The organism is Micromonospora sp. B9E7, assembly GCF_039871815.1.
In the GTDB taxonomy this organism is placed as follows: domain Bacteria; phylum Actinomycetota; class Actinomycetes; order Mycobacteriales; family Micromonosporaceae; genus Micromonospora.
Window position 1 is genome coordinate 57,260 of the sequence record NZ_JBDPLX010000013.1, and the last position, 114,267, is coordinate 171,526.

109 protein-coding genes and 1 riboswitch (2 of these 110 only partly in view) are annotated in these 114,267 nt (G+C 70.8%); of the genes, 45 read left to right on the top strand and 64 right to left on the bottom strand.

Annotation, left to right across the window (positions count from 1 at the left end):
• The 3 genes in view from ABGB10_RS20975 to ABGB10_RS20985 are tightly spaced (at most 13 nt apart) and all read right to left on the bottom strand, a layout consistent with a single transcriptional unit that may run on beyond the window.
• A protein-coding gene (locus tag ABGB10_RS20975; protein WP_347662574.1) for a heavy metal translocating P-type ATPase crosses the window boundary here: on the bottom strand, positions 1-6 show its 5' end (the start). It extends 2,244 nt beyond the left edge of the window; the window shows 6 of its 2,250 coding nt (coding positions 1-6); it begins with the start codon at positions 4-6; its stop codon lies beyond the left edge, outside the window.
• A 12-nt stretch (positions 7-18) separates the two neighbouring features.
• Positions 19-972: a hypothetical protein gene (locus tag ABGB10_RS20980; RefSeq protein WP_347662575.1), complete on the bottom strand. Its 954-nt coding sequence runs from the start codon at positions 970-972 to the stop codon at positions 19-21.
• 13 nt (positions 973-985) lie between these two features.
• The gene (locus tag ABGB10_RS20985; RefSeq protein ID WP_347662576.1) at positions 986-1,195 is read right to left on the bottom strand and encodes a cation transporter; all 210 of its coding nucleotides are present in this window, start codon (positions 1,193-1,195) and stop codon (positions 986-988) included.
• Positions 1,196-1,285: 90 nt separating this feature from the next.
• On the opposite strand from ABGB10_RS20985, the gene ABGB10_RS20990 reads away from it, so the two are divergent.
• On the top strand, positions 1,286-1,582 hold the full coding sequence (locus ABGB10_RS20990; RefSeq protein ID WP_139583992.1) for a metal-sensitive transcriptional regulator: 297 nt from the start codon (positions 1,286-1,288) through the stop codon (positions 1,580-1,582).
• Positions 1,583-1,588: 6 nt separating this feature from the next.
• Here the strand turns inward: ABGB10_RS20990 and ABGB10_RS20995 are convergent, their stop codons facing one another.
• Positions 1,589-3,544, bottom strand: coding sequence for a copper-translocating P-type ATPase (locus ABGB10_RS20995; protein WP_347662697.1), 1,956 nt, complete (start codon positions 3,542-3,544; stop codon positions 1,589-1,591).
• A gap of 476 nt (positions 3,545-4,020) precedes the next feature.
• Between ABGB10_RS20995 and ABGB10_RS21000 the strand changes: the two genes are divergently transcribed.
• Positions 4,021-5,391, top strand: a complete 1,371-nt coding sequence (locus tag ABGB10_RS21000) for a YibE/F family protein (protein ID WP_347662577.1) — start codon at positions 4,021-4,023, stop codon at positions 5,389-5,391.
• A gap of 166 nt (positions 5,392-5,557) precedes the next feature.
• Positions 5,558-5,688: riboswitch (cyclic di-AMP (ydaO/yuaA leader) on the top strand.
• 4 nt (positions 5,689-5,692) lie between these two features.
• Complete coding sequence (locus ABGB10_RS21005) at positions 5,693-6,712, top strand: hypothetical protein (protein ID WP_347662578.1); 1,020 nt, start codon at positions 5,693-5,695, stop codon at positions 6,710-6,712.
• Between the two features lie 54 nt (positions 6,713-6,766).
• Here ABGB10_RS21005 and ABGB10_RS21010 read toward each other — a convergent pair whose 3' ends face one another.
• The gene (locus ABGB10_RS21010; RefSeq protein WP_347662579.1) at positions 6,767-7,480 is read right to left on the bottom strand and encodes a carbonic anhydrase; all 714 of its coding nucleotides are present in this window, start codon (positions 7,478-7,480) and stop codon (positions 6,767-6,769) included.
• Between the two features lie 197 nt (positions 7,481-7,677).
• Between ABGB10_RS21010 and ABGB10_RS21015 the strand changes: the two genes are divergently transcribed.
• On the top strand, positions 7,678-8,004 hold the full coding sequence (locus ABGB10_RS21015; RefSeq protein WP_347662580.1) for a MarR family winged helix-turn-helix transcriptional regulator: 327 nt from the start codon (positions 7,678-7,680) through the stop codon (positions 8,002-8,004).
• Positions 8,005-8,054: 50 nt separating this feature from the next.
• A complete protein-coding gene (gene mycP / locus ABGB10_RS21020) occupies positions 8,055-9,287 on the top strand; it encodes a type VII secretion-associated serine protease mycosin (RefSeq protein WP_347662581.1) in 1,233 nt (410 codons plus the stop codon).
• A gap of 87 nt (positions 9,288-9,374) precedes the next feature.
• Here the strand turns inward: mycP and ABGB10_RS21025 are convergent, their stop codons facing one another.
• The 3 genes from ABGB10_RS21025 to eccCa all read right to left on the bottom strand — a co-directional run bounded on the left by ABGB10_RS21025 (position 9,375) and on the right by eccCa (position 14,158).
• Positions 9,375-9,653 (bottom strand): WXG100 family type VII secretion target, encoded by a 279-nt coding sequence (locus ABGB10_RS21025; RefSeq protein WP_278137156.1) that lies wholly within the window; start codon positions 9,651-9,653, stop codon positions 9,375-9,377.
• A 25-nt stretch (positions 9,654-9,678) separates the two neighbouring features.
• A complete protein-coding gene (locus tag ABGB10_RS21030; protein ID WP_088951260.1) occupies positions 9,679-9,987 on the bottom strand; it encodes a WXG100 family type VII secretion target in 309 nt (102 codons plus the stop codon).
• Positions 9,988-10,192: 205 nt separating this feature from the next.
• Positions 10,193-14,158, bottom strand: coding sequence for a type VII secretion protein EccCa (eccCa, locus tag ABGB10_RS21035; protein WP_347662582.1), 3,966 nt, complete (start codon positions 14,156-14,158; stop codon positions 10,193-10,195).
• 98 nt (positions 14,159-14,256) lie between these two features.
• On the opposite strand from eccCa, the gene eccD reads away from it, so the two are divergent.
• Positions 14,257-15,723 carry a type VII secretion integral membrane protein EccD gene (eccD, locus tag ABGB10_RS21040; protein WP_347662583.1) on the top strand — a complete coding sequence of 489 codons (1,467 nt, stop codon included), beginning with the start codon at positions 14,257-14,259 and terminating at the stop codon, positions 15,721-15,723.
• A gap of 19 nt (positions 15,724-15,742) precedes the next feature.
• Here eccD and ABGB10_RS21045 read toward each other — a convergent pair whose 3' ends face one another.
• The gene (locus ABGB10_RS21045) at positions 15,743-16,924 is read right to left on the bottom strand and encodes a type VII secretion protein EccE (protein WP_347662584.1); all 1,182 of its coding nucleotides are present in this window, start codon (positions 16,922-16,924) and stop codon (positions 15,743-15,745) included.
• 160 nt (positions 16,925-17,084) lie between these two features.
• Here ABGB10_RS21045 and eccB point away from each other — a divergent pair, with 160 nt between their 5' ends.
• The 8 genes from eccB (at position 17,085) to ABGB10_RS21085 (ending at position 23,461) form a co-directional block, all read left to right on the top strand.
• The gene (eccB, locus tag ABGB10_RS21050; protein WP_347662585.1) at positions 17,085-18,521 is read left to right on the top strand and encodes a type VII secretion protein EccB; all 1,437 of its coding nucleotides are present in this window, start codon (positions 17,085-17,087) and stop codon (positions 18,519-18,521) included.
• 46 nt (positions 18,522-18,567) lie between these two features.
• Positions 18,568-18,978: a hypothetical protein gene (locus ABGB10_RS21055; RefSeq protein WP_347662586.1), complete on the top strand. Its 411-nt coding sequence runs from the start codon at positions 18,568-18,570 to the stop codon at positions 18,976-18,978.
• Complete coding sequence (locus tag ABGB10_RS21060; protein WP_347662587.1) at positions 18,971-20,233, top strand: WXG100 family type VII secretion target; 1,263 nt, start codon at positions 18,971-18,973, stop codon at positions 20,231-20,233. Before ABGB10_RS21055 ends, ABGB10_RS21060 begins: the two co-directional genes overlap by 8 nt.
• A gap of 204 nt (positions 20,234-20,437) precedes the next feature.
• Positions 20,438-20,794, top strand: a complete 357-nt coding sequence (locus ABGB10_RS21065) for a hypothetical protein (protein ID WP_347662588.1) — start codon at positions 20,438-20,440, stop codon at positions 20,792-20,794.
• Between the two features lie 154 nt (positions 20,795-20,948).
• Positions 20,949-21,767 (top strand): hypothetical protein, encoded by an 819-nt coding sequence (locus tag ABGB10_RS21070; RefSeq protein WP_347662589.1) that lies wholly within the window; start codon positions 20,949-20,951, stop codon positions 21,765-21,767.
• 33 nt (positions 21,768-21,800) lie between these two features.
• Positions 21,801-22,139, top strand: a complete 339-nt coding sequence (locus ABGB10_RS21075) for a YkvA family protein (RefSeq protein WP_347662590.1) — start codon at positions 21,801-21,803, stop codon at positions 22,137-22,139.
• Positions 22,140-22,170: 31 nt separating this feature from the next.
• On the top strand, positions 22,171-22,578 hold the full coding sequence (locus ABGB10_RS21080; RefSeq protein WP_347662591.1) for a TIGR03618 family F420-dependent PPOX class oxidoreductase: 408 nt from the start codon (positions 22,171-22,173) through the stop codon (positions 22,576-22,578).
• Positions 22,579-22,807: 229 nt separating this feature from the next.
• The gene (locus ABGB10_RS21085; protein WP_347662592.1) at positions 22,808-23,461 is read left to right on the top strand and encodes a C39 family peptidase; all 654 of its coding nucleotides are present in this window, start codon (positions 22,808-22,810) and stop codon (positions 23,459-23,461) included.
• Positions 23,462-23,473: 12 nt separating this feature from the next.
• Here ABGB10_RS21085 and ABGB10_RS21090 read toward each other — a convergent pair whose 3' ends face one another.
• The gene (locus ABGB10_RS21090; protein ID WP_347662593.1) at positions 23,474-24,655 is read right to left on the bottom strand and encodes an FUSC family protein; all 1,182 of its coding nucleotides are present in this window, start codon (positions 24,653-24,655) and stop codon (positions 23,474-23,476) included.
• 316 nt (positions 24,656-24,971) lie between these two features.
• Between ABGB10_RS21090 and ABGB10_RS21095 the strand changes: the two genes are divergently transcribed.
• Positions 24,972-25,577, top strand: a complete 606-nt coding sequence (locus ABGB10_RS21095; protein ID WP_347662594.1) for a hemerythrin domain-containing protein — start codon at positions 24,972-24,974, stop codon at positions 25,575-25,577.
• Positions 25,578-25,647: 70 nt separating this feature from the next.
• Here ABGB10_RS21095 and ABGB10_RS21100 read toward each other — a convergent pair whose 3' ends face one another.
• Positions 25,648-25,830, bottom strand: coding sequence for an antitoxin (locus tag ABGB10_RS21100; RefSeq protein ID WP_347662595.1), 183 nt, complete (start codon positions 25,828-25,830; stop codon positions 25,648-25,650).
• A 237-nt stretch (positions 25,831-26,067) separates the two neighbouring features.
• Between ABGB10_RS21100 and ABGB10_RS21105 the strand changes: the two genes are divergently transcribed.
• Complete coding sequence (locus tag ABGB10_RS21105) at positions 26,068-27,171, top strand: AI-2E family transporter (protein WP_347662596.1); 1,104 nt, start codon at positions 26,068-26,070, stop codon at positions 27,169-27,171.
• Here ABGB10_RS21105 and ABGB10_RS21110 read toward each other — a convergent pair whose 3' ends face one another.
• The gene (locus tag ABGB10_RS21110; RefSeq protein WP_347662597.1) at positions 27,172-27,825 is read right to left on the bottom strand and encodes a dienelactone hydrolase family protein; all 654 of its coding nucleotides are present in this window, start codon (positions 27,823-27,825) and stop codon (positions 27,172-27,174) included.
• 160 nt (positions 27,826-27,985) lie between these two features.
• Here ABGB10_RS21110 and ABGB10_RS21115 point away from each other — a divergent pair, with 160 nt between their 5' ends.
• The gene (locus tag ABGB10_RS21115; protein ID WP_347662598.1) at positions 27,986-28,165 is read left to right on the top strand and encodes a hypothetical protein; all 180 of its coding nucleotides are present in this window, start codon (positions 27,986-27,988) and stop codon (positions 28,163-28,165) included.
• Between the two features lie 65 nt (positions 28,166-28,230).
• Here ABGB10_RS21115 and ABGB10_RS21120 read toward each other — a convergent pair whose 3' ends face one another.
• The 3 genes from ABGB10_RS21120 to ABGB10_RS21130 are packed head-to-tail and all read right to left on the bottom strand — an operon-like array spanning position 28,231 to position 31,927.
• Complete coding sequence (locus ABGB10_RS21120; RefSeq protein ID WP_347662599.1) at positions 28,231-30,603, bottom strand: glycoside hydrolase family 65 protein; 2,373 nt, start codon at positions 30,601-30,603, stop codon at positions 28,231-28,233.
• Positions 30,600-31,403 carry a beta-phosphoglucomutase family hydrolase gene (locus ABGB10_RS21125; RefSeq protein WP_347662600.1) on the bottom strand — a complete coding sequence of 268 codons (804 nt, stop codon included), beginning with the start codon at positions 31,401-31,403 and terminating at the stop codon, positions 30,600-30,602. The genes ABGB10_RS21120 and ABGB10_RS21125 overlap by 4 nt, the downstream gene beginning before the upstream one ends.
• A gap of 59 nt (positions 31,404-31,462) precedes the next feature.
• On the bottom strand, positions 31,463-31,927 hold the full coding sequence (locus ABGB10_RS21130) for a DUF4442 domain-containing protein (RefSeq protein ID WP_347662601.1): 465 nt from the start codon (positions 31,925-31,927) through the stop codon (positions 31,463-31,465).
• 333 nt (positions 31,928-32,260) lie between these two features.
• Here ABGB10_RS21130 and ABGB10_RS21135 point away from each other — a divergent pair, with 333 nt between their 5' ends.
• Complete coding sequence (locus tag ABGB10_RS21135) at positions 32,261-33,382, top strand: acyltransferase (RefSeq protein ID WP_347662602.1); 1,122 nt, start codon at positions 32,261-32,263, stop codon at positions 33,380-33,382.
• Positions 33,383-33,388: 6 nt separating this feature from the next.
• Here the strand turns inward: ABGB10_RS21135 and ABGB10_RS21140 are convergent, their stop codons facing one another.
• The 8 genes from ABGB10_RS21140 to ABGB10_RS21175 form a co-directional block, all read right to left on the bottom strand.
• Positions 33,389-34,405, bottom strand: coding sequence for a hypothetical protein (locus ABGB10_RS21140; RefSeq protein ID WP_347662603.1), 1,017 nt, complete (start codon positions 34,403-34,405; stop codon positions 33,389-33,391).
• A gap of 94 nt (positions 34,406-34,499) precedes the next feature.
• Positions 34,500-35,798 carry an ABC transporter ATP-binding protein gene (locus tag ABGB10_RS21145; RefSeq protein WP_347662604.1) on the bottom strand — a complete coding sequence of 433 codons (1,299 nt, stop codon included), beginning with the start codon at positions 35,796-35,798 and terminating at the stop codon, positions 34,500-34,502.
• A gap of 121 nt (positions 35,799-35,919) precedes the next feature.
• Positions 35,920-38,130 (bottom strand): bifunctional glycosyltransferase family 2 protein/CDP-glycerol:glycerophosphate glycerophosphotransferase, encoded by a 2,211-nt coding sequence (locus ABGB10_RS21150; protein ID WP_347662605.1) that lies wholly within the window; start codon positions 38,128-38,130, stop codon positions 35,920-35,922.
• Positions 38,131-38,145: 15 nt separating this feature from the next.
• Complete coding sequence (locus ABGB10_RS21155; RefSeq protein ID WP_347662698.1) at positions 38,146-40,062, bottom strand: DUF5941 domain-containing protein; 1,917 nt, start codon at positions 40,060-40,062, stop codon at positions 38,146-38,148.
• Positions 40,063-40,103: 41 nt separating this feature from the next.
• Positions 40,104-40,850 carry an ABC transporter ATP-binding protein gene (locus ABGB10_RS21160; RefSeq protein ID WP_347662606.1) on the bottom strand — a complete coding sequence of 249 codons (747 nt, stop codon included), beginning with the start codon at positions 40,848-40,850 and terminating at the stop codon, positions 40,104-40,106.
• Positions 40,851-40,852: 2 nt separating this feature from the next.
• Positions 40,853-41,680, bottom strand: coding sequence for an ABC transporter permease (locus tag ABGB10_RS21165; RefSeq protein WP_347662607.1), 828 nt, complete (start codon positions 41,678-41,680; stop codon positions 40,853-40,855).
• A gap of 72 nt (positions 41,681-41,752) precedes the next feature.
• Positions 41,753-43,123, bottom strand: a complete 1,371-nt coding sequence (locus ABGB10_RS21170) for an L-serine ammonia-lyase (protein ID WP_347662608.1) — start codon at positions 43,121-43,123, stop codon at positions 41,753-41,755.
• A gap of 262 nt (positions 43,124-43,385) precedes the next feature.
• Positions 43,386-43,508 (bottom strand): hypothetical protein, encoded by a 123-nt coding sequence (locus ABGB10_RS21175; protein WP_347662609.1) that lies wholly within the window; start codon positions 43,506-43,508, stop codon positions 43,386-43,388.
• A gap of 307 nt (positions 43,509-43,815) precedes the next feature.
• Here ABGB10_RS21175 and ABGB10_RS21180 point away from each other — a divergent pair, with 307 nt between their 5' ends.
• Positions 43,816-44,025: a PspC domain-containing protein gene (locus tag ABGB10_RS21180; protein ID WP_347662610.1), complete on the top strand. Its 210-nt coding sequence runs from the start codon at positions 43,816-43,818 to the stop codon at positions 44,023-44,025.
• A 378-nt stretch (positions 44,026-44,403) separates the two neighbouring features.
• Here ABGB10_RS21180 and ABGB10_RS21185 read toward each other — a convergent pair whose 3' ends face one another.
• The 7 genes from ABGB10_RS21185 to pdxH form a co-directional block, all read right to left on the bottom strand.
• Entirely contained in the window at positions 44,404-45,213 is an 810-nt protein-coding gene (locus tag ABGB10_RS21185) for a DUF4230 domain-containing protein (protein WP_347662611.1), read from the bottom strand.
• Between the two features lie 99 nt (positions 45,214-45,312).
• A complete protein-coding gene (locus ABGB10_RS21190; RefSeq protein ID WP_347662612.1) occupies positions 45,313-46,476 on the bottom strand; it encodes an acyl-CoA dehydrogenase family protein in 1,164 nt (387 codons plus the stop codon).
• 44 nt (positions 46,477-46,520) lie between these two features.
• Positions 46,521-46,826: a type II toxin-antitoxin system VapB family antitoxin gene (locus ABGB10_RS21195; RefSeq protein ID WP_151487978.1), complete on the bottom strand. Its 306-nt coding sequence runs from the start codon at positions 46,824-46,826 to the stop codon at positions 46,521-46,523.
• Positions 46,827-47,013: 187 nt separating this feature from the next.
• On the bottom strand, positions 47,014-47,616 hold the full coding sequence (locus tag ABGB10_RS21200; RefSeq protein ID WP_347662613.1) for a nitroreductase family protein: 603 nt from the start codon (positions 47,614-47,616) through the stop codon (positions 47,014-47,016).
• On the bottom strand, positions 47,616-48,545 hold the full coding sequence (locus ABGB10_RS21205) for an aldose 1-epimerase family protein (RefSeq protein WP_347662614.1): 930 nt from the start codon (positions 48,543-48,545) through the stop codon (positions 47,616-47,618). Before ABGB10_RS21205 ends, ABGB10_RS21200 begins: the two co-directional genes overlap by 1 nt.
• Before the next feature lie 18 nt (positions 48,546-48,563).
• Positions 48,564-49,862, bottom strand: coding sequence for an MFS transporter (locus tag ABGB10_RS21210; protein WP_347662615.1), 1,299 nt, complete (start codon positions 49,860-49,862; stop codon positions 48,564-48,566).
• Positions 49,859-50,488, bottom strand: a complete 630-nt coding sequence (gene pdxH / locus ABGB10_RS21215; protein WP_347662699.1) for a pyridoxamine 5'-phosphate oxidase — start codon at positions 50,486-50,488, stop codon at positions 49,859-49,861. The genes ABGB10_RS21210 and pdxH overlap by 4 nt, the downstream gene beginning before the upstream one ends.
• Positions 50,489-50,767: 279 nt before the next feature.
• Between pdxH and ABGB10_RS21220 the strand changes: the two genes are divergently transcribed.
• From ABGB10_RS21220 to sepH, 3 genes are all read left to right on the top strand, one after another.
• The gene (locus ABGB10_RS21220) at positions 50,768-51,874 is read left to right on the top strand and encodes a citrate synthase 2 (RefSeq protein ID WP_210792504.1); all 1,107 of its coding nucleotides are present in this window, start codon (positions 50,768-50,770) and stop codon (positions 51,872-51,874) included.
• Positions 51,875-52,079: 205 nt separating this feature from the next.
• Complete coding sequence (gene serC, locus ABGB10_RS21225) at positions 52,080-53,207, top strand: phosphoserine transaminase (RefSeq protein WP_347662616.1); 1,128 nt, start codon at positions 52,080-52,082, stop codon at positions 53,205-53,207.
• Between the two features lie 185 nt (positions 53,208-53,392).
• Entirely contained in the window at positions 53,393-54,472 is a 1,080-nt protein-coding gene (gene sepH / locus ABGB10_RS21230; RefSeq protein WP_347662617.1) for a septation protein SepH, read from the top strand.
• 53 nt (positions 54,473-54,525) lie between these two features.
• Here the strand turns inward: sepH and ABGB10_RS21235 are convergent, their stop codons facing one another.
• Both ABGB10_RS21235 and ABGB10_RS21240 read right to left on the bottom strand, forming a co-directional pair.
• Entirely contained in the window at positions 54,526-55,356 is an 831-nt protein-coding gene (locus ABGB10_RS21235) for an alpha/beta hydrolase (protein ID WP_347662618.1), read from the bottom strand.
• Between the two features lie 15 nt (positions 55,357-55,371).
• Positions 55,372-56,037, bottom strand: coding sequence for a DUF4097 family beta strand repeat-containing protein (locus ABGB10_RS21240; RefSeq protein WP_347662619.1), 666 nt, complete (start codon positions 56,035-56,037; stop codon positions 55,372-55,374).
• 240 nt (positions 56,038-56,277) lie between these two features.
• Between ABGB10_RS21240 and ABGB10_RS21245 the strand changes: the two genes are divergently transcribed.
• The gene (locus ABGB10_RS21245) at positions 56,278-57,045 is read left to right on the top strand and encodes a helix-turn-helix domain-containing protein (protein ID WP_347662620.1); all 768 of its coding nucleotides are present in this window, start codon (positions 56,278-56,280) and stop codon (positions 57,043-57,045) included.
• Here the strand turns inward: ABGB10_RS21245 and thpR are convergent.
• The 5 genes from thpR to ABGB10_RS21270 all read right to left on the bottom strand — a co-directional run bounded on the left by thpR (position 57,015) and on the right by ABGB10_RS21270 (position 61,611).
• Positions 57,015-57,596, bottom strand: coding sequence for an RNA 2',3'-cyclic phosphodiesterase (gene thpR / locus ABGB10_RS21250; RefSeq protein WP_347662621.1), 582 nt, complete (start codon positions 57,594-57,596; stop codon positions 57,015-57,017). The genes ABGB10_RS21245 and thpR overlap by 31 nt on opposite strands.
• Before the next feature lie 2 nt (positions 57,597-57,598).
• The gene (locus ABGB10_RS21255; protein WP_347662622.1) at positions 57,599-58,108 is read right to left on the bottom strand and encodes a hypothetical protein; all 510 of its coding nucleotides are present in this window, start codon (positions 58,106-58,108) and stop codon (positions 57,599-57,601) included.
• A gap of 103 nt (positions 58,109-58,211) precedes the next feature.
• Positions 58,212-59,495 carry an MFS transporter gene (locus tag ABGB10_RS21260; protein WP_347662623.1) on the bottom strand — a complete coding sequence of 428 codons (1,284 nt, stop codon included), beginning with the start codon at positions 59,493-59,495 and terminating at the stop codon, positions 58,212-58,214.
• 72 nt (positions 59,496-59,567) lie between these two features.
• The gene (locus tag ABGB10_RS21265) at positions 59,568-60,017 is read right to left on the bottom strand and encodes a MarR family transcriptional regulator (RefSeq protein ID WP_172862146.1); all 450 of its coding nucleotides are present in this window, start codon (positions 60,015-60,017) and stop codon (positions 59,568-59,570) included.
• Between the two features lie 115 nt (positions 60,018-60,132).
• On the bottom strand, positions 60,133-61,611 hold the full coding sequence (locus ABGB10_RS21270) for an NCS2 family permease (RefSeq protein ID WP_347662624.1): 1,479 nt from the start codon (positions 61,609-61,611) through the stop codon (positions 60,133-60,135).
• Positions 61,612-61,699: 88 nt separating this feature from the next.
• Between ABGB10_RS21270 and ABGB10_RS21275 the strand changes: the two genes are divergently transcribed.
• Entirely contained in the window at positions 61,700-61,945 is a 246-nt protein-coding gene (locus ABGB10_RS21275; protein ID WP_347662626.1) for a DUF2530 domain-containing protein, read from the top strand.
• Positions 61,946-61,968: 23 nt separating this feature from the next.
• Here the strand turns inward: ABGB10_RS21275 and ABGB10_RS21280 are convergent, their stop codons facing one another.
• Positions 61,969-62,898 carry a DUF3027 domain-containing protein gene (locus ABGB10_RS21280; protein ID WP_347662627.1) on the bottom strand — a complete coding sequence of 310 codons (930 nt, stop codon included), beginning with the start codon at positions 62,896-62,898 and terminating at the stop codon, positions 61,969-61,971.
• Here ABGB10_RS21280 and ABGB10_RS21285 point away from each other — a divergent pair.
• Both ABGB10_RS21285 and ABGB10_RS21290 read left to right on the top strand, forming a co-directional pair.
• The gene (locus tag ABGB10_RS21285) at positions 62,897-64,504 is read left to right on the top strand and encodes an MFS transporter (RefSeq protein ID WP_347662628.1); all 1,608 of its coding nucleotides are present in this window, start codon (positions 62,897-62,899) and stop codon (positions 64,502-64,504) included. The genes ABGB10_RS21280 and ABGB10_RS21285 overlap by 2 nt on opposite strands.
• Complete coding sequence (locus ABGB10_RS21290) at positions 64,501-65,151, top strand: futalosine hydrolase (RefSeq protein ID WP_347662629.1); 651 nt, start codon at positions 64,501-64,503, stop codon at positions 65,149-65,151. Before ABGB10_RS21285 ends, ABGB10_RS21290 begins: the two co-directional genes overlap by 4 nt.
• Positions 65,152-65,163: 12 nt before the next feature.
• On the opposite strand, the gene ABGB10_RS21295 is transcribed toward ABGB10_RS21290, so the two are convergent.
• Positions 65,164-66,027 carry a helix-turn-helix transcriptional regulator gene (locus ABGB10_RS21295; RefSeq protein WP_347662630.1) on the bottom strand — a complete coding sequence of 288 codons (864 nt, stop codon included), beginning with the start codon at positions 66,025-66,027 and terminating at the stop codon, positions 65,164-65,166.
• Between the two features lie 414 nt (positions 66,028-66,441).
• Here ABGB10_RS21295 and ABGB10_RS21300 point away from each other — a divergent pair, with 414 nt between their 5' ends.
• On the top strand, positions 66,442-67,272 hold the full coding sequence (locus ABGB10_RS21300; protein WP_347662631.1) for a 1,4-dihydroxy-6-naphthoate synthase: 831 nt from the start codon (positions 66,442-66,444) through the stop codon (positions 67,270-67,272).
• Here ABGB10_RS21300 and ABGB10_RS21305 read toward each other — a convergent pair.
• Together ABGB10_RS21305 and ABGB10_RS21310 are read right to left on the bottom strand one after the other, a co-directional pair.
• On the bottom strand, positions 67,233-67,619 hold the full coding sequence (locus ABGB10_RS21305; protein WP_088986676.1) for a cold shock domain-containing protein: 387 nt from the start codon (positions 67,617-67,619) through the stop codon (positions 67,233-67,235). The genes ABGB10_RS21300 and ABGB10_RS21305 overlap by 40 nt on opposite strands.
• 27 nt (positions 67,620-67,646) lie before the next feature.
• Complete coding sequence (locus tag ABGB10_RS21310) at positions 67,647-68,270, bottom strand: HAD hydrolase-like protein (RefSeq protein WP_347662632.1); 624 nt, start codon at positions 68,268-68,270, stop codon at positions 67,647-67,649.
• 84 nt (positions 68,271-68,354) lie between these two features.
• On the opposite strand from ABGB10_RS21310, the gene ABGB10_RS21315 reads away from it, so the two are divergent.
• Complete coding sequence (locus tag ABGB10_RS21315) at positions 68,355-70,841, top strand: helicase-associated domain-containing protein (protein WP_347662633.1); 2,487 nt, start codon at positions 68,355-68,357, stop codon at positions 70,839-70,841.
• A 46-nt stretch (positions 70,842-70,887) separates the two neighbouring features.
• Here the strand turns inward: ABGB10_RS21315 and ABGB10_RS21320 are convergent, their stop codons facing one another.
• Together ABGB10_RS21320 and ABGB10_RS21325 are read right to left on the bottom strand one after the other, a co-directional pair.
• A complete protein-coding gene (locus ABGB10_RS21320) occupies positions 70,888-71,139 on the bottom strand; it encodes a hypothetical protein (RefSeq protein ID WP_347662634.1) in 252 nt (83 codons plus the stop codon).
• 96 nt (positions 71,140-71,235) lie between these two features.
• Entirely contained in the window at positions 71,236-72,120 is an 885-nt protein-coding gene (locus ABGB10_RS21325) for a L,D-transpeptidase family protein (RefSeq protein WP_347662635.1), read from the bottom strand.
• A 171-nt stretch (positions 72,121-72,291) separates the two neighbouring features.
• Here ABGB10_RS21325 and ABGB10_RS21330 point away from each other — a divergent pair, with 171 nt between their 5' ends.
• Both ABGB10_RS21330 and ABGB10_RS21335 read left to right on the top strand, forming a co-directional pair.
• The gene (locus tag ABGB10_RS21330; RefSeq protein WP_347662636.1) at positions 72,292-73,971 is read left to right on the top strand and encodes a DNA repair helicase XPB; all 1,680 of its coding nucleotides are present in this window, start codon (positions 72,292-72,294) and stop codon (positions 73,969-73,971) included.
• Positions 73,972-74,194: 223 nt separating this feature from the next.
• Positions 74,195-74,803 carry a hypothetical protein gene (locus tag ABGB10_RS21335; RefSeq protein ID WP_347662637.1) on the top strand — a complete coding sequence of 203 codons (609 nt, stop codon included), beginning with the start codon at positions 74,195-74,197 and terminating at the stop codon, positions 74,801-74,803.
• A 6-nt stretch (positions 74,804-74,809) separates the two neighbouring features.
• Here the strand turns inward: ABGB10_RS21335 and ABGB10_RS21340 are convergent, their stop codons facing one another.
• Positions 74,810-75,382 (bottom strand): TetR/AcrR family transcriptional regulator, encoded by a 573-nt coding sequence (locus ABGB10_RS21340; RefSeq protein ID WP_347662638.1) that lies wholly within the window; start codon positions 75,380-75,382, stop codon positions 74,810-74,812.
• Between the two features lie 88 nt (positions 75,383-75,470).
• Between ABGB10_RS21340 and ABGB10_RS21345 the strand changes: the two genes are divergently transcribed.
• Complete coding sequence (locus ABGB10_RS21345) at positions 75,471-75,842, top strand: DUF4267 domain-containing protein (RefSeq protein WP_347662639.1); 372 nt, start codon at positions 75,471-75,473, stop codon at positions 75,840-75,842.
• Positions 75,843-75,945: 103 nt separating this feature from the next.
• On the opposite strand, the gene ABGB10_RS21350 is transcribed toward ABGB10_RS21345, so the two are convergent.
• From ABGB10_RS21350 to ABGB10_RS21385, 8 genes are all read right to left on the bottom strand, one after another.
• On the bottom strand, positions 75,946-76,641 hold the full coding sequence (locus tag ABGB10_RS21350; RefSeq protein ID WP_347662640.1) for a hypothetical protein: 696 nt from the start codon (positions 76,639-76,641) through the stop codon (positions 75,946-75,948).
• 357 nt (positions 76,642-76,998) lie between these two features.
• Complete coding sequence (locus ABGB10_RS21355) at positions 76,999-81,930, bottom strand: carbohydrate-binding protein (RefSeq protein ID WP_347662641.1); 4,932 nt, start codon at positions 81,928-81,930, stop codon at positions 76,999-77,001.
• Positions 81,931-82,255: 325 nt separating this feature from the next.
• A complete protein-coding gene (locus ABGB10_RS21360) occupies positions 82,256-82,363 on the bottom strand; it encodes a hypothetical protein (protein WP_347662642.1) in 108 nt (35 codons plus the stop codon).
• Positions 82,364-82,378: 15 nt separating this feature from the next.
• Positions 82,379-82,492: a helix-turn-helix domain-containing protein gene (locus ABGB10_RS21365; protein WP_347662643.1), complete on the bottom strand. Its 114-nt coding sequence runs from the start codon at positions 82,490-82,492 to the stop codon at positions 82,379-82,381.
• A gap of 1,421 nt (positions 82,493-83,913) precedes the next feature.
• The gene (locus tag ABGB10_RS21370; RefSeq protein WP_347662644.1) at positions 83,914-85,350 is read right to left on the bottom strand and encodes a hypothetical protein; all 1,437 of its coding nucleotides are present in this window, start codon (positions 85,348-85,350) and stop codon (positions 83,914-83,916) included.
• Positions 85,351-85,362: 12 nt separating this feature from the next.
• Positions 85,363-86,148, bottom strand: a complete 786-nt coding sequence (locus tag ABGB10_RS21375) for an ImmA/IrrE family metallo-endopeptidase (protein WP_347662645.1) — start codon at positions 86,146-86,148, stop codon at positions 85,363-85,365.
• A gap of 412 nt (positions 86,149-86,560) precedes the next feature.
• Positions 86,561-87,280 (bottom strand): hypothetical protein, encoded by a 720-nt coding sequence (locus tag ABGB10_RS21380; RefSeq protein ID WP_347662646.1) that lies wholly within the window; start codon positions 87,278-87,280, stop codon positions 86,561-86,563.
• A 649-nt stretch (positions 87,281-87,929) separates the two neighbouring features.
• Positions 87,930-88,163, bottom strand: a complete 234-nt coding sequence (locus ABGB10_RS21385) for a winged helix-turn-helix domain-containing protein (protein ID WP_347662647.1) — start codon at positions 88,161-88,163, stop codon at positions 87,930-87,932.
• Positions 88,164-88,526: 363 nt separating this feature from the next.
• On the opposite strand from ABGB10_RS21385, the gene ABGB10_RS21390 reads away from it, so the two are divergent.
• Positions 88,527-88,796 carry a DivIVA domain-containing protein gene (locus ABGB10_RS21390; RefSeq protein ID WP_347662700.1) on the top strand — a complete coding sequence of 90 codons (270 nt, stop codon included), beginning with the start codon at positions 88,527-88,529 and terminating at the stop codon, positions 88,794-88,796.
• The gene (locus ABGB10_RS21395; protein WP_347662648.1) at positions 88,793-89,062 is read left to right on the top strand and encodes a hypothetical protein; all 270 of its coding nucleotides are present in this window, start codon (positions 88,793-88,795) and stop codon (positions 89,060-89,062) included. The genes ABGB10_RS21390 and ABGB10_RS21395 overlap by 4 nt, the downstream gene beginning before the upstream one ends.
• A 65-nt stretch (positions 89,063-89,127) precedes the next feature.
• Here ABGB10_RS21395 and ABGB10_RS21400 read toward each other — a convergent pair whose 3' ends face one another.
• Positions 89,128-90,108, bottom strand: coding sequence for an RNA polymerase sigma-70 factor (locus tag ABGB10_RS21400; protein ID WP_347662649.1), 981 nt, complete (start codon positions 90,106-90,108; stop codon positions 89,128-89,130).
• A gap of 103 nt (positions 90,109-90,211) precedes the next feature.
• Here ABGB10_RS21400 and ABGB10_RS21405 point away from each other — a divergent pair, with 103 nt between their 5' ends.
• Entirely contained in the window at positions 90,212-90,697 is a 486-nt protein-coding gene (locus ABGB10_RS21405) for a carboxymuconolactone decarboxylase family protein (protein ID WP_347662650.1), read from the top strand.
• Positions 90,698-90,812: 115 nt separating this feature from the next.
• Here the strand turns inward: ABGB10_RS21405 and ABGB10_RS21410 are convergent, their stop codons facing one another.
• A complete protein-coding gene (locus tag ABGB10_RS21410) occupies positions 90,813-91,775 on the bottom strand; it encodes a zinc metalloprotease (protein ID WP_347662651.1) in 963 nt (320 codons plus the stop codon).
• A 158-nt stretch (positions 91,776-91,933) separates the two neighbouring features.
• Entirely contained in the window at positions 91,934-92,686 is a 753-nt protein-coding gene (locus tag ABGB10_RS21415; protein ID WP_347662652.1) for a TIGR03089 family protein, read from the bottom strand.
• Between the two features lie 141 nt (positions 92,687-92,827).
• On the opposite strand from ABGB10_RS21415, the gene ABGB10_RS21420 reads away from it, so the two are divergent.
• Both ABGB10_RS21420 and ABGB10_RS21425 read left to right on the top strand, forming a co-directional pair.
• The gene (locus ABGB10_RS21420) at positions 92,828-93,973 is read left to right on the top strand and encodes a hypothetical protein (protein ID WP_347662653.1); all 1,146 of its coding nucleotides are present in this window, start codon (positions 92,828-92,830) and stop codon (positions 93,971-93,973) included.
• Positions 93,966-94,697: a hypothetical protein gene (locus tag ABGB10_RS21425; protein WP_347662654.1), complete on the top strand. Its 732-nt coding sequence runs from the start codon at positions 93,966-93,968 to the stop codon at positions 94,695-94,697. The genes ABGB10_RS21420 and ABGB10_RS21425 overlap by 8 nt, the downstream gene beginning before the upstream one ends.
• A 10-nt stretch (positions 94,698-94,707) precedes the next feature.
• Here ABGB10_RS21425 and ABGB10_RS21430 read toward each other — a convergent pair whose 3' ends face one another.
• The gene (locus ABGB10_RS21430) at positions 94,708-95,763 is read right to left on the bottom strand and encodes a hypothetical protein (RefSeq protein ID WP_347662656.1); all 1,056 of its coding nucleotides are present in this window, start codon (positions 95,761-95,763) and stop codon (positions 94,708-94,710) included.
• A 122-nt stretch (positions 95,764-95,885) separates the two neighbouring features.
• Between ABGB10_RS21430 and ABGB10_RS21435 the strand changes: the two genes are divergently transcribed.
• Complete coding sequence (locus tag ABGB10_RS21435; protein WP_347662657.1) at positions 95,886-98,192, top strand: esterase-like activity of phytase family protein; 2,307 nt, start codon at positions 95,886-95,888, stop codon at positions 98,190-98,192.
• A gap of 48 nt (positions 98,193-98,240) precedes the next feature.
• Here the strand turns inward: ABGB10_RS21435 and ABGB10_RS21440 are convergent, their stop codons facing one another.
• From ABGB10_RS21440 to ligD (ABGB10_RS21455), 4 genes are read right to left on the bottom strand one after another with little or no spacing between them, the layout of a single operon-like run.
• The gene (locus ABGB10_RS21440; RefSeq protein WP_347662659.1) at positions 98,241-99,125 is read right to left on the bottom strand and encodes a hypothetical protein; all 885 of its coding nucleotides are present in this window, start codon (positions 99,123-99,125) and stop codon (positions 98,241-98,243) included.
• A gap of 5 nt (positions 99,126-99,130) precedes the next feature.
• On the bottom strand, positions 99,131-99,649 hold the full coding sequence (locus ABGB10_RS21445; protein ID WP_347662660.1) for a SigE family RNA polymerase sigma factor: 519 nt from the start codon (positions 99,647-99,649) through the stop codon (positions 99,131-99,133).
• A 33-nt stretch (positions 99,650-99,682) separates the two neighbouring features.
• Positions 99,683-100,597, bottom strand: coding sequence for a non-homologous end-joining DNA ligase (gene ligD, locus ABGB10_RS21450; protein ID WP_347662661.1), 915 nt, complete (start codon positions 100,595-100,597; stop codon positions 99,683-99,685).
• The gene (gene ligD, locus ABGB10_RS21455; protein ID WP_347662662.1) at positions 100,587-101,528 is read right to left on the bottom strand and encodes a non-homologous end-joining DNA ligase; all 942 of its coding nucleotides are present in this window, start codon (positions 101,526-101,528) and stop codon (positions 100,587-100,589) included. The genes ligD (ABGB10_RS21450) and ligD (ABGB10_RS21455) overlap by 11 nt, the downstream gene beginning before the upstream one ends.
• 85 nt (positions 101,529-101,613) lie before the next feature.
• Here ligD (ABGB10_RS21455) and ABGB10_RS21460 point away from each other — a divergent pair, with 85 nt between their 5' ends.
• The 6 genes from ABGB10_RS21460 to ABGB10_RS21485 all read left to right on the top strand — a co-directional run bounded on the left by ABGB10_RS21460 (position 101,614) and on the right by ABGB10_RS21485 (position 106,893).
• A complete protein-coding gene (locus ABGB10_RS21460; RefSeq protein WP_347662663.1) occupies positions 101,614-102,621 on the top strand; it encodes a Ku protein in 1,008 nt (335 codons plus the stop codon).
• Positions 102,622-102,696: 75 nt separating this feature from the next.
• Positions 102,697-103,335 carry a DUF4241 domain-containing protein gene (locus ABGB10_RS21465; protein ID WP_347662664.1) on the top strand — a complete coding sequence of 213 codons (639 nt, stop codon included), beginning with the start codon at positions 102,697-102,699 and terminating at the stop codon, positions 103,333-103,335.
• 145 nt (positions 103,336-103,480) lie between these two features.
• Complete coding sequence (locus ABGB10_RS21470) at positions 103,481-104,152, top strand: FKBP-type peptidyl-prolyl cis-trans isomerase (RefSeq protein ID WP_347662665.1); 672 nt, start codon at positions 103,481-103,483, stop codon at positions 104,150-104,152.
• A 188-nt stretch (positions 104,153-104,340) separates the two neighbouring features.
• Complete coding sequence (locus ABGB10_RS21475) at positions 104,341-105,168, top strand: hypothetical protein (RefSeq protein ID WP_347662701.1); 828 nt, start codon at positions 104,341-104,343, stop codon at positions 105,166-105,168.
• A 32-nt stretch (positions 105,169-105,200) separates the two neighbouring features.
• A complete protein-coding gene (locus tag ABGB10_RS21480) occupies positions 105,201-105,854 on the top strand; it encodes an HAD family phosphatase (protein ID WP_347662666.1) in 654 nt (217 codons plus the stop codon).
• A gap of 28 nt (positions 105,855-105,882) precedes the next feature.
• Positions 105,883-106,893, top strand: a complete 1,011-nt coding sequence (locus ABGB10_RS21485; RefSeq protein WP_347662667.1) for an NADPH:quinone reductase — start codon at positions 105,883-105,885, stop codon at positions 106,891-106,893.
• A gap of 187 nt (positions 106,894-107,080) precedes the next feature.
• Here the strand turns inward: ABGB10_RS21485 and ABGB10_RS21490 are convergent, their stop codons facing one another.
• The gene (locus ABGB10_RS21490; RefSeq protein WP_347662668.1) at positions 107,081-108,730 is read right to left on the bottom strand and encodes a fatty acid--CoA ligase; all 1,650 of its coding nucleotides are present in this window, start codon (positions 108,728-108,730) and stop codon (positions 107,081-107,083) included.
• Between the two features lie 56 nt (positions 108,731-108,786).
• Between ABGB10_RS21490 and ABGB10_RS21495 the strand changes: the two genes are divergently transcribed.
• Positions 108,787-109,278: an NUDIX domain-containing protein gene (locus ABGB10_RS21495; protein WP_347662669.1), complete on the top strand. Its 492-nt coding sequence runs from the start codon at positions 108,787-108,789 to the stop codon at positions 109,276-109,278.
• Positions 109,279-109,323: 45 nt separating this feature from the next.
• Here the strand turns inward: ABGB10_RS21495 and ABGB10_RS21500 are convergent, their stop codons facing one another.
• Complete coding sequence (locus ABGB10_RS21500) at positions 109,324-111,024, bottom strand: hypothetical protein (protein ID WP_347662670.1); 1,701 nt, start codon at positions 111,022-111,024, stop codon at positions 109,324-109,326.
• A gap of 218 nt (positions 111,025-111,242) precedes the next feature.
• Complete coding sequence (locus ABGB10_RS21505) at positions 111,243-112,277, bottom strand: aldo/keto reductase (protein WP_347662671.1); 1,035 nt, start codon at positions 112,275-112,277, stop codon at positions 111,243-111,245.
• Between the two features lie 125 nt (positions 112,278-112,402).
• On the opposite strand from ABGB10_RS21505, the gene ABGB10_RS21510 reads away from it, so the two are divergent.
• A complete protein-coding gene (locus ABGB10_RS21510) occupies positions 112,403-113,035 on the top strand; it encodes a helix-turn-helix domain-containing protein (protein WP_347662672.1) in 633 nt (210 codons plus the stop codon).
• 93 nt (positions 113,036-113,128) lie between these two features.
• Here ABGB10_RS21510 and ABGB10_RS21515 read toward each other — a convergent pair whose 3' ends face one another.
• On the bottom strand, positions 113,129-114,267 hold the 3' portion of the coding sequence (locus ABGB10_RS21515; protein ID WP_347662673.1) for an MDR family MFS transporter. It continues 538 nt past the right edge of the window; only the last 1,139 of its 1,677 coding nucleotides appear in the window; its start codon lies beyond the right edge, outside the window — the gene reads right to left on this strand; it ends in the stop codon at positions 113,129-113,131.

Here is a 114,267-nt window from a genome sequence, read left to right on the forward strand (position 1 = left end):
GGTCATCGTCTGGTCCCGTCAGTTGTGCCCGTGCCCGGGGGTGCCGTGGTCGGCGTCCCCGGTCGGCGCGGGTCCGCTCGGGTCGTCCCCGGTGGGTGGGGCGTCGGCCGGTGGGGTGCCGGTGACGACTGTGAACTCGGCGGTGTGCACCGCCCCACCGTGCCGGAAGTCGAGGTAGAGCCGGTAGCTGCCGGCCGACGGCACCTCGGCGAAGAAGGTGACCGCCGGGCCGGGTGGGGTTCGCCCGTCCCCCGGCGCCCCGTCCGGGTGAACGTGCAGGTATGCCAGGTCACCGCGACGCAGTGCCACCAGGTGCCCGTACGCGCCCAGGTAGGGCTCCAGGTCGGTCACCGGCTGCCCGTCCCGACTCACGGTCAGGGTCAGCGGTGACGTGCGGCCGGGCTGCGGCGCGCCGGTCAGGGTGACCGTGTAGCCGTCGACCGTGGTGCTGGTCGAGGGGGCGGGCAGCGGCCGTTCGGTCAGCTCGCCGGGGACGGTCACGTCCACACCCAGGGTCAGCGCCTCACCCCCGGTCGGGACGAAGTCGGCGAACGCCCGCCACTGCCCGGCGCCGGCCAGCGGGGTGTCGACCCGCCAGGTGCCGTCCGGGGTCAGTTCGGGGTGCACGTGGCGGAAGCCGGAGAGGTCCCGCCGGGCGACGATCAGGTGCATGCGCTTGTCGTGCGCCACGTCGTAGCGGGTCACCGGGCGCCCGTCCGGCCCGACGACCCGGAAGGCGAACTCGTCGGCCGGAGCGTCGACGGTTTCGAGCGTGTAGCCACGGTCGGAGACGAGCAGGCCGCCGGGGATCCGGTCGGCCGTCTCGTCGATGCCCGTCGCGGGAGCAGCGCCACCGTCGTGCCGACTCTCGGCGGCCGGTGTGCGGTCGACCACCCGACCGATCCCGTACGTCGCGCCGAAGACCGCCGCCAGGCCGACGGCGAACCCGGCCAACCTCGTCACAGTGCGCATGGCGGCCCTCCGATCACGCGTCGACGAGGTGGTAGCCGGCCTCGTCGACGGCGGCCCGGACGACCTCGGTGTCCAACGGCTGGTCGCTGTCGACGGTGACCCGGCCGGCCGCGAGGTCGACCTGGACGTCGTGCACGCCCGCGATGGCACCGACCTCGGCGCTGACCGCGCTGACGCAGTGCCCACAGGTCATGCCCTGCACCTGGTACGTCGTGTTGACCATCGAAACGTCTCCCTTACCGGTACCGGGTGGGGGTATCCCCACCGGAAGCGACCGTACCATACCCCCAGGGGGTAGGCTATCCTGGTCGGCATGACCACACCCACCCCGATCCGCGGGTACACCGCCAGCAAGGACCAACTGCTCGCGCGACTCCGCCGAGTCGAGGGGCAGGTCCGCGGCATCGAGAAGATGGTCGACGACGACCGCTACTGCATCGACGTGCTCACCCAGATCTCCGCGATCCAGGCCGCCCTCGACAAGGTGGCGCTCGGGCTGCTCGACGGGCACGCCCGGCACTGCATGCACGAGGGGGCGGCCGAGGGCCGGGCCGACGAGATGGCCACCGAGATGATGGCGGCGGTCGGCCGGCTGATGAAGCGCGGCTGACGACTCTCAGTCCGGGTCGAGGCGGACCCGGCGGAGCAACTGCGCGTTGAGCGCCACCACGATGGTGGACGCGGACATCAGCACCGCCGCCAGCGCCGGGCTCAACGCCACACCGGCCCCGGCCAGCACCCCCGCCGCCAACGGCAGCGCCACCACGTTGTAGCCCGCCGCCCAGGCCAGGTTCTGTCGCATCTTGCGGTACGACGCCCGGGACAGCCGGACCACGGCCCCCACCCCACGCGGGTCCGACGACGCCAGCACCACCCCGGCGGACTCGATCGCCACATCGGTGCCCGCGCCGATCGCGATGCCGACGTCTGCCCGGGCCAACGCCGGCGCGTCGTTCACCCCGTCGCCGACCATCGCCACGGTCAGCCCTCTCCGTTGCAGGTCGGTCACCCGGTCGTCCTTCTCCGCCGGCAGCACCTCGGCGAAGACCTCGTCGACGCCGGGCCGGAAACCGAGTTCGGCCGCGACCGCTTCGGCCACCGGCCGGGCGTCACCCGTGATCATGGCGATGGTCCGGACACCCTCGGCACGCAGCTCGTCGACGGCCCGCCGCGCCTCCGGGCGCACCTCGTCGGTCAGCGCGAAAGCGCCGAGCACGGTCTCCGGCAGCCGCACCAGGTGCAGCACCGCAGCCCCCCGCGCCGACCACCGCCCGGTCGCCGCCTCCAGCTCCGTCGGGAGTGACAGGCCCAGTTCCCGCAGCAGTGCCGTACCGCCGACCGCGTACTCCGTACCGTCGATCGTCGCCCGCACGCCGCGACCCGGCAGCGACCGGAACCCGGCGGCCGGGAGCGGGCCGGCCGGCCCGGCCGCCGCCACGATCGCCCGGGCCAGCGGATGTTCGCTGTCCGACTCGACGCCTGCCGCGATCCGCAGCACCTCGTCCCGCTCGGCACCCGGCACCGTCACCGTGTCGGTCACCACGTGCTCGCCCCGGGTCAGCGTGCCGGTCTTGTCGAAGAGGACCGCACCGACGGTCCGCATCCGCTCCAAGGCCAACCGGTCCTTGACCAGGATCCCGGACCGCGCGGCCAACGCGGTGGAGAGCGCGACGACGAGAGGGATGGCGAGACCCAGCGCGTGCGGGCAGGCGATCACCAGTACGGTGACCGCGCGGACCACCGCCTCGTCGGGTCGACCGAGCGCGGTCCAGACCAGCACGGTCAGCACGGCGGTGCCGGTGGCCACGTAGAACAGCGCGGCGGCGAACCGGTCGGCCAGCAGTTGAGCCCGTCCGCCGGAACCCTGGGCCTGCGCGACCATCCGTTGGATGCCGGCGAGCGCGGTCTGCTCACCCAGCGCCTCGACGCGGACCCGGATCGCCGAGTCGGTCGCCACGGTGCCGGCCACCACCCGGTCACCCGTCGACCGGGCGACCGGCCGTGACTCACCGGTGATCATCGACTCGTCCAGCTCGGCGCTGCCGTCGACGACCCGACCGTCCGCCGGCACCCGACCGCCCGGGCGGACCAGCACCACGTCCCCGACCCGCAGGCCGGACACCGGCACCGCCTCGACCTGCCCGTCCGCCGCGACCCGTTCGGCCTCGTCCGGCAGCAACGCGGCCAGCGCCGCGAGCGCCCCGCGGGCCTGGCCGATGGCCTTCATCTCCTGCCAGTGCCCGAGCAGCATGATGGTGACCAGCGCGGCCAACTCCCACCAGAAGTCCAGGTCGAAGGCACCCACGCTGGTGGCCAGTGACGCCGTGTAGGCCACGGTGATCGCCATCGCGACCAGCAGCATCATTCCGGGCGTCCGGTCCCGCACCTCCCGCACCGCACCGACGAGGAACGGCCAACCGCCCCACCAGAACACCACCGAGCCGAGCACCGGGCCCACCCAGGAGCGGCCGGGAACGTCCCAGCTCAGACCCAACTGGTCCGACACCAGGTGGCTGGTCAGGACCACCGGAACGGTGAGAGCCAGGCAGACCCAGAAGCGACGGCGGAACATCTCGGGATCGTGCCCGGCGTGCTTGTCGTGCCCGGCGTGCCCGGCGTGCCCGGCGTGCCCGGCGTGCCCGGCGTGCCCGGCGTGCTCGTCGTGCCGCGACGGCGCGGCCGGGGCGTGCTGTCCAGGGTCGTGCTGTCCAGGGTCGTGCGGTGACGGTGCGGGCATGTCTCCAACATGCCGGTCCGGGAACCGCCACGCGAGCGGTTCGGCCACCGACACTCCGTCACGACCTGCGTCCCCCAGGCTCGCTGGTTAGCATTCCCCACGATGACCCCCCGTGGACCGAGGCACGAACGGGCACCGGCGCCGCCTCACGGTGGCGTCGCGGCTGGCCGGTCGGGCCCGGCGCTGACCGTCCGTGACCAAGCGGTCGTCAGCCGGCGAACGGTCGCGCTCTTCCACCGGGTTTCGACAGTGACGGTGAACCGACCGGCCCACTGACACGTACCCCGCACCGGATCGTTGGGAGTCTCACCTTGGGTTCCGACCACACCCGTCCCGCTCCGTCCGCCCCGCCCCGGGTCCGACGGATCCTCGTCATGACCGTGGTGCCCCTCTTCGTCGCCACGGTGGTCGCGGCGGCGCTCCTCTGGCCGCGCGGCGACTCACCGCAGTCCGACGGCGGGGCGGACGTGCCGCGCTACCCGGGCACGGTGACCCGGGTGGTGACCGAACCGTGCCCGCCGACGCCGTCGAGCCCCGAGGGCACACCGCGCGTCGGCGACGGGCGCTGCGGCACGGTCGACGTCCGCGTGGACGACGGGCCGTCGGCCGGCCAGCAGGTACGCACGCCGGTGCCGGACGGGCCCGGCGCGCCCCGGGTCGAGGTCGGCGACGAGATCATCCTGGTCGAGCTGACCGACCCCACCGATCCCACCATCAGCAACTGGAACATCGCCGAGCACCAGCGGGGCACCCCGCTGCTGTGGTTGGCGGTGGTCTTCGCCGCCGCGATCGTCGCGTTCGGTCGGTGGCGGGGACTGGCCGCGCTCGCCGGGTTGGCGGCCAGCTTCGCCATCCTGCTCACCTTCGTGCTGCCGGGTATCGGCGCGGGGAAGTCACCCCTGCTGGTGGCGGTGGTCGGCGCCGCTCTGATCATGTTCGTGGTGCTCTACCTGACGCACGGGGTCACGGCACAGACCTCGGTCGCGGTGCTCGGCACCCTGGGCAGCCTGGTGTTGACCGGCGTGCTCGCCACCATCGCCACCGCAGCGGCCCACCTCACCGGCTTCGGCAGCGAGGAGGCCACCACTCTGTCGATGTTCCAGGGTGACGTGGACCTGCACGGCCTGCTGCTCGCCGGAATCATCATCGGATCGCTCGGAGTTCTCGACGATGTCACGGTCACCCAGGCGGCCACCGTCACCGAGCTGGCGCACGCCAACCCTGGGCTGACCCGGTTGCAGCTGTACCGTGCGGCAACCCGGGTCGGCCGAGCGCACATCGCGTCCACTGTCAACACCATCGTCCTGGCGTACGCGGGCGCGTCGCTGCCGCTGTTGCTCCTGCTCACCGCCGACGCGCGGCCGATCGGGCAGATCCTCACCAGCGAGTTCCTCGCACAGGAGATCGTCCGCAGCGCGGTCGCCACCCTCGGCCTGATCGCCGCGGTGCCGCTGACCACCGGGCTGGCCGCAGTGGTGACCGCCGCCGGTCGCACCGACGCCACGTCGCCCGCCGACGCTCCCGCTCCGCGACCGCAGACGGACCGGGCGGAGGCACTGGCCGCACTGATCTCACCGCGAACGGGTCACCCCGACGAGTCGGACCCGACGCGGACCTCACCCCCATCCACCGCCGCCGACCGGTGGCCGGAGCCGAACAGGAGCACGGATACGACATGGTGACACTCCTCAGCGTGACCAGATCGGGCCTCCACCCTGAGAACCACGTCACTGGTCACTCAACGCTATGGCGAAATGACACTTTTGGTAGGCATCCAGGCGTAGCTCACCTGGTCGACTCTCGGGTAACCTCGCTGCCGGTCACCGATGAAGGCGCGAAGCGGCGTCTGCGGTGCCACCGCCCAATCGCCAACCGGCGAGCCGGGGACCCAGTTACGTGGGGTGAATCCGCGTCAGCGGTAGGGGCCACTTCCGCCCCGAACCCGTCAGCTAACCCGGTCGGCGGTCGACGGAAGGGAACATTGTGACGGCACCCCTACGCCGCTGGATGACACCCGTGGTGGCCGTGATCGCCGCACTGACCGTGCTCGCCGGGCCCCTCCCGGCCCACGCCGCCCCGACGACTCCCACCCCGTCCGGGCACGAGGAGGACGGTGAGCCGAAGCTACTCACCGACGTCATCGAGCAGGCCAACCGCGACTACTCCGCAGCCAAGTCCCAACTGGACAAATCCAAGAAGCGGCAGGGTGATCTGGCGCAGGAGGTCGATCGGGCCCGGGCCGACCTGGACGCGCTGACCCCGCAGGTCGGGCAGATCGCCGCCCAGTCGTACCGGACCGGCCGCATCGGCGCGCTCGCGATGCTGTTGGAGAGCAAGGCCCCCGACGCGTTCGTCCAGCGCGCCTCGCTGCTCGACGAGTTGAACATGGTCAACGGCAAGAAGCTCGCCGAGGTCAACGCGGTGAAGGCCCGCGCCGAGCAGGCCAAGCTGGCCCTCGACGCGGAGGTCCGCGAGCAGCAGAAGCAGACCGCCCTGATGGCGAAGCGGAAGAGCGAGGCGGACAAGGCGCTCTCCCTCGTCGGCGGCAAGGGCTTCACCGGCGGCCTGGTGGACGCCACCTCGAAGGTCGCCAAGATCGGCCCGGGTCGCACCGCCGACGGTGACTGGAAGCCGCAGTCGTGCAGCGAGAAGGACCCGACCACGTCCGGTTGCGTCACGCCCCGCACGCTGCACGCGTACAAGGAGGTCAAGGCGGCCGGCTTCAACCGGTTCGTCGGCTGCTACCGCTCCGGCGGGCCGTGGGAGCACCCGAAGGGCCGCGCCTGCGACTGGTCGCTGCAGAAGAGCGGCTTCGCCCCGTGGCACAACGATGACACCCGGAAGTACGGCAACAACGTCGCCGCCTTCCTCATCCGTAACGCCGACCGGCTCGGCATCTACTACGTGATCTGGAACCGGCAGATCTGGTTCCCGGCGACCGGCTGGAGTTCGTACAGCGGGCCGTCGAACCACACCGACCACGTCCACATGTCGCTGCTCTGACCCGCAGGATCCTCGACGAGGGCCGTTCCGCGTCGCGGAGCGGCCCTCGTCGTGTCAGGCGGCGGCAGGCGCGGCCGGGTCGGTGTCCAGGGTCGTGAAGCCGGCCGGCACCGCGGTCACCGGGCGGGCCTCTCCGGCGGCGAGCCGGTACGACACACCCACTACCGCGCACCGCCCCTGCGCCACCTCGTCGGCCAGCACGGGCGACTGCCCGAGCAGCGTCTCGACGGTCTGTGCGATGTGGATGTCGACGATGCCGTCGATGTCCCGCACACCCTCGGCCTCGGCCCGGCGCAGGCTGGGCAGCACGGCGTCGACCACCGCGGGCAGGTGCCCCGGCGGTCGGGTGCCGGTCGCGGCGGACTCGCGGGCCGCCTGCACCGCGCCGCACGAGTCGTGACCGAGCACCACCACCAGCGGGGTGCCGAGCACCGTCACCGCGTACTCCACGCTGCCGAGCACCTCCGGGCCGGTGGTGTGACCGGCGGTGCGCACCACGAAGAGGTCACCCAGCCCGCGATCGAAGATGATCTCGGCGGCCAGGCGGGAGTCGGAACAGCCGACGATCACCGCGAACGGGTGCTGCCCGTCGGCCACGGCGGCCCGGTGCCCGGCGTCCTGGTTGGGGTGGCGAGGGGCGCCGTCGACGAAGCGCCGGTTACCGGCGACCAACTCGGCGTACGCCCGGACCGGCTCGCTCAGCGCGGGTGCCCGGTCGGTGGTCCGCTGCGGCCCTGGCTGCCCGCCCGTCGTTCCGGAATGACTCATTCCCCGCACCTCGTCTCGACGCATCTGACCTGGTCAAACGGCTTCAGGCGGGCCGGCGGCGGGCGCTGGCTCGGGGTCCACCGTCACACGCACCGAAAGACACGTCAAGGGATGCGTGATATAGATTTCATACGTTGACCCCGAATCGACCCGTGGGCGACGCACCGAGAGCGGGCATCCGGAGAGGCGGTCACACGATGGCGAACACGTCAACCGGCAGCGGGCGGAACTGGACGTTCCTCACCAACCACGGGCACGTTCTGCTGGCCATCGCCCGCGACCCCACCGCCCGACTGCGGGATGTCGCCGCCGAGGTCGGGGTGACCGAACGCGCCGCGCAGGCGATTGTCGCCGACCTGGAGGCGGACGGATACCTGCACCGCACCCGCGTCGGACGGCGCAACGAATACACCCTCAACCCGGCCGGCCGGTTCCGGCATCCCGCCGAAGCCGACCGCCAGGTCGGCGCACTGCTCGCGCTGTTCGCCGAGACGCCCACCGCGGAGGTCGGCTCCCAGGCCTGACCCTGGTCGCCGGGCCGTTGCCCGAACGGGCACAGCGGTAATCTCTGCGGGTGCGCGAATGCCCGCCGTTGAGCGCGACCCCCTCGTCCCGCCATGCCACCCGCGCGGTCCTCAGTGGAATGCTGGCGGTTCTGCTCGGCACCGGCATGGTGGCACCGTCCCCGGCCACCGCCGCACCCCCCACCTGCGGTCCCGAGGGCGAGGAGGGCCTGGCAGAGACGCCGTGGGCGCTGCGCCGGCTCGAACCGTCCTCGGCATGGCCGCTGTCCCGGGGCGCCGGGGTGACGGTGGCGGTGATCGACTCCGGGGTCTCCGCAACCCACCCGCTGCTCAGCGGCCAGGTGCTCGAAGGTCGCGACTTCAACGACCTGCCGGCCAACAAGGGCCAGTGCGACCTCGTCGGGCACGGCACGATGATCGCCGGCATCATCGCGGGCCGGGAGGGCACGGGCGTCCCGTTCAGCGGCATCGCCCCGGCCGCCCGCATCCTCCCCGTCCGGGTCCTGCCGGACCTCAGGGACACGGACGACCCGCAGCTTCCCAAGCAGATCGCCGCCGCGATCGACTGGGCGGTCGCGCAGGGCGCCGACGTGATCAACCTGTCCCTGACGACCATTCCCGGCCCGGAACTCACCGCCGCCGTCGAGCGGGCGCTGGCCAAGCGGGTGGTGCTGGTCGCTGCCGCCGGCAACCAGGAGGAGGGGCAGCAGAGCAGGCCGGGTTATCCGGCCGCGTACCCAGGGGTGCTGGCGGTCGGTGGGGTCGACGAGGCGGGCGGTCACGTCGGCACCTCGATCAGCGGCGACTACGTCGACATCGCCGCGCCGGGGTTGAACATCATCGGGCCGGCACCGCGGGGGGCCGGCTACCGCGCCGAGCCGAACGGCGGCACCAGTTACGCCGCCGCGTACGTCTCGGGTGCGGCCGCGCTGGTCCGGGCCGCCTACCCGGACCTCACCCCACAACAGATCGCCGAACGACTGGAACGCACCGCCGACAACCCGCCGGAAGGCCACAACGCCGACATCGGCTACGGCATGATCAACCCGTACCGGGCGGTGTCGAGCCTGCTGGGCACCCGAGCAAACCCGCCCGCCAGCGCAATCCCCGCGCCGATGACGCAGGACGACCCGCTGGGCTGGCAACGTGCTGCCGCGGTCTGGACGGCACTGGTGGGCGGGCTGATCACCGTGCTGCTGCTGATCGGGCGGCCGATCGTCACCCGGGGCCGCCAACGCGGTTGGCGCCCCGGCCGACGCACCGACGCACCGACCGCCGGTTGACCCGCCGGTCGGCAGCACCTCGCCGGGGTCAGAAACAATGCGGCCCCGGCCCGGGTCGACCGGACCGGAGCCACACCAGCGAACCGCTCAGCCCCACACCTTCGAGTTGCTCATCTCGGTGGTGAGGTAGTTTTCCCGCGCGATGCCGACGGCACCACCGATCTCGTTCAGGATCCGGTTGATGTCCTGGACCGCCGCATCCCACTTCGCCTGGTGCGCCTCGTAGGCAACCCGGTCCTCGCCGTCCCAGTGGAGCTTGGTCAGCATGGCCCGCAGCGTGTCGAGCTTTTCCTCAAGGGTCTTCGAGATGGCCTGCATCTGCTGGTTGCTGCTCTCGAGGACCGCATAGTCAACTTTGATCGTCACGACTTCCTCCTCTGCTGGCTGCGGATCACGGGTTGAGAGCAGAGTGGAACTTGTCCAGCATCTGCTGCTGCTCTTCGTCGTTGACCTGGTGCGTCGTACCCGACTTGTCGAGCAGATCGGCGATGTTGTCCATCGCCGTCAGCAGCTTGCTGGTGTCTTCGCTCCAACGCGTCATCAGCGACTGGAAGCCCGTGGACGCCTGGCCCTTCCACGCCATTGCCAGATCGTCGACCACGTTCCACAGCTTCTTCAGCTCGCCGTCAACCTCGCTGCGCGTGGACCGCACGTCACTCGCGGCGGTATGCAGAGTCGCTGCTTCGACCTCGAACGCCATGCTTCACACCCTTCCGTCATCTCGTGGTGGCGGCTCCGCCGCACCCCTCCCCCGCGGCAAGGCAGCAACACCCCACCGACGGACACTCCAGTGAAGACCGTAGCGGAAGCCGACCAGCCCTCGCAGCCCTGACCACCGACGCCCGATGGATGGTGGTGAATCGGGCCGAGGCGGCCCAGGACCTCCTACCGAAGACCGGTGCCGGTCACGACGGCTCGGCCCACGCGGTCTGGATCAGCTGCTGGCCGTCCCGCCGCCGGACCAGGGTGCCTCGACCCGGTGGCTGCGGGCTCGGCCGCAGCGACCCGAAGACCGCGCCCTCCTCCCGGTTGCCGGACATCAGCAGGCCCGGGGAGTCCAACTCACGCAACCGTTGCAGCACCGGCTCGTAGAGCGCCCGGGACACCCCGCCGACCCGCCGCGTGATGATCAGGTGCAGACCGATGTCGCGTGCCTGCGGCAGCAACTCCTGCAGGGCGCTGAGCGGATTACTGCCACCGGAGGCGACCAGGTCGTAGTCGTCGACCAGGATGTACAGGTCCGGGCCCTTCCACCAGCTGCGGTCACGCAGTTGGGCGGTGGTCACGTCCGGCCCGGGCAGCCGGTTGGACAACGCGCTGCGGATCGAGGCGAGCCCCTGCGCAAACGCCTGGTTGGACGGGGCGTAGTCCAGCAGGTGATCGCCCTCCACCGCACCCAGCAGACCACGCCGGTAGTCGGCGATCACCAGGCGGGCCTGCGCGGGTGTGTACCGCTCGGTGATGCCCCGGGCAATCAGTCGCAACAGGTTCGTCTTGCCGCACTCCGCGTCGCCGAAGACCGTCAGGTGCGGCTCGTTGACCAGATCCAGGTAGACCGGCGCGAGCGCCGACTCGTTGACACCGATCGGCAGACCGGGCACCGACCGGTCGATGATCCGGGCCAACTCGCCCACCGGCAGTCGGCGGGGCAGCAGCCGCACCTTCGGCGCCGGGCGGCCCGGCCAGTTCGCCGCCACGTGCCCGGCCAGGGACACCGACGCCTCGCTGAGGTCGTCGATGTCCCGACGGCCGTCGATCCGCGAGATCGCGGTGAGGAAGTGCAGCTTGTCCCGGGTCAGGCCGCGACCAGGCGACTTCTCCGGCACGTTCGTCGCCGCCCGGCGGTCGATCTCCGACTCGGACGCGTCGCCGAGCCGCAACTCCAGCTTGGTGCCGAGCAGATCCCGCATGTTGATCCGGATCTCCGCCCACCGCACGGCCGTGAGCACCACGTGTACGCCGAAACCGAGGCCACGGTTGGCCAGTGTGGTGATGGTCTGCTCCAGCTCCTCGTACTCCTGGCGCAGGGTGTTCCAGCCGTCCACCACCAGGAACACGTCGCCGAACGGATCGTCGACGAACTCCCCAGCGGCCCGGCGACGGCGGTAGCTGGCCACCGAGTCGATGCCGTGCTGGGCGAAGCGCGTCTCCCGGTCGTCCAGGACGGCCACCACCTCGGCCACCGTCCGGCGTACCGCCTCGACGTCGCGTCGACCGGCCACCCCCGCCATGTGCGGCAGCCGCTCCAGGCTGCGCAGCGCGCCCCCGCCGAAGTCCAGGCAGAAGAACTGCACCTCGCGCGGCGTGTGCGTGAGGGCCAGCGAGGCGAGCAGCGTACGCAGCATGGTGCTCTTGCCACTCAGCGAACGGCCGACGATGACCACGTTGCCGCCGGCGCCGGCCAACTCGACCATCATCGGGTCACGGCGCTGCTCGTACGGGCGGTCCACCACACCGACCGGCACGGTCAGCCGGCCCCGCCCGGGCCAGGACGCGGTGCACAACCCGTAGGTCGGGTCGACGGCCAGCGCACCGAGCAGCTCGCCCAGACCCGGCGGATCGGCCAGCGGGGGCAGCCACACCTGGTGGGCCGGGCGGCCTCGACCCTTGAGCTGGTCGATCAGCACGTCGAGCATCGCCACGGCCTTGCCGTCGGCCGGTTGCTCCGGCTCGGGAGCGGTGGCCACCGGCATCTGCGGAAGCTGGGCCGCAACGAAGTCGAGGCCGTACGGCACGATCCGACGCTGCACCAACGCCTGCGAGGCGGAGGCCTGCTGCCCCGGCGCCCGGTACGCGCCCGACACGTACGCGGCCCGGAACCGCAGCATCGTGCTGGTGTCGGTCTTCAGGTAGCCGTGACCGGGGGCGTTCGGCAGCTCGTACGCGTCCGGCACGCCGAGCACGATCCGGCTCTCCACGGCGGAGAAGGTACGCAGACCGATCCGGTACGACAGGTGGGTGTCCAGACCACGCAGCTTGCCCTCTTCGAGCCGCTGGCTGGCCAGCAGCAGGTGCACGCCGAGCGACCGGCCGAGCCGGCCGATCATCACGAACAGGTCGATGAAGTCGGGCTTGGCGGCGAGCAGCTCGCTGAACTCGTCGCAGATGATCAGCAGGCTGGGCATCGGGGCCAGCGGCTCGCCGGCCGCGCGGGCCTTCTCGTACTCGAAGCGCGAGACGTAGTTTCCGGCCGCCCGCAGCAACTCCTGCCGACGCACCATCTCGCCGGCGAGCGCGTCCCGCATCCGGTCGACCAGCGGCAGCTCGTCGGCCAGGTTGGTGATCACCGCGCTGGTGTGCGGCAGCGCCTCCAACGAGGCGAACGTCGCGCCGCCCTTGAAGTCCACCAGGACGAAGTTCAACTCCTCCGACGAGTGGGTCACCGCCAACGCGGCCACCACCGTACGGAGCAACTCGCTCTTGCCGGACCCGGTCGCGCCGATCACGAGACCGTGCGGGCCCATGCCCTCGTGCGCGGACTCCTTGAAGTCGAGCTCGACCACGTTGCCGTCCGGGCCGACGCCGAGCGGGATGCGCAGCCGGTCCCGGTGGCCGCGCGGACGCCAGGTGTTCTGGACGTCCACCGTAGCGGCGTCACCCACACCGAGCAGGTCCGGTAGCTCCATGCTGCGGGCCAGCGGCTCCTCGTTGCTGGTCTGCTGCTGGGACAGCCGGTAGGGAGCGATCTGCCGGGCCAGCCCCTCGGCGGCCTCGGCGCTGAGCTGGTCAGGTCGACCCAACGGCGAGGACGAGCTGCCACGGACGAGGTCGAGCGAGCTGCCGTCGGCCACGTCGAGGCAGAGCAGCCAGCGGCCGGCATCGCGCGGCACCGTCCCGGAGAGGTCGATCACGGTCGTGCCGAGCAACCCCGGCCCGACCAGCTGGCAGGTCGGCGAGACCTCGCCACCGTCGATGACCACGACCAGGTGCGCGGCGGTGGTCAGCGGCTTGGCCTCGGGTGCGAAGCGGGGTCGCGCCGCCAGCTCACCGGCCAGCGCGGCCTCGGCCTCGGCCAGGCTGGCGAAGACCAGCCGGCGCGCGCCGGCCGCGTCCGTACGGGCGCTGTGGTGGGCGTGCGGCAGCCACTTCACCCAGCCCCAGGACGACTGCCGGTCCGGCGCGGCGACAACCGCGACCACCAGGTCGTCCGGTGCGTGGAAGGTGGCCAGTTGGCCGAGCGCCGCCCGGGTCAGGTTGAGCACGGGCTCGCGGTCGCCGCGCAGCACCACCCGGCTGAACGCGCGCACCGACAGCGCGGTCGGCAACTCGGGCACGGTGGAGTGTGCGCGGACGAACCGGCGAAGCGCGATGGCGCTCATCGGCTCCAGGTCCTCGACCGGTTTCGTCTCCGGCGGGACGATCTCGACCGCCAGTCGCTGCGGGCCGAGGGCGATCCGGGTCTCGCCGAAGTCGTCCTCGGTGATCCGCCGCTCCCAGAGCCGACGGGACGCGGCGATCGACCAGAGCGCGTCGGGCTCCGGGTGCCGCCAGGCCATCGCGGCCCGCTGCTGCTCGGCGGCGCGCCGGGTGCGCTTACGCATCTGCGCCAGGTAGCGCATGTAGTCGCGGCGGTCGGCGTTCAACTCGGCCTTGTCCTTGCCACCGCTGTTGGCCAGCGAGCCGATCGCCATGCCGAGCATCGAGACGCCGAAGAGACCGCCGGCGACGTACGTCATCATGCCGCCGCCCTTGCCGGCGTAGAGGAAGGCCATCGCGCCGACCCCGCAGAACATCGGCAGGATCATGAGCAGTTGCCCCATGCCGCGGGGTGTCGGCTCGGGCAGCTCGGGGGGCGACTCCAGCAGCACCTCACCCCGAGGTAGGGCCGGCCCCGGCTGACGCGGGAGCCGGCGGAACACCACCGTGCTCACGGCTGTCTCCTCCCCAGAAGCGGCCCTGATGACGTGCCGTCGCGGACCGGAGCCCGCGGGTGGGCATCGTACGTGCCCGCCATCGTAGGTAATCTGCCGTGGGCGCGGTGGACCCGGACCGCAGCATCGCGGCCAGCCGATCGCAGACGCACACCCTGGAGGCCACTGTGGCGACGAAGACGGCGACCGGTGGTCTGAGCCGGATCACCATCGTGGCTCCACGTACCCGGATGGATCTGGCGCTGCCGTCGGACGTGCCGATTGCGGACCTGCTCCCCACCCTGTTGCGTTATGCCGGCGAGGACCTGGCCGACGAGGGCGCGCGGCACGGCGGCTGGGCTCTGTCCCGGTTGGGCGGTGCGCCGCTGGACGGCGGTCGGACCGCTGCGCAGCTCAGCATCCGCGACGGTGAGGTGCTCTACTTCAACCCTCGGTCCGCCGCCGCACCGGAGATCGTCTTCGACGATGTGGTGGACGCGGTCGCCACCGCGACCAACCAACGTCCCGGTGCCTGGCAGGCCGGTGCGACCCGGTCCTTCGCGGTGGTCTTCGCGGCGGCGGCGTTCGGCGCCGGCGCACTCGCCGCGCTCTTCGCCGGCCCACCGCACCTGCCTGGTGCGCTGGCCGCCCTGCTGGTCGCGGTGGCGTTGCTGGTCGGCGCGGCGGTGCTGTCCCGGGCTGCCGGCGACAGTCAGACCGGCGCGGTGCTGGCCATCGTCGGCTTGACGCACGCCGCCACCGGCGGCCTGCTGCTGCTCGCCGGAGACCGGCCGCTGACCGATCTGGCCAGCCCACACGTGCTGGTGGCGGCGACCGCCGCGGTGGTCGCCGGGGCCGTCGCCGTGTTGGCGGTCGGTGACCGGTACCCCCTCTTCTTCGCCGCGATCGGGGTGGGGGCCGCGATCGCCCTGGGCGCGCTGCTGTGCCTGCTCTTCGGCCTCGACGCGCCGGCCTCCGCCGCGGTGGTGGCCGCGGTGGCGTTCGGCGTGGTCCCGGCGCTGCCGATGACGGCCTACCGGCTGGCGCGGCTGCCGGTGCCGTCGATCCCGACCGGCCCGGAGGACCTGAAGACCGACACCGAGTCGGTGGACGGCCGGCAGGTGCTCCAGCGCAGTGAACGCGCCGACCAGTTCCTGACCGGTCTGTTGTGGACGGTCGCGCTCCTGGTACTCGGCGCGCAACTCGTGCTGGCCCTCGACGGTCGGCTGGCGGCGGTGCTGCTGTGCCTGGTGCTGGCGCTGCTGTCGCTGCTGCGGGCCCGACCGCTACTGGGCCGGGCCCAGCGCACCCCGGTGCTGCTCGCCGGCACCGTGGGGCTGGGCCTGGCCGCTGCGGCGACCTTCACCGACGGGTCGCTGCCGGTCAAGCTCGGTCTGGTCCTCGGCGGTCTGGTGCTGGCCGCCGTGATCAGCTTGATCTACGGCCTGACCGTTGCCGGCAAGCGCATCTCGCCGGTCTGGGGCCGGCTCCTCGACATCGCCGAGATCCTGCTGATCATCGCGCTGGTCCCGCTCGCCTTCTGGGTGTGCGGGCTCTACGGCTGGATCGTCAACCTCCGGCCCTGACCGTCCACCGCCCGGCCGGTCAGTGCGGTCGTGGGCGGGTGGAGGCCCCCAACGCCGCCGCGACCGGCGCGCTGGCGTAGACGCCCGGTCCGTGCTGACCGTCCACGGGTCGGGTGGACACGCCGGCCCGGTGCGCCACGTCACGGACCACCTTCAGCAACGCCTCGACGTGGCCGTCCATCGCGGCGATCCGGAGCAGCGGCGCCGCCACCCGGCCGTCCATCGACACCGTCGCGGCCACCGTGTGCGAGGGCGCCGAGGTCGCGGTGATCGCGTCGACGAGCGGGCCGAGCGGCACGTCCGAGCGACCCCGCAGTGCCATGCACCGGTGGGTCCACCCGCCGCCCCGCAGCCCTCGCCAGGTCTCCGTCGGCGCTTCCGGCCCGAGGTCCAGGCCGGCGGCCGAGACGATGGCGGCGCGCAACTCCTCCCGGCCGAGCGGCCGGTGGGCCAGGCCCGCGCTGGTCAGCGCCTTGCCGAGACGGCCGACCCCGGCAGCCACCGTCCGGTGTACGCCGGGCAGCCCGCCGCCCCGGCTCACCGCCTCGACCCGAGCGTCGCGGACGGTGAGCCGCAGCGCCACCCAGACGGTCCGGTGTGCGGCCGGCGGCGCGCCGGGCGCCGGGTACCAGACCAGGGTGTGTGCGACGACCTGAGCCCGGGACACCGGGGCGTTGAAGTCGGTGAGCACGCGCAGCACCTGGTCCACCGTGGACGCCTGCACCGACCCGACCGTCGCGCCGCTGGCGGACTGCAGCGCGACCGCGGCGAACCACCCCTGGGCGTCCTGCCCGATGCCGAGCCGGGTGCCCCGGTCGGTCAACTCGATGATGCTCAACTCGGGGGCGAGGGTGGCCAACCGTGGGTCCGCCGCCGTGCCACCGGCCACCGCGGCCGACGCGCGCTCACCACGACGCCGCAACCGTCGCCGCAGCAGCAGATCCTCGAACCACCAGCGGCCACCCCGTCGGGCGAAGGTGGCCAGCACGACCAGCACCGCCACGCCACCTGCCGCGGCGAGCACCCAGCCGGGCCCGGCCGACGCGGCCCAGACGCCGAGCACGCACAACTCCAGCACGACGAGCTGCCCGACCAGCACCGGGCCGACTCGTCCCCGATCGGGCCGGTCGGTCGGCGGCGTCGAGCGTGTCGTGGACGGGTCCGTGGCCGCTCGGGCGGGTCGTGCCTGAACCTGCGTCATCGCTGACTGTCCCTCCTGCACGTACGGCTCTGCGCCGGGTCGGTCCGGCGCCGGCCACGAACGGTGGTCCCGAGGAACCCCGGTCGGCCCCTTATCGTAGGGAAGCCCGCGACGGCACCCCGACCTGATCGTCGCGGATCCACCCCGCCGGAGGTAAGTCATGCGGACCCGCCGCGATCAGGTGCAGGCGTACCGCTTCGTCACCCGCCGGATCGTCTCCGCGTTGCTGTCGGGCGATCCGGAGACCACCAACCTGCCGATGCGGAGGCTCGGCATGGCTGTCTTCGGCAGTGTCATCACCGCGGCCGTCGTGCTCGGCGGGGTCGGTGCGTACGGTCAGCTCACCGGTAACACCGCGCCGTTGCAGGACCAGACCCTGGTCATCGAACGGGAGACCGGCGCGACATACGTGTTCCTGGAGGGGCAGCTCCATCCGACGCTCAACTACGCCTCGGCGCGTCTGATCCTCGACAAGCCCGACGCCACGGTGCGGACGATGTCCCAGGCCTCGCTGCGGGACCGGCCACGCGGGCTCACCCTCGGCATCGTCGGCGCACCGGACGCCCTGCCGGACCGCAAGTCGCTGACCGGGCTGCCCTGGTCGGTCTGCGACGTGCCCGATCCGGTCGACCCGCAGCGCTCCCGCACCCGGGTGGTGATCGACCGGGCGCTGCCCGGCGGTGTCCCGCTGGGCGACCGGGCGGCGCTCGTCGTGGTGGACGACCAGCGGTACCTGGTCACCAACAACGTCCGACTCCAGGTACTCGGCGGGGACCGCACGCTCACGGCGTTGAAGATGGCCGACGCGGCACCGCTACGGGTCGGGCAACAACTGCTCAACGCCGTTCCGGCCGGGCCACCGCTGCGCAAGCCGTCGCTGCCCGGCGAGGGTGAGTCCAGTACGCGCAGGGTGGCCGACCGACCGGCAACCGTCGGTCAGGTGTTCAGCGCCGCCGGGCAGTACTACGTGCTCACCCGGGAGGGTCTCGCCTCGATCAGTGAGATCACCGCCCTGTTGATGGTCGGCGGCGGCGGCCGGATCACGGACATCACGCCGAACCAGGCTGGTGAGTTGTTCGTCGAGCAGCGGGTCGAGGAGGAGGGGCTGCCGAAGACGATGCCCAGCTTCCACCCGACCAGCTCGGGTCAGACCGCGCTGTGTGCGACGTACCGGGCGAGCGGCTCGGACGGGCCGCCGACCACCACCCTGGAGGTCTTCGAGCGGGCCCCGGCCGAGCTGACCGCGACCAACCCGGGCCCGGTGCCGGTGCCACAGACCAGGCGGGACGCGGTACGGACCACCGAGGCGGTCCTGCTGCCCGGTGGCAAGGGCGTCATCGCGCAGGCCTCGCCCGGCGCCGGGACCAGCGGTTCCGGTGCCGCCGGGTCGACGATCTACCTGATCAGCCCGCAGGGCATCCGGTATCCGCTCGGTTCGGCGGAGACGCTGGGGGTGCTCGGCTACGGCGGGGTCACTCCGCTGGCGGTGCCCGGCACGCTGCTCGCGCTGATCCCGACCGGGCCCACCCTCAGCCGCGAGAGCGCGATGACGGTCTTCTCGCCGGACGGTCCGGCAGTGACCGGGGCGGATGGCTGAGCAGCGGTGACGGGTCGCCCGGCGTCGTAGCCGTGGACTAACCTGGATGTCGCTGACGGTTGTCAACCAGAACGACGGGGATGTTGCCATGACCGGGCGTACGGAAGTCGACCTGCTGTCCCTAGAGGACTTCCACCAACACCTGGCTTCGCGGTTGAGCCAGGTGGAGTCGGTGCTGCGCAAACTCAACACCGAGATGCAGTGCAGCCCGCCGGCGCTCGGCACGTTCTTCGACGCCACCCATCAGGCGCGCCGTTACAGCGAGGTCCACCAGTCCTATGTCGACCAGGCCGAGCGAGTCCGCCAGGCGGTGCTGGCGGCGCAACAGGCGACCAGCACGATCCTGGCCAACTACCGCACCGCCGAGGCGCGTAACGCGGCCAACGCCACCGACGTCACCGCGGCGCTGAACGGTGTCGATCGGGCGTTCGGGCCGAAGGAGGACGGGCGTGTCTGACTACACCCAGCGCTACCAGGGCAACACCCACCAGCAGCTCTATGACGGCGTGATGGCCGGCCAGCCGGAGCAGATCGAGGGTGTGGCCGCCCAGTGGGCCGAGCTGAAGGGCATCCTGGACGGTCTCAGCCGCGAGTTGAGCGGCGACCTGGAGAAGCTCGGCAACACCTGGACGGGTTCGGCGGGTCGGGAGTTCCACCGGCGGCTCAGCCTGATCGTCGCCCACTCCGACGCGTTGGGCGACGGGATGGCCGGCATCAAGCAGGGGCTGACCATGATGGCCGACCATCTACGGACCGCCCGCAAGCAGGCCGAGAGCCCGGAGGAGACCGACGACAACGACAAGGCGATCTCCGGTGCGGTCAAGGGTGCCGCCACCTTCGGTCTGCCGGGCGCGGTGGTCATGGGCATCGTCGGTCACCAGCAGGACAAGGCAGAGCAGGAGAAGGCCCACCAGCGGATGGTGAACCTGGTGGCCGAGTTGGCCGGCGGTTACCAGATCTCCGCCTATGACCGGGTCGTCGATCCACCCCTGCCCCATCCGGACACTCCGGACGGCGTCCGCAAGGACCCGACGTCCCCGCAGGCTGTTCCGACGGTCGCCAGCGCGAGCGCCGGGCCTACCAGCATCGACGTCAGCGCGCGTACCGGCGACGCCACCATCGGGAGGCCTGACCGCGCCGCCCGGGGGCCGGGCATCGGCGACGGCTCGGTCCCTGTCCAGCACGGTTCCGGCATCGGTGGCGCGCCGGCCGTCGGCAGCGGTCCGATCGGAGTCGGCAGCGACTCCGATCCCCGGAGCACCTCGCTCGCCGGGGCTGACCCGCTGGTCGGCGGCGCGCTTGTCACTGGTGGTGCCGCCGGGCTGGTTGGGCTCCCCGGTCCGAGCACGGCGACCCTGGCCGCTGGCTCCGGCCCGGGCCTGCTCTTCGGTGGGCAGGGCGGTGCGCCGGCCGGCGGGGTCCTCCGCACCGCCACGCTCGCCAGTTCGGGCAGCACGCCCACCACGGCGGCTCGTCCGACCGGTGGGGCCGCCCCGGCGGACAGTCGCTCCGCCAGCGGGATCGGGCGCAGCATGGACGGCCAGCGTGGCGGCCGGGCAGCCACGGCCGGCGGCAATTCCGGCGTCCTCGGCGGGCGGGGTCGATCTCGGGAGGACGACTCCGACGAGCGGCTGACCTGGTTGACCGAGGACGAGATGGTGTGGCGCGACGGTGGCGACGCCGCGCCGCCGGTGCTCGGCACCGGCCACTGACCACACGCCGCCGCAGGTGCGCCTCCGCCAACGGCGGAGTCAGTTGAACGATGCTCGTGCCCCCGACCGGGCCCTTCCGGCCGGGGGCACGGCCATTCCCGGCCGCCGATCCAGGCCGTCCACTGTGCCCGGGGTGGTGGTGGTCACGGCGGATCAGGCCGTCACCGTGCTGCGGCACACCGGAGTGGGCGATAGGTTGGTCTGGTGTCGTCCGCAGCCTGTGTCCGCCCAGCCCGCGGGGCTGTGCTGCGGTCGCTGCGCGAACTGACCCGACTGGCGGTCACCGCGCTGGTGCTCGCGGTCGGCCTCGGTGGCGCTCTCGCCGCGACGCCACCGCCCACCCCGACGCAGCTGCGGCCGAGCGCCGTGAGCAGCCGGGTGGCAACGGTTCGCCCCGATGCGGACCCGGCCACGGAGCGTGCCGGCCAGCCCGCCGCCCCGCCGGCCGACGCGGTCGACATCGCCGCCGCACCCGTTCTCGTCCCGGCAGGCCCGCGCTACGCGCCGGCCATCGATCCCGGCCGTGGCACTCCGGCGCGGCGCGGTCCGCCCGCCCGCTGATCCAGTTCCGGCGATTCCCGGGGCCCGGTCCCGGGTCGTCCGTCACGGCGGCTGAGTCTCCGCCGACGGGACGACCCCACCACCTGGCCGACCGGCCCTGTCGGGCTCCTCCTGCCACCCGTCGATACCCGCCTTCGACCGCGAGGTGCTGATCATGCAGACCATCCTCTCCGCCGCCCTGCCCGACCTCTCCCGAGCCGCCGTCATCTGGCTGAGCCTGCTCGGGGTGGTCGGCGTCGCCTTCTCCGCGCTCCTGCTACGGCCCGGCCGACTCCGCATCGACCCGGGTGCCCGGATCCGCCGCGCCGCCATGCCGAGTCAACTCGAACAGGTGCAGGAGGAACGCGAGCAGAGCCGCTACGCGCAGGAGATCGCGGTGGCCGCGGAGCGGGCGACCAGCTCCGCCCAGCGCCGCCGGGCGGAGTGGGTGACCGCGCAGGAGGCCGTCGAGGCGGCCTGGCAGACGTACGAGGCAGCCGAGGCGGCCGTACGACGGCTCGCCGCCGCCGCTGCCATGCCGCTGCCGCAGACCGCCCGGACTCCAGCCGAGTACGTGGACCGCGAGCGCTACCTGCACCGCGCCGCGCTGAATGCGTACTGGCGGCGGGAGTTGTCGGTGGAACAGCTCAGCGAGGTGTTCGCGCACCGCGACGGCTGGGATCCACGGCTGCACCCGGTCGAGCAGGAGTTGGTGCTGCAACGGGCGATCCGCGACAACCTGGCGGCCAAGCACGCCGCCGCCCGCGAGCAGGAGCAGATTGCCTGGCGGGCGGCCGAGTTGGCCATGGCGGCGGCCCGCAGCCTCCGCGAGGAGGCGCACGCCGCCACCGGGCGACGGGTCGCGGATTCGTCGTCGGTGTTGCCGCTCAGCGAGGTTGCCCGGTCGGCGGCCGAGCAGACCCGGGAGAACGTCGAGCAGACCCGGGAGAACAAGGTGGCGGCGCGCGGTCGTGCGACGGTGCCCGCGTTCTGAGCCACCTGCCGTCCGGTGGGTTAGCGTGACGGCATGTCCCGACAGGCGTGGGTCCTCGTGGTGATCGTCGGCGTCCTGGCGATCGCCACACTGGTCGGTGCCGTGGTGCTGGCGGTGCGGGTGGTGCGTACGCGACGGATGTTGACCGGGCTCGGCACCGGCGGCAAGGTCGCCTTCTACGGGGCGCTGATCTACACGATCTTCCCGGTCGACGTGCTCCCGGACCCGATCTACCTGGACGACATGGGTGTCCTGGCCGCGGCACTGATCTACCTCACCCGGCTGGTGCATCGACGTCGGGCGGCCGGTCGACACCTGCCCGGTCAGCCGGATGCCCTGCCGGATCGGGACCGCGCACGTCGCGTGCCATGATCGGGTTCGGTGCGGTGGACAGGGGGCGGGCATGGCGGGCGGTCATCGGCTGGACGTGCACGACGAGCGGGTTGTCGCGTTCTGCGCGGAACGTCACCTCGCCACGCTCACCACTCTGCGGGCCGACGGCACCCCGCACGTCGTACCGGTAGGCGTGACGCTCGACCCGGCGGCCGGGCTGGCCCGGGTCATCACCTCCGGCGCGTCCAGCAAGGCCCGCCAGGTGGCGGCTGCGGGGCCGACGGGCGCGGCGGTGGCCGTCTGCCACGTGGATGGCCGCCGTTGGCTGACCATCGAGGGGCGCGCGGTGCTGCGGTCGGACCGAGCCTCCGTGGCAGAGGCGGAGCGCCGCTATGCCGAGCGGTATCGGACCCCCCGTCCGAATCCGGAGCGGGTGGTCATCGAGATCACCGTGACCGGATTGCTGGGGAGCCTCTGAACCACCGAGGGCCGGTGGAATCCCCCCCAGCCTCCAGCCGTTACACCTCATCGCGACGTCCGCACCACGCCGTCGGCGGAATGCCCGCCGGAGCAGGGCGGTTACGTCCCCGGTGCGCCAACGGCCGAACGGCCCGCTGGTGGCCACCCCTGTGTTGAGCCGAGCGCCATTCCCGGTGCTGCGTCCTCCGCTGCGCGGAGACGTCAACCCCCCGAACGGAGACTCGACCATGAATCCGATCGTCCACAAGAGCGGTTTGTCCGTTGCCGGCCTGCTGGTCGCCGGCGGCTGCGTCCTCGGCCCGGCGGTAGCCGCCCAGGCCGCCCCGGCCACTCCGGCACAGACGTCGTCGACGTCGACGAGCCAGACCCAGCGTTCCGCCGAGCGGGTCCTCGGGATCGACTACCAGGCCCAGCCCAACTTCTACTACTGCGGCCCGGCCGCGACCCGGATCGCGTTGTCCGCCCAGGGCAAGGCGCTCTCCCAGGACGAGGTGGCCAAGCTGCTCGGCACCACCGAGGCGGGCACCCCCTCGGCCCTGGACACCACCCGGGTGCTGAACGAGCTGACCGGCGGCAAGTACCGGACCACCGAGATCCGTGACTCCGTCGCCCGCCCCGACCAGGTCGAGCAGTTGCGCCGGGACGTACTGGCGGCGGTGGACGCCGGCCGCCCGGTGGTGGCCAACATCAAGGGCACGACCGTCGACACCGACGGCAACCCGCACTCGTACGAGGGCGGCCACTACCTGACTCTCGTCGGCTACCGGGACGGTGGCGACAGTATCCGGGTCGCCGACCCGGCCGACCCGGCGCTGGGCGAGTACTGGGTGAGCCTGCCGAAGGTGGCCAACTGGATCGCCGAGCGCGGCTACTCCTCCTGACCTGGACGAGTGTCACCGGACCGGTCTCTCCCTCGGGGGGAGGCCGGCCCGGCTCTCGTTGCGTGCGCGGGAGGCAAGGTGCGCGCGGCGGCGAGCTCGGGTGGCCCGGGCGGGCCGGATCCGGCGCATCGTTCGCCGGGCCGGAGGATGGACCTCCTTCTCACCGGCGCCTGCGGCCCGACGCACGATCCGGTTGGCGTCGTCGGGCTCACACCCGCAGGCCCGGAGCAGGTCGCTGGCTGCGGTACGCAGTCCGGTGACGAGCGACTCGCCGAACGACCTGACCCCGCCGGCGGCGGCACGACCCGCCAACTCGGCGCACTCCTCGATCAGCCGGCGGGTGGCCTGGGGGTCGTCGCCGACCCTGCACTCCGTACGCATCTCCGCGACCGCCCGACCGAGCCGGCCGATCGCATCCGGCAGCTCCGACGGGATCGGCTCGCCGTACTGCAGTGCGGTCGTCGACCAGCGGGCCAGGGCTCGACTGTCGAGCAGCAGACGCTCCAGGTGGTCCGCGCTGCGGGCGTACCTGTGGAACTGCTCGCGGCGGTGCCAGCGGGCCGGAGCGATGGTCACCACCTCCTCCGCGCCGCTGAGCGCGTCGTGCAGCCGGCCCAGGTCGCTCTCGGTGTCCCGGAGCCGCTCCAGGACGCGCATCGTCCGGTCCCCGTCGCGCGCCCGTAGGGCCTCCGCCAGCTCGGCGAGTTGCTCGCAGAGGACTTCGAAGATCGGTGCCGCGGCTCGGTCGAGCACCCGCATCGGGTTGATCGGCAGCAGCAGCGCGACCACCACCAGACCGACGACTCCACCGACGAGCGCGTCGAAGATCCGGGGCACCTCCAGACCACGGTCCATCGGGGCAAGCGTGGCGATCAGCACGGCGGTACCGCCGGCCTGACCGACCAGCGCGCCACCCTTGCCGGCCACCAGCAGTGCCGCGGCGATGGCCAGCGCGACGACCACGCCGGTCTGCCACGGACCCGAGCCGAGCAGGTAACGCAGGGTGTCCCCGATGACGATGCCCAGCGACACGCCGCCCAGCAGCTCGAAGGTGCGTCGGGCCCGCTGCCCGATGGCGGTGGCGATCGTTCCGACGGCGGCGGCCGGGGCGAAGACGTGCGATCCGGGGCCGAGCAGGTTCTTGGCGAGCAGGGCGGCGATCGCCGCGGCCAGCCCGGCCTGAATGGAGATCACCAGGGTGACCTCCCATTGCCGGGCACGGATCCGCCCCGCCTCACCGCTCCGGTGCCGCACCCGTTCGACTGCCTGGCCGCTCCGCTCGGCAGCCTCGTCGAGGCGCGACCGATCGCGGTCGGCGGGTGAGCGGTCGTCGGCCATGGCGGCGGTTACCCCGGCGGGGGCGGGGCAATCGTGCCGGTCCGGGCACCAGCTCTCCCCGGGGCACCAGCGGCATCCTCGAACCCATCGTCGTCCGTAGGTTTGTGCAGCCCCGTGGGGGTACCAGGGCCTCACACCTCCCACCGATCCGCAACCGGTAAGGGGCCGTGAGATGACCAACCCGCAGACCACCGACGACCATGATGTCGTCGACCTCCTGGTCACCGACCACCGTGAGGTCGAGGCACTGTTCGTCGAGTTGGAGACCCGACCGGGCGCCCTCGAACACCGACGCCACCTCGTTGACGTGGTGATCGCCGAGCTCGTCCGCCATTCGGTCGCCGAGGAGACGTACGTCTATCCGATCGCGCGTAAGGCACTGCCCGACGGCGACGAGATCGCCGACCGCGAGATCGCGGAGCACGCCGAGGCCGAGCAGACCATGAAGGAGTTGGAGGCTGTCGACCCGGCCGATCCCCGCTTCGACGGCTTGCTCGCCCACCTGACGAGAACGGTCCGGGACCACGTGCGGGACGAGGAGAACGAACTGTTTCCCCGGCTGCGCGCGGCGACGGCCCGGGAGGAACTGGTCGACGTCGCCGCCAAGGTGACGGCGGTCAAGGGGATCGGGCCGACTCGGCCACACCCGGGCATACCCGACCACCCGCCGGCGAACAAGCTGCTCGCTCCCGGCATCGGGCTGGTCGACCGGCTGCGCGACGCCTTGAGTGGGCGGCCCACCTCGACGGACGAGCTGCGCGATCGGCAGCAGCGCTGAGGCGTCGCCGATTCCCGACCAGATCGCCCCAGGCCGCCGACGGCGCGGCGGCCCAGGACCTTCCGGTGGGTCAACGCGCCTGGCCGCCCCCGCCGGTACGCGCCTGCACCTGGTCGACGCCCTTGTCGATCTTGTCGGTGTACTTGCCGCCAGTGCGCTTGTCGGCCATGTCGCCGGCCTTCTCCATGCCCTGGTCGACCTGCTCGTCATGCTTGTTCGCGAAGTCCTTGGCCCTGTCCACGAAGTCACCCACGGCACTCCCCCTCCAGTCCGGCTCTGCGAACCCTTCAGTCCGGCCGTGCGAATTGCGTTCCCTCGCGCCGGCAGCGCAAACACCGTCGTCCTGGACGAGGTCCGCGAACACCCACACCGGGGGTCGGGAACCGGCGTACGATCCGCGCGGGCAGCCGCGAACGGGGAGTCGAAGCGAAACGGGTGTCGGCGCACGACCGGCTGGGTACCGACCTCGCCGAGATCGAGGAGGACCGACATGGCGGCAGAGGAACCCGGAACAACTACCGGCGCCCCCGGCCCGCGGCAGAGTTGGGCGGCGCTGCCCTGGCTGGTCCGGACCGCGGTGTTGTGGAGCGCGTGCCTGGTGGTGATCGTCGCCGGGCTCTACCTGCTGGGCAAGATCGCCGTCCTGCTGGCACCGCTGGCCATCGCGCTGGCCGCCACCGTATTCCTCACCGCGCTGCTCGACCCGGTGCAGCTCCTGCTGCGTCGGCTGCGTCTGCCGGCGGCGCTGGCCGCGCTGTGCACCGTGCTGTTGCTGCTCGGCATCCTGGTCGGTGTCGGTGCACTGGTGTGGAACCTGACCGCGAGCCAGTTCGACCAGCTCAGCCAGGAGTTGACGCAGGGGGTCGAGCGCAGTCGGGACTTCGTGACGTCCACGCTGCCGGTCAGCGAAGCACAGCTGGACCAGCTGGTCGACCAGGCCCGGGAAGGGTTGAGCGGGAGCTCACCGGACCCGGTGGCGGGCGCCCGGACGGCCACCGAGGTGTTCGGTTCCGCGCTGCTCGCCCTGGTGCTGCTCTTCTTCCTGCTCAAGGACGGCCGGTCGATGTGGCACTGGGTGCTGTCGCGGGTGTCCGGCGCGAACCAGCCGGTGCTGGCCGAGGCCGGCCGGGCCGGTTGGCAGACGTTGGGCGCGTACAGCCGGGGCACCATGGTGATCGCCGCGATCGACGCGATCGGCATCGGCCTGGCTCTGGTGGTGCTGCGGGTGCCGCTCGCCCTGCCGCTGGCGCTGATCACCTTCCTCGGCGGGTTCGTGCCGATCATCGGGGCGACGGTGGCCGGCGCGGTGGCGGTGCTCGTGGCACTGGCCGCGAACGGCCCCACCACCGCACTGCTCACGCTCGCTGCGGTGATCGCGGTGCAGCAGATCGAGGGCAACCTGCTGGAGCCATTGATCATGAAGAGGCAGGTACGACTGCACCCGGCGGTGATCCTGGTGGCGGTCACCGCCGGCACGCTGATCGCGGGGATCGCGGGTGCCTTCGTCAGCGTCCCGATCACCGCCGTCCTCTGGCGCGTCATCGACACCGTCCAGCAGCGACGGTCGGCCTCGGCCCTCGTGCCGGCGGAGTGATCATCGGTTGAGGTGGGTGGTGAACCAGCCGCCTGCCTGGTCGGCGACCTGCTCAAGAGTCCCGGGTTCCTCGAAGAGGTGGGTGGCGCCCGGGATCACCCGAAGCTCGCCGACCTCCCCCAACTCGGCCAACGCCCGCTCGTTGAGCGTGATCACCTCCTCGTCCAGGCCACCGACCAGCAGCAACGTCGGGGTGCGCACCTGGGCCAGCGCGCTCCCGGCCAGGTCCGGTCGACCGCCCCGACTGACCACCGCACCCACCCGGTCCGCGCGGGACGATGCCGCGACAAGTGCGGCGGCCGCGCCCGTGCTGGCCCCGAACAGACCGATCGACACGTCACCGGCGGGCCGTTCCACCGCCAACCAGTCGACGATCCCGGCCAGCCGACTGGCCAGCAGCCCGATGTCGAACCGGAGTTCGGCGGTGCGCGCGTCCACCTCGTCCTCGGCCGGGGTGAGCAGGTCCACCAGCACCGTGCCGAGCCCTCGACCATTCAGCGCACGGGCCACCGCCACGTTGCGGGGGCTGTGCCGGGAGCTGCCGCTGCCGTGCGCGAAGAGGACGACACCTACCGGCTGGGCCGGCAACGTCAGGTCAGCGGGCAGGTGAGCGTCCCCGACCGCAATGGTTACCGCGCTGCCCTGCTCGTCCATGCCCCACCTCCGCGTGATCGCCTACGGCCCGGGTACCCCGCCGGTCGCCCCGCACGCACGCCGCCGGCCGCGGCGTTTGCCCGATGGGGCGTCGGGTACGCGACGAGCGACCGCAGACCGTGTCGGCGCAACCGCGCCCCGACGGATCGCGAGGATCGTCATGGCCAAGCAGCAGATCTCCGAGCAGCAGCAGAAGACCGAACGGGCCCGGCGTGAACAGGACGTCGAGCGCAACCAGGACTTCGGGGACCAGGCCGCTTCGGCGCGGCTGCCCGACGATCCCAAGGCGGCGGCGCCCCGGGACGCGATCGGGCGCCCGTCAACCGGCGAGCCGGTCTGACGCCGGTCGACGGGTGACCCGGTCTGACACCGGTGCGAGGCGGTCGGGGCGTTTCGCCCCGACCGTCACTGTTCGCGCTCGGGCAGCCGCAGCAGCGGAGACCGACCCGGTGGCTGCTCGGGCGACGGGCCGGACGACTCAGCCGGTGGCACCGGCACCGTCACCGGCTCGTCACAGGTCACCCGCAGCAGCTGACCGTGGTGGCGCAGCTCCACCACGTCGTCCGGGCCGCCGTGGCGCAGCGAGTATGTCGTCTGGTGCGGGCGGACATCCACCCGCAGCGCCAGCCCTCGCCACTGCAGGGAGAACTCCAACCGGTTGAGGCGGCTGGAGAGTCGGGGCGCGAAGGACAGCTCACCGTCGTGGTCGCGCAGGCCGCCGAACCCACCGACCAGGGCAAGCCACGCGCCGGCCAACGACGCCATGTGTACGCCGTCGCGGGTGTTCTCGTTGAGGTCGTGCAGGTCCATCAGCGCGGCCTCGCGCAGGTAGGTGTGCGCCAACTCCGGGTGGCCCACCTCGGCCGCGAGCACCGCCTGGGTGCAGGCCGACAACGACGAGTCGCGGACGGTACGGCGCTCGTAGTAGAGGAAGTTGCGCAGCTTCTGCTCGGGGGTGAACGCGTCCCCCCGCCAGTGCATCGCGAGCACCAGGTCGGCCTGCTTCACCACCTGCTTGCGGTACAGCTCGAAGTACGGGTAGTGCAGCAGCAACGGGTACTTCTCCGCTGGCGTGTGCGTGAAGTCCCATTCCTGAAGCCGGGTGAAGCCCTCCACCTGCTGGTGGACGTCGAGCTCCTCGTCGTACGGGACGTGCATGGAGGTGGCGGCGTCCCGCCAGCTCGCGGCCTCCTCGTCGGTGACCCCGAGGTGGAACGCCTCGTCCCGGTAACGCATCACCACGTCGGCGGCGGCGAGCAGGTTCCGCTGCGCCATCAGGTTGGTGTAGACGTTGTCGTTCTTCACGGCGGTGTACTCGTCCGGGCCGGTGACGCCGTCGATGTGGAACTGCCCGTGCCGGTCGTGGTGTCCGATCGAGCGCCACAGTCGGGCGGTCTCCACCAGCAACTCCAGGCCGATCTCCCGTTCCAGCCGGGTGTCTCCGGTGACCATCACGTAGCGGCGCATGGCGTCGGCGATGTCGGCGGCGATGTGGAAGGCCGCGGTGCCGGCCGGCCAGTATCCGGACGATTCCGGCCCCTCGATGGTCCGCCAGGGAAAGGCCGCGCCCCTGAGGTTGAGCGTCTCGGCACGCTCCCTCGCCGAATCCAAGGTGCTGTGCCGCCACTGCAACGCGCTGCGCACCGCGCTCGGCTGGGTGTAGGTGAGCACCGGCAGGACGAACATCTCGGTGTCCCAGAACGCGTGCCCGTCGTAACCGGGGCCGGTCAACCCCTTCGCCGAGATCGGTCGCTGCTCGGCCCGCGCTCCGGCCTGGAGCACGTGGAAGAGGCCGAACCGGACCGCCTGCTGCACCTCCGGGTCGCCCTCGACCAGCACGTCGGACGCGTCCCAGAACTCGTCGAGGTAGTTGCGCTGCTCCCGGTGGAGGCCGTCCCACCCGTCCAGCCGGGCGCCGGCCAGCGCCGCACCGACCTGGTCGCGCAGCGCCGGCAGCGACCGTCGACTCGACCAGCTGTACGTCAGGTACTTGATCACCCGCAGCTTCTCACCGGGTTTGAGCACGCAGGCGATCGTCGTGCGTACCCAGTCCTGGTATCCCTCGGACTCGATGGTGGTGTGGTCCGGGCCGTGCACCTCGTGCTCCATCGCGGCGGCGACCCGCAGCCCGGAGACCTTGGTGCGGTGGATCAGCTGCCCGCCGTCCGGAGTGGTCAGCTCCTCCTCCGCCAGCAGGGGCGACTCCAGCACCGCCGCCACCCGGGGGTCCTTGCTCTGCGCGGGCAGCGACTCGTTGGCCACCAACTCGGACTGCACGATCAGCCGCAGTGGGCCGTCGACGGCCTCCACCTCGTAGCTGATGGCGGCGACCGACCGCTGGGTGAACGAGACCAGTCGGGTGCTGCGGACCTTGACCTCCCGATCGGCCGGCGAGCGCCAGTGCAGCTCCCGGTGCAGGGTGCCGGCCCGCAGGTCGAGGATCCGCTCGTGGGACAGCAGCTCCCCGTAGCGCACGTCCAGCGGCTCGTCGTCGACGAGCAGCCGGAGCAGTTTGCCGTTGGTGACGTTGACGATCGTCTGCCCGGACTCGGGGAAGCCGTAGCCCGCCTCCGCGTACGGCAGCGGACGCAGCTCGTAGAACGAGTTGAGGTAGGTGCCGGGCAGGCCGTGCGGCTCACCCTCGTCGAGGTTGCCGCGCAGGCCGACGTGCCCGTTGGAGAGGGCGAAGACCGACTCGGACTGGGCCAGCACGTCCATGTCCAGCCGGGTCTCCCGCACGTGCCACGGCTCGACCGGGTAGGCCCGCTCCCGGATCACGCGGGACCCCGTTCGCCGGTCGACCGGTGGGCGGCGGTGCGGGCCGGCGGCGAAGGGTCGGCGACGGTGAGCAGGTCGGCCAGGTCCGTCACCACGATGTCGGCGCCGTGCGCGAGCAACTCGTCGGCCTGCCCCACCCGGTCGACGCCGACCACGTAGCCGAAGCCACCAGCGCGGCCGGCGGCCACCCCGGAGAGCGCGTCCTCGAAGACGGCCGCCTGCCTCGGGTCGACGCCGAGCAGCCTGGCCCCGGCGAGGAAGGTGTCGGGGTGCGGTTTGCCGCGCAGCGCCTGGGCGCGGGCGACCAGCCCGTCGACCCGGGCCTCCAGCAGCGGTTCCAGCCCGGCGGCGGCGACCACCTCGGCACCGTTGGCGCTCGCGGTCACCACGGCCCGGCGCAGCCCGGCTTCGGTCGCGGCCTTCAGGTACTGCACCGAGCCCGGGTAGACCTCGACCCCGGAGGTGCGCAGGCGCTGCAACAACAGGACGTTCTTGCGGTTGCCCACGCCGTTGACGGTGTCGGCGTCCGGCGGGTCGTCCGGGCTGCCCTCGGGCAGCACGATCGCGCGGGAGGCGAGGAACGACCGGACGCCGTCGGCGCGGGGTCGTCCGTCGACATAGCGGTTGTAGTCCGGGCCCGGGTCGAACGGCTGGAACGGTTCACCGGAGCGGATGGCCCGCTGTTGGAGGAACTCGTCGAACGTCTGCTTCCAGGCGGCGTTGTGCACACGGGCGGTCTGCGTCAGCACACCGTCCAGATCGAAGAGACAGGCGGTCACGTGAGCAGGTAGGCCCAGCACGGTACGAATCTATCCACCCGGCTGGGCCCGTAAACCCGTTTCGCCCGGCCCGGTCCGGTTCAGTTCGGCCGCAACGTCCAGATCACGGTCATCGCCGACGTCGGCTTGCCGTCCTCGGTTGCGATCTCCACCTGCACGGGGAACTCCGGCCGCCGGCCGGACTCCAGCTCCTCGATCACCTCGAGTGCCGGCCGGCCGAGGCGCGCGGTGGCCAGCACCGGGCCCATGGCGAGCTTCCGGTAGGCGATGTCAGCCCGGACGGCGAGCGGCACGGCCCGGTCGAGCAACTGCCCGAACGCGGCCATGACGACCGCGCCGGAGGCCGTCTCACCGAGGGTGAACATGGCGCCGGCGTGAGGGCCGCCGATGTGGTTGTGGGTGGCGGGCGAGTCGGGCAGCCGGACGACTGCTCGTACCCCACCCTCCGCTTCGGGTGCCACCTCGACGAACTCGAGGCCGAGCGTACGGGCGAAGGGCACCGCTTCCAGCATGCCGGCCGCCACCTGGCGGGAGTCGATGGTCACGGCCTGACGTTACTTGTCGGTAAGTTACGAGGCAAGGCCGCTCGAGCAGAACTCCGGCGTCGCGCGGTGTTCACCCCTCCAACAATCGCCATCCGCCACCGGATCATTCATTTGCGCTAGACGTTTCGGCGGCAATGGAAATTGCTGAACGAGGGAGGAATGCCCCCATGAACATTCGGCGAACACCTGGCATCCATGCGGAGCAGCAGCGGCAATATCCCAGATCAGCGCGGGCGACTGCAACAACGCGGGTTGCTATAACCTGACGCCGAACTGGAGGAACCAATGACGACGCCGACCGCATCCCCCACCCAGAAGATAAGCATTCCCGCCTTGACTGGATTGCGCTGGTTCGCCGCTCTCGCTGTCTTCTTCCATCACTCGGCACCGCACGAGTCGCTGCCGGAGCCGGTCAGACGGATCATGGGGGCCGGCAGCAACGGCGTCACCTTCTTCTTCCTCCTGTCGGGGTTCGTCATCGCGTTGAACTACTTCGACGGCGCCGCACGGCCCACCCCGCGCGGCACGTGGAACTATCTGGTCGGCCGACTGGCCCGGGTCTATCCCCTCTACCTGCTGGTGCTCGTCGTCGTATGGCTGGCCGTGGACCACCATTCCAATGTGAGCCGATTCCTCATCCAGGTTCTCGCACTGCAGTCCTGGCATCCGTCGCTCGTTGTCGCCTACGGAATCAACGCGCCAGGCTGGTCGATCGGCGTCGAGTTCTTCCTCTACGCCTGCTTTCCGCTACTGGTGCTGGCGCTGCGCCCGATCGCCACCAACGCCAGGGCCCTTCTTGCCGTGGCGGCGGCGACGATAGTCGCGGCGTTCGTCCTCGCAGCGCTGTTCCAGCACTTCCGCTACGGGCTGCCCGGCACCAATCCGTTCAGTGCGCACCGCTGGCTCTATCGAACGCCGGCAACCCGCCTGGGGGACTTCACCCTCGGGATGGTGACGGCGCTGCTCCTCCGCCAGGCCAGGCTGTCGTGGCCGGCATCGGCCACCCGGGACCGGGTGTTGATGCCGCTGCTCACGTGGCTTCCCCTCGTGGCGACCCTGCTGCTGATGGCGTGGCCGGAGCGGACGCAGTACTACGCCAGTTACGACGCGATGTGGATGCTCCCGGCGGCCCTGCTCTTCTTCGGCCTGGGGCAGTATCCGCAGGCCGCGCTCGGCCGCTTTCTCGCCACCCGGGTCGTCGTCTTCCTCGGCGAGGTCTCCTTCGCCTTCTACCTGGTGCATCGACCACTGATGCAGATGTTCGGGGCCACGTCCTGGATGGACGACAGCTTCATGGCCTACTTCACCAAGATGACCCTGCTCGTGGTCTTCATCGTTGCCGTCGCGGCCGCGTGCCACTTCCTCTGGGAGCGACCGGCTCAACGGTTCGTCAACCGCCGCTTGAAGATCAAGACGCCGGCCGCACCCAGCAGTAGGCCCGCCACGACAGCATGACCGACGTCAGAGGTTGGCGATCGTGCGCAGGATCTCCGCGTAGAAGTTGCCGTCGATGCTGCGGAAGAAGGAGAAGTCCTGCCCCGGGTCACCGAAGAACGGGCGCAGCGTCCACGCCAACTGGGTGCCGACGAAGCCGAAGAGCAGAATCCAGATGTAGAGCAGGGTCATGCTGGCCGGGCGCTGCGTCGGCTCCCCGCGCCGCACGGGCGGCCGATCCCACGGGCGTTGCCCCGGGCCGTAGCCGGGAGGCACCGTGCCGGGCGGGACCGCAGCGGTCGGCTGGCCGCTCCACTGCGCCGGAACGTGCGCCGGAACCGGCGGGGTGGTCGCGGCACCGTTCGAGGTCGACCCGGCCACCGCGGCTCCGGCCGGCACGGCCACCGGTTCGGCGGCCTGACCACCGCCCGGCGCGGCAGCCGGGTCGGCCGATACGGCGGCGGGCACGGCCTGAGCCGGGGCCTGGACGTTGACAGGTGCCGGGGCGTGCACGTCGGCCTGGGTCCTGGCGGGCTCCGGCGCGAGCAGGCCGTGGTCGTTGAGCACCTGCATCCCGCCGGTCAGGAAGCGCAGCCCGACCAGCGCCGACAGGGTCAGGATCGCCACGTTGAGCAGCTTGAAGAACCCGTAGTCAGGCGCGGTGATCAGGAAGAAGAGGCTGATCGGCGCGAACGCCACCGCGAGCATCGAGGTGACTGTGATCGCCACCATCACCAGCGCCAACGACTGACGCACCGACAGCCGGGCGCCGAAGACCAGGTTGAACAGGTAGAGCGTGGGCAGGCAGATGGCCAGCGTGACCAGGAACAGCAGTGGCAGCTTCAGCGCCGAGGTCAGCGCCATCAGCGGGCTGTGGAAGGCGCCCAGCACCGCGCCGTAGCAGGCCAGCGCGACGGCGGAACTGGCCAGCATCCGCCCGGTCAGCGCGTTGAGGTCACCCTCGGCCACGATCTGCTGCCAGATGCCCGCGCGATCTCGCAGGATCCGCTCGATGACGAGCGGACTGGGACGGTCACCCGACACGGATGCACCCCTCTCGGTGGTCTTTCACAGTGGACTGGGTGCGCAGACGGTAGGACACCGGGTGGCCGGCCCGCCACCCCGCTACGGCGAGTCGTCAGCGCCAACCCACGTCGATCCGGGCCCCGCGCTCGTCGAAGAAGTGCAGCGCGTCCATCCGGACCGAGACGGCGAGCGGGTGACCGGCGCTGACCGCCGGGTACGGTGCCAGCCGCACCGCCAACTCCGCCGGGCGCCGGTGGTGCCGGCCCGGGTCGGGGAGCACGCTGGTCTGGGTGCCGCCAACCGGAGGTGCCTGCGGCTCCACCGGCTTGCCGGTGAGCCGCTGCATCACCGAGCCGAACCGACGCAGGCCGCGCTGGCCGACCGGCGGCGGGTCGAGCGGGGCACCCATCTCGTCGACCATGATCGCGGTCGCACCGATGTCGAGGAACGCCAACGACTCGTGCCCGTGGTGCTCCAGGTAGCGGATCCGCCCCCGCAGCACGTCCCCAGGGCTGTCCGGAGAGACCGGGGTGAGCGCCTCGGCCCGCATCCCGACCACGATCCGCTCACCGTGGTAGTGCGCCACCGCCCGACTGCGAATGTCGTTCCAGGGCAGGTAGAGCGACTGGTCACCGAGGTTCAGCGTCACGTACCGGTCGAGGTGGACGTAGACCGACGCCTCCAGCAGGTTCATCCGCGGGCTACCCAGGAAGGCGGCCACGTAGAGCGTCGCCGGCCGGCCGTACACCTGGGTGGGTGTGCCCACGTCCTGGAGGACGCCGCGGCGCATGATGGCCACCCGGTCGGCCATGGTGAGCGCCTCGGCCTGGTCGTGGGTGACGTAGACGGTGGTGACGCCCAACTCCCGGGTCAGGCCCGAGATCTCCGCGCGCAGCTCCGCGCGGAGGCCGCTGTCCAGGTTGGAGAGCGGCTCGTCCATCAGGAACAGGCCGGGCCGCCGGACGATGGCGCGGCCCATCGCCACCCGCTGCCGCTGGCCGCCGGAGAGCTGACCCGGCTTGCGGGACAGCACGTCACCGATGCCCAGGGCACTCGCCACGTCGCTGACCCGCTCGCCCCTCGGTTCCGGCTCGATCCCGGCCAACCGCAATGGAAAGGCGATATTGTCGCCGACGGTCATGTGCGGGTAGAGCGCGAAGTCCTGGAAGACCATGGCGATCTTGCGATCCCGTGGGGGAAGGTCGTTCGCCAACTCCCCGTCGAGCATGACCGCGCCCTGAGTCGGGTCCTCCAAACCGGCGATCATCCGCAGCACTGTCGACTTGCCACAGCCGGACGGCCCGAGGAGCACCATGAACTCGCCGTCGTTCACATCGAGATTGATGCTGTCGACGGCCAGTGTGCCGTCCCTGAAGACCTTGCTGACATCCTTGAGCGTGACGGTGCTCACCGTCGTCCCCCCCAGCTCGTCTCTGCCGACCCAGAAGACTGTGACCAGGATCATGCGTTTCGCACATCGGGTAAACGTCTCATGTTTGGCGGATGACGCTGCCATTACACGACACATACGATCAGCAGCGCGAAGAGCGCACACTCGGCTCCCCCAGGAAAACGTGGCGCACCACCCGTTCCGCCGCGTGCCCGTCGTCCAATGTGCAGAACCGGCGTCGAAAATGCGCACGGGCCTTGGCGGCGGTGTCCGAGCGCACCTGGTCGGTGCGGAACAGGTCGACCAGATCGGCGAAGGTGGTGGCCACCGCGCCGGGCGGCTCGGCCGTCACGTCGAAGTAGACACCCCGAGCCAACCGGTACGCCTCCCAGTCCGGGGCGTACAGCACGATCGGCCGGTCGAGTACCGCGTAGTCGAACATCGCCGACGAATAGTCGGTGATCAACACGTCGGCGACCAGGTAGAGGTCCTCCACCCGCTGGTAGCCGCTGACGTCGCGGACCCGTTCCCAGTCCACCGGCCGGCCCGGACGCCGGTCCCGGTCATGGAAGTAGTGGCTGCGCATCAGCAGCCGGCCGGAGTCACCAAGCGCCCGCACGAACCGGTCCGGGTCGAACGGCGGCCGGTAGCCGGGTAGGTGTTCACGGTGCGTCGGGGCGTACAGGACGACCTGCTCGTCGGGGCCGATGCCGAACTCCGCACGCAGTCGGCGCACCTCCTCCGGGCCAGCCGTGGCCAGGCGGTCGTTGCGCGGGTAGCCCACCTCCAGGGTCGTGTACGTGGCCGGGTAAGCCCGGTCCCACATCTGGGTGGAGAAGCTGTTCGCGCTCACGCTGTAGTCCCAGCGGTCCACCCGGCGCAGCAGCCCGGCGAAGTCCATCTGGCCCGCGCCGATCGGGTAGCGCTGCTGGTCCAGCCCCATCACCTTGACCGGGGTGCCGTGGTGGGTCTGCAGGTGCACCTGCTCCGGCCGCTTGCGGACAAAGTCCGGAAAGTTGACGTTGTTGACCAGCCACCGGGCGCGGGCCAGCACCCGGTAGTACGCCGGGGTGCCGGCCACCACGTACTCCACCCCGGCCGGCACGCTGTCCACCCGGTCCCGGCGCACGATCCACACGCCGCGCACCCCCGGCGCCAACGTCCGGGCAGCCTCGTAGATCGCCGCCGGGTTGCAGGAGTAACCCCGGAACCAGTACGCGGCATACACCGCGAGCGTCGGGTCGACCGGCCGCCGCAACTCGGCCCGGTAGTACTCGCGCAGCAACCCGTCACGGGTCAGCCGGGCACCGCGGCGGGCGACCGGGCCGACCCGCCGCCGAGCGGTGCGAGCCTGCCGGCGGGCGGCGTCGCGCGCCCGACTGGCGGCCCGTAACGCGCTGAACGTACGCCAGCGGCCGGAGGCGACGAGCCGGTGCTTGACCCCCTCCACCCCGTCCGGCACGGGGTAGCCACCGGGCGGCAGCCAACGCTCGTAGTCGGCGGTGATCTGCGCGAAGAACGCCGGCCGCAGCTCCGGGGCGATCCGCTGACCGTTGCCGAGCACGGTCAGGTAGTGCCAGATCATCCGCTCGAAGACCGCCGGCCGCAGCGCCTCCGTCGCCGGCCCCCGCTCGTCCATCAGGTGGAAGACCCGATGCCACTGTGGGAAGACCTCGAAGTGGCGGTCACCCCGGGTCCGGGTGATCGCGCCGGCGCGGCGTTGCCGGTAGTTGACGCAGACCCGATCGAGTACGCCGATCCGCTCCGCCGCCATCAGCACCGGGTAGCTGAACGAGACGTCCTCGTACCAGCCCGGGACGAAGCGCAGGCCCAGGTCGACCAGGAACTCCCGGCGGACCAGGCGGTTCCACGCGGTGTGCAGCAGGTGCATCGCCTCCGGCCGGTCCCGCAGCCGGAAGGTCTCCGCGCCGGGCGACTCCGGAAACACCTCGGCCATCGCGCTGCGGGTGGCGGTGTCGTTCCAGTGGGTGCGCACATGGTCGACCAGCAGCACGTCCGGGCGGGTCGCCCGTAACCGCTCGGCGACCTCGGTCAGGCACTCCGGGGTCAGCCAGTCGTCCCCGTCGAGGAACCACACGTACTCGCCGGCGGCCCGGTCCAGCCCGATGTTGCGGGCTGGACCGAGGCCGACGTTCTCCGACAGCCGAACCGAGCGGACCCGCTGGTCGCGGGCCGCGTACTCGTCGATGATGTCGCCGCTGGCGTCCGGCGAGCAGTCGTCGACGGCGATCACCTCGATGTCGGTCTCCGGCTGACCGAGGACGGAGTCCAGGCACTCACGCAGGTATCCCTGCACGCGGAAGGCCGGCACCACGAAGCTGATCAGGGTCATCCGGCCGTCCCTCCGTCAGCGCGGCGCGGCACCTCCAGCGCCCACCGGCGCGACCGACGCCCGCGCGCTACGGGCCGGTCGCACGAACCAGGCCAGGACGACGCTCACCACGAAAACCACGAGAAGGTACGCACCGAGTGTAGCCAGCCCGCTACCCGCCATGCCGACAATCGCCGTGAGGGCCAACAGCGCCGAGCGCCCCTCCCAGCCCAGCGTGGCCGCGTGCAACGGCGGTGCCGCCTGCCGCTTCTCCAGCCGGGCGGTCAGGTCGTAGTGGTGCACGGTGAGCACGAAGACGTACCCGAAGATCAGCCAACCCGGCGCTCCGCCGACCACCCCGACCGCGATGGCGAACAGGTACTCGGCGGCCCGCAACGCCGCGGGGACCAGCCAGTCCAGTGGCCCGTTGTGGGCGGCTCCCGCACCCAGGCCGCCGACCAGCAGCACCAGCAGCGCCACCGGCACCGCCCAGCGCAGCCCGTCCGGCGAGCCGCCCCACAGCGCCGCGACCAGCAGCACCGCCGGGCCGAGCGCGGCGATCACCGCCAGGGTGAGCGGCCCCATCGGGCGGACCACCGGCAGCCACCGGGCCAACGGGCCGTCGTCCCGGTGCAGGGTGGTGTCGACCGTGTCCAGCACCGGAACCCACATCCAGCGGGCCCGCAAGGTGCGCAGAGCCCCGGTGTACGCGAACGCCAGCACACCCCACACGAGCACCGCGATCAGGCTGACCAGCGGGTTGAACAGCGCCACGGTCAGCGCGATCAGCGCCCAGCGCTCGCCGATCGGGAAGACCACGGTCCGCTTCAGCCAGTACGACACCGACCCGGTGTCCGCCTGCACCCGGGTCGACGCCGCGTTGAGCCGGTCGCCGATCCCGCCGCTGGCACCCGTGGGCGTCCGGGGCCGGCGGGCCGCCTCGTCGTGCAGCACCCCGTACCAGGTGTCGGTCATGTGCCGGACGGTCTGCAAGGTCATCGCGGCGATCGCCAGCGCCCAGCCGTTGCCCAACCCGGCGTGGCTGACGCCGAAGCCCAGCCCGGCGTAGACCAGGTACTCCTTCGCCCGGTCCGCCATCGTGTCCAGCCAACCACCCCAGGCGCTGAAGTGCCGGGTGTAGCGGGCCAACTGGCCGTCCACGCAGTCCAGCACGAAACCGAGGTAGAGCAGCACCGCGCCACCGACCAGCGCGGGCCGCCCACCGACCCCGAACAGCACCGCCGCGGCCAGCGCGAACAGTACCGAGATCACCGTCACCCCGGTCGGGGTGAGCCGGAGCCGGGCCGCCAACCGGACCACGTACGGCGACCAGGTGCTGACGAAGTAGGTGGAGAAGAAGTCGTCCCTCTCCTTCACCGACAGCCGCAGCTCGGCCCGGTCCTCGTCCACCGCCGTCACCGCCGCCTCGGCAGCGGTCAGCTCGGCCGTGTCCTCGACCCGGCGGGCGACGAGCAGGCGTACCCGCTGGGCGAAGACCAGGGTGCCGAGCGCCGCGAGACCCGCGAAGAGCCGGTCCACGGCGGACCCGGGGCCACCCGCCGCGGCCCGGGCGGCGGCGGCCAGGGTCGGCAGGTCGTCCACGCCGACCCGCAGCGCGCCACCGAACACGCCGGTGGCGTCCCCGTCGAGGGCGTCCAGCGGACCGGCGTCGACCACCTGGCCGCGTTCCTCCCGCACGGCCGCCCGCCCGGGCACCGGCGGGTCGCCGAGCACCAGCGCCACCGTGGGCCCCACCGGGCTGGTGGCCAGGTGCCGCAGTACGGCGGTGTGCGCCACCAGGTCGGTGCCGGTGACCAGCACGGGGGCGGTGGCGGTGGCGACCAGCGCGGTCACCTCGTCGAGGGTGGCCGCGAAGCGCACGTCGTCCGCCCCGGCCTGACGCAACTGGGCGGCCAGGCGGTCGGCCAGCGACTCACCGGTCGCGGTGGCCAGGCCCGCCGCCGTGGACCCGGCGGCGAGCACGATCGCGAGCGTCACCGCTGGACCGCGGCGTGGTACGCGTCGAGCGCCTCGGCAATGGTGCCGTCGAGCGTCAACCGGCCCGCGTCGAGGTACAACCCCCGACGACAGAACCGGGTCAGGTCCTTTTCGTTGTGTGACACCAACACCAGCGTGCGCCCCTCCCCGAGCAGACGATCAATCGTCGCGTAACACTTCTTGCGGAACTCCGCGTCTCCGACCGCGGTCACCTCGTCCATCAGCAGGATCGGGTGCGGCAGGTGCGAGATGATCGCGAAGCCGAGCCGCACCTTCATGCCCGACGAGTAGTGCCGCACCGACGTGTCGATGGCCCGCTCCACCTGCTCACCGGCGAACTCGACGATCTCGTCGAAGTGCCGCTTCAGGTAGCTCGTCGACAGCCCGTGCAGCCCACCGACCAGGTGCAGGTTCTCCCGCCCGGTCAGGTCGTTGGAGAAACCGGCGGACAACTCCAGCAGCGGCGCCACCGCGCCGTGCACCCGGATGCTGCCCTCGTCCGGGATGAGCACCCCGGCGATCAGCCGCAGCAGGGTGCTCTTGCCGGTGCCGTTGCGGCCGATCACGCCGACCGTCTCGCCGGGCTCGATGGTGAACGACACGTCCCGCAACGGCCAGAACTGGCCGGGCAGGGCACCACGTGCACCCCGGTGGATGAACAGCTCCCGCAGGCGCAGTTGACGGCGACGGTTCCGGACGAACCGGATGCCTAGCCCGTCGGCCTCGATGATCGGCGTGGCCACGGTCAGAGTTCCTTGAGCACGGCGGGTTCCAACCGGCGGAACGACCACCAGCCGGCGGCCAGCACCAGCACGCTGCCGACGACGGTGGTGGCGAGCAGCCGGGCGTCCGGGAACTCGTCCGGGTACCAGATCGCGTGGTGCAGCTGGAAGATCCCGACGAGTGGATTCAGCTCGTACACCACCTTCAGCCAGCCGGGCAGGCCGGACTCCCGGACCAGGCTGAGCGGATAGATGATCGGCGTGGCGTAGAAGAGCACCCGGATGATCAGCCGCATCAACCGCTCGACGTCGCGCATCAGCACGTTCCACGCCGACAGCAGCAGGGCGAGCCCGGTCAACAGGACGGCCTGGACCAGCACCGCCAGCGGCAGGGAGAGCAACGACCAGCCGGGATGGATCCGACCGTGCACCGCGTAGATCACCGCGATGGCGATCAGGATCGGCAGGCCGGCCGCGTACTCGGCGAACCGGCCGGTGACCCGACCGATCGGAAAGACCTGACGAGGCACGTTCATCGTGATGATCAGCCGGGACTGGCCGGTCAGCGCGTTGGTCGCCTCACTCAGCGCCGAACTGGTCCACATCCACGCGAAGATCCCGGTGATCAGGAACAACGGGTACGACTCGGCGGCCTCGCCGAGGTGCCGTCCGGTGTCGCGGGAGTAGAGCACGCCGAACACGAACCAGTAGATGGCGCCCATGCCGAGCGGCTCGATCAACGACCAGAAGTAGCCCAGCACCGACTGCTGGTACTTGACCGCCAGGTCCCGTCTGACCAGGATGCGCAGCGAGTTGCGGTGCGACCACAGGGCCGCGACGCCAGAGGTCACCGCAGCCTCCCGCCTCCTGAAAACGGACGCCAGGTTAGCAGTCGGTGAACGAATGCCCCGAATCGACCGGGCTCAGCACTCGATCACGTTGACGGCCAGACCGCCACGCGCCGTCTCCTTGTACTTGACCTTCATGTCGGCGCCCGTCTCCCGCATGGTCTTGATGACCTTGTCCAGCGACACCTTGTGCACACCGTCGCCGCGCAGCGCCAGCCGGGCGGCCGTGATCGCCTTGATGCTAGCCACCGCGTTCCGCTCGATGCAGGGGATCTGCACCAGGCCACCCACCGGGTCACAGGTCAACCCGAGGTTGTGCTCCATCCCGATCTCGGCCGCGTTCTCCACCTGCTCCGGGGTGCCGCCGAGCACCTCGGCCAACCCCGCCGCCGCCATCGAGCACGCCGAACCGACCTCACCCTGACAGCCGACCTCCGCGCCGGAAATCGAGGCGTTCTCCTTGAACAGCACGCCGATCGCGCCGGCCGTCAACAGGAACCGCACCACCCCGTCCTCGGACGCCCCCGGCACGAACCGGGTGTAGTAGTGCAGCACCGCCGGGATGATCCCGGCCGCACCATTGGTCGGCGCGGTGACCACCCGGCCACCTGCGGCGTTCTCCTCGTTGACCGCGAGCGCGAACAGCGTCACCCAGTCCATGGCGTGCAGCGGGTCGGGCGTCCCGGCGTCCGCCTCCAGGCCGCGCCGCAGCTCCGCCGCGCGCCGCCGGACCTTCAACCCCCCAGGGAGTACGCCGTCGCGCTCGCAGCCGCGCTGCACGCACTCCCGCATCACCCGCCAGATCTCCAGCAGGCCGGCCCGGATATCCGCCTCGCTGCGCCAGGAACGCTCGTTGGCCAGCATCACCTCGCTGATCGACAAACCCGTGCGGGTGGTGACGTCGAGAAGTTGCGCCCCGGTCAGGAACGGGTACCGCACCACCGTGCTGTCCGGCTTGATCCGGTCCGCGCCCGCCGCGGCCTCGTCCACCACGAACCCGCCGCCGACGGAGTAGTAGGTGCGGCTACGCACCTCGACACCGGCCCCGTCGTACGCCGCGAAGGTCATCCCGTTCGGGTGGTACGGCAGCGACCGGCGGCGGTGCAGCGTCAGGTCCCGGTCGGGTTCGAAATCGATCTCGTGCGCGTCCAGGATGCTGATCCGCCGCTCGGCCCGGATCCGCTCGATGCGAGGACCAACGGTGTCCGTGTCGACCGTCTCCGGCGACTCGCCGGCCAGACCCAGCAGGACCGCCGGACCGCTGCCGTGGCCGTGACCGGTGGCGCCCAGCGAGCCGAACAACTCGGCCTGCACCCGCGCGACGTCACTGAGCAACCCGTCGGCCTTGAGCCCGGCGACGAACGTACGCGCCGCCCGCATCGGCCCCACCGTGTGCGAGCTGGACGGCCCGATACCGACGCTGAAGAGGTCGAAAACACTGATCATGGCTGCGCTTCCTCGCCGTCGTCCCGGCGTACGGAACCGGCCGGGTCGTGGCCACCGGTAGGCGGCCCCGCTCGTGACCGCCCGGGGAGTGGGTTGCGGCCATCCGGGGTGTGGATGGCCGATCTGCCAGCCTACCCGCCCAGCTCACGGCCCACCCGGCCACCGCGAGGTGAACACCCACGCGCCGGCCAGCCGCCACCGACCCGCCGCCCACCGGCCCACCGGCCCGCCGCCCGCCGCCCACCGGCCCGCCGCCCACCGCCTACCCGGACCACCCGGGCCACCCGGCCACCCGGGCCACCCGGGCCACCCGGACCACCCGGACCACCCGGACCACCCGGCCACCCGGCCACCCGGCCACCCGGCCACCCGGCCACCCGGCCACCGCAAGATCGTGCTCGATCCATGTTCCAGTGGTCTTGGGTCGTCATCGAGGCCACTACATTCAGGATCGAGCGTGATCTTCACCAGCTTTCCCGCGCGGTGGCCTCGCCGGCGGTCTGGGGTTCGCGGCCTCGCCGGCGGATCGGGGTCCCGGGTGTGCTGCGGCAGGCGTCAGGAGGGGGCTGCCCGGGTAAAGCACCTACGGGTCCACGGGTTGCCGCTCCTCCTCGGGACCGAGGGCGAGCTGGTCACCCCCTTCTACCGTGGATTGCAGACGCGGCGCACCGCCGCAGAGTGGGAGTACGACGATGAGTCGCAAACTGGTCCGGCCCCGCGAGGGGCGCATGCTCGCCGGTGTCTGCGCCGGCCTCGGTCGGCGGTTCGGCATGTCCGCCGGGATGGTCCGGCTGCTGTTCCTGCTGTCCCTGCTGCTGCCCGGCACGCAGGTGATCGTCTACCTGGTCCTCTGGGTTCTCATGCCAAATGAGGATCGCTACCTCGCCTCCACCGGCCACTGACCTGCCCAACCCCACTGACCTGCCCCAACCCCGCTTCGAGGCCGGGCCAGGCGGCAACTTCGGCGAAGTTGCTGCCTCCCGGCCGCCTGAGCCACCAACATCCCCGAAGTTGCGCGGATCTTGGCGGGTGGCGGGCGCGGGGGGCGCGTGGCGAGCGCGGAGCGGGCCGGCGGCCCGCAGGGGGCGCGGAGCGGAGCGGGCGCGGCGACCCATGGCGCGGAGCACGGCGGGCGCGGCGGCCCGCGGCGGGTGCGTGCGGAAGCGCCCGCCCAGAAACCGAGCGCCCGGGCCGTCGGCCCACCCGCGGGGCATCACGAGGAAGCGCCCGCCCGGACGAGAGTCGGGGCGGGCGCATCGCCTTACGAGGGGTGGAGCAGGTCAGGGAGCGACGTAGGTGACCGTGATCTGTTGGTAGCCGAGGGAGCGGAGCAGCCCCTCCAGCATCTTGCGGGTGTTCTCCTCGGCTCGGGCGGAGAGACCACTGTCGCGGGCGGCGGCGGTGATCCGCTCTTCGGCGAGCTGGTACACCTGCTGCTGCCGGTTGGGGTCGTTGCCGACCAGGTCACCGAGCCGGTTGAGCAGACCGCGCTGCTCCGCGAAGACGTAGCTCTTCTCCATGTCGAGGTTGGTCTCGCCGAGCTGCGGCGCCGGCAGCTTGATCTCGACGGACTTGCCGTCGGCCGACTGGACGATGGCACCGTCAGCGATCTTGGTGAAGTCGACGTACGCCTCGACACTGCCGGCCCCGACGAACAGGGTGCGCTCGTTGAGCAGGAAATCCGGAACGTTGCGCCGGTCGTTCTGGGTGTCGACCACGACCTGGAAGTTGCCCTCGGCGGCCACGTAGCGGCTGAGGTCCTGGATCGACTTCAGCAGCGTCGGCTGGCTGCGGTCGGTCTGCTCCTTGGCGAACGGGTTGCGGAACTCCGGCAGGAAGCCGGTCGCCTGAATGCCGAGCAACACCACCACGGCCAGCGCGGCGGCGCCGAGCAGCAGGAGCAGGCCACGGGCCGCCCCACCACCGCCGCCGGCCGCCGGGGTGCCGGGGCCGCCAAAGCCTCCGGAGCCGTCGCCCGGTGTCTCCATGGTCGGCTCGGGTGTCGCGGCCGACCGCTCCTTGAGGTCGTCACCGGTCGGGTAACCGGGGAACTCCCTCGTGGGCTCGTTGGTGCCAGCGTCGCGGGCCATCACGCTCACCGTCCTTGTCAGACACGTCGTCTGTCATTGACGGTACGGCCCCCGTACGACAGTCGCTCGTTGAGCGTCCGGAAAGCACAAACGGGCAGGTCAGGCGAACGCGGAGAGCCCGGTGAGCCGCTGCCCCACGACCAGTTGGTGAATCTCGGACGTGCCCTCGTACGTCAGCACGCTCTCCAGGTTGTTGGCGTGCCGCATGATCGGGTATTCACCGGAGACACCGTTGGCGCCGAGGATGGTGCGGCACTGCCGCGCGATGGCCAGGGCTTCCCGCACGTTGTTCAACTTGCCCACGCTCACCTGGTCGGGTCGCAGCCGGTGGGCGTCGGCGAGCCGGCCCAGGTGCAGCGCGAGGAGTTGCCCCTTCACCAGCTCGACGGCCATGTCGGCGAGCTTGGCCTGGGTGAGCTGGAAGCCGGCGAGCGGACGACCGAACTGGGTACGGGTGCCGGCGTACGCCAGGGTGGTTTCCAGGCAGTCACGGGCGGCGCCGACCGCGCCCCAGACGATGCCGTACCGGGCCTCGGTGAGGCAGCTCAGCGGCGCCTTGAGCCCGATCGCCTCGGGCAGTCGGGCGTCCGCCGGGAGCCGGACCTCGTCGAGCACGATTTCGCCGGTCACCGACGCGCGCAGCGACATCTTGCGGCGGATCTCCCGGGCTGTGACGCCGGGAGTGTCCATGGGTACGGCGAAACCCCGTACGCCCTCGTCGGTGCGCGCCCAGATCACCGCGACGTCCGCGATCGGGGCGTTGGTGATCCACATCTTCCCGCCGGTGAGCACCCAGTCGTCGCCGTCCCGGCGGGCCCGGGTGGCCATCGAGGCGGGGTCGGAGCCGTGATCCGGCTCGGTCAGGCCGAAACAGCCGATCGCCTCACCGGTGGCCATCGACGGCAGCCAGCGTTGCTTCTGTTCCTCGCTGCCGTAGCGCCAGATGGCGTACATGGCGAGCGATCCCTGCACCGACACCAGGGAGCGGAGGCCGGAGTCGCCGGCTTCCAGTTCCTGGCAGGCCAGCCCGTACGCGACAGCGGAGGCGCCCGCGCATCCGTAACCCGTGAGGTGCATGCCGAGCAGGCCGAGTTTGCCGAACTCCCGGGCCAGCTCGCGGGCCGGCACCTGGCCCTGCTCGTACCAGTCGGCGACGTGTGGGCGTACCCGGTCGTCGACGAGCTGGCGGACGACGTCGCGGATCTGCCGCTCTTCGTCGGTGAGCGACGGGTCCAGGTCGAGCAGGTCCAGCGGAGCGGTCATGGACGCCACCCTAACGAACGCTCAGGACGCGGAAGAAGAGCTCGTCACTCGACCGGCTCGGAGAGCACCAGCACCCGGGCGTGGATCTGGTTGCGCTGCTGCAGGGCGGCGCGCAACGCACGGTGCAGACCGTCCTCCAGGTAGAGCCCGCCGTTCCACTGCACGACGTGCGGGAAGAGGTCACCGTAGAAGGTGGAATCCTCGGCGAGCAGCTTGTCGAGCGCCAGCTCACGCTTGGTGGTGATCATCTGGTCCAGGCGCAGTGGCCGGGGCGGAATCTCCGCCCACTGCTTGAGCGTCAGATTGTGCTCCGGATAGGGACGCCCGTCCCGGACCGCTCTGAAGATCACGACGGCACGCTCCCCTCCCCGTGGCCGGGCCGACCGACGGCGCCGAGCCGGGCCGCGGCGGGCACCGCGCGGCGCGGCACCGATGACCGTGCCAGCCTAGCCGCCCAGCGCACGCTGCGTTTCGCTCCCTGATGTCAGTTTCACTACCGGTCGTCCGATCCTCAAGCGGACAAACGGGACGGCATGCTCAGCTCCACCGGCCGCGCCGCACCACCTCGTCCATCGGACGACGCCCTCGACGCAGCGACGGTGACCTATGGTCGGCCGCTCGGTAACCGATTGTGACGGCACCGATGGGTTGGTACTCCTCCGGCACGCCGAACGCGTCCCGGTAGGTGGCCAACCGCTGCGGCGGAATGCCGAAGAAGCAGGCCCCCAACCCCTCGTCCACGGCGGTGAGCAGCATCAACAGCGCCGCGAAGCCGGTGTCCACGTGCCAGTACGGCACCGGCCAGCGGTCGACGGACCGGTCCGTCCACCCCTTGTCCGGCTCCGCGTACCGTCGCAGGTAGGCCGACTCGTTGGAGTGCGGCACCACGATCAACGGTGCCCGGCGCATTCCGGCCAGCCAACGCTCCCGCCCACCGCCGTCCGGTGTGGTGGCGGCCCAGAACCGCTCCCGGTCGGCTGGCTCGTCCAGGACCAGGAAGCCCCAGCCCTGGGCGAAGCCGGCCGACGGTGCGCGGACCGCGTGGTCGAGCAACCGGTCCACCACGTCGGGCGGGACCGGACGGTCCGGGTCGTAGTTGCGCACCATGCGCCGACGCCGGACGACCTCGGCGAACTCCATCAGGCCCCGGGCCGGATGCCCCAGGCACCCCGCCAGGTCGTACCAGGCTTCAGCGTGAGCACGTCCCGGCCCGAGCGGAACGCGTCCGGAGGGCAGGTCATCGGCTCGATCGCCACCGAACGGCGGTGCCGCTCACCGGTGAGGGCGTCCCCGGTGAACACCTGCCACCAGCCGAACTCGGCGTCCGCCCAGATGCTGACCCCCGCCGAATCGTCCGGCGCGGCCAGGCTGACCGACGAGCCGCCGTCGCCGTCGCGGATCACCTCGCCGAAGCAAAGATCCAGCTCCTTGGCGCCGATCGGGCGCGGGCTGGTCCAGTCGTACTCGGTCCCGGCCACCGGGGTCGCGCCGACCGGCAGCAACCGGCCGTCCACCAGCAGCCGGGTACGGGTCGGCAGCCGCATGACCAGGTCGTCGACCGCGACGCCCGGCAGTTGCAGGTACGGGTGCACGGAGAAGCCAAACGGCGCGGCCTCCTCGCCGGTGTTGGTCACCTCGTGCTCGACGCGCAGCCCGTCCGCGCCGACGCTCCAACGGCTGAGCAGCCGCAACGGCCACGGGTAGCCGGGCTGCGGCGGAAGGTCGTAGCCGACGGTCACGGCGTCCTCGGACTGCTCCAACAGACGCCACGGCACCCAGTTGACCAGCCCGTGGATGGCCACGTGCCGCTCCGGCTCGGTCAGCGGGAGCTGGTGCGTCCGCTCCCCGAACGCGTAGCGGCCGTCGCGGATCCGGTTCGGCCAGGGCGCCAGCACCTGCCCGGCGCAACCCGGGCTGACCTCGTCGGTCCGGTACCCGTCGACCAGGTCGACGCCGTCGTGCCGGTACGTCCGGAGCCCACCGCCCACCTCCACGATGACGGCCTCGTGACCGGCGGCGGAGATGGTCCACTGGGCGCCGGAGAACGGGCGCTGATCGGGGCTTTCCATGCCGGCGACCCTAACCGGTCAGGTCCGGTCGCCGCTCGACGCCGTCACCGCCCGGTAGCGCAGCAGCGCCGGGAACGCCACCGCGAGCACCACCACGAGCACCGCCGAGGCGAGCCCACCGGCCACCCAGGCCACCCCGCCGCCGAAACCGGCGGCCATCGTGCCGGCCCGCAGGTCGCCCAGGCGTGGGCCGCCGGCCACCACCACCGTGTTGACGCCCTGGAGTCGTCCGCGCATCCGGTCCGGGGCGTAGACCAGCAGCATCGACTGGCGCAGCACCGCGCTGATCAAGTCGGCGGCACCGGCCACGGCGAGCAGGGCCACCATCAGCCACAGTTGGTGGGCGAGACCGGCTGCGGCGATCGCCAGGCCCCAGCCGACCACCGCGAGCACCAGGCCGACGCCCTGCCGGCGGAGTCGGCCGATCCAGCCGGAGGTCAGCCCACCGATCATCGAGCCGATCGCGATGGCGCTGTAGAGCAGGCCGACCGCCCCACCGCCGCCGAACCGTTCGTGGGCGATCTCCGGGAAGAGCGCCCGCGGCATGGCGAGGATCATCGCGATCAGGTCCACACCGAAGGACAGCAGCAGTACGGGTGTGCTGGCCAGGTAACGGAACCCGTCGACGACGCTGGCCAGGCCGGCACGGCGGACCTGACCGTCCTCGGTCGGTTCGGGCGGCAGCTTGGGCAGTCGCAGCGCGGCCCAGAGCATCGCGGTGAACAGCAGCGCGTCCACCCCGTACGCGATCGGCAGGACCACCGCGGTGTCCGGCGACGCGGAGAGAATCAGGCCGGCGGCGAGCGGCCCGGCCACCGAGGCGGCGGTGAACGTCGTGTAGTTCAGGGTGGTGGCGGATGCCACCAGGTTCTCCGGCACCAGGCGGGGCAGCATGGCGCTGCGGGCCGGCGAACTGATCGCGAACGCCACGGACTGCACCGCCATCAGCGCCAACAGCAGCACCGGGCTGCCCACGTCCAGCAACGCCTGGACGAGCAGGCCGAGAGTGGATGCCCAAAGCAACAATGAGCCGGCGAGCAGCACCGCCCGACGGTCGCGGGCGTCGGCCACCGCGCCGCCCCAGAGCCCGAAGATCAGCAACGGTACGAACGCCGCCACGCCCAGCAGACCCACCCAGAACGAGTCCCGGGTCAGGGCGTACATCTCCACCGGGACCGCGACTGCGGTGAACTGGAAACCGAACATCGCCACGGTGTTGCCGAGCCACAGCCGCCGGTACGCGGGCACGCGCAGCGGACGTACGTCGATCGCCCAGCGGCGCGCTCCGCGCGGCCGGGCCTCCTGCACACCCGTCACGGCGCCAACCGCTCGACGGTCCAGCCACCCTCGTCGAGGCGGCGGAAGCGGATCCGGTCGTGCAACCGACCGGCCCGGCCCTGCCAGAACTCCACCGACTCGGGGTGCACCCGCAACCCGCCCCAGTGCGGCGGGGTCGGGATCTCCGCCTCGCCGGCGAACTGCTCGGTCACCTCCTGGTAGCGCTCCTCCAGCGCCGACCGACCCGACACCACCTGGGACTGTGGGCTGGCCCAGGCACCCAGTTGGGAGCCGCGCGGCCGGCTGGCGAAGTACGCCTCGCTCGTCGCACGGTCGACCTGCGCGACCCGCCCGGCGACCACCACCTGACGCTGCATGGGAAACCACGGAAAGACCAGGCTGGCGTACGGGTTGGCGGACGTTTCGACGCCCTTGCGCGACAGGTGGTTGGTGAAGAAGACGAAGCCCTCCGGGTCGTACCCCTTCAACAGCACCGTCCGGCCGCTCGGCCGGCCGGCCGGGTCCGCGGTGCCCACCACCATCGCGTTCGGTTCGGGCAGCCCGAAGGCCACCGCGTCGGTGAACCACCTGTCGAACTGGCTGTGCCAGTCGGCGGCCAGGTCAGCCTCGGTCAGGCCCACGTCCGCGGCGTACTCGTTACGCATCGCAGCCGGGGCGGGTGTGTCACCCGTCACGTCCCCACTCCTTCTCGGCGCGCCGGCCAGCGCCCTCCCGCGCTGGCCAGCCCGCACTGCCCAGTCTCACCGAGTGGAGCGGAGATTGCGCGCCCGGGGATGTCGCGTGCAGCACAGTCGCAGCGGGTCGCGTATCCCTTACTCAGCAGGCAGTATGTTCCGAACACATCCCTGAGGGTCGCCTAAGGCGCTCGGCCGACCGGGCCGGATGAGCTGTTCGGGCGCACCGACCAGATCCAGGAGAGCGACATGGCCGATTTCAAACCCGGGCTGGAGGGCGTCGTCGCCTTCGAGACCGAGATCGCCGAACCTGACCGTGAGGGTGGTGCGCTGCGCTATCGCGGGGTCGACATCGAGGATCTGATCGGCCAGGTGTCGTTCGGCAACGTGTGGGCGCTGCTGGTCGACGGCCGGTTCGGGCCGGGTCTGCCGCCGGCGGAGCCGTTCCCGGTGCCGGTGCACTCCGGTGACATCCGCGTCGACGTGCAGTCCGCGGTCGCCATGCTGGCCCCGTACTGGGGGCTGGACCAACTGTTGGACATCTCCGACGAACAGGCCCGTGAGGATCTCGCCCGGGTCTCGGTGACCGCGCTCTCCTTCGTCGCCCAGTCCGCCCGGGGCCTCGGTCTGCCCGCGGTGCCGCAGAAGGAGATCGACAAGGCGCAGACCATCGTCGAGCGGTTCATGAAGCGCTGGCGCGGCGAACCCGACCCGCGGCACGTCAAGGCCGTCGACGCGTACTTCATCTCGGCCGCCGAGCACGGCCTGAACGCGTCCACCTTCACCGCTCGCATCGTCGCCTCCACCGGGGCGGACGCAGCCGCCTGCATCTCCTCCGGCATCGGCGCCCTCTCCGGTCCGCTGCACGGCGGGGCCCCGTCCCGGGTGCTCAGCATGCTGGAGGCGGTGGAGCGCAGCGGCGACGCGGAGGGCTACGTCAAGGGCGTACTCGATCGCGGTGAGCGGTTGATGGGCTTCGGCCACCGTGTCTACCGGGCCGAGGACCCGCGCGCCCGCGTGCTCCGGCGTACGGCCAAGGAGCTGGGCGCGCCGCGCTTCGAGATCGCCGAGGCGCTGGAGAAGGCCGCCCTCGCCGAGTTGCAGGCCCGCCGCCCGGACCGGGTGCTGGCCACCAACGTCGAGTTCTGGTCGGCCGTGGTGCTGGACTTCGCCGAGGTGCCGGCGCACATGTTCACCTCGATGTTCACCTGCGCGCGGATGGGCGGTTGGAGCGCGCACATCCTGGAGCAGAAGCGTCTGCAGCGGCTGGTACGCCCGTCCGCCCGCTACGTCGGCCCGGAGACCCGCAAGCCGTCCGACGTCGAAGGCTGGGCCGCCATCCCGCACGGCGTCTGAGCGGTAAGGAAGGGCCCCTTCTTAACGCCTGGCGTATAGGAGGGGCCCCTTCTTAACACGAGCCGGGCAGGTGCCGTCGAGGTGTGGCGAAGGCCTCAGAGCTGCCCGCAGGGGCCCGGCGTCCACCGATGGGTCCGGGTGCGAGGATGAGGGCCGGCAGTGTCGCCGGGCCCGCCCTCGCCCTTGCGGAAGGATCTTGAAGACCGTGGCTGACGCACCGACCATCCGGATTCCCGATGACATCAAGCCCGCCGACGGACGTTTCGGCTGCGGCCCGTCCAAGGTCCGCCCCGCGGCGGTGTCCGCACTGGCCGAGGTCGCGACCAGTTACCTGGGCACCTCGCACCGGCAGAAGACGGTCCGTGACCAGGTGGCCCGGCTGCGCTCCGGCATCGCCGAGTTCTTCTCGCTGCCCGAGGGCTACGAGGTCGTGATCGGCAACGGTGGCACCACCGCGTTCTGGGAGGTCGCCACCTTCGGCCTGATCCGCGACCGGGCCCAGTTCGCCAGCTTCGGCGAGTTCGGCGCCAAGTTCGCCAAGTCGGTCAAGGACGCGCCGTTCCTGGGCGAGCCGACCGTCCGCAAGGCCGACGCGGGCAGCGCGCCGACCCTGGTCGCCGAGTCCGGCGTGGACGCGTACGCGACGCCGCAGAACGAGACCTCGACCGGCGTGGCCGTCCCGATCAGCCGGGTGGCCGGTGCGGACGAGGGCGCGTTGCTGCTGGTCGACGCGACCTCCGGCGCGGGTGGCCTGGAGGTCAACGTCGGTGAGACCGACGTCTACTACTTCGCCCCGCAGAAGTGCTTCGGCTCCGACGGTGGCCTCTGGTTGGCTCTGATGTCGCCGGCCGCGCTGGATCGGGCCGCCGAGATCAAGGCGTCCGGGCGCTACATTCCGGCCTTCTTCGACCTGGTCACCGCGATCGACAACTCGCGGCTGGAGCAGACCTACAACACCCCGGCGCTGGCCACCATCTTCCTGGCAGCCGAGCAGACCGACTGGATGAACGCGCAGGGTGGCCTGGCGTGGGCGGCCAAGCGCACCGCCGAGAGCGCCGCCACGGTGTACGGCTGGGCGGAGCGTTCCACGGTCGCCACCCCGTTCGTCACCGACCCGGTACTGCGCTCCAACGTGGTCGCCACGATCGACTTCGCCGACGGGGTGGACGCCACGGCCATCGCGAAGGCGCTGCGCGCCAACGGCATCGTGGACACCGAGCCGTACCGCAAGCTCGGCCGCAACCAGCTCCGGGTAGCGCTCTTCCCGGCGGTCGAGCCGGCCGATGTCGAGGCGCTGACCGCGTCCATCGACTACGTGGTCGAGCGACTCTGACGTTCGTCACGGTCGGTGTCCGTTGGGGCCTCCACGGACACCGACCGTGATCATCGCCGCAGCTCAGTCACGACATGCGGGGTGTCGCTTCCCCCACCCCGAGGCAGATGCGCGTACGGTGGTCCGAGACGCCTGGGTGGCCGACTCGTGGCGTGCGGCCAGCGAAGCGGGACGGAGGCAACGCTATGCGCCCAGTACGCTTCGTCGCCCTCTCCGAGGACGGCCATGCCCTGGTTCTCGCCGACGAGGTCGGGCGACTGCTCGCCCTGCCGATCGACGAGCGGATTTCCGGTGCGCTGCACGCCGAGCCCGGTGCGCCGCCGCTCGCGGTGGCGCCGACCGCGGCCGACCCGGTTCCGTCGCTGTCCCCTCGGGACATTCAGGCTCGCATCCGCTCCGGTGAGTCCGCGGAGGATGTCGCCCGGATCGCCGGGGTGCCGGTCGACCGGGTGCTGCGCTACGCCGGCCCGGTGTTGCAGGAGCGGGCGATGCTGGCCCAGCACGCCCGCCGCACCCGCCTCAAGGGCGCGGAGAAGCCCACCCCGCTCGCCGAGGTGGTCAACGGTCGGCTGAGCCAGCACGGCATCGACACCGAGAAGATCTCCTGGGACGCGTACCGGCGTGACGACGGCACCTGGCGGATCATCGCCACCTGGCCGTCGGGCAAGGCCACCGCGCAGGCCATCTGGGATCTCGACAAGACCCGGCAGTCGGTCGCGCCACACGACGACATGGCGCAATACCTGTGCGCCGAGCGGCCCACTCCGATCCTCGGCCAGGAGCCGGCACCGGAGCGGGGCGGGCACGCCCTGCCCGGTCCGTCGCGTGGTGAGCCGAGCCGTGGCGGGCACGGGTTGCCGGCGGCGTCCGAGCACCCGCGCCCCGGCCGGGATCCGATCCGTGCCGGCCGCGATGCGCTGCTCGCCTCACTGGACCGTCCACTCGGCGCCTCGTCCGGCCGTGGGCTGGAGCCGCGTACTCCGGCTGCCCTTGCCGGTTCGGACGCGCCTCGGCAGCGGCCGGTCGGTGGGGGTGCCGCAGCGCTGCTCGGCGGTGGTCAGGGCTCGGCCTTCGACGACGACTCGGACGCGCCCAAGGAGGTGCCGGCCGTGCCGTCGCTGGCGGTGCTGCGGCCTCGCCGGACGGGCGCTGCGGCGGCCGCCGGCGGCGAGTCCACCGACGCCAACGGCAAGCCGCGCAAGCGGTTGCCGAGCTGGGACGACGTGCTCTTCGGCACCGGCCCGGCGGCGCGCGAGTCTTCCTGACGCTCGCGTTGACGGGTGACACTGTGCACCCGTCAACGCGAAGCGTTCGGACCTCACCGAATGTCTCCATCGCCGTTGCGATGAGGGGCGGCGACCCCGCGTACGGCCTCGGCGACGGCGGCGAAGTCCTTCTTGAGGATCGCTCCGTGGTTGCTGGCGACCTTCGCGCCGATCGTGATGTGCGGGTTGCGGGCGGTCACCGCGTCGAGGCTGGTCCGGATCTGCTCCTGCTCGTCCCCGCGACTGCCGAGGGACGTTCCGGAGGCGACCACGTACCGCACGGGGACGGTGATGGCGTCCAGCACCGGGCCGAGTTCCCGCTCGCGGGAGAGTTCGCCGAGTTCGATGTTGCTGTCCGCCATCTGGTCGGCGTTCATCCGGGGGGTCAGGCCGGTGGGGCGCAGCAGCGGCATGAACAGGTTCATCCGTCGGAACATCTTGCGGATCCGCTGCGCCATGGCCTCGTCGAGCCAGTCGTGGGGGAACGCGCCGTCGACCAGGACGGCGCCCAGGGCCCGCTCCGGGTTCCGGTTGACCCAGTGTGCTCCGACCACCGCGCCGTAGGACCAGCCCACAAGCACCGCCTGGTGCACCCCTCGGGCGGCGAGAACGGCGTCGACGTCCCGGACGGCCGCCTCGAACGAGTAGTCGGCTGAGCGCTTCGACTTCCTGCCGCGAGCCCGCTCGTCGTAGGTGATGTGCCGGAACCCGGTGCCGAGGTCGGCGATGACGCGCCGCCAGTACCCCTGGGTGGCGAACTGGCCGTTGAGGTAGACCACGGGGATGCCGGGACCGCCGGTGTCTGTGACGGCCAGGGCGGTGTCGTCGACCGGCACCATGCCGGTCCACGCCGAGCTGGTCGAGGACATGCTGTTGTTCGTCATCTCGATCCGTCCTTTTCAGAGGCTGCGGGCGTTGATGTCGCCCTGCATGGTGCTGGCGTGGATGTCGAGCTCGATGGTGCCGTCGTTCTTGAGGGAGTTGCTGACACGGCCGTGGCCGGTGCCGGCGTCCAGGGCGGCCGAGACGCCGGCCGCCGCCGCGACCGAGATGTCGCCGGACTGGGTACGGAGGACGACTGTGCCGCGCATGGCCTCGGCGACGGTGATGTCACCCCGGGCGGTGCTGATCTCGGCGGGGCCGTTGAGCCGGCCGACCTCGACGTCGCCGTCGATGGCGGTGAGGCGGACACTCGCGGCCTCGTCGATCTTGATTTCCCGGTACGCCCCGTCGACGGCGACGTCGCCGAGGCGGCCGACGCCCCGAAGTTCGGCGCTGGCGGCCCTGGCCTGGACGTGGGAGCCGGCGGGCACCCGGACGGTGACCTCCAGGGAGCCGGAGGGGCCGAAGAGCTTGTTGATGGGACGTGCTGTCGTGATTCGCAGGACGCCGTCGGCGTAGGCGACGGTGGTCTGCTCGGCGGCCCTGGTGTCGCCGCTCTTGGCGGGGTCGGCCGGGAGGACCTCGACGGTGGTGTCAGAGCGGTCCGCGGCGATGAGCTGGATGCGTCCGGCGGGGATGTCCAGGACGGCGGAGATGGGGGCGGGTGTGGCGAACGTCTGCATCGTGCTCTCCCAGGTGTCGGTTCTTGTTTCCGGTGCGGGAAACGCTACGTTGCTTTCTGGTTTTTGCAACATCCCTGTTGCAGCGAAGAACGGTTTTAGCTGTTCAGAGCCACGGATTTGTTGCAACGATCCTGAATCTAATGCAACGCCGTGGACGCCTACGTTGCATTGGCGTGTGAGTTAACGCTATGGTGGCGGGGTCTGGGACCACCGCCCTACGGGACCACGAGGGAGATCGCGATGCCGGGAGGCAGGCTCACCCAGCAGGAACGCCAGCAAATCGCGCTGGGGCTGACCGACAGCCTCCCCTACGCCGAGATCGCCCGACGCCTCGACCGTCCCACCTCGACTGTCACGCGCGAGGTGATGCGCAACGGCGGCCCCACCGGCTACCGCGCCGATCTGGCCCACCACGCGACCGAGCGCCGCGCCCACCGGCGCAAGCCGGCCCCCTCCCGTGGGGCCGGGGCGGCCCCCCAACCGGACGGACACGACGCCCAGGCCGTGGCCGACTACGAGGAGACGTTCACCACCGTCCTCATGGCCTCCGGTCTGAACAAGATGGGTGCCCGAGTGTTGACCAACCTGTTCCTCACCGACTCGGGCAGTCTCACCGCGTCCGAGCTCGCCCAGCGCCTCCAGGTCAGCCCGGCGTCGATCTCCAAGGCGATCACCTTCCTGGAGAGCCAGAGCCTCGTCCGCCGCGAACGCGACGAACGCCGCCGCGACCGCTACGTCATCGACGACGAACTCTTCTACCAGGCGACGATCGCCAGTGCTCGGGCCAACGACCATCTCGTCGCGACCGCACGCCAGGGCGTCGCTCTCCTCGGCGCGCACACCCCCGCCGCCGCCCGGCTGGAGAACATCGCCCGCTTCCTCGACTTCATCAGCGAGAGCATCACCCGCGCCGCCGAACAGGCCCGCGAGATTCTCCGCAGCAGGCCTTCCACAGCGACCAGCGACCTGCCGCCGGGTCACAGCGACCAGGCGGCGATCCGTTCGTAGCGCGGTCGGCCGCCGAGGTGGCTGCGCATCAGCACCAGCTCCGACGCCGGCCACGATGGCCCTTCGTACCCGTCCAGGCTGGCCCGGTCGGCCTCGACGTCGGCCGGGTCCATCCGGTCGCCGGGCCGGGCGACGGTCAGGTGCGGCCGAAATGGCCTGTCGTCGCACGGCAGCCGGCCGTGGCTCAGCCTGGACCGAATCAGCCCGGCCAGCACGTGCAACGCCTCGACCTCCCCCCGCAGGTCCACCCACAGCACTGTGGATCGACCCTGGCCGAACCGACCACCGCCGCCGAGGCTCAGCCGGGGCGAGGCGTCGCGGCCGTCGCGGAACCGCTCGGCGGCCAGGCCGAGCGCACTCTCCACCTCGACCAGTCGGGCGGCCTCGACGTCGCCGAGGAAGGCCAGAGTGACATGCAGGTGGGCCGGTTCGGCGAGCCGGACGTTGATTCCGGCGGCGGCGGCCGCGGCGGTGACCCGTAGGCGCGCGACCTGCGCGACCAGGTGGTCGACCGACTCGGGACGGGGGTAGACCGCGACGAAGAGCCGCACGCTCAGCGGTGCCGCTGCCAGTGCCCGGCCCTCGCCGCCGGCAGGCTCAGCCCGGCGGCGTGCAGCACACCCTCCACCCGGACCCGCTCGATCTCCTGGTCGACGCCGTCCAACTCGCCGAGATGCTCGGCGATGCCGAGGGCCCGGCAGGCGAGCCGAAGCCGATCGTCGTACGCCTGGAGCAGGGCGCCGTGCCAGACCATCGGTCGGCCGGCGCCACCGAGCCGCTGACCGCCCAGACGCCGCAGGTCGGCGGCGAGCTGCTCCAGGGGCCGACGGTCGGTGCGGTCGAAAGCGCTGAGATCGATGTCCCGGGTCAACGCGTCGGCCTCGATGGCCCGATCGAGGCGCGCGATCGTCCGTTTCTCCCGCCGACGCTCACGCCACTCGGACCAGCCGCAGACCATCCGGTCGAGGATCTCGTCGTAGCAGAAGAGCAGGGCGAATGCCGCCGGAAGACTGGCCACGGCGAGGAACGCCAGGGCCAGCATCAGCGCGCGTCCGACTCCCACACATCGACGCTAAGCCCCATCGTGCCTCCTCGCCAGCGGTTTACGCGTATCCGCGTCATGCGCTGAAGACGGCGCGGACGGCGCGGAACCGCTTCCGCAGGCGTCAGCAGTCGGTGGACGTGACGTAGAAGCGGGGCATCGGCAGTACCCGGAAACGCAGCCGGGCGCCGGAGCGGCGCAGCTGCCAGGTGAGGGCGATCAGCGCGGCGGACAGCGAGATCAACCCGCCCATCCAGATGCTGGCACCGGCGCCGTAGGTCTCCGCGACCCAGCCGATCAGCGGCGCGCCGACCGGGTTGGTTCCCAGGAACACCAGCACCCACAGGGCCATCACCCGACCCCGGAAGGCCGCGTCCACCCCCATCTGGATGCGCTGGTTGGCGGCCTGGGCGAAGAAGACCATGCAGAAGCCGGTCGGCACCAGCAGGGCCACGACCAGCCAGTACGCCGAGGCGAGGCCAACCAGGGTGCCGAAGCTGGCGCAGGCGATCGCCGCGCCCAGCACCAGCCAGACCGACGGGCGGCTACGCCGACCGGTGCCGCTGAGCGCGCCGCCGAGCGCGCCGACGGCCAGCGCCGTGCTGAACAGACCGAAGGAGGCAGCACCGGTGTTGAAGACGGTCTTCGCCAGGGCGGCCAGCGTGAGCTGGAAGTTGAACAGCGACATGCCGATCACCGACATGACCGCCATCGGCAGCAGCAGGTCGGGGCGGCGCCACACGTACCGCAGCCCGTCGACGACCCGTGCGGACGCCCGCTCGTCGCGCGGCAGCAGGGCGTCGCGGTGCAGCTCGGCCGTCCGCATCCGGACGACGTTGACCAGGGGCGCTACGGAGCTGAGGGCGGTGAAGAGGAACACCGGGCCCACGTCGAACGCGGCGATGGCCAGGCCGGCGACGGCCGGGCCGACGATCCGGGCGGAGTTGAACACGGCGGCGTTCAGCGACAGCGCGTTGGGGAGCAGCGACGTGCCGACGAGTTCGGAGACGAATGCCTGCCGGACCGGAGTCTCGACGGCGTTGGCCGTGCCGAGCAGCGCGGCGAAGGCGAAGACGTGCCAGAGCTGCACCAGGTCGGTGAGGACCAGCACGGCCATGCCGAGCGCCAGCACACTCCAGAACGTGTTGGCGGCGAAGAGCAGCACCCGCTTGTCGTACCGGTCGGCGAGTCTGCCGGAGAGCAGGGTGAGCAGGAGCACCGGGGTGAACTGACACGCGGTGACCACACCGAGCGCGGTCGCCGAGTTGTCGGAGAGCTCGAGGACGAGCCAGTCCTGGGCGATGAACATCATCCAGACGCCGATCAGCTTGATCAGTTGCCCGGATGCGAAGAGGCGGTAGTTGCGGACCTGTAGGGACTGGAACATCGTGCTCAGCTTGGCCTGCACTCTTGGTGCGCCTCCTCCGGACGTACGCGTCATCGACAGGTGACGGCACGGACCCGGTGGCGCGGGTGCGGCTCAGGCGCGAGCGAGCTGCTGAAGAATCTGGGCGGCCCTCTGCAGGGTCTCCCGTTCGTCCTCGTCGAGCGCGGCCAGCCGGTGGGCCAGCCATTCGTCGCGGGCCCGCTCGAACTGGTCGAGCACGGCCTGCCCCCCTTCGGTCGCCGCGAGGATGACCTGCCGGCCGTCGGTCGGGTGGGGTGTCCGCCGCACGAGGCCGCGGTCCTCCAACTTCCCGACGATCTTGGTCATCGTCGGTGGCTGCACCCGCTCCACGTCGGCCAGCTCCCTGGGCGTCAGCGCACCCGCCAGCCGCAGGCTGGTGAGCGCGGAGACCTGGGTGACTGTCAGGTCGCCGACCGGTCGGGCCTGGCGGACCCGTCGGTTGAGTCGGGTGATCGCATCACGCAACTGGGGAGCCAGTTGCGCCGGTGGCACGCGTTCCGCCGTCACCGTCCGCTCCATCACGTTAGTTAGCTTAACTAATGAGCCTGGCTAACGACATCTCTTATGACCAGGCTCACGAGGACGTTAGTGCTGTTCCGGGCGGGGAATCCCGTTCGACTCCCCACCCGGACGTACGTCACAACACCAGGGACTCGATCGGCCCGCGCAGGAAGTACAGCACGAACAGCGCGGCCACCCCGTACAGCAGCGGGTGGATCTCACGGGCCTTGCCCTTGGCCAGCTTGACCACCACGAAGGTGATCAGACCAGCGCCGATCCCGTTGGAGATCGAGTAGGTGAAGGGCATCAGCACGATGGTGAGGAACGCCGGAATCGCGATCTCGTAGTCGGACCAGTCGATCGTCCGCACCGCGGTCATCATCAGGAAACCGACCACCACCAGGGCCGTCGAGGCTGCCTCGAACGGCACGATCACCACCAGCGGCGCCAGGAACATCGCCAGCAGGAACAGCGCGCCGGTGACCAGGTTGGCCACACCGGTCCGGGCGCCCTCCGCGACACCGGCGGCACTCTCGATGTACGACGTGTTGCTGGACGTGCTGGCCGCGCCACCGGCCGCCGCGGCGATCGAGTCGACGAGCAGGATCTCCTTGGTCCGCGGCGGGGTGCCCTTCTCGTCGAGCAGGCCACCCTCCTGGCCGACGGCCACCATCGTGCCCATGGTGTCGAAGAAGTCCGTGATCAGCAGCGTGAAGACGAACATCAGCACGACCACCCAGCCGGCCCGACCCCACGAGTCGAGCACGTTGAACTTGCCGAGCAGCGACAGGTCGGGCAGGTCCACCACCGTCTTCGGCAACTCCGGCACGTTCAGCGACCAACCCTTCGGGTTGGGTTGACCGTTGACGAACGACGGGCCGATGTTGCCGATCGCCTCCACGATCACCGCCAGCACCGTCGAGGCGAGGATGCCGATCAGGATCGCGCCCCGCACTCGGCGTACCACCAGCACCAGGGTGATCAGCAGGCCCACCACGAAGACCAGCATCGGCCAGCTCACCAGCTTGCCGCCGATGCCCAGACCGACCGGGACGGTGGTGTTGGCGTCGTCCGGGATCCGCCGGACGAAGCCGGCGTCCACCAGGCCGATGATGGTCAGGAACAGACCGATGCCGACCCCGATCGCGGTCTTCATCTGGGTCGGCACCGCGCGGAACACCGCGGTCCGCAGACCGGTCAGCACCAGCACCGCGATGATCACACCCTCGATCACCACCAGGCCCATCGCGTCGGCCCAGGTCATCTCGGGAGCGATCTCGTACGCCACCAGCGCGTTCACGCCCAGACCAGCGGCGAGCGCCAACGGGAACCGGCCGACGACACCCATCAGGATGGTCATCAGACCGGCGACCAGCGCGGTCGCGGCAGCCAGCGCGGGAATCGGGAGGGTCTTGCCGTCACCGTCGACGGCACCACCCAGGATCAGCGGGTTGAGCACCACGATGTACGCCATCGTGAAGAAGGTCGCCAGGCCACCGCGTACCTCGCGGCTCATCGTCGAGCCGCGGGCGGAGATCTCGAAGAACCGGTCGAAGCCGTTACGCGGGTGAGCGGGGTTGGGAGGTGTGCCGTTCTCGGGCGGCGCTACTGCCATCAGGTCCTCGCAGGTGATCTTCCGGTTGTCGCGCGCATCGTCCCAGATCAGCGGCGGACAGGGGAAGTCTGTCGCGTACGCTTGCCGAATGCCGAACGAGCAGCCACCGCGGCCCGCACCACTGGACCCGCCGATGGTGCCGTTCGCCCTCGCCGGTCTGATCGCGTGGGCGGTGGCCGGGCTGGTCCTGCTGATCTTCTTCCGGGGTTGGCTGACCGACCACGGTCACCAGAACTGGCTGTGGACCTGCCTCGCCGGTTTCCTGTGGGGCTTCCCGGGGCTCGCCGTGATGATGCGGCACGACGCCAACCGACGCCGACGCCGGGCGAGCTGACCCCGCCCGAGCACCGCGAACGATCAGGGGTGCCCGTAGGGTTCCGCCGGCTCGGCGGTCTCCACCGAGCCCGGGGCACGGCTGACCGACATGGCCTCCACCGCGCTGTCGTCGTACACCGTGGGTAGCTCTTCGACCGCGGTCTCGGCCGCCTCGATCAGCGTCTCGGAGTGCGCACCGCAACCGTGGTCGGCGCTCACCACCCGGCCGTCGTCCGGGGCGTAGAAGTTGCCGCACGCCCCGAACGCCTGCCGCATCGCACCCGCCAGCGGCAGGTAGAAACCGCAGGTGCCGCAGCGGGCGGCGGCCGGCGCGGCGGTGGAGATCGGCGCGGCGGGGCCGTGGTCGCCGTCGTACCAGCGCTGCGCCGCCTCCATGCGGCCCTCGCGGGACAGCACGCGCGCCCGCCCGAGGCCCAACTCCCACGCGGTCTCCTCGACCGCCGGGTCGTCGGAGAGCAGGTAACCGGGGACCAGCCGGTCGTCGTCCGGCGAGGTCGGCAGCAGATCACCCGGACCCAGGTCGCCCGGCTTCAGCCGCTCCTGCCAGGGCAGCCAGCCGGGGGCCAGCAGCGCGTCGGGCCCGGGCAGCAACACCGTCTCGCAGATGGTCACGGTCTTGCTGCGCGACACCCGGGTGACGGTGACCGCCCACCGCCAACCGCGGTATCCGGCGAGGCGGCATTCGAAGTAGTGGGTGACCAGCCGATCACCTTCGGCAACAACCTGCAGGTGATCGCCGACATCGTCGGCGTCGACCTCGGTGATGCCAGCACGCGCCACCTCGACGGCGGCGGCGCAGACCTGGTCGAGACGGGCGGCACGGGTGGAGGCGGGCCTGGTCACCTCACCATTGTTCCCCATGCGCCCCGCGGGGGTGACAGGGACTCCCGGGGAACCTTTCCCCGCAGTGGTGCGGCGTACCTGGATCAGATGGGCGAGGATGGTGCACATGCCGTCGTACTCCCGCTCCGGGCGATCCGTCCTCGGGCGGACCGTCGGCACCGGCATCCGCGCCGTTCGGCTGCTGTTCCGCGGTTCGGTGGGCGGCGGCCGCTGGGTGACCCGCCGGGCCGGGCGGGCCCGGGCTCGGGGCGCCGGTGGCGAGGTCGGCATGGTGCGCCTGTTCGACCTGCACGCGCTCTCCTGCGCCGGTGACACCCTGATCGCCATCGGCCTGGCCGGGACGATCTTCTTCAACGTTCCGTTGGGCGAGGCCCGCAGCAAGGTCGCCATCTACCTGCTGGTCACCATGGTGCCGTTCGCCATGCTCGCCCCCGTGGTGGGCCCACTGCTGGACCACTTCCGGCACGGCCGGCGGTACGCGCTGGCCGCCACGATGCTGGGTCGCGCCTTCCTGGCCTGGTTGATCTCCGACTACATCCACGGCTTCGGGCTCTATCCCGCCGCGTTCGGGGTGCTCGCGCTGTCCCGGGCGTACGGCGTGGCGCGTTCCGCAGCCGTGCCCCGGTTGTTGCCGGAGGGCCTCGGTCTGTCCCAGGTGGGTGCCCGGGCCAGCGTCTACGGCACGGTCGCGGGCGCGCTGGTCGCTCCGATCGGGTTGGCCGCGTTCTGGTTCGGGCCGCAGTGGCCGCTGCGCGTCGCGTCGGTGATCTTCCTGGTCGGCATGGTGATCTCCCTGCGTCTGCCACCGAAGGCCGACTCGGAGCCACCGGAGCGGGTTCCCCGGCCACTGCGCGCGCTGGGCCGCAACCGTGGCGATCGACCCCTGGGCCGGGGTCGCCCGGCCGGCCGGCTGGTGATCGCCACGCTGATCGGCGCCGCGACGCTCCGCGCGGTGTACGGCTTCCTACTGCTCTTCCTCGCCTTCGCGATCAAGAAGGGCGACCTGACCACTGTGGCGTTCGGCCGCGACCTGGGCGCCGAGTGGGCGTTGGGAGTGGTCGGCGGCGCGCTCGCGGTCGGCACGTTCCTGGCCACCGCCGTCGGCACCCGTCTGCGCATCCACCGGCCGACCGCCATCCAGTCCAGCAGCATGATCATCGTGGCGGGCGTGGCGGTGCTCGCCGTCATCCAGTTCTCGCTGGTGATGGTCGCCCTGCTCTGCCTCGTCGCGGCCATGGTCAGCGGGATAGCGAAGCTGGCCGTGGACGCCTCGATCCAGGAGCGCATCCCGGAACGGCTGCGGGCGAGTTCCTTCGCCCATTCGGAGACGGTGCTGATGCTCGCCTTCGTCGCCGGCGGAGGGTTGGGGCTGGTCCCGTTCAACGGTCGGATGGGCATCGCGGTGGCCGCCGGAGTTGGCGTCCTGGCCGCGATCCGGGGCGTGCTGGTCGCCGCCCGGCTGCGCGGCGAGAAGCTGGCCGGCCGGCCGCTCGGCGACGACGAGCTGACCGAGGACGAGCCGGCCGACGAGCCCGGGGATGTCGCGCCCACCTCGCCGGCCCCGGCCCAGGCCCAGGCCGGCTCGCCACGGTACGACGACCCGAGCCTGGCCCCTCCGGGCTACCACATCTACCGTCCGTCCTCGGCGGTCGGCGGCCCGGGTGGCGGGGTGGACGACGAGACCCGCCGCGAGTCCCCCGGCTCGGTCTCATGACCGGTCTGCTGGTGGTGACGGCGGTCCCCGCCGAGGCGGACGCGGTCCGCGCCGGCCTGACCGACCACACCGTCACCGTCACGCCGGTCGGCGTGGGCCCGGCCGTCGCCGGTGCCGCCACCGCCCGGCTGCTGGCGCTGGCCGAGGCCGCCGGCCGCCCGTACCGTGCGGTGATCAGCGCCGGCGTGGGCGGCGGCTTCACCGGGCGGGCCGAGGTCGGCGACACCGTGCTCGGCACCGCCAGCATCGCCGCCGATCTGGGCGCCGAGTCACCGGACGGGTTCATCCCCGTCGACGAGCTGGGCATGCCGCCGGCGATGCTCGGTGTCGGCGGCACGGTGCCGACCGACCCGAGCCTGCTGGCGGCACTGCGGGCCGCCCTCCCGGCGGCCACGATCGGGCCGGTGCTCACCGTCAGCACGGTCACCGGCACCGAAGCCAGCACGCGGGAGCTGCGCCGACGCCACCCGGAGGCGGTCGCCGAGGCCATGGAGGGGTACGGCGTGGCGGTCGCCGCGGCGCAGGCCGGGGTGCCCTTCGCCGAGCTGCGGACCATCTCCAACCCGATCGGCCCGCGCGACCGCGACGCCTGGCGGCTGCGCGACGCCCTCGCCGCCCTCACCACGGCAGCGCTCGCGCTGCGCTGAGCCGGCTGCGGCTCAGCCGTAGCTCTGCCGTCCCGGACGGCCCAGCCGCAACGCGGCGGGCCGACGGGCCTCGATCTCGAAGCCGCACGCCAGCAGGAGGTCGATGCCGACGCCCTCGGCAAGCGCGGCCGCGTCGTCGACACCCGCCTCGCGCATCTCCGTGAGCAGAGCCGTGACCAGCCGACGCCCGAGCCCCAGCCGCCGATACCGGGCGTCAACGAGCACGCCGTCGAGCACCATCTCCCGCTCCGCCATACCGGGGTACCACTCCCCGTGCTCAAGGTGCGGACTCCGCTCGTGTGCCCGCAGTTCTCCGACCAACTGCCCGTCGGGCAACTCGGCGATGTACCGCCAGCAGGTGGCTGGCAGGTCGCCGACGAGCCGACGGACCTGGGCCGTCCGACGGATCTCCGCGGCCCACCGTCGGTTGTCGCGGTAGCGCCGGTTCAGCTCGTACGCGGCGGGTGGCAGCGGAAGCGGATATCGCTCGGGCGGCAGCCGGTACCACTCCGCCCACCAGGCACCCGGCCAGTCCCGAGGCTCGTACACCGGCCAGACGTCCAGGTGCGCCGGGTAGCGCCGCCCGGCCTCGTCCCGCATGTCGTCGTGCGGAACCGTGGTCGGCTCGGTGATGTCGAGGGCCGACGGCACGCCGACGGCCAACTCCCCGCCCGCCGCCCGGACGAGACGCTCCACCGTCCGGAACCGGGGATCCACCGCGCGCCCCGACTCGATCCGCGCCAGCGTCGGCTGCGGCACTCCGGACCTCTCGGCCAGTTCCCGCTGACTGAGGTCGGCACGACGGCGCAAAGCTCGCAGAGCCTGGCCGAGATCAGTCTCGCCGGCTCCATCCATCCGCTCGGTCGCCTCGGTCACAGGTCGATGCTCCCGGGCGATCAACGAGCTATCAACAGCCACGTCAGAGCTGTGGATAACCCTGTGGAAAAACTCCCGGGCCGGTGGACGGTCCATTCCAATGGCCCTTTGGAGCTGAATCGTTTGGGACATCACCGCAGCCGAGCCGCAGCGTGGTGCGGCCCAGCTCGGCGCGGTGCAACGCGGTGCGATGCAGCTCGGCGCGGTGCAACGCGGTCCGATGCAGCTCCGTGCGATGCAGCTCCGTGCGATGCAGCTCCGTGCGATGCAGCTCCGTGCGATCGATTCGTTTACGACATCAGCTCCAAAGGGAGCCCGAGGCAGGTGGCCGACCCGGCCAGCCAGGCCGTCACGAATCACAGTGGGCGGGGTGGACACGGGCCGCGAGGCGGAGGCAGGGCTAACGTGAGGGGCGTGGCGCTCTCCCTGGCGATCTCGCCCTGCCCCAACGACACGTTCGTCTTCCACGCGCTGGTGCACGGGCGGGTCCCCGGCGCACCGCCGGTCGAGGTGACCTACGCGGACGTGGACGTGACCAACACAGCGGCTGAGCGAGGTGCCTTCGACCTGGTCAAGGTGAGCTTCGCGGCGCTGCCCTGGCTTCTGGACGACTACCACCTGCTGCCCTGCGGTGGCGCGCTCGGCCGCGGCTGTGGCCCACTGGTGCTCACCAGGGGTGACCGCACCGACCTGACCGGTGCCACGGTGGCGGTGCCGGGCGACCGGACCACCGCGTACCTGCTGTTCCGGCTCTGGTCGGCCGGACAGCCGCCGGCCCGGATCGAGGTGGTCCCGTTCCACGAGATCATGCCGGGCGTCGCAGCTGGCCGGTACGACGCTGGGCTGGTCATCCACGAGGCCCGGTTCACCTACCACCGGCACGGCCTGACCGCGCTGGTCGACCTCGGCGAGTGGTGGGAGGCCGACACCGGCCTACCCATTCCGCTCGGGGCGATCCTGGCCCGTCGCGGCGCCGTCGACCCGGAGGCCGCAGCCGGCTGGGTCCGCGAGTCCGTCCGGCAGGCCTGGGCGGACCCGGCTGCCAGCCGGGAGTACGTGTTGGCGCACGCCCAGGAAATGGAGCTCGACGTGGTGGACCGGCACATCGGCCTCTACGTCAACGAGTTCACCGCCGACCTGGGTGAGGCCGGTTTCGCCGCGGTGGCGGCACTCCTCGACCGGGCCGCCACCGCCGGCCTGGTGCCTCAGACCTCCAGCTCGCGCGCGACCGCGTGGACCAGCTGAGCGATCTTCTGCGCGGTCTTCTTGTCCGGGTACCGGCCCCGGCGCAGGTCAGGCTGGACCTTGGCCTCCAGCACCTTGATCATGTCCTCGACGAGGCCGTGCAACTCCTCGGCCGGTCGGCGGCGCAACTCCGCCATCGACGGCGGCGCGTCCAGCAGCTTGACGCCCATGGCCTGCGCGCCCCGGCGGCTGTCCACCACGCTGAAGTCGACCCGCTGGCCACCCTTGAGGTCGGTGACACCCGCCGGCAGCGCCCCCTTGGGCAGGAACACGTCGCCGCCCTCGTCACTCGTGACGAAGCCGTATCCCTTGGCCGTGTCGTACCACTTCACTCGACCCGTAGGCACCTGAAAACCCCTGCTTCACTTGAGCCGCTACTGCTCCAAGGCTAGCTGGATCATGCCGTCGAGCGCCCCTGGGAATCCGCGGAGATCGTCGAGCACCACGTTCGCGCCGGCCGTGAGCAGCTCGTCCGGGGAGCAGGGGCCGCTCGCGACGCCGATGCCGGGCACCCCGGCCGCCCCCGCTGCCACCATGTCCGCGACATGGTCACCGACGTAGTGGGTGGCGCTGTGCTCGCGCAGGGCGGTCGCCTTCTGCTCGGCGAACAGGTCACCAGCCAGCTCGTCGACCCGGAGACCGAGGTGGTCCAGGTGCAGCCGGGCCAACCGGCCCATCTTGGCGGTGACGACCAGCACACGACCGCCTCGCGCACGGACCGCGTCGATGGCCTCCCGCGCACCGGGCATCGGGACCGTCGGGGTGATCGCGTACGCCGGGTACAGCTCGCGGTACTCGCGTACGGCCGACTCGAGCTGCCCTGGTGGGAACCAGTGCGCCAGCTCGGTACGCAGCGGCGGCCCGAGCCGGGACACCGCCAGGTCGGCGTCCACCGGCACGCCCGTCCGGACGGTCAACGCCCGGAAGGTCGCGGCGATGCCGGGGCGGGAGTCGACCAGGGTCATGTCGAGATCGAATCCGACGGTCAGTGCGGGCATGCCGAGAAACGTACCCGGCGACTCCTGTCCGGCCGAACGTCCGAGGGGCGCGGAAGCCCGGTGCCGGGCTAGCGTGGAAAGACGATGACCACCTCACTCGCCGACCACCTGCGGTCGCTGCCCGACGAGTCACTGGCCGCGCTCCTCCAGCTGCGGCCCGACCTCGTCGTGCCCGTGCCAGCCGACGTCTCCGCCCTGGCCATCCGGGCCCAGTCCCGGGTCTCGGTTGCTCGCGCGCTGGACGGGCTGGACCAGTTCACCCTCCAGATCCTCGACGCCGCCCGCCTCACCCGAAGTCCGGACGACGGCACCACGGCCACCGACGCGGTGCTGGCCATGGCGACCTCCGGGCCGCACCCGCCGGCTCCGACCGCCGTCCGGGCCGCCGTGGGTCGGCTGCGTGCGCTCTTTCTGCTGTACGGCCCGGAGCACGCGCTGGAGGTGGTGCCCGCCGTCGACGAAGTCGCCCCGTACCCCGCTGGGCTCGGCCGGCCGGCCGCGGAGCTGGACCCCCGCACGGCCGCGCTCTGTGCGGACCCGGCGAAACTGCGCCGGACGCTACTCGCCGCCCCGCCCTCGGCCCGGGCGATCCTGGACCGCCTGGCTGCCGGCCCCCCGGTGGGCAGCGTGCCTCCGGGCGCGTTGCAGGCACCACCGCTCGGCGCGGAGGACCCGGTGCTCTCCGACCCGACAAACGGTGGTGCCCCGGCCGGCTCCCCGGTGCGTTGGCTCGTCGACAACCGGCTGCTGGTCCCCGTGACGACCGGCTCCTCGACGGCCAGCGGCACGGTGGAGCTGCCCCGCGAGGTCGGTCTGCTGCTGCGGCGCGACAGCGGCCCCCTCGGCCCGCTACGTACCAGCCCACCGCCGGTTGCCGGCGCGCCACGCGAACCGAAGGCCGTCGACTCGGCCGGCGCCGGGCAGACGATGGAGGTGGTCCGGCACACCGAGGGGCTGCTGGAGCAGCTCGCCGACGAGCCCGCGCCGGTGCTGCGCTCGGGCGGCATCGGCGTACGGGACCTGCGGCGGCTGGCGCGCACCGCCGGGCTGGACGAACCGACGACCGCCCTGCTGCTGGAGGTGGCGTACGCGGCGGGGCTGCTCGGCGAGTTGGAGATACCGGGCGCGGCCACCGGCCGGTACGGGGCTGATCAGCAGGTGCTGCCGACCGGCGGGTACGAGGTGTGGCGGGCCGCCTCACTGGCCCAACGCTGGGAGCAGTTGGCCCGGGCCTGGTTGACCATGACGCGGCAGGTGGGGCTGGTCGGCCGCCGGGACGACCGGGACCGACCGATCACCGCGCTCTCCTCCGAGGCCGAACGGGCGAGTGTGCCCGCCATCCGGCGGGCCGTGCTCGGCGTACTCGCCGACCTGGAATCGACGACCGCGCCCACCCCCGACGAGGTGCAGGACCTGCTCGACTGGCAGACGCCACGACGCAGCCGGGGTCGGGACGCCGCGCATCGGGAGGTGCTTGCCGAGGCCGCGCAGTTGGGCGTCACCGGGTTGGGGGCGCTCACCTCGTACGGTCGGCTGCTGCTGGGTGACCTGACGTCGACCGGCGAGCGGGGCGACGAGGACCCGCTGGGCGTGCACGCTGACGTCGAGAGCGGCGACCCGTCCAGTGCCGCCCGGGCGTTGGACGCGCTGCTGCCCGCCCCGGTCGACCACTTCCTGGTGCAGGCCGACCTGACCGTGGTGGTGCCCGGCCCACCCGAACCGGCGCTCTCCGCCGAGTTGGAGGCGATGACCGAACTCGAGTCGGCCGGCGGGGCCAGCGTGCACCGGGTGACCACGGCGAGCGTGCGACGCGCACTGGATTCCGGCTACACGGCCGACGACCTGCACGACGTGTTCCGGCGGCGGTCGCGTACTCCGGTGCCGCAGGGCCTCACCTACCTGGTGGACGACGTGGCCCGTAAGCACGGCGGGCTGCGGGTCGGCCTGGCTGGGGCGTACCTGCGCAGCGACGACGAGACCCTGCTCAGCGAGGTGCTGGCGGACCGTCGGCTGGAGGCGTTGGCGCTGCGACGGCTCGCGCCGACGGTGCTGTGCACGCAGTACCAGGTCGGTCGGCTGCTGGGTGCGCTGCGCGACGCCGGGTACGCCCCGGTGCAGGAGGACGGCAGCGGCAGCACGGTGCTGACCCGCCCACGGATCCGGCGGGCCCCGGCTCGGGTGTCGGTGACGACCCGGACGCTCGACCCGTTGGCCACCCCGAAGCTGCCCATGCCACGGCTGCTCGGTGTGGTGGAGCACATCCGGCGGGGTGACGCGGCGGCGCGGGCGGCCCGACGGGCACCGGCGGTGGTGCGTGGCGGTGCGGCGGGGCTGGGCGGCGGCCCGGTGCCGGCGCACACGCACAGCGAGGCCCTGGCGGTGCTCCAGCAGGCGGTGCGGGACAAGGCGCTGGTCTGGGTCGGTTACGTCGACGCTCACGGGGCGACCGCGTCCCGCCTGGTCAAACCGGTCTCGATCGGCGCCGGCTACCTGCGCGCCGAGGACGAACGGACCGAGATGCTGCACACGTTCGCGCTGCACCGGATCACCGCGGCGGTGGTGGCGGACTGACCGGCTCGGGTCGGCTGACCGACAGCGCCACCGCGGGCGTTGTCGGTCAGCGGTGGCGCTGTCGGCTGCGACTCCGGCGCACGGTGCCGACCACCGAGATGATCAGAAGTAGTGCGAAGCCGGCGCCGGCGGACTCCCCGACCGAGTCGACGAAGCCCTGCCGCAGCACCAGCCAGCCGAAGAGGAACCACCCCAGGAGGAGTGTCGCCGCGACGGCGTACGCGATCACCGTCGCTCGGGACACCTCGTCGGGTGGTGCCTGCTCGTGTTCCGCGATCACGTCACGGTCGACCGTCATGCCAGCCTCCCCGCCCCGTCCGGCCCTGGACTCCCAGGGTGACACTCGTTGGACCGGTCGGACAGGGGTTAAACCCCCGATTCGCCGCCGTGTCGCTCAGGTGCCGGGGCGGCGGCCGATCAGCACCACCCGGGTGCCGACCTTCCCCAGCTCCCACATCCGGACCGCGTCGGCGTGCAGGAGGTTGACGCAGCCGTGCGAGCCGATCGACTTGTCGTGCAGGTAGGTGGTGGTTTCGTGGAACCCCATCCCCTGGGTGAAGTGCTGCCAGTACGGCAGCCACACCTCGTACGGGTCGGACCACTCCCTGGGGTTGCGGAAGTTGACGGTGAACGTGCCGGACGGGGTGCGGTAGCCGGACATGCCGGTGCGGGTCACCGTCGGCTCCATGATCACCTTGCCACCCCGGACCGCCCAGACGGTCTGCCGGGTCAGGTCGACGCAGAACGTGGTGCCCGTGCCGGCCTTGCACCGGCTCGGATCGGTGGTGGCGAGGCGCTGGGCCACGTCGAGGGTGGTCGGTCCGGCGCGACCCTCGACGGGGCGAATGCCGTACCTCTTCTGGAACTTCTTGATGGCGGCGCAGTCGGCGGCGGACTGCCGGCCGTCCACGGTGACCGCCCCGAACCCGCCCAACTGGGCCAGGTAGGTCTCCACCGCGCGCTGGTGCTGGCCCTGCGGGCAGCCGGCGACGGTCGGCGTACCCGTGCTGGGGGTTGGTTTCGGTGTGGCGCTGCGGGTGGGTTTTGGCGTCGGCTCTGGCTTGGGTGTGGCGGAGGTGGGCGCGGCCGGCGTCGGCCGGCCGCGCTGGTCCGGCCCGGGCGTGCCGCTCGCCCCCGTTGCCTGTCCCGCCGCACCGGCTGGGGCGGCTCCCCCGCCACCACTCCCACCGGACTGCGGATCGAACGTGCACGCACCGGAACCGACCAGCACGACCACCAGCAGGGCGACAAGCCGGGAGGTGCTCCACACACGCTTCATGGCACCTCCCCGAAGAGTCGTCCCCTTGCTAGACGTTCGTGAGTGCCGTCACGGTTGCACCCGGTGAGCATCTTTCTTCGGACATCTCGTCCCGTGCAACACTGGATGGTCGGCCATCTGCGGGTATGCGACCCGCCCGAGCCGAAGACCAACCGAGGAGAGGACGCTGGCGTGAGCGGTGGACCACTGATCGTGCAGTCGGACAAGACCCTGCTGCTGGAGATCGACCACCCCGACGCGCAGGCCTGCCGGATGGCGATCGCGCCCTTCGCCGAGTTGGAGCGCTCGCCGGAGCACGTGCACACGTACCGGCTGACGCCGCTGGGGCTGTGGAACGCCCGCGCGGCGGGGCACGACGCCGAGGGTGTGGTCGACTCGCTGCTCAAGTACTCCCGCTACCCGGTGCCGCACGCGCTGCTGGTGGACGTGGCCGAGACGATGGACCGGTACGGCCGGCTCCAGCTCGCCAACGATCCGGCGTACGGGCTGGTGCTGCGCGCGCTGGACCGGCTGGTGCTGATCGAGGTGGCCAAGAGCAAGAAGCTCGCCGGCATGCTCGGCGACAAGATCGACGACGACACCATCCGGGTGCACCCGTCCGAGCGTGGCCGGCTCAAGCAGGCGTTGCTCAAGCTGGGCTGGCCGGCGGAGGACCTGGCCGGCTACGTCGACGGTGAGGCGCACCCGATCGAGCTGGCCGAGGCCGGCAAGGACGGGCGCAAGCCGTGGACGCTGCGGTCGTACCAGCGGGAGGCCGTCGAGGCGTTCTGGGCCGGCGGGTCGGGTGTGGTGGTGCTGCCCTGTGGCGCCGGCAAGACCCTGGTCGGCGCGGCGGCGATGGCCGAGGCGAAGGCGACCACGCTGATCCTGGTCACCAACACGGTGGCCGGCCGGCAGTGGAAGCGGGAGCTGATCGCCCGCACGTCGCTGACCGAGGAGGAGATCGGCGAATACTCGGGCGAGCGCAAGGAGATCCGGCCGGTCACCATCGCCACGTACCAGGTGCTCACCTCGCGTCGCGGTGGCGCGTTCACCCACCTGGACCTGTTCGGGGCCCGCGACTGGGGCCTGGTCGTCTACGACGAGGTGCACCTGCTGCCCGCGCCGATCTTCCGGTTCACCGCGGACCTCCAGGCCCGCCGTCGGCTGGGCCTCACGGCGACTCTGGTACGCGAGGACGGCCGCGAGGGTGACGTGTTCAGCCTGATCGGCCCGAAGCGGTACGACGCGCCGTGGAAGGACATCGAGTCGCAGGGCTGGATCGCCCCGGCCGAGTGCACCGAGGTCCGGGTGACCCTGACCGACGCGGAGCGCATGTCGTACGCGACGGCGGAGGCGGAGGAGCGTTACCGGATGGCGGCGACCGCCCGCACGAAGCTGCCGGTGGTTCGCGCGCTCGTGGAGCGGCACCCCGAGGATCAGGTGCTGGTGATCGGCGCGTACATCGACCAGTTGCACCAGCTCGGCGAATACCTCGACGCGCCGATCATCCAGGGCTCGACCACGAACAAGGAGCGGGAGCGACTGTTCGACGCTTTCCGGTCCGGCGAGTTGCGGACCCTGGTGATCTCCAAGGTGGGCAACTTCTCCATCGACCTGCCCGAGGCGGCGGTGGCGATCCAGGTGTCCGGGACGTTCGGGTCACGCCAGGAGGAGGCGCAGCGGTTGGGTCGGGTGCTCCGGCCGAAGGCCGACGGCCGGCAGGCGCACTTCTACACGGTGGTGTCCCGGGACACGATCGACACCGAGTACGCGGCACATCGCCAGCGCTTCCTCGCCGAGCAGGGGTACGCGTACACGATCGTCGACGCCGACGACGTCCTCGGCCCGAAGCTGCCGACCGTCGACTGACCCGCGGTGTCCGGGTCGCTCTGATGCCCCGACTTCCCGGAACCCGAGTCGATCAGTGGGTTGGGCGCGGGCGGGGCCCGGGGGCGTGGTGTCCCTCGCGCTCACTGTCGAGCTGATGTCGTAAACGAATCGGCCGGATCCGGGGTACAGCCGGTCGTTGTCATCCCATGGTTCACTGTCGCGCATGTCGTGGCGGAGGGCTCGGTCGTCCCTGGCGGTCATCTTGACAGCCACCCTGGTGGTGGCAGGAATGGCCGCCTGGCGGTGGACGCACAACCATCCGCCGTACGGTCCGGAAGCAGTGGCCATCACCTCCTCGCTCAGCCTCGTCAGCTACGCGGAGGCGCAGGCGGCTCTCGGCGAGGAGACCCGCCCACCGCTGGCGTCCGACGAACGCGACCAGCTGGTGCTGGGCCGGGTCGCCTGGCAGCCTCCTCCTGAGCCACTCGATGGCGGCTACTTCGCGGTATTCCTCATCGACAAGCGCACCAACCGCAAGCCGGGCGACTTCGCCGTCTCCGCTCCCCAGGAGGCCATCAGCCTCGGCAGCGCCGGTGTCGAGAACCGGATCGCCGAACGCTATGCCTGGCTACGGGGTGCGGGCGACGTCAAGGTCGGAGACAACGAGTGGCGGAGCAACGGCAACAGACTTGCCGTGTACGACGAGACGGCCTCGCCACTGACGTTCGTCGCGCTTTTTCCGTACGTCGCTGATGCTGCTCGGAAGCCGACGGTAGCCACCGCGCCGGTTGGGATGCCCGACCTGCTGCTGGCCCTGGTCTACCTGGGGCCGGACGGGCAGGTCTACTGGGCGCAACGGCTCCAAGGCTGAGTGCGCTTACCGCGAGAAGCGGTCCACCAGCACCGCCAGCCGCCGGTCGTGGTCGGCGCGCCGAAGCCGGCCGCTGCGCATCAGCGTGACCAGACCGTGCAGGCCGCTCCAGAACGTCTCGGTGACCGCCTCCAGGTCGTCGTCCCCGGCGAACGGGCGCACCGTCTCGGCCAACTCGGCGAAGCCCCGGGCCAGATCGGTGGGGACGTCCTGGCTGGCGAACGGCAGATCGACGGCGAGGGTGAACATCGCGTCGTAGATCGCCGGCCGCTGTTCGGCGAAGGTGGTGTACGCCGCCGCGACGTCGGCGACCGCCTGGCGGGGATCGGTGGCCGAGGCGCGGGCCGAGGCGAGCGCCACGGCCAGTTCGGCGAAGCCCTCGACGGCGACCGCCGCCATGATGGCGTCCTTGCCTCTGAAGTGGCTGTAGAGGACGGGCTGGCTGTACTCGATCTCGGCGGCGAGCCGCCGGGTGGTCACGGCGTCCCAGCCCTCCGCCAACGCCAGGTCGCGTGCCGCAGCGATGATCGCCTGCTCCCGTTCCGCCCGCTCGCGCTCTCGGCGTGCCTGTGTCGACATGACAGCAACCCTAGCACCGCTAGCGTTCCTGTCGACGCTCTGCTAGCGTCGCTCTTATATCTAGCAGCGCTAGGAATTGGAGCAGACCATGCTGGCACCCCTCGCCTACGGGCTCGCCGTCGTACTCAGCCTGTTCGTCGTCTTCATCGGTGCGCGGTTCCTGCTGGTGCCCCAGGCAGCGGCAGCGGGCTACGGCGTTCCGGCCCGGCCGGACGGCGACCCCGCGTACCTGACGGTCAAGGGCCTGAAGGACCTCACCTTCGGGTTGCTCGGCCTCGCCCTGATCGCCTTCACGACCGCCGACGCGGTCGCGTGGTTCATGCTTGTCGTCGCGCTCGTCCCGCTGGGCGACACCCTCATCGTGCTGCGCAACGGCGGAACGAAGGCCGTCGCCTTCGGCATCCACTTCGCCACCGCCGTCGTCATCCTCCTGAACGCCGCCCTCCTCTTCGCCCTCTGACCGACCCGCGCCGGGTCCGACCCGTCCATGGTGATCAAGAGGTTTGCGTCATCGACAAGCCGATCGGTGACGCAAACCTCTTGATCAACCCGGCTCGACGGGGTTACGAGGTGGGGGGTGGGCAGCGGTCGGGGAGGGTCACCTGACCGGGGCGGTGGTCGAAGGTGTCCATGGTGAACCACTCGTCCAGCTCGGGGTCGAAGAGGTTCTGCAGACCGAACTGGAGCACCTGCCACCACCGGGTCGGGTCGCGCTGGTCGACGTAGATGTCGCCGAGCGCGAGCGGGAACCGGAAGAACTCACCCGGCACGGTGGACCCTCCGACGACCCCGACCCGCCAGTGGTCGACGTGCCGGTCCTTCTCCCCCTGCAGGATCTCCGGTCCGACGAAACGAGATGTCTTCAGCTTGTCGTTGAAGATCTGGCGGTTGAAGAACCCCGGCAGCTTGCTGCACTCACGCGGCGGGAACAGCGGGATGTTCGGCCATTTGTAGGTGAGCGTGTAGAGCGTGTTCTCGTAGATCAGGTTCGTGAACCAGATCGGATGCTCCGGGCCACCGGCGGTCATCTGACTGTTGCCGTCGCGGCCCTGCCAGCTGAACGGCACGTCGATGCCGAGGTCGCGCACGATGTACCGGCCGGCGCCCTGGAAGTCCGCCGGGAGTTGCGGTGGGCGCGGCTCGCTCGGCACCGGGGTCACGTCGCCGTCGGCCTGGGCCGCGCGGGGCAGCGGGGCCGCCGCCGGGCCGGGCGCGACCACCCCGAGGGCGAACAGCCCACCGGCCACCGCCGAAACCACAGCCCGACGTGTACGCCTCGACGCCATCTGCCCTCCCCCGGTGTCGAAAGTGGCCGGCACCCCGGCCGTGCCTGCCTTCGGCGAAGCGTAGGAGCAGGGAAAACGTGAGAGCGGGCGGAACGGATGGCCTCCACCGGACGGGTGACGCACCCACGCGGCCCTGATCGACTCCGTTTGCTGAAAGTCGCGGTATCCGAGTCATGTTGATACCGCCTCTTCCTGAAAACCGAGTCGATCAAGGCGCGGGGCCGGAATGCGCACAAGGCGCGGGGGCCGGAATGCGCACAAGGCGCGGGGGCCGGAATGCGCACCGGCCCGGGACCGATGCGGTCCCGGGCCGGCGTAACGCGAACCTGATTACTTGATCAGCTTCCAGGGGCCGTTCTTGTCACCCGGCTCCTGGCCGCGAGTCCACCACTTGGCCTCGTACACGTGACCCTTGAAGGACACCCGGTCACCGGCGTTGTAGACCTTGGTGAGCGTCCACGCCGCCGGGCTGTTGTCCGGCGGGGTCGGGGCGATCTCCTCCCAGGAGCCGTTGCGGTCACCCGGCTTCTGGTTGCGGGTGTACCACTGGGCCCGCCACTTCTTGCCGTCGTACATGGCGAAGTCACCGGAGTTGAAGATCCGCGACGCGGTCCAGATCGAGGTGCCGTCCTCGGTCATGGCGAGTTCCTGCCACGCGCCGTTGGGGTCGGCGCCCGGCTTCTGGTTCTTGGTGTACCAGGAGGCCCGGAAGACCCGGCCCTGGTAGGTGGCCCGGTCCCCGTCGTTGTAGACAGTCGACGGGTTCCACTCCGCCGGCAGGTTCACCGTCAGGATGGCGCTGGCCTCGACCGGGGTGAGGTGGTCGCTGCCCGGGTACGACGCGGTCAGCGTGTGCTGCCCGCCCGCGAGGCCCACCGGAAGGGTGAACGTCGCAGCCCCGTTGGTCACCGCGGCCGAGCCACGGACGGTCGTACCCTCGCGCAACTCCACCGCGCCGGTGACCGGCGTGCTGCCGGCCGCGACCTTGACGGTCACGGTCGCCGCGGTGCCCCAGGTGGTCGGAGCGGCGGTGACGGTCATCGTCGGGACCTGCTTGGCGGTACGGAACACGGCCGGCTGGGCCACCGCCTCGCCACCGTCGGCGCTCTTCGCGGAGACGATCCAGCCGTACGAGGTGCCCGGCAGGAGCTTGCCCCAGGTCGTCGTGGCCACCCCGTTCGAGGTCACCTCGTCGGTGCCGATCGTGCCGGACGGCACGTACGCGGCGAGCGAGTCGGTGGTGAACGACGTCTTGCGGGTGCTGAGGTCCACCGGCAGCGTCAGGTTGTCCTCCGAGCCGTTGTAGCGCGGCTTGGTCTGGCTGCCGTCCTGGCGGATGTCGTACTCGGTCGCCCCGAAGTTCTTGAGGAACGGCGAGTACGTGTCGATGTGCATCTCGGCCCGGTCCACGTCGAACTGCAGCAGGCGCAGGAAGCTCGCGCCGAACTGCAACCGGTCGGTGGCCTTGTGGTCCGGCTTGCCGTCCCCGTTGACGTCGATGGTCCCGTCCGCGGCGATCTGCTTCGGCCACAGCTCCCCGGCGGTGACCGTGTAGAACTGGTAGTCCGCGAGCAGCTCGACGACGTCGTGGCTGACGGTGACGCCGATCTTCGACTTCAGGTTGGTGCCGACGCCGTGCTCGTGACCGGCGAGAACCAGGAAGACGTTCGCGTTGGTCTCCACGACCTGCTTGAACAGCGGCGACCCGTCGGGCGCGGAGAAGTCCGCGCCGCGACCGTCGGGGTTGGCCGACGGCTTCAGGTAGTCGTGCGACAGCAGGATCCCGTTGCGGTCCTTGTACCGCTTGAAGATCGAGTCAGCCCACTTGGCCTCGGCCGGCGTCACCCCGTACGACAGGCCGACCGCGACGAAGTCCAGTCCACCGGCGGAGAAGAGCAGGTAGTTGTTCTGGTTGTCCTTGCCGGGCGTGACGGAGCCGTCGGCGTTGGTCACCTCGTCCCACGCGTGGTATTCGGTGCCCTTCGGCCAGGACTTCGCCGTCCCGTAGTACCGGTCGGCGCTGAAGGTCCGGCTGAACCGGGACGTCGGGCCGGTCTCGGCACCCAACTGGTCGTCGTGGTTTCCGGCGATGACCTGGTTGACGACGCCGTTGTCGTCGAGGATCTTCTGGAAGCCGGAGGCGACGGCGAGTTCCTTCTCCACCTGCTCGTGCAGCCCGGGCCGTTTCAGCGAACCGTCCGGGTTCTTCGCCAGCGGGTCGTAGTAGTCGTTCTCGATGATGTCGCCGGTGTGGGCCGTGTACGCGATCTTGCGGCTGTCCGCGTTGTCGGCGATCCACTGCATCTGGTCGCGGTACGCGGCCGACCAGATCGCCTGCTCCTCGACCGTCTCGACGTCCGACGGCTCGGCGTTGCCGTCGAAGTCGTCGTACGTGCCGCCGGCCGCACCCTCGGTGATGTACTGGGTGTCGGTGAAGTGGGCCAGCGAGAAGTCGTACGACGCCGGGTCCTCGAAGCGGTCCTTGTTGTTCTGCGCCGTCGAGTCGCGCGGGGACAGGTCGTCGGCGAACGGGTCCTCACCGGTGACCAGCACGTGGACGACGCCACCGTCGCGGTAACCGGCCTCCACCTGCGCGGTCAGGATCGTGTCCTGCCCGGCCTGACCACGGGAACTGGTCAGCACCACCCACTTCTTCGTGGCCGGGTTCCAGGCCCGCAGCGCCACGATCCGCGCCGGGTCGATGGTGCCCGACCAGCGCAGCGTCGGCTCCTGCTTCGTCGCCGCCAGCGGCAGGTCGTACCGCTGGAAGACCACCCCCCGGCCGGACGCGCTGTCGACAGTCGCGCCGTCGAGGGGACGCAGCGAGGTGACGTCCACGACCTTGTCGTGCTGGACGTCGAGCGTGGTCGGCACGTCGGCCGCCTCACCCTGGTAGCCCTCGGTCGGCAGGACCACGTCGGCCTTGGTGAAGGTGGCGGTCAACCCGACACCCTCCGCGCCGGGAATCCGGGCGGACAGCTCGGCCGAGAGCGGGTCGGTGCCCTTGACGGTCGAGTTCAGCTCGGTCGGGACGTCCGGGATGCTCGCGCTGCTGAACCGCACCTCACGGGTGGCGGTGTTACCGAGCGCGTCGGTCGCCGTCACCGCGATCGTGTGCCCCCCGGCGGGCAGGCCGTGGCCGATCTGGTCACCCTGCTTGACGGCCACGCCGTCCAGCGTGAGGACCGGCGTACCGGCCAACCCGGTGGCGTCCTTGATCTTGACGTTGAGCGCAACCGTCGAGGTCAGCCGCTGACCGGCGGCCGGGACGCTGCTCTCGATCTCCGGGGCGGTGTTGTCGCTGGTGAAGCGTCGCGTCGAGGTCTTGTCCCCGACGACCGCCTTGATGGTGTGGGCGCCGTCCGCGATCGTCGTCGTGTCGACGTCCGCGCGCATGCCCAACGCCGGCAGCGCCGAGCCGTCCGGCGCGGTGACGTCGAACATGACCATCTTGGTCAGCACCCCGTTGAAGCTGCTGCCGCAGGTGCCGTCACCGACGTACGTGGTCACCTGGGAACCGGCCGGGTAGCTGGCCGAACCGATGGTGACGGTCGTCTGCGCGATCGACCGGGTCAGCTGCGTCGCCTTCGCGCCGGTCGGGAGCAACTGGAAGTCCCGCAGCGTGAAGTCGTCGAAGTTGTCGCAGCCACCCGGCTTGGCGCTGCCACGGTCGTTGCCCGCCACGAACTCGACGGCGTTGACACCCGGCACCAGCCACTCGTTCGGGAAGCTGAGGTCGGCGACCTCCTTCTCCCACATGCCGATCTCCAGCGGGATGCCGTTGATCAGCACCTTGTTGTCGTACCCGTTGTCGCTGCCGTTGCCACCGACGAACACCTTCAGGTGCGCGTCGCCCCCGCTGCCGAGGGTGTCGACGGTGCGCGTCGTCGGCGCGCCATCGACGGTGAAGTGCAGCTCGGCCTCCTTGTTGGGCCCGCAGGTGCCGTCGCCCAACGCCAGCGAGGCGGCGGTCGTCTCCGCCTTCGTCACGGTCGTGCCGCTGGTGGTGACGATGAACGTGCTGCCGGCCGTCACCGTGCCCGCCGTGCTCAGCGTGAGGCTCGTCGCGGCCCGGGTGAGCTTGAAGTCGTCATGGTTGGCGCAGGTCGCACCGCTCGCCGTGCCGTTGTAGTCGCCGGTGCGGACCTCGACGACGTTGTCGCCGAGGTGCAGGAGCCGGGTCGGGAACGCCAGCTTGACATCCTCCGCGCCGGTCGCGCCGTAGTCGCCACCGAGATCGACCCGGTGGCCGTTGACCAGCGCGTAGTTCTGGTACCGCGCCTCGATCGAGTTGCCGGCCTCGACGGTGAGGCCGAGGGTGGCGGTCCCGGCGGCCAGGGTCTCCGCGTTCTCGGCGGGCTTGTCGTCGATCGCCAGCGACTCGACGTGCTCCTTGCCGCCGTTGGGCAGCGCCGCGATCACCGGTCGGGTTCCACGTACGCGGGCACCGTCGGCGGGGGTGACCGCCGCCGCGCCCGCCGGGGGGTTGTTCACGTCGACGGTGACGGACGTCGTCGCGCCCGACTGCGTGGTGGCGCTGACGGTGTGCGTACCGTTGGTGAGCTTGGTGGTGTCGAGGTCGGTGCGCAGGCCGGAGGTGCTGCCCGGCTCACCGGAGATGACGAAGGTCAGGTCCTGGTTGAGCAGCTTCGTGGAGCTGCCACAGGTGCCGTCACCGAAGCTGTAGCTGAACAGGTTCTGCTCGCCGTCGGCGACCACGCCGAGCAGGCTGAGGCTGATGCTGCTCAGCGCGTAGTCGTCGTAGTTGGGGCAGCGGCCACCCTCACCGTTCGGCAACTCCTCGTAGCCGACGGCGGTCTTGGTGGTCGAGTCGACCCAGTTCGCTCCGGCGTGGACGGCGACGGTGTTCGCGCCGACGCGCAGCCAGTCACCCGGGAAGTCGAGGGTGCCGACCTGCCCGCCCGGGATGTCCGGGAGGTAGACCCGGTCGGCCTCGGCGGTGTGGCCGTTGACGGTGACGTAGTTGCGGTAGCGGGCCTCGGTGCCGTTGCCACCCATCTCGAAGGCGAAGTGGGCGGTGCCGGCGGTCTTGTCGGCGTCGATCCGGTCGCCGTCGACGGCCAGGGTGGTGACCGAGTCGTTCTCGGTGACCGGCTCGACGACGACGGGCACCGTGCCCTCGATGTTCTGCCCGGTGGTGAGGTTGATCAGCGGTGTGTTACCGCTGGTCGGGGTCGCCTGCGCGTCCGCGAGCGTGGGGTTGAGAGCGGTTGCCGGTCCGGCGATCAGGATGAGCGCCACCGCGGACAGAATTCCGCGTGTTCGCTTCCTACGCGCACGTCTCTCGTGCGTCATGGCGGGTGTCTCTCCTTATTGGTGGGTCAACGTGGACGCCACCGACGCGGAGGAACCCGCCACGACACCGCTGGCCGAGCGGTGGGGGCCATGCCAGCGCTCCGGTCCACAGGTGCTGTGGCACGCCGGCGGCGCGGCCGTTTGATGACCCTGCCGGCTCCGGGCGAACTGGCCAGCCAAGCCGGGTGAGAGACGGACGCTGTAGGGGTGAACAGTTAGTTGATCAACAGCCCTCTTGGAGGCGTGGGCTCACCATGAACTGTCCGACTGCTCAGGCGGCGATGCCCACGCCGCAGTTCACAGATCGCCGCTTCGACCTCCGGACTGGTCTGCGCCGATGAGCATGCGGGCGATGAGAGCGATCCGCCAACCCGTCCAAGCCCTCATCGCGATATCAGCCCAACCAGCGGCGCACCGCCTGCCGGGACACACCGAACCGCTCGGCAACCTCAGACACCGGAAGCCCGGCCTGGACCTCCAACACTGCGCGATACCGCTGCTCCGTCACGCTCAGCTCCACCAGCACTCAGCGGAGTGTCACGCATCAAGTGAAGCCACCGTGTAACGCATCAACCGGAGTCGGACACCGGGCTGCCGGCGAAGTGGTTCAAAGTTTATGTACGTCTTCAAGTTGGCCCTTGACGGGCCGCACGCGCCGCCGCCTGGGCGCGCGCCGACCGCTGCCGCTGTCGCTCTGCGGCCGTCACGCCTGATGCCCGGCGGCTGGCGCTAAGAGCGGGAAAGCCCGGACGGCCGCCGCAGACCGACAGACCATTGACGCGTGAGGGGGTGGCCGGCAGCCGGCCGCGCCGCACGGCCACGAACCCGCGCGGCGAAGGGGAGCAGACGGCGGCCGCGTCGGCGAACTGGCGGCGGCCCGCGGGGCCGCGGTTAGGGCGCCTCCGGCGGGGGCGCTCCGGCTCCAGGATGGCCGGGGCATCGTCGGCAGGTCACGGTCCGTCGGTGGTTGCGGTAGGCCATCCCGTCTGCCATCGACCCGGGCAAGCCGAGCAGACCACCGCCCGACCCACCAGCGTCCGAACCTTCGTCAAGGTCCGCTTGACGTGGCGGGTCGGGCGGTGGCCCGCTCCCCAGGAGGGCGGGTCGACGGCACACGGGATGGGACGTCGTATGGCTCGACCAGTGATTGCGTCGCTGACACACCTAGATGCAGCCGTCGATTCTCGTCAAGCGGCTTGGCCATTTAGCATCGTAAACAAGATCGGCGACCACCTGGCCGCGCTTCGAATCCGGTAAGTCGTCCGCGACCGCCCGGGTGAGGCGTCCAATGAACGACCGAGACCATGACGCGCCCGAATCTTCGAAGGTCAGAGAACTGGGTAGCATATTGCCCGGACTAGTTACTTTCTCCATACCGGGCACGTCGGACGGAAGGGTAAGGGTCGTGCACGGTGGGATGTTGGGCAGAAGTAGATATTTGGTTGGGCCTGACTCCGGCCGGTAGCTGAACGTGGCAAGGTAGATGTGGTTGGTCGACGCATTCCGCACACTTATCGTGCCGGTGCCTATATCCGCCCCCCAGGTCACGCGGGAGGCGGATTCCCTTTCTCTGGTCTCCCGATCCTCGGCGTCTTTTTCAAGTTGCCCTGTCAGCGCGATGGACTGGGCGCGAAGGGAATCGACAGCGACAAGGACGGACAAAGACGTGAGAAGCGCTGTGGCAACCGCCGTAAGCGCCATAATCCACTCAGGTAGCCGCCCACGGAAGGAGGCTCGAGGCGACGACGATTCCTCTTCCTTCTTCCCAGTCTCACCTTGAGGCGAAACGCGGAACGGCACGTATAGGCCGGATTGAGTCTGCCGCCACTCGCGCGGACTGGTCACTGTCCTCCTTTCCAAATTTAGTCCCACGTGTCCGGCGGCCCATCATTTCGTTCGGATTGGCCGAATCAAGCTAACCCTTCGCATTCAGCTACCGACGGCGTTTGCCAGGCGAAGGAGTTCACTGTCCAGCCGCATTGAATCTCTAGGTCCGGAAAACTTCAGAATAGCAGCGAAAAGATCACGCGCACGTCCCACCATTTTAGGCCCGAGAAGGACGAGTAACTCGGCGAACTTATCTCGAGGCTGCGGGTGTTGAAGCTTCAAAGACACATCCAAGTCCCGGAACATGAGCAAGGCCATCGAGGCTTCTCTAGGCGAGAAGTTGGTTATGAGCTCGGTGTAGATCGGATCAGCGTTCCACGCCGCACCGCTTGGGCTGCCCAGATACAGCTTCACCAGAGCCGAAATATATTTCTGCCGAACGAGGTTCGGCACCTCCTGGCTACCCACGAGCGCCTGCAACCGACGCGCGAGCGGCGGCTCGTTATAGAAGTTGTTCATCGCCTCGTGCGCTGCTAGGAGAGCTTCGATTGCTTCATCAATCTCAGCGACGCGGACGTTCTCCGGAAGATAGGAGGTTGCGTCGACCGTATCAAGAAGCTCCCTGGCGAAGTCCGCTTGCTGCTGATCATGATTCGCCACAAATCGGCCGTAGCGGATCCCGAATCCCTGTTTAGTCGGCTCGGAGAGGTGGGGCCAGAGGGACGGCATTAGAAGCCGAACGTTGTCTCGAGGCACGGGCTTAGAGTTCGGATCGACGTATATGCCGAACAAGCCTTGCCCGAGATTGTCAGCCTCGGACTGCCTGAGCTCGCGGAAGAAGGAGGCAATCCGTCCCGCCTCGGCATTCGAGATCGGGTTGGCGCGCACGTTAGCTAGGAGTCTGCGGACCTCGGTCACCACCGTGCTTTCGGGCAGGGTGATTACTTCTCGAATGCAGGTTTCCAAGAAACCGACGATTTGCAGGCCTGTCAGCTCTGTTTGGTTCGGATGCGCAGCGCTGGCGAAGTTCCTCATATACCGCACTAGGTCAAGCTGCTTGTAGCCCACCTCAGATACTAATGCCATCGACTTGGCTGCAGAAATAAGTTCAAAGTCGGAAACCTGCGGCAGATCGTCAGGTCCTTGCAACTTCTTCCTGCGATCGGGGGCTGTGACTGCCAAGTCGTAGAAGTAGGCCAAGTCGTACGTCTGGACCCTCCGGCGGAGCTCGCTGATGGTTTCGTCCCAGAGGTAGTTCAAGGCGGCATCGAACAGACCACTCGCAATGGCCATCACAAACTTCGAGAGGTAGAGTGATCGAGCACGGTGTGGCTCGCTCAAGCGCGTAAGAGCATCGTCGAGGTTCACCAACACGCGCCTACGTTCGTCAACGGGAACGAGAACACCATCGACCGGCAGATGCCGCTTGCCGATCTCCGCAAGCATGAATTTCTCATACTGTTCAAGTTCAGTAGCAAGGGCCGGTACTCCCGCCTGAGCAGAGCTCACCGTCGTCTGAGCTGGGCAGAGCGACTTCATCGTGCTTGCTCATCATTCCCCTCCCGTTGCGGACGCCTGTTTGATCAGGCCAGTCGGCGGCTCTATACGTCGCCTAGCGGCGAAATCCACGAAGCTAACCTCGGGTAGTGGCTCTTCTTCCGCTCCCAGGTAAAGTCGAACTGTCTCCTCGTACAACTCCAGGCCGGCCGCAAGCTTCTCGATGGTCAATCCCCGTTGCCGAGCAATGTCGAGCGCCCGCATTAACAGGACAGGTTGCTCACCCGGATATCCCTCAATCGGTTCGGGAGTCATGATTCCATTCGATCGGAACTCAGCAAGTCGTTGCCATGCGCGGCGGTAGGGAGCGTCACCTAGTAACCCAAGTTCGCGGCTTCGGTAAAGCAATGCGTCGACCGACACTCCCCAAGATTCTTGAAGTCGAACATAAGTCTTGAAGTCAACCCTGGCAGGCAGGTCCGAACTGATACTCGATGAGGGCATCAGGAACTCCGCAGCGAAGTTGTCCGCTGCCCGCTCGTTTTCAATATCTCCTGGACGAGCCTCCCCGTGCATTACAAGGTGGCCCAGTTCGTGAGCCGCCGAGAATCTTTGGCGGTAGACGTCATTCCTGTCGTTTGTCAGAACGACAACAGGGCGGGGAAGCCGCGAACTTGAGAAAGCCCTAACCCGCTCCGCTTCCGAGAATGGAAGAACGCATACCACAATCCCCTTAGACTCAAGCAGCCTTACCATGTGAGGTATCGGCCCCGTCCCTAGTGACCAACGCCTGCGCAATTCACGTGCGGCAGCCGCCGGCGACAACGGCAGCTCGGGCACGACCTCTCCTCCCACCCAGCCGGGGACATTTACTGCGGGAAGGCGTACATGCCGCTCTAGCGCTTGGCCTACTTCGGAGATCCGGCTTGCAAATGCTGCGGCCCGCTCGCGTTCGTACGCCCGAGTAGAACGCAGGCACTTAAAATGAGCCATCGAAGCGTCGATGCTTGCTCTCGGCCGCCCAGGCGAGAAAGCAAAAAAGCGTACGGGCACACTAAGGGCCTCGGCCAGCCTCATCGCGAGGTCTGGCCGGGGCCTAATCGTGCCTGATTCGTATTGTCCTATCGCAGCTGGCGATACGCCCACAAGTTCCGCAAGCGCGCGTTTGGTTAATGCCGCGAGCTGGCGGGCCTGAGTGAGGCGTGAGCCGTCAAATAGCTCGACGGCATCAGCCGCTTGCTCTATCGCTGTATCAGGAGACTTCGGTAGATGGGTTACCTTCTTCAGTCGATCCGTTCGGTTTGGCATGGGGCTGTTCCTCTATAGGGCTGCCTGCCGCCAGCCCGTCGACCTGGAGGGACAGATCGATGTCGGGTTCGGGCAGGGAATCAAATCGCGTAATGCTGTCGGCAATATCCTGCCTCGTGATACTAAGATCACCTGCTAGTGCGGCTTCAATTGACAACTCCTCGTCATTGTTCCAGTGGAGGTGGCCGTCGGAGTAGAGTTCAACGTCACCAAGGACGACCCGTAGGAGGCCGGCCTGCGGATTCGACGCATACCCCACCATGAGTGCTCGGAGTTCACGGACTTCATCACCTTCCTCGACGAATGCTCGGAGAGCTACGCCGATCGAGCTGTCCTCGTTGGGTGTGAAGTCGATCCAGCTCTGGGCACGGTCACGGCTCGCTGTTCTGGCGGCGAAGAGATCGCGCTTAAACTCCGAGGCGTTGCGGATCGGGATCTCGCGATGGTCCAGATCCTTAGAGTTGCCGAAGCACCACGGGTAGACCAGGACGCCGTTGACCACGGCGTACGGGCGCCCGTACAGCTTCAAGACCTGAGCGTCCGCGGTCCGCTTCAGGCTGTAGGCGAGTGCCTCAAGGCCGTAGTAGTAGCGTGCAGTCCCGTAGACCGCCGGCTTCTTGAACTTGCTCGCCGCGTACTCGCTTCCGGCTTCATCGTTGGCCACAGTCAGTCCCAGCGCCGCCCCCGCGCGCAGGCCTGCTGCAGTCTGCCCGAACCGGGCGTCAAGCCATGACGGTTTCAACCTTGCCCCCAGGTCACTTCAGCGTCCTACGCGCTCGGTGCATCATGGACTTTAGTTTTTCGCACAGCAAGCTTCGCTCCGCTTTGGGCGTGTCGCTCGGTACCGGCACGCGGCGGTCCCGCTCTGTGCTTTGTCCCTCCTAGGTGGCCTGACCAGGAGCTTCGGTAGACGGTCACAGCGCTGGCGGCACCAGGATGGCCGCGCGCAAGGAGGCTTAAGTGACGACCGACACATTTGGTTCAGCTGCCAAGTGAGCAGAAGGGAGGACCTCGCCGACGGACGCAGGGGGACTAGGAAGAGGGGCAGCTGTCGACAGCGAGGCGTCAGGCAGCGAGGCAGCAAGGAGGCAGCGGGAGCCTTGATCCGGGTCGGTCCGGAACGTCAACCGACGAGGCTTGGCACTTGTTCGTCAACGCGTGCCGTCACCGATTGACAGCAGCCGACAGCTTGAGACCGCATCCCCCCGGCGGGGGTCGTGGCTGGAGCCGGACGTACACAGCAAGCGATCGGAGGTCGATCGCGGCCGAGCAGAAGGCAGACGTTTGGTATCCAGTCGGCAGGTGAACGCCAGCTAGTCGGTCGCCGGCCGAGTCCCAGTCACGTACACGCCCTTGCCTTGATGGCCTTCGACCAGGCCCTCGGCCTGCAGGATCAGTAGCGCGGATCGAACCGGCTCGGCCGAAACACCGTAGTGCGCAGACATCTCCCGCAGCGAAGGCAACTTCGCTCCGGATCCGTACTCCCCGGACGCGATCTTGTCGCGGATGTCCTGGGCTATGCGCTGACGGTCTGAGATTCGGGGCATGGCAACTCCTGGTAGGCGCCAAGATCTTCCCACGCCCACACGCCGTCGGCCAAGGCTTCGCCTGCTTAGCATGCTCAGTGCTTGCACTTATCATGCTTTGCATTGTAGGTTGCTCCACGGATACCCGGCAACGGATCGCCTGGTAGGCAGCCGGCCTCCCGGTTGGGCATCCACCACCGCTGGCACGGCTGGCACCCCCGGTCAGTCGTGCCAGCACCAGCAAGAGACAAACGGCCCTGCTGCCATACCGCTGATCCAGGCTGCGGTGGCAGGGCGGGGTGGTCTCCGCCGCCCGCAACCGGCGGAGACCACCCCTTCCACCTTGGCGACCTGACGAAGGGCGGTCACCGCGTGCCCAATCTGATCCGCCGGCTGGTGAGCCGGCACAAGGAAGCACAGCCGCCGAGCGAAGTACCCCGCAACCTGCGCCCGTGGCAGATCCGGGAGCGGTGCTTCAACGTCCGCCGGCGCGGCCTCGACCCGGTCGAGATCCGCGCGTTCCTACACCGAGTGGCCGACGAACTCAGCGTCGCGCAGACCGCCCTGGTCGCGGTGCAAGAGGAGAACGTACGGATCAAGAACGCACTGCGCGCCTGGCAGAGCGCCCAGTCGGCGAACCACCGCTACCGATGACCGAGCGCTGGGTGATCCACCTGCCGGTCACCGCACCCGACCTGCTCCGGGCCCGGATCTTCGCCCGGACCGCCGCCCGGGTACTGGCCCGGCTCAGCGCCCACGTCGAGCCCGGCGGGATCACCGTCTCGGCCGAGGACCAGCAGGGCGTACGACATTGGGTCTTCTGCGACCGGCCGCTGCCGCACGGACACGGCCGGTGCGCGCTGGCAGTGGACCACGTTTCGGCGTGCGCGCCACGCCCGCCGTGGCCCCGACGGCGCTGAATCGTCTACGTCATCAACTCTGCAGGTGGAGACAGCCGCGCCGCTGGGCGACCGGGTGACGAGGGTCAGCGGCTCAGGACGGTCTCCCGCTCCATGTGTGACAGCTTCGCGGGATTGCGCACGGCGTAGATTCCGGTGACGAGGCCGTCGTCGATGCGGACGGCCACGACGGTGTCCAGCTCGCCGTCGAGGTGAACGATGAGCGCCGGGTAGCCGTTGACCTGCGCAGGCCGCAGCGAGGTGACGCCCGGCACCTTGCCCCACCCGCCGGCCAGCAGGCGGGCCACCTTGTCGGCGCCGAGGATGGGCCGCGGGACGGCCTGTTTGACGCCGCCGCCGTCGCCGAGGAGGACGACGTCCGGCGCGAGGATGTCGAGCAGGCTCTGGAGGTCGCCGGTTTCGATGGCCCGCTGAAACGCGTCAAGCGCGCTCCGGGTCTCGGCCGCGGACACGACCTGGCGGGGTCGGCGCGCGGCGACGTGCGCGCGGGCACGGTGGGTGATCTGGCGGACGGCGGCGAGGCTCTTGTCGACGGCTTCGGCGATCTCGTCGTACCCCAGGTCGAACACCTCGCGCAGCACGAACACGGCGCGTTCGGTCGGCGCGAGGGTTTCCAGCACCAGCAGCATGGCCATCGAGACGCTGTCGGCCAGCGCAATGTCCTCGGCCACGTCGGGGGCGGTGAGCAGCGGCTCGGGCAGCCAGGAGCCGACGTAGGACTCCTTGCGGCGGCCGAGCGTCCGCAGCCGGATGAGTGACTGCCGGGTGGTGATGCGGACCAGGTAGGCGCGCTGGTCGTGGACCGTGCCCAGGTCGACGCCCGCCCATCGCAGCCAGGTTTCCTGGAGTACGTCCTCCGCGTCGGCGGCCGAACCGAGCATTTCGTACGCGACGGTGAAGAGCAGGTTGCGGTGGACGAGGAACGCCTCGGTGGCCCGGTCCGGGCGGTCGTCGGCGGCGGTCTGCGGCGTGCCCACCATGGGTGACTCCTGTTCGCTCTCCACTGCGTCGCCCATCAGATGCCGGACGCGGTCGCTCTGTGACACCTGCGGCCTGTGGCGGTCGTCACCCCGGCCGCGCCGTCACAGATCGGGGACGGCCGGCATCTCATGGTCGTCCGATCGAACAACCCGAGTGGAGGACGGAACCATGGACGCCCGATTCAACATGTTCGACAACGAGACCGCGATGAAGTTCTTCAAGCGGTTCGCGAACGCCGGCCAGGTGATCCAGCGGTCGTCGCTGCCGCAGTCCACGCAGGAGCTGGTGTCGTTGCGGGCCAGCCAGATCAACGGCTGCGGCTGGTGCATCGACATGCACACCAAGGAGGCGGTGGCGGCCGGTGAGAGTGCGGTCCGGCTGAACCTGGTGGCCGCCTGGCGTGAGGCCACCGTCTTCACCGAGGCCGAGCAGGCCGCGCTGGCGCTCGCCGAGGAGGGCACCCGGCTCGCCGACGCCCACCAGGGCGTGTCCGACGAGACCTGGGCTCAGGTGCGCAAGCACTACGACGACGACCAGATCGCCGCGCTGGTCGCCCTGGTCGCCCTGATCAACGCGGCCAACCGGCTCGCGGTGATCGTGCACCAGCGAGGTGGTTCGTACCAGCCGGGTATGTTCGCCACCGCGTTCGACTGAACGGGAGGCGTGCCCGGTCCGGGATCACCCGACCCTGGACCGGGCACGCCGACCATCGGCGGAGGCGATGTGGGGGCCGACGCAGCGCTGGTCGCGGCCCCCCGGCGCGGTGTGCCTACTTGCCGCCACCGGCGCGGAACGCCACCCAGGCGTCGCTCATCCGGTCGGCCTGGCCGGCGGTGAACATGTTCATGCAGGAGTCCTGCGTGTAGTCCATGAAGTTGTGGATCGGGTCCAGCCCGGGAGCGCTGCAGCTGTCCGCGCCCACCGGGCAGTCGAACTGCGGCGCCGCCTCGCGCGGGGTGTCCGCGACGAAGTCGCCGGACGCGGAACAGCCGTGCGCGAAGGTGTGCTCCAGCATCAGCCAGTGCCCCACCTCGTGCGTCAGCGTGTCACCGAGGGCGTACTTCCCGGCCGTGCCACCCGGCATCGACTCGTCGAGCATCACCACGCCGTCGATGTAGTCGCGGCCGTTGTTGTAGCCCTTCGGGAAGTACGCCCAGCCGAGGAGCCCGCCACCGATGTTGGCCGCGTACACGTTCAGCGTGCGGGAGTCGCCGGTGTACAGCGCCTTCTTCATGTCCCGCTCGTTCTTGCCGGGCACGACCGTGTACCAGGCGCTGTTCACCGTCCACGTGGTGTCGACGAGCGAGAACCGGAACGGCGTGTCGGCGGCGTCGCCCGCCGTACGACCCGCGAACGAGTCGTTGAGCACCGCCATCTGCGCCGCGATCAGGGTGTTCCACCTGGTCGTCTCGGCTGCCGTGAGCGGGTGGTCGGAGATCATGTGGAAGACCGTCGGGATGGTGACGCTGCCGTTGGGCAGGCGCGGCGCGTCCTTGATCACGCCGTAGGCGTTGGCTTCGTTCTTGGCGTACAGCTCCGGTTCCTGCGCGGTGGCGCCCTCGGCGACCCGGGCGGCGCCGTGTGCGTCGGCACCCGGCTCGCAGGCCGCGACGCCCGGGGAGGCGGTCGCGGGGGCGGCCGTGGCCAGTGCTCCGGAGGCTCCGCCGGACGCCAGGAGGGTCGCGGCGGTGGCGGTGAGGACGGCCAGTCGGAAGGTCGGTCTCCTGTGCATCGGTGCACCTTTCAGTGAGGGAGCGGTGCGAGGTCGATGACGTCGTCTTCGGGTATGAGAACACGCCGACGACATCGACAAAAGCCCCTCTGAGCAGGGCAGATACCGATGTAACAGAACAGGGTCGCGGAGCGCTGTTTGGGCCGGACCGGCGGGTGTCAGAGCACCCGGGTCACCTGCTCGGCGGCGACCACGGCGTCCCGCCGGGCCGGGTCGAGATTGGCGCTGATCACCACTGACGCGCCGGCCGAGAGCGGCGCGAGCAGCCACTTCAGCGGCTGCTCGGTCTCGGCGGCGTCCACCAGCAGTCGGTCACCGGCGCGCAGGTCCAGCATCGTGGCGAGCTCCTGGGCGAGCGCGCCCCACTGGCCGTAGGTGGTGCCGTCCGCGGAGGCTGCGTCCGACGGGCGGATGGCGGTGTGGTCGGGCGTGGTGTCGCCGTGGCGGAGCACCTCGGCGGACCAGTCCAGCCAGCCCAACGGCACGTCGGCGAGGCGACCCGGGCCGGTGCCGACGAGGTAGCGGTGGGTCGCGTCCGGCACGTCCTCCAACCAGTCGTCCTGCCGTTCGGGGGCCACGAAGACCGCGTCGAACGGACGGTCGCCGCCGGGTTCGAGCACCGCCAGGCCCGCGGTGGCGCGCGGCCGGAACGACACCGCCAGGCCGGAGGCCCAGGCGCCCAACAACACCACGGCGGTACGCCAGTGCGGAGGCAGCAACACCGCTACGCGGCTGCCGGGGCCCAACCCGCAGCCGTCCCGCAGCAGGCTCGCGCTGCGCGCCGCCCACTGACCGACCTGCTGAGCGGTCAGGTCGACGCGCTCGCCGGTCGCCTCGTCGCGGTAGCTGAGCAGCGGATGCTCGGCCTCGACGGGCCGGGCGACGAGGTCGGCCGTGACGGTTGGCTGCATCTCCACGCTCCCCGGGTCGACGTCGGTACCACCCTACTCAACGACTTTCGTCGCACCGGTCGTCGGCCGATGGCCGTATCGGGTGACCGGGTGGCCCGCGCATGGTGCAGGTGACCTCCGAGACGCCGCCGAGGAGCGCCGATGCCGACCGAACCCGACCCCGTCACCGCCGACCATCCCGCCGCCGCCGACCGCCCGGTCGCCGCTGGCCGGCTGCCGCTGCGCCGGCGGCTCCTGCCGGTGATCGCGTTGCTGCTGCTCGCGCCGTGGGCGGCCGAGTGCTCGTGGGGTGGCTTCGCCATCGACGACTTCCTCCCGGTGCTGATCTTCCTGGGCCCGATGTACGGCGGCGCAGCCATCCTGATCCGGGAGACCACCCGGCACCTCGGCGCGAGCTGGCCGACCATCGTGCTGCTCGCCGCCGCGTTCGGTGTGCTCCAGGCCGGGCTGGTCGACCAGTCGCTGTTCAACCCCGACTACCTCGACGACACCCAGTACGCCGACACCGGCACCGCCGCCGAGGCGACGCTGGTGCCAGGGCTCGAATTCAGCCTCCGGCAGGCCGTCGACTACGTGGGCAACCACATCGTGCTGACCATCTGCGCGCCGATCGTGCTCATCGAGTCGTTCCTCGGTGCGGACCGCCGGCTCCGGCCGTGGCTGGGCCGGCCTGGGCTCGTCGTGGTCGGTGTGCTCTACCTGCTCGGCAGCCTGCTGATCTTCGCGTCCGACGGGGGCCGGAAGAGTTTCCTGGCCAGCCCACTCCAACTGACCTTCGCCGCGCTGGTGGTTCTCGCACTCGTTACCGCGGCCCTCCTGCCGCACTGGCGACGCCCGGGCCGCACGGCCGGTGGTGCATGGAGGGCAGCAGAGCAAAGGGACCCACGCCGCACTCGTCGGGTGCCGCATCCGCTGTGGGTGGGTCTGCTGATCGTCCTCGTTCATCTCGGCACCGACCTGACCCCCGGCTGGGCGGGAGTGGCCATCGCGCTGGGGCTGGCGGCGCCCGTCGGGGGCCTGGTCGCGTACTGGTCGTCGGGCGTGAACTGGGGGCAGCGGCACGTGCTCACCGCCGGCTCGGCGAGCCTGGTCAGCGCCGCCGGGTTCGCGTACCTGGTGCCGCCGTACTCCCCGGCGAGCCCGACGGCGGCCCTGGCCGGCGACGTCGCGGTCACCGTCATCACCGTGGCCCTGGTCGGCGGCGCCTGGTGGCGATCCGGCGAGGGCCGGCGGACGGCGACTACACTCGCGGCCACACCGCTTTCGAGGGGGCCGCGCAGTGGGTGAGCTGCTGTCCACGATGGTCCAGATCATCGTCTCGTACGTCACCAGGCTGCTGGACCGGCGGGCGGTGTCCCAGGACGCGAAGGTCGGCGGCGAGCTGCTGGAGCTGGCCCTCACGCTTCAGGAGCTGTGCGTGAACGGCGAGCGCCTCCTGGCCCTGGCCGACACCCTGATCTCGACCGGCGAATCCCGCGCCGACGACCAGTCGGAGTTCGCCGCCCTGGTGCACCGGCAGTCCGCGCTGATCGACCAGCTCAGAAGCGGTATCGCCGACTCCCGGGCGCTGCTCGCCACCGTCGACGTGGACTTCGCGTTCGCGATGGCACCCTTCCTCGACGGCAAGTCAGGGTTGCTGACCCGCTGGCAGCAACAGGCCGCCCTCAGTCAGTTCTCCACGACGACGCTGTTCTTTCTGCCCGCCGAGGCCGTCACCCGCCTGGTGGCCGGCAGCCCGGCCGCCGCCACCGCAACCGCACTCGCCCACAACCGGACGGACTTCGTGCTGGTGGTGACGAACGAGGTGCAGAACGCGCGCCGGCGGGAGGTCCCGGACATCCGAGCGGTGGCGGACGACGAGAGCGAGACCCTGCTGCGGGAGGTGGGACACGCCCGCTCCGAGATCGAGACCGCCCGGGTGCTGTGTGGGCGACTGCTGACGGCAACTCAGGAGGCCATCGGGGCCGACGCCACCGCCCACCTCCGGCGGACCTTGACGGGCCGGGGCTGACGGCGCTGACTCAGGATCGGTCCCAGTCGTAGCCGGCGAGGGCGAACGCCACACTGCCGTCACCGGTGGCGTAGACCTTCAGAGAGAGCAGTCCCAAGGCCCGGGTGAAGTTCTCGATGTTCGACCGCAGGCGCCCGAACAGCCCGCTGCCCTTCAACTCCTCGGCGATGCGGATCTCGTCGAGTGACGCGGACCGCGTGGTGAAGGACAGCCGCAACTCGATCAGAGCCTGGAAGACTCCGGCCGGCGCGATGCGCATCGAGACCGCTCCCCCTCCCTCCATGTAGAGCGACACCTCGATCCTCGCCTCCGGCAGGTCCGCCGCGAGCACCTCGCACACCTGGCGCGGTGTCAGCTTCATCCACTGTCGCCAGGCGGCAAGGAAGCGGTCGTCCGCCCGGGTCACCGTCAGTACCGGTTCCATCGCCCGCAGGTCGGCCACCGTCAACGCCTCGATGGCCGGTCGCTCCCCGGCTCTGGCCTCCTCGTACGGCGCCAGCGGCACTCCCGCCTCCAGCAGGAGCCGGTCCCAGTACGGATCGGGCCAGAACGGATCGGTCAGGAACTCTCCCACGTGGCACCACAGCTCGTGCCAGAGCCGAACAGCACGTAGCGGCCGTAGACCGAGTCGCAGGGCACCGACGATGGCGCACCGGTGCACCAGCAGCGTCGCGGTGAGGGCGAACAGGTTCACGTCCGGCCGGTCGGCCTCAGCCAGTGCCCTGACGGATTCACGTTCCAGGTCGGTGTACGCGACCATCTCCGGCGCGCCGTTGATGGTCACCGGGATCGCGGTGTCCAGCAGCGAGTTGACGTCGGGTGGCACCCACCCCAGATCGTCGTTCAGCAGGACCAGGCGTACCTCCTGGTCCTGCTGCCGTCCCTGGAGCTGCAGGAACGGATCCCCGGTCGGCAGCACACCGTGCTTCAGCCAGGTCACCGCCTCGGCGTGCAGCCGCAGGCTCTCGCCGATCGCGGGCACCGTGACGACGAGGGCGGGGCCGTCGGCCACCACCTTCAATGCCGGAATCTTACTCAGCGCATCGACAAGCTCACTCTGCCGCATGGTCGCACTGTAGCGGCAGGCACCTCGTGGTTGCGCGCTTCGCCCGCTGTTCACGTCGACGCAAGCTGATGCTCCCCGACAGGTGTCAGCCTCCGTGCGGTACGACCTAACGGAGGAAGTCCTTGACACTCAGAAGAGCATTCACCGCGCTCACCGCAGCCGGTGTCGCTGCCGCCAGCCTGACCGGGGCCGCCCCCGCGTCGGCCGGCGGGCACCACCACCCAGCCAGGTCGCTCGCCTTCGACCGGGTCGCCACGTACCCGGTGTTCCAGAACCGTCCGGCAGGTGAGGACCCGGCGACCGCGACGGTCGCCGAGATCTCGGCGGTCAGCGAGGACGGCCGCACCCTGATCCACACCGATGCGCTGGCCAGGCGGATCGGTTTCCTGGACATCTCCCGTGCCGACCGGCCGCGCGGCCTCGGCACGCTCTCCCTGGCGCAGCTCGGCGACGCCGAGGACGAGCCGACCTCGGTCGCCGTGGTCGGGAAGTACGTGCTGGTGGTGGTGAACACCAGCAGCAGCTTCACCGAGCCGTCCGGTCGACTCGACGTGATCGAGCTGGCCAGCCGCAAGCGGGTGGCCAGCTTCGACCTGGGCGGCCAGCCCGACTCGATCGCGATCAGCAAGGACAAGCGGTACGCCGCGATCGCGATCGAGAACGAGCGCGACGAGGAAGCCACCCCGCCGGGCGGCGAGGAGGGTGACCTGCCTCAGGCGCCCGCCGGCTTCGTGCAGATCGTCGACCTGGCCGGGAAGTCCCCGGCCGGTTGGCGGCTGCGGCCGGTCGCGCTGACCGGTGCCGACGGCACCGCGCTGCCCGCGCTGGTCCAGGCCGGCCTCGCCGCGCCTACCGACCCGGAGCCGGAGTACGTCTCGATCAACAGCCGTAACCAGCTGGCCGTGACGCTGCAGGAGAACAACGGCGTCGCCCTCGTCGACCTGCCCACCGGCCGGATCACCAAGGTGTTCAGCGCGGGCACCGCCACCATCAGTGGGATCGACACCAGGAAGGACGGTGTCATCGACCTGACCGGCAGCATCACCGACGTGCCGCGCGAGCCGGACGCGGTGGCCTGGGTCGACGACCGCTATCTCGCCACGGCCAACGAGGGCGACTGGCACGGCGGCAGCCGCGGCTGGTCCGTCTTCGACAGCCGCAGCGGCCGGGTCGCCTGGGACGCCGGCAACACCTTCGAGCGGCTCGCCGTCACGTACGGGCTGCACAACGAGGACCGCGCCGGCAAGAAGGGCACCGAGCCGGAGGGCGTGGCCGTCGCCGAGTACGACGGCGTGCGGTACGCGTTCGTCGGTTCGGAGCGCAGCAACTTCGTCGCCGTCTACGACCTGAACAACCCGGTCAAGCCGGTGTTCAAGCAGGTCCTGCCGACCACCAACGGGCCGGAGGGCCTGCTGCCCATCCCGTCGCGGGGCCTGCTCGCGGTCTCCAGCGAGGAGGACGACGCGTCGGTGAACGTCCGGGCGTCGGTGTCGCTCTTCCAACTCGGTAAGGGCACGCCGACGTTCCCGAGCATCGTGTCCGACACCGACCGGGCCGGTGCACCGATCGGTTGGGGCGCCCTCGGCGCGCTGAGCGCGGCACCGGGCAAGCGGGACCAGCTCTACAGCGTCACCGACGCGGCGTACAGCCAGACCCGCATCCTCACCATCGACGCGAAGCGCACGCCCGCCGTGGTCACCGGCGCGCTGTCGGTGAAGGACGCGGCCGGAGCGCCGGTCGGGTACGACGCCGAGGGCATCTTCGCCCGCCCGCAGGGCGGCTTCTGGCTCGCTGTCGAGGGCGCCAAGGGCGCGGAGAACAAGCTGGTCCGGCTCGACGCGGCCGGGGTGACCCGGCAGACCGTCGCGCTACCCGCCGAGGTCTCGGCCGGTCTCGGCAAGCAGGGCCTGGAAGGCGTCACCGCGACCACCGACCGGCAGGGCCGGGAGATCGTCTGGGTGGCCGTGCAGCGGGAGCTGAGCACCGACCCGGCGGGCATCGTCCGGCTCGGCCGGTACGACGTCGCCGCGGGCACCTGGAGCTGGTTCGGCTACCAGCTGGGCAGCACCACAGTGCCCGGCGACTGGATGGGCCTCTCCGAGATCACCGTGGTCGGCGACCAGCTGGCGGTCATCGAACGGGACAAGCTGAACGGCCCGGCGGCCACGGTCAAGCGGATCTACACGGTGCCGCTGCCGGGCGCGGCGGCGACCGGCCCGCTGACGGTGCTGCCGAAGACCCTCGCCGTCGACGTGCTGCCCGCGATGCGTGCCGGCAACGGGTGGACCCAGGAGAAGCTGGAGGGTCTGACCGTGGCCGGCAACGGCGAGGTGTACGCGATCACCGACAACGACGCGGTCCAGGACGCCACCGGCGAGACGGTGCTCCTGCGCCTCGGCTCCAGCCGCAAGGTCTTCGGACACCGCTGATCCGGCAGGCCCGGCGTCCACGAGTGTGGACGCCGGGCCGTGCGGCGGCTACTCCTTGATCATCACGACATCGCTCGGGCGCTGGACCGTCACTGTGGTGCCGTAGTCGAACAGTTCCAGCGTCGAGTTGACAGTCCCCGTGTCGAGTCGACCCTTCGCGGTCGACTGCCAGGTGACGGTGAGCGCCACCGTCGCGATCCGGCCGTCGCCGTGCAGCGTGACGTCGCCGGCCGTGCTGCTCGACCCGTCCTTTCCGGTCTCGGCGTAGGTGAAGTGCAGCGAACCGTCCGGCTTCTCGGTGACGGTCGCGTTCTGCCGCTTCAGCGCCGCGAACAGGGCGGCCGGATCGGGCTCGGCCGCACCCAGTACCGCGTTCCCGTCGCCGTAGAGGGAGAGCCGGTCATACGTCCCCGGGTACTGCCCGTAGCGGCCGTACGTCTCGCCCGGCCCCTTGTCGGCAGGCAGTGTGCCCAGCGGCCGTTCCCCACCCTCGTACCTGGTGCCGTCGATCAGCAACTCGGTCATCACCGAGTCGTCCTGCGGCGCCCGGACCCAGCCGGTTGCGGTCCTCGGGTCGAACGCGCCCTCGTAGGTGAGCCCGCCCGGGCCCGAGTTGGTCAGCCGCATCCGGTAACTGATGTTCTCGCTGGCGGCGGCGGCCGAGACGAGCCGCATCGCCGGTGAGACCGGCTCCGGTCGCGCGGCCTCGGTGGTGACTCCGGACCGACCCGACGGGGAGTTGGTCGACACGGTCAGGGCGCTGCCGACGCCCAGCGCGAGCAACGCGCACGTGGTACCGACAAGCGCGGTGGTCCGGCGTCGGCGGGCCCGCCGACCGCGCTCGATCAGCGCGCCCACCGGGGGTTCGGAACCCGTTTCGCCGTCGACGATGTCGTGCAGCCGATGGGCGAGACGGTCATCGATGCTGTTCATGACTTTCACCTGCTTACCGAGTCGAAGGATTCCTCAAGGAGGTGGCGGAGTTTGCCCAGGGCTCGGGCGTTCTGGCTCTTGACGGTGCCCAGCGAGCAACCCAGCACCTGGGCGACCTCACGCTCGCTCAGGTCCTCGTAGTGGCGGAGCACCACCACCGCTCGCTGCTTGGCCGGCAGCGACATCAGCGCCCGGCGCAGGACGACCGCGTCCGGGCCGATGCCGTCCGCCGGGGTGGCCCGGTCGGGGACGTCCGCGAAGAGACGTTCACGGCGACGCCGACGCCAACCGGACGTGTGGTTGTTGACCAGGGCCCGACGGAGGTAGGCGTGCGGGTCGCCGAGCCGGGACAGCCGCCGCCACCGCTCGTATACCTTGACCAGGCTGTCCTGGAGCAGCTCCTCGGCCCGCCACCGGTCACCGCTGAGCAGCATGGCGAGCCGGATGTGTCGCTGCCACGCCACCTCGACGAACGCGACGTAGGACCGGTCCGTCGCGGACAGTGGTTTCTGTTGGTCGGTCACGCGCCTTACACGCGGCGGGATCGCCAAAGGTTGTCAGGCCGTGGGCAGTTCCGGGCCGCCGTCGAGCAGCGGGGCGAGCAGGTCGTCGTACTCCTCGACCCGGGCCAGGACCTCGGCGGCGGTGAACTGGCGGACGGCCGGTTTCCGGCCACGGGCGCCGGCCTCGACCTCGTCCCAGGTCAGCGGCGTCGACACCGACGGCACCGCCTGGGCCCGCAGGGAGTACGGCGCCACCGTGGTCTTCGCCGCGTTGTTCTGACTCCAGTCGATGAAGACCTTGCCCGGGCGGAGGTTCTTCGCCATCTTCGACACGATCAGCTTCGGGTGGGCCTTCTCCAACTCCTGGGCGATCCGTCGGGCGTAGTCGGAGACGACGTCCGACGACTGGGTGCCCGCGATCGGGCAGCAGAGTTGCATGCCCTTCTTGCCGGAGGTCTTCGGGTACGACTCGATCCCGTCGTCGGCGAGCCGGTCACGCATCAGCACCGCCACCGGACAGCACTCGGCGAGCCCGGCCGGCGGCCCCGGATCCAGGTCGACGACCATCATGTCCGGGTGCTCGCCGACCTTCCACTGCGGCGTGTGCAGCTCCAACGCGGCCAGGTTGGCCAGCCACACCAGCGTGGGCAGGTCGTCGGCGACCACGTAGTCGATGGTCTCCCGGCCCTTCGTCGACCCGGGAGCGGGCAGGTTCTCCACGCGCACCCAGTCCGGGGTCGCGGCCGGCGCGTTCTTCTCGAAGAACGACTTGTCGTCCACCCCGTTGGGGAAGCGGATCCGGGTCACCGGCCGGTCCCGCAGGTGCGGCAGCAGCACCGGGGATATCCGGGTGTAGTAGTCGATCACCTCACCCTTGGTGAAGCCCGCCGCCGGGTAGAGCACCTTGTCCAGGTTGGACAGCTCCAGCGGGCGACCCTCGACGGTCACCCGTAGCCGCTCACCCGGCATCGTCGACCTCCTCCGGAGGTTTGTCCGGGCGCAACCGCAGCACCCGGGGGAAGCGCAGCCGGCCGTCGGGGGTGCGCTGGCCGTACTTCACCTCCACGACCACCCGGGGTTCTACCCAGATGGCCCCCCGAGCATCCTCGCGCGGCACGCCCGGCGCGAACGGTGACGCGCCGGACCGCAGCGGCTCCAACTCGGCGAGGAGCTGCCGTTCGATGGCGGCGCCGATACCGCCACCAACCCGCCCCCGATAGATCAACTTGCCGTCCGGGCCGGGCACCCCGACCAGCAGACCGCCGATCCGACGCGCGCCCGGTCGCCAGCCACCGACGACGAAGTCACCGGTCACCTCCAGTTTGACCTTCACCCAGTCCGGGGAGCGCACCCCCGGGCGGTAGACGGCACCGACCCGCTTGGCCATCACGCCCTCCAGGCCGTGCTCGGCAGCCGCCTCGTAGGTGGCCTGGCCGTCGGAGAAGACCGGCGGCACCGCCCACCGGGCACCACCGAGGGCGAGCGCGTCCAGGGCCTCGCGGCGGCGCTCGTACGGCCAGCCCGTCAGGTCGTCGCCGTTCCACCGCAGCAGGTCGAAGATCATGTACGTCACCGGCATGACCGCCGCCAACCGGGCCGCCTTGTTCCGGTCCCGCACGTGCATCCGCTCGGCCAACGCGGTGAACGACGGCTGCCCGCCCTCGCCGAGCAGCACCACCTCGCCGTCGAGCAGCACGTCGTCGACCTGCTCGGGCAGAGTGGCCAGCTCGGGATAGGCGGCGGTGATCTCGACGCCGGATCGGGCATACAGGTGTTGAGCACGGCCGGAGATGTCGGCGAGCGCCCGGATGCCGTCCCATTTGAACTCGTAAGCCCAGCCGTCACCTGCGGGGAGCGGCCCGGTCATCGCGAGCATCGGCTTGAGCGGCGCTCCGGGCACGACCCGACTGTAGTACCAGGCCGAACACCTCGCGTCCGGTTCTTTCGGATGCGAGCATGGTCGATACCGGGGAAGGGAGCGCAGGATGCGTGCCATCTGGAAGGGAGCCGTGTCGTTCGGGCTCGTCTCGATCGGAGTGAAGCTCTACTCCGCGACCGAGGAGAAGGACATTCGGTTCCACCAGGTCCACCGCGAGGACGGCGGCCGGATCCGCTACAAGCGCACCTGCTCGGTCTGCGGCGAGGAGGTCACCTACGACGACATCGCCAAGGGCTACGACATCGGTGGCGGGGAGATGGTGATCCTCACCGACGAGGACTTCGCCGAACTGCCGCTGACCAGTTCCCGTGCGATCGACGTGCTGGAGTTCGTTCCGGCCGAGCAGGTCGACCCGATCCTCTACAACAAGGCGTACTTCCTCGAACCGGAGGGCGCGGCGACCAAGCCGTACGTGCTGCTGCGCGACGCGCTGATCGACTCGGAGCGGGTGGCCATCGTCAAGGTGGCGCTACGCCAGCGGGAACAGCTCGCCACGCTCCGGGTCCGCGAGGGCGTACTGCTGCTCAACACGATGCTCTGGCCGGACGAGATCCGTACCCCGGATTTCGGTTTCCTCGACGAGGACCTCAAGGTGCGCCCGCCGGAGCTGGCGATGGCCAGCTCCCTGATCGACTCGATGACCGGTGAGTTCGAGCCGGACGTCTTCACCGACGACTACCGCGCGGCGTTGCAGGAGGTCATCGACGCCAAGGTGGAGGGTCGGGAGGTCGTGCAGCCGGAGGAGGTCGAGGAGGCGCCGGCCGCCGCCGTGGACCTGATGGCCGCGCTGAAGGCGTCGGTGGAGCGCGCGAGGACCGCCCGCGGCGAGCAGCCCGCTCGTGGCGGTGGCGGTGAGCCGACGCCCATCTCGTCGGCTCGATCCGCCCAGAAGACGGCCGAGAAGAAGGCCGCCAAGGCCCCGGCGAAGAAGACAGCGGCGAAGAAGACGGCCGAGCCGGCGAAGAAGACAGCCGCCAAGAAGACCCCCGCGAAGAAGACGGAGCCGGCGAAGAAGACGACCGCGCGCAAGACGGCACCCCGCAAGAGCGCCTGACCGGACGGCAGCGGCGGCGGTGTCCGCCGCACCGGGTACGCTCCGCCGGCCGCTGGCGACCCGGAGGAGCCCCCCATGTCGTACACCCCTGATCTGAACCGGTTGCTGACGCCCGGCGCCCGCTTCACCGACGAGCACGGCGGATACGTGATCGAGGTCCACCCCGTGGGTGACGTCGTGCTGCCGACCGGCCGGGTGGTCGGCTGTGACCCGCTGGTCTGCCCCGAGGCCGAGCCGTTCACGGTGACCGTGCCGCCCGGGCGGCATCCCGCCCGCGCCTGGGTGGCCGTGGTGTTGCGCGAGGACGCCGAGGTGGACCGGCGGGTGGCCGCGTTCGAACTGGTCGTCTCCGACGAGCCGACCGACCGCTGGGAGCCGGCCGTCGCGGGCGACCAGGACGTCGCCACCCTCGGCGCTGACGACTACTTCGGGTACGGGGTGGACGCCGGCGTCGGCACCCTCGCCGATCCGACGGCGCTCGCCGCCCTGGAAGGCTGGGACGAGGATCGGGTCGAGGAGGTCTTCATCCTGGACGAGCTGCCCGCGTCCCCGGTGCCGGGTCTGATCACCGCTGTTCTGGACGAGGCCAGCGGGGCCAACGTCGTCACCGTGGCCACCGGTTGGGGAGACGGCTGCTACGGCACCTGGATCGGTCGTACCGCCGACGGACGGATCACCTCGTTCGTGACCGACTTCATGGTCGTCCCGGAATAACGCCCGGGAAGGTCCCGGAACTCCCGCGCTGGGCGATCCGAGGCGTCCGCGGCGGGCACGGTGGGCCGCGGTGCGGGTACCGTGTGCGTCGGCTTTCCCCCCGGCACCGGGTGCCGGCCACACTTCGCAGCAGGGAGTCGACGACGTGAGCGAGCGGACGCAGCAGAAGGGCCCAGACCAGAGCCCGGCGACCAAGTCGGGGCGCCGGTTGGCCGCCCAGTTGGCCGCGAAGAAGGCAGCCGACGCGAGGCGGAAGCGCAACGCGTGGATCAGCGGCCTCGCCGCGGTCGTCGTGGCCGGAGGTTTGATCGCCCTCTTCGTGGCGATCGGCGGGGGCGACGACGAGCCCAAGACCCAGGCCGACGCGACTCCGTCCGCTTCGGCTCCGGCCCCCGACGCGCCCGGCGCTCCCCCCGCCCCGCAGTTGCCCGAGGGCGCCGACCCGGCGCTGGGCACCAAGCCGACGGTGACGCCGGGCACGGGTGACCTCAAGAAGCTCACGGTCACCCCACTGATCAAGGGCACGGGCCCGGCAGTGCAGAAGGGCCAGAACATCACCACCAACTACGTGGGGGTGTTCTTCAAGGACGGCAAGGAGTTCGACTCCTCCTGGAGCAGCGGGCAGCCGGCCACCTTCCCGATCGGCGTCGGTCAGGTCATCCCCGGTTGGGACCAGGGCCTGGTCGGCGTGACCGTGGGCAGCCGGGTGCAGCTCGACATTCCGGGCGAGCTGGCGTACGGCAACGACGAGGCCGCCGCCGGCGGACGCCCGACCGGCCCGCTGCGCTTCGTGGTGGACGTTCTCGCCGCCCAGTGACCTGACCGAATCGTCCCGGTTGTCCACGGATCGCGATGGAGTTGTTCACATGGGGCTTCCGGCCCGTCACCCAGCGGCAGTAGGTTCGTCGTCACCCCGGGCGGTTCGCCGCCCGGGGTGAGATCCGTAACCAGGACGCGGAGGTGCATGTGACGGCGCTGGACGAGGCCGGACGGACGGCCCGCCTGATGTGGGCGTACTTCGAGCCGGTGCACGCCGTCACCTACCTCCATCCCCGGGCCCGCGCCGCGTACGAGGCGGTCGGACTACGCGGCTACTGGCGGGGTTACTTCGCCGGCCGGGCCGCGCCGCTGGGCGCCACCGAGGCGGCCCCGGTGGTCGCCGCCTTCTTCAACTTCGCGCCGCCGATGGTGGCCCGGGCGCTGCCGGCGGTGTGGCGGTTGGCCACCCCGCAGGAGGCGCTCCGCGCCCGCCTGACCGGCGCGGTGCAGGCGCTCGCGGAGCTGACCTACGAGCTGCCGGAGTCGCACCTGGCGGAGGCTGCCAATCTGCTGGAACGGGCCGCCTCGGCGGTGCAGACCGCCGGCCGCGTGCTCGGCGCGGCCAACGCGGCGCTGCCGGTCGGGGAATACCCGCTGGCCCGGCTCTGGCAGGCCGCCACGACGCTGCGCGAGCACCGCGGCGACGGGCACGTGGCGGCGCTGGTGGCCGCCGGGCTGGACCCGGTCGAGACGCTGGCCGGGCGGGTCGCGCTGGATGGTTCGCCGCCGCAGTACCTGCTGGGCCGGGGCTGGTCCGAGGAGCAGTGGAAGGCCGCCCGCGAGCGGCTCACACAGCGGCACTGGCTGACCGGGGACGGCGCGGCCACCGAGCACGCCCGGGCCGAGTTCCAGGCCGTCGAGGACGCCACCGACCGGGCCGCCGCGCACCCGTGGCAGGCGCTCGGCCCCGACGACACGGATCGGCTCCGGGAGCTGTTGGAGCCGATCGCCAGGTCCAGCCACACACTGCTCCCCGAGGGCAGCCCGCTCGGCCTGCCCGCGCTGCCCGGCTGACCGGGCGCCCACCGGTCGGGCAGGATGGTGCCGTGACGGATGCGGTGGTCTTCGACCTGGACGGCGTGATCGTGGATTCCGAGCCGGTGTGGGAGGAGGTCCGCCGGGCGTACGTGGCAGCGCACGGCGGGACCTGGCAGCCGGACACGCAACGCCGCCTGATGGGGATGAGCACCGGCGAGTGGGCCCACTATCTCAGCGGCGAGTTGGGTGTCGGCCGCACGGCCGAGCAGGTCGCCGCCGAGGTCGTCGAGGAGATGACCCGGCGCTACCGGGACCACGTACCCCTCATCGACGGCGCCGACCAGGTCGTCCGCCGGCTCGCCGCGCGCTGGCCGCTGGGGTTGGCAAGCTCGTCACCGACCCGGCTGATCGAGGCGGCGCTGGCCGCCACCGGCCTGACCGACGCGTTCGGCGCGACCCTCTCCACCGAGCAGACCGAGCGGGGCAAGCCCGCGCCGGACGTGTACCTGAGCGTCGCGGGACGCCTCGGCGTCGACCCGGGCCGCTGCGTGGCCGTGGAGGACTCGTCCAACGGGGTTCGCTCCGCCGCCGCGGCGGGCATGCGGGTGGTGGCGGTGCCACACGGTTCGTACCCTCTCGACCCGGACGCCGCCCGGCTGGCCACGGCGACGCTGAGCGCGATCGGTGAGCTGACCCCGGAGCTGGTGGACGACCTGGGTTGACCCGGGCCGGGAGGGGTAGAGACCACGAATGAAGGCCATCGTGTACGAGCGCACCGGCGACCCTTCGGTGCTGGAGTTGGTCGACCGGCCGGTGCCGGAGCCGGCTGCGGGCGAGGTTCTGGTGCGGATGGCGGTCTCGGGGGTCAATCCGACGGACTGGAAGTCCCGCCGCAGCTCCGCGCCGGACCGGTGGCAGATTCCCGGGCAGGACGGCGCGGGGGTGGTGGAGGCCGTCGGCGAGGGGGTCGATCCCGATCTGATCGGTGAGCGCGTCTGGATCTGGGAGGCGGCCTGGCAGCGGCCGTGGGGCACGTCGGCGGAGTACACGCTGGTGCCGGTCCGGCAGGCGGTACGCCTCGGCGCCGCCCCGTTCGAGCTGGGGGCCGCCCTGGGCATCCCGTTCCTCACCGCGCACCGGTGTCTGACCGCCGGCGAGTTCATGCCTGACACGTTGCGCGCGGGTGCGCTGGCGGACCACACCGTGCTGGTGCAGGGCGGCGCGGGCGCGGTCGGCAACGCCGCGATCCAGCTCGCCCGCTGGGCCGACGCCACGGTCATCGCGACGGTGAGCAGTGCGGAGAAGGCACAGCTCGCGGCGGCGGCCGGCGCCTCCCACGTGGTCAACTACCGGGAGCAGGACGTGGTCGAGGAGGTCCACCGGATCACCCCCGACGGGGTCCACACGATCGTGGAGGTCGCCCCGGCCCAGAACGCGGCGGTGGACGTGCAGGTGCTGCGGCACGGCGGCGCGGTCTGCGTGTACGCGGACAACGGCGGGGGTGAGGTGAGCATCCCGATCCGGGCGATGATGGCGCCGAATGCCCGCTGGCAGTTCGTGCTGGTCTACACCGAACCGAAGGCGGCCAAGGCGCAGGGTGTCAAGGACGTGGCGGCGGCGGCCAGCCAGGGCGTGCTGCGGGTCGGCGCGGAGGCTGGCCTGCCTCTGCACTACTATCCGCTGGCTGAGACGTCCGCGGCGCACCAGGCGGTGGAGGACTCCACGGTGGGCAAGGTGCTGGTGACCACCAGCGACGCCTGATCGGGTCGCGCACCACCCGATTTCGCCGTCATCAGGACAGAAGCGAAGAAGTTTCGCAACAATGACGGTGCGGGTCATCCGCGTGGAACGGGCGGCCCCGGCGCGGTGCGAACGCCGGGGCCGCCCCCTGGGGAGGGATCTTCAGGAGTTGCCCCTGCCCCAACAGGCGACAGTGCCTGGGAAAACGTTACGGGGCTGTCAGCTCCCGGACAGTCAGCTCGCCCTCGGCGTACTGCGAACGGACGACCTTCTTGTCGAACTTGCCCACGCTGGTCTTCGGCACCGCGTCGATGAACGCCCAGCGCTCGGGCAACTGCCAGCGCGCCACCGAGGCGGCCAGGAAGTCCCGCAGCTCCTCGGCGGTCACCGAGGCGCCCTCCCGGACCACCACGGTGGCCAGCGGCCGCTCGTCCCACCGCTCGTCCGGCACACCCACCACACACGCCTCCAGCACCGCCGGGTGGCCCATCAGCGCATTCTCCAGCTCCACCGAGGAAATCCACTCACCGCCGGACTTGATCACGTCCTTGGCGCGGTCGGTCAGCGTGATGTAGCCGTCCGGCGAGAGGGTGCCCACGTCGCCGGTACGCAGCCAGCCGTCGCGGAACTTCTCCTCGTCCGGGGCGTCGTCACCGACGTACCGGGCGGTCACCCACGGCCCACGGACCTCCAGCTCGCCCACGGCCCTGCCGTCGGCGGGCAACGGCTCGGCCGACGGGCCGACGATCCGCGCCTGCACACCCGCCGGCACCCGCCCCTGGGTGTAGCGGTAGCGCCACGCCTCCTCGCCGGTCGCCCCGGCCGGCGGGCGGGCGACCGACCCAAGCGGGGACATCTCGGTCATCCCCCAGGCGTGGATGACCTCGACCCCGTGCCGCTCGTCGAACGCGTGCATCAACGCCGGTGGGCAGGCCGAGCCGCCGACGATCACCTCGGTGAGCGAGGAGGTGTCCACGTCGTGGCTGTCCAGGTAGGCCAGCAGATCGGTCCAGATGGTCGGCACCGCGCCGGCCAGGGTGGGCCGCTCCGCGGCGATCATCTCGGCGATCGGCGCGGCCTGGAGGAACCGGTCCGGCATGATCAGCGACGCGCCGGAGAGGAAGGCCGCGTACGGCAGACCCCACGACATGGCGTGGAACATCGGCACGATGGCCAACTCCCGGTCGGTCGGCCCGAGACCGAATCCCTCCGGCATGCAGACCTGCAACGAGTGCAGGTAGATCGACCGGTGCGAGTAGGCCACGCCCTTCGGGTTTCCGGTGGTGCCCGAGGTGTAGCAGAGGGCCGCGGCGTCACGCTCGTCCACCTCGGGCCAGTCGTACACCTCGGGGCGGTCGGCGAGCAGCGCGTCCCAGTGGTGCACGGTGATGCGGTCGCCGGCTGCCGCCACCAGCGGCGCCGGGTCGCCACCGCCGACCACCACCACGTGCCGCACCGTGCTCAGCTCGCCGATCACCCGGGCCAGCAGCGGGATGAGCGTGGTGTCGACCAGCACCACCCGGTCCTCGGCGTGGTTGGCGATGTAGACGACCTGGTCGGGGAAGAGCCGGATGTTGAGCGTGTGCAGCACCGCACCCATGCTCGGCACCGCGAAGTAGGCGACCAGGTGCTCGTTGTTGTTCCACATGAAGGTGGCGACCCGCTCGTCGCCGGTCACCCCGCACTCGTCGCGCAGCGCGTGTGCCAGCCGAGCGGCGGAGCGGCCCACCTCGGCGTACGTCATCCGGCGGGGCTCGGCGCCGGTCCAGGTCACCACCTCGGCCGTGCCGTGCACTCCTGCGCCGTGGTCGAGGATCCGGGAGACCTGCAGAGGGGCGTCCATCATCGTGCTACGCATGGGTAACAAGCTAGTGTCGCCGGTCACACGTTGGGAACCCCCGTAAGTTGTCGCAGGTGAGCATCTCCTGGGCCGACTCATACGTAGGGCAGTTGCGCGCGATCGCCGGGGACCGGACGCTGATGTTCGTCGGCGCACGTGCCGTGGTCAGCGACAACGCCGGGCGGATCCTGCTGATCCAGCGCTCCGACAACGGCCAGTGGGCCATGCCGGCCGGCGCGATGGAGCTGGGCGAGTCGATCGCCGACTGCGCGGTCCGCGAGGTCCGCGAGGAGACCGGGCTGCGCGCGTTGCGGGTCTGCGCGTTCGCCCTCTACACCGGGCCGGACCGGACCAGCACCAACATGTACGGGCACACGTACCAGGTCTTCACGACGGCGTTCAAGGTGGAGGAGTGGGACGGGCAGCTGGCCCGGGTCACCGACGAGACCACCGACGCCGGCTTCTTCCCCCGGGACCGGTTCCCCGCCCCGCTCTCCACCTCGGTCCTGGAGACCCTGGCCGACCTCGACGTCTTCGAGCAGACGAACCGGCTGATCCTGAAGTAGGTCGGGCCCCGGAGTCGACTGACTCCGGGGCCCGACCCGCCCGGATCACTCCGTCGGCACCACACCGATGTCGATCGTCACCACGCCACCGTCCACCACCTCGACCACCGCGCTGTCGGCGTAGGGGGCGTTGTACGGCGATTCCGGCACCAGCGTGACGTCCGAGTCGGTGGCGTCGTCCCCGACGTCCGGGGTGGTGGGCAGCCAGCCGTAGGTCAGCCCGGCCCGGACGACGTACCGCCCCGGCGGCAGCGCGCGGTCGTAGCTGCCGTAGATCGACACGCCGGACGTGGGTGCGCCGATCGGGGACCCGCCCTCCGGGATGAACGTCAGCATGTTCACCGGCGGGTCGTAGCCGATCAGCGGCTCACCGGCGTCCCGCTGGCCGTCGCGGTCCTCGTCGTACCAGGCGGTGCCGCGAACGTTGCCCTGGGGCAGGTAGCTGGTCGTCGCGGAACGGGTGTTGTTGGCCTGGTTGACGTCCGGATTGGCCGAGGTCACCCCGGCGGTCAGGGTCAGCTGACCGGCGGGCGTACCGGCGCCGGCCGTGACGTCGAGCGGGAGATAGTGGTACTCCCACCGGTACACGGCGTCGCGACGGCACTCCCAGTACCAGACGCCGGTCTCGGCGTCCTGCCCCGGCTCGCAGGTCCAGTCCGGGTTGCCAGCGCCACCGCCGGCCGTCGGCCGCACCGTGGGGGCGAGCATCAGGCGGACCCGGACGTCCTCGGCCGGCTGGTCGGACAGGTTCTCCACCACCACCCCGACCTGCGCGGTTTCGCCCGCGACCACCTGGTCGTCGAGGAGCACCACGTTGGTGACCGCGATGTCGGTGGGGTCCACCGGGCCGGCCCCGGCGTAGCGGTACAGCACGTCCGTCTCGTTGCCCGAGTCGGTCAGCCACTCCGGGCTGGACGTGGTGACCCGGCCGTGCACGCCGAAACGCGTGTCGTCGGCGCCGCCCGCGGCCCGCATCGGGATGGTGATGGAGGTGGTGGCGTCCGGGGCCAGCGGACCGGCGGTGCAGACCAGCGGCGTCGACGCCAGGTCGCAGGTCCAGCCGTCGCCGCCGGACGGCTCGCCGTCGAGCGTGACGCCGGCCGGCCGGTCGACGACCAGCCGGAGGTTCTGCGCGGTGGCCGTCCCGATGTTCCTGACCGTGAACATCGGCTGGAGCGGGCCGCCCTCGACCGGCACGTCCGTCTCGGGCCACACCCCGGTGTCCGGGCCGGGCAGCAGATTCAGCTCCGCGGCGAGCGCGTAGGTCGTCCGGACCTGGTCGGTGTTGTTGGTCCTGCTCACCTCGCGGGCGCTGGTCGAGGCCGTCGCCTCGATGGTGGCGACCGTCCCGGCCGGGCCGGCCGGCAGGCCGAGGTAGATCTGCAGCGGCTCGGCCGAACCGCCCGCCGGCACCGGGCCGTGGATGTGGACGCATTCGAACGTGGTGTAGTCGCACTGCCAGGATGGATCGCCGACGATGGAGCTGCCGGCGGGCAGCTTGAAGGAAATCCGGACATCTTCCACGCCCGCCGTGCCGATGTTGTCGACAGCGGCCCGTACGACCACCACCGTCCGGTCCGGTCGGATCAGGGCTGAGGAGCTGACCGTGGTCAGGTCGAGCCGTAGGTCGGCCCGGCCGGCGGCCGCGGCGGCGGCGGGTGCGACCGGCATCGTCGCGGCCGATCCGGCCGCGGTGAGCAGCGCGAGACCGGCACCGAGCAGTCGGCGTCCGAGGTGTTGAGGCATGCACGTCCCCCGAGTGGTAGGAGACCGCGCGCGGCCGGCGGGCCGGTCGCGTGCGGCACCGGCCGGTACGCCCCGTGCGACCCGGCCGGGGAACCGCCTTTCGGCGGTTCCCCGTAAAGGACGTCAGGAGCCGTGATTTCGTTACATGATCCACACGGGATGGACCGTGGTCCGTACGCGCCCGGATGAGAGCGTGAATGCCGGCTCCACGCGGAGGGTCACTGGGGCAGCCGGAGCCCGGCGAAGAATCCTTCCTGGATCCAGTTCGGGTACGCGACGGGCAGCTTGGTGGCCTCGTCCAGCTCGGTGAGATCCTGCTCGGTCAGGGTGAGGTCCGAGGCGGCGATGTTGTCCACCAACTGGTCCACCTTGCGCGCACCGACGATCACGCTGGTCACGGCCGGCCGGGACAGCAGCCAGGCGACCGCCACCCGGGCCGGGCTGACGTCGTGCCGCTCGGCGACGCCCTTGAGCACGTCGACCACTCCGAAGGCGTGCTCCGGGTCGAACGGCGTGAAGCTGGTGTAACCGGGCTGCGCGCTGCGTGCGCCGCTGTCGGCGACGGTGCCGTCCCGGCCGACCTTGCCGGAGAGGAAACCACCGGCGAGCGGGCTCCACACGGTCAGCCCGACATTCGCGTCGAGCGCCATCGGCACCACGTCGCGCTCCACGTCCCGACCCAGCAGGGAGTAGTACTCCTGCACGGAGACGAAGCCGGCCAACTTCTCCCGAGCGGAGATGCCCAGCGCCTTGGACATCTGCCAGGCGGCGAAGTTGGCGGCGCCGATGTAGCGGACCTTGCCCTGCCGGACCGCGTCGTCCAGCGCCCGCAGCATCTCCTCCATCGGAGTGACCTGGTCGAAGTTGTGGATCTGGTACAGGTCGATGTGATCGGTGCCCAGCCGGCGCAGGCTGTCCTCCAGGTTCTGCATGATGTGCAACCGGGAGGTGCCCACGTCGTTCGGCCCGGGGCCGGTCCGGGAGTGCACCTTGGTGGCCAGCACCACGTCGCGACGCCGCTTGCCGAGCGCCTGACCGAGCAGTTCCTCACTCTCGCCGTCGCCGTAGCCGTCAGCGGTGTCGACGAAGTTGACGCCCGCGTCCAGCGCCGTGTCGACCATCCGCTGCGCCTCGGGCAGCGCCAGCCCGCCGAGGGTTCCCCAGAGTGGGTGCCCACTGCCACCGAAGGTCATCGCGCCGAGCGAGATCTCCGAGACGTACACCCCGGTGTTGCCCAACAGCCGGTACTTCACGTGTGTTGCTCCTCGTGGTGGGTCGGAGGCCGAGGTCAGGCACCCCGTGGTCACTATGTCGGACACTGTGTCCGACAACGAGCGTACGTCGCCGACCCGACCGCCGGCCACCTAGGATTCCGGCTATGCCCTCGATCACCCGCCGCCGCCCGCGCAACCCCGACGGCCGGGCCGCCGTCGAGGCGCGGGTGCTGGCGGCCACCGAGCGTCTTCTGCGGGAGGGGACCCGTTTCACCGACCTCGGGGTGCAGCGGATCGCCGCCGAGGCCGGTGTGGCGCGGTCGACCTTCTACACCCACTTCCGGGACAAGAGCGAACTACTCATGCGCCTCGCCGGCACCATGCGGGAGAGCTCCTTCGAGCGCACCGGCGGCTGGGATCCGGGTGGACCCGGTGACCCGCTGGCACGCCTGACCGAGGTCTTCGCCGACGTGATCCGGATCTACCGGACCTACGCCCCGGTCCTGGCCGCAGTCAGCGAGGTCGCCGCGTACGACGAGGTGGTCCGGGAGTACTGGGCAGCGGGGCTGGAACGGTTCGTGGCGCGCACCGTGGACGCGCTCCGGATCGAGCAGGAGGCCGGGCGTGCGCCCGCCGACCTGGACGTGAGGGCCGCCAGCCGGCTGATCGTCGTCGGCGGCGACCGCTTCCTGGCCGACCACGTCAGCACGACCACGGCCGACCCCGACACCGACGCGGCGGCCGCCCGGGAGTTGGCCGCGACCTGGTGGTACGGCGTCTACCGCCGTCCCGCCTGACCCTTGGTCGACTCTGGTTCACGAAAGTCGGGGCATCCCTGGCACTCGGACACCCCGACTTCGCTGACCACGAGTCGATCAACCCGGCCGTACTCAGATCATCGTCTGGGACTTGGCCTCCATGTCGGCGGCGGCCTCCTCCTTGGATTCGCGGGTCAGCGGCTTGCCGCCCGCGGCCGGAGCCTTACCGCCGAGCGGGTCGGCGCCGCCGGTCGCGCCCTGCGGGCCCGCGCCCCGCAGTTGCGCGTTGGGCAGCGTCAGGGTGACCACCACCGCCAGGATCGCGATCAGGCCGGCGGTCAGGAAGACCATGTCCAACGCGTCGACGAAGGCTCCCTGGATGGCCGCGCGCACCGGCCCCGGCAGGGCCAGGATGGTGGCCGGGTCGTTGATCGAGATGTTGGAACCACCACTCGCCGCCACGGCGGCCTGCTCCTCTGGCGGGAGCTGGGCGATCGCGGCGGGCAATCGGTCCGCGAGCCCGCCGGTCAGCCGGGACGAGAGCACCGTGCCGAGGATCGCCACCCCGAACGAACCGCCCAGCGACCGGAAGAACGTCGCCGAGGAGGTACCGGCCCCCAGGTCGCGTACGGAGACCGCGTTCTGCACCGCCAGGATCAGCGACTGCATGCACAGACCCAGCCCGATGCCGATCACCACCATGAACCCGAAGGCCACCCAGAGCGAGGTGCTCACCTCCAGTCGGGTGAACAGGAACATGCCGACCAGGAGGGTCACCGAACCGGCCACCGGGAACCACTTGTACCGGCCGATCCGGGTCATCGCGCGGCCGGTCAGGATCGAGGTGATGATGATGCCGGCCATCATCGGCAGCATCAGCAGACCGCTTCGGGTCGGCGAGGCGCCCTTGACGATCTGCAGGTAGAGCGGGATGAAGATGATCGAGCCGAACATCACCAGACCGATGATGAGCAGCGCCGAGTTGGCCAGCGCGAAGGTGGCGCTGCGGAACAGCCGCAGCGGCAGGATCGGCTCGGCCACCCGGGCCTCCTGGATGACGAAGAGCACCCCCAGCACCGCACCGACGACGAACAACCCGATGATCACGCCGGAGCCCCAGGCGTACTCGTTGCCACCCCAGCTCAGCGCGAGCAGCAGTGAACTCACCCCGGCGACCAGCAGGCCGGCGCCGAGCCAGTCGATCGAGTGGTCCCGGCGTTCGAACGGGATCAACCGCATCACGTGGTAGCAGACCACGATGGCCAGGATCG

Coding starts and splice junctions, on each gene's coding strand:
- ABGB10_RS20980 (WP_347662575.1), bottom strand. CDS start 972: ATGCGCACTGTGACGAGGTTGGCCGGGTTCGCCGTCGGCCTGGCGGCG.
- ABGB10_RS20985 (WP_347662576.1), bottom strand. CDS start 1,195: ATGGTCAACACGACGTACCAGGTGCAGGGCATGACCTGTGGGCACTGC.
- ABGB10_RS20990 (WP_139583992.1), top strand. CDS start 1,286: ATGACCACACCCACCCCGATCCGCGGGTACACCGCCAGCAAGGACCAA.
- ABGB10_RS20995 (WP_347662697.1), bottom strand. CDS start 3,544: ATGTTCCGCCGTCGCTTCTGGGTCTGCCTGGCTCTCACCGTTCCGGTG.
- ABGB10_RS21010 (WP_347662579.1), bottom strand. CDS start 7,480: ATGAGTCATTCCGGAACGACGGGCGGGCAGCCAGGGCCGCAGCGGACC.
- ABGB10_RS21015 (WP_347662580.1), top strand. CDS start 7,678: ATGGCGAACACGTCAACCGGCAGCGGGCGGAACTGGACGTTCCTCACC.
- ABGB10_RS21030 (WP_088951260.1), bottom strand. CDS start 9,987: ATGGCGTTCGAGGTCGAAGCAGCGACTCTGCATACCGCCGCGAGTGAC.
- ABGB10_RS21045 (WP_347662584.1), bottom strand. CDS start 16,924: ATGACGCAGGTTCAGGCACGACCCGCCCGAGCGGCCACGGACCCGTCC.
- eccB (WP_347662585.1), top strand. CDS start 17,085: ATGCGGACCCGCCGCGATCAGGTGCAGGCGTACCGCTTCGTCACCCGC.
- ABGB10_RS21055 (WP_347662586.1), top strand. CDS start 18,568: ATGTCGCTGACGGTTGTCAACCAGAACGACGGGGATGTTGCCATGACC.
- ABGB10_RS21070 (WP_347662589.1), top strand. CDS start 20,949: ATGCAGACCATCCTCTCCGCCGCCCTGCCCGACCTCTCCCGAGCCGCC.
- ABGB10_RS21075 (WP_347662590.1), top strand. CDS start 21,801: ATGTCCCGACAGGCGTGGGTCCTCGTGGTGATCGTCGGCGTCCTGGCG.
- ABGB10_RS21080 (WP_347662591.1), top strand. CDS start 22,171: ATGGCGGGCGGTCATCGGCTGGACGTGCACGACGAGCGGGTTGTCGCG.
- ABGB10_RS21085 (WP_347662592.1), top strand. CDS start 22,808: ATGAATCCGATCGTCCACAAGAGCGGTTTGTCCGTTGCCGGCCTGCTG.
- ABGB10_RS21095 (WP_347662594.1), top strand. CDS start 24,972: ATGACCAACCCGCAGACCACCGACGACCATGATGTCGTCGACCTCCTG.
- ABGB10_RS21105 (WP_347662596.1), top strand. CDS start 26,068: ATGGCGGCAGAGGAACCCGGAACAACTACCGGCGCCCCCGGCCCGCGG.
- ABGB10_RS21110 (WP_347662597.1), bottom strand. CDS start 27,825: ATGGACGAGCAGGGCAGCGCGGTAACCATTGCGGTCGGGGACGCTCAC.
- ABGB10_RS21115 (WP_347662598.1), top strand. CDS start 27,986: ATGGCCAAGCAGCAGATCTCCGAGCAGCAGCAGAAGACCGAACGGGCC.
- ABGB10_RS21150 (WP_347662605.1), bottom strand. CDS start 38,130: ATGACCCTGATCAGCTTCGTGGTGCCGGCCTTCCGCGTGCAGGGATAC.
- ABGB10_RS21170 (WP_347662608.1), bottom strand. CDS start 43,123: ATGATCAGTGTTTTCGACCTCTTCAGCGTCGGTATCGGGCCGTCCAGC.
- ABGB10_RS21180 (WP_347662610.1), top strand. CDS start 43,816: ATGAGTCGCAAACTGGTCCGGCCCCGCGAGGGGCGCATGCTCGCCGGT.
- ABGB10_RS21185 (WP_347662611.1), bottom strand. CDS start 45,213: ATGGCCCGCGACGCTGGCACCAACGAGCCCACGAGGGAGTTCCCCGGT.
- ABGB10_RS21190 (WP_347662612.1), bottom strand. CDS start 46,476: ATGACCGCTCCGCTGGACCTGCTCGACCTGGACCCGTCGCTCACCGAC.
- ABGB10_RS21200 (WP_347662613.1), bottom strand. CDS start 47,616: ATGGAGTTCGCCGAGGTCGTCCGGCGTCGGCGCATGGTGCGCAACTAC.
- ABGB10_RS21205 (WP_347662614.1), bottom strand. CDS start 48,545: ATGGAAAGCCCCGATCAGCGCCCGTTCTCCGGCGCCCAGTGGACCATC.
- pdxH (WP_347662699.1), bottom strand. CDS start 50,488: ATGCGTAACGAGTACGCCGCGGACGTGGGCCTGACCGAGGCTGACCTG.
- ABGB10_RS21220 (WP_210792504.1), top strand. CDS start 50,768: ATGGCCGATTTCAAACCCGGGCTGGAGGGCGTCGTCGCCTTCGAGACC.
- sepH (WP_347662617.1), top strand. CDS start 53,393: ATGCGCCCAGTACGCTTCGTCGCCCTCTCCGAGGACGGCCATGCCCTG.
- ABGB10_RS21235 (WP_347662618.1), bottom strand. CDS start 55,356: ATGACGAACAACAGCATGTCCTCGACCAGCTCGGCGTGGACCGGCATG.
- ABGB10_RS21240 (WP_347662619.1), bottom strand. CDS start 56,037: ATGCAGACGTTCGCCACACCCGCCCCCATCTCCGCCGTCCTGGACATC.
- ABGB10_RS21245 (WP_347662620.1), top strand. CDS start 56,278: ATGCCGGGAGGCAGGCTCACCCAGCAGGAACGCCAGCAAATCGCGCTG.
- ABGB10_RS21270 (WP_347662624.1), bottom strand. CDS start 61,611: ATGGCAGTAGCGCCGCCCGAGAACGGCACACCTCCCAACCCCGCTCAC.
- ABGB10_RS21275 (WP_347662626.1), top strand. CDS start 61,700: ATGCCGAACGAGCAGCCACCGCGGCCCGCACCACTGGACCCGCCGATG.
- ABGB10_RS21285 (WP_347662628.1), top strand. CDS start 62,897: ATGCCGTCGTACTCCCGCTCCGGGCGATCCGTCCTCGGGCGGACCGTC.
- ABGB10_RS21280 (WP_347662627.1), bottom strand. CDS start 62,898: ATGTGCACCATCCTCGCCCATCTGATCCAGGTACGCCGCACCACTGCG.
- ABGB10_RS21290 (WP_347662629.1), top strand. CDS start 64,501: ATGACCGGTCTGCTGGTGGTGACGGCGGTCCCCGCCGAGGCGGACGCG.
- ABGB10_RS21310 (WP_347662632.1), bottom strand. CDS start 68,270: ATGCCCGCACTGACCGTCGGATTCGATCTCGACATGACCCTGGTCGAC.
- ABGB10_RS21315 (WP_347662633.1), top strand. CDS start 68,355: ATGACCACCTCACTCGCCGACCACCTGCGGTCGCTGCCCGACGAGTCA.
- ABGB10_RS21320 (WP_347662634.1), bottom strand. CDS start 71,139: ATGACGGTCGACCGTGACGTGATCGCGGAACACGAGCAGGCACCACCC.
- ABGB10_RS21325 (WP_347662635.1), bottom strand. CDS start 72,120: ATGAAGCGTGTGTGGAGCACCTCCCGGCTTGTCGCCCTGCTGGTGGTC.
- ABGB10_RS21340 (WP_347662638.1), bottom strand. CDS start 75,382: ATGTCGACACAGGCACGCCGAGAGCGCGAGCGGGCGGAACGGGAGCAG.
- ABGB10_RS21345 (WP_347662639.1), top strand. CDS start 75,471: ATGCTGGCACCCCTCGCCTACGGGCTCGCCGTCGTACTCAGCCTGTTC.
- ABGB10_RS21370 (WP_347662644.1), bottom strand. CDS start 85,350: ATGAAGTCGCTCTGCCCAGCTCAGACGACGGTGAGCTCTGCTCAGGCG.
- ABGB10_RS21385 (WP_347662647.1), bottom strand. CDS start 88,163: ATGCCCCGAATCTCAGACCGTCAGCGCATAGCCCAGGACATCCGCGAC.
- ABGB10_RS21395 (WP_347662648.1), top strand. CDS start 88,793: ATGACCGAGCGCTGGGTGATCCACCTGCCGGTCACCGCACCCGACCTG.
- ABGB10_RS21405 (WP_347662650.1), top strand. CDS start 90,212: ATGGACGCCCGATTCAACATGTTCGACAACGAGACCGCGATGAAGTTC.
- ABGB10_RS21410 (WP_347662651.1), bottom strand. CDS start 91,775: ATGCACAGGAGACCGACCTTCCGACTGGCCGTCCTCACCGCCACCGCC.
- ABGB10_RS21415 (WP_347662652.1), bottom strand. CDS start 92,686: ATGCAGCCAACCGTCACGGCCGACCTCGTCGCCCGGCCCGTCGAGGCC.
- ABGB10_RS21420 (WP_347662653.1), top strand. CDS start 92,828: ATGCCGACCGAACCCGACCCCGTCACCGCCGACCATCCCGCCGCCGCC.
- ABGB10_RS21430 (WP_347662656.1), bottom strand. CDS start 95,763: ATGCGGCAGAGTGAGCTTGTCGATGCGCTGAGTAAGATTCCGGCATTG.
- ABGB10_RS21440 (WP_347662659.1), bottom strand. CDS start 99,125: ATGAACAGCATCGATGACCGTCTCGCCCATCGGCTGCACGACATCGTC.
- ligD (WP_347662661.1), bottom strand. CDS start 100,597: ATGCCGGGTGAGCGGCTACGGGTGACCGTCGAGGGTCGCCCGCTGGAG.
- ABGB10_RS21460 (WP_347662663.1), top strand. CDS start 101,614: ATGCGTGCCATCTGGAAGGGAGCCGTGTCGTTCGGGCTCGTCTCGATC.
- ABGB10_RS21465 (WP_347662664.1), top strand. CDS start 102,697: ATGTCGTACACCCCTGATCTGAACCGGTTGCTGACGCCCGGCGCCCGC.
- ABGB10_RS21475 (WP_347662701.1), top strand. CDS start 104,341: ATGTGGGCGTACTTCGAGCCGGTGCACGCCGTCACCTACCTCCATCCC.
- ABGB10_RS21485 (WP_347662667.1), top strand. CDS start 105,883: ATGAAGGCCATCGTGTACGAGCGCACCGGCGACCCTTCGGTGCTGGAG.
- ABGB10_RS21490 (WP_347662668.1), bottom strand. CDS start 108,730: ATGCGTAGCACGATGATGGACGCCCCTCTGCAGGTCTCCCGGATCCTC.
- ABGB10_RS21500 (WP_347662670.1), bottom strand. CDS start 111,024: ATGCCTCAACACCTCGGACGCCGACTGCTCGGTGCCGGTCTCGCGCTG.
- ABGB10_RS21510 (WP_347662672.1), top strand. CDS start 112,403: ATGCCCTCGATCACCCGCCGCCGCCCGCGCAACCCCGACGGCCGGGCC.